The organism is Trueperella pyogenes (assembly GCF_001070855.1).
Classification (GTDB): domain Bacteria; phylum Actinomycetota; class Actinomycetes; order Actinomycetales; family Actinomycetaceae; genus Pauljensenia; species Pauljensenia pyogenes_A.
This window is the reverse complement of record NZ_JVLH01000014.1, coordinates 1-115343: the sequence shown is the minus strand read 5'-3', so window position 1 is coordinate 115343 and position 115343 is coordinate 1. Positions and strand designations below refer to the sequence as shown.

Sequence of the window (115343 nt, the reverse complement as noted above, 5' to 3'; positions counted from 1 at the left end):
GCTGGGAGAACTGCCCCAAGATATTGCAGACCTGATTGCACGCGCAGCCGATGAGGTCATTGAGGGCAAGCTCGACGACCACTTCCCGCTGGTTGTCTTCCAAACCGGTTCGGGTACTCAGTCCAATATGAATGCCAACGAAGTGATCTCGAACCGCGCCATCGAGCTTGCGGGTGGCGTCATGGGATCCAAGACTCCCGTTCACCCGAACGATCACGTTAACCGCGGCCAGTCCTCAAATGACACCTTCCCCACCGCAATGCACATTGCCGTGGTCCAGGAGCTCCAGGCCATGTACCCGCGCGTCGAGCAGCTGCGCAACACCCTGGACAAGAAGTCGAAGGAATACGCCGACGTCGTCATGGTTGGCCGCACCCACCTGCAGGATGCAACGCCTATCACCTTGGGCCAGGTTATTTCCGGCTGGGTTGCACAGATCGATTTCGCACTTGATGGCATTCACTACGCGGATTCTCGTGCACGCGAACTAGCAATTGGCGGAACCGCGGTGGGAACCGGCCTCAATGCTCACCCCGCATTCGGCCAGCTGGCTGCCAAGAAGATTTCTGAGGAAACCGGCATTGAGTTCAAGCAGGCCTCGAACCTGTTTGCAGCTCTTGGTGCACACGACGCACTGGTACTGGTGTCTGGCGCACTGCGTGTTCTGGCAGATGCACTCATGAAGATCGCCAACGATGTTCGCTGGTACGCTTCCGGTCCGCGCGACGGCATCGGTGAGCTCATCATCCCCGAAAACGAGCCCGGATCGTCGATCATGCCCGGTAAGGTCAACCCGACCCAGTGCGAGGCCATGACCATGGTTGCGACCCAGGTCTTTGGCAACGACGCAACCGTTGGCTTCGCTGGTTCTCAGGGCAACTTCCAGCTCAATGTTTTCAAGCCCGTCATGGCATGGAATGTTCTGGAATCAATCCGCCTGCTGGGTGATGCCTGCGTTTCCTTCGATATCCACTGTGCATACGGCATCGAGCCGAACCACGAAAAGATTCAGCACCACTTGGATATCAACCTGATGCTGGTCACCGCACTGAACCGCCACATCGGTTATGACAAGGCCTCAAAGATCGCGAAGAACGCCCACCACAAGGGCATCTCGCTTCGCGAGTCTGCTCTGGAGCTTGGTTTCGTCACGCCCGAAGAATTCGATGCATGGGTTGTTCCCGCAGATATGACCCACCCCAGCGCCGCTGACAAGTAAGCCTGCTGGGTATTACTCGCAACTATGCCCCGGTTTGGTTTCCTTCCAAACCGGGGCATTTTTCTGCACGGTAGAATAGAAACATAAATCTTGAAGGAAAGAGGATTCTCGTGGCACTTTTCGAGCGTCAAACCGACGGTGGCTTCATTGTTGCACTTCCATTTGAGAATGCGTTTCCTTTACTGGTTCAAGAGATACAAAAACTGGGGTGGGGAGTTCATATGGTTGCCCCCACGACCGGCCACATTAAGGCAACAACCGATATGTCCATGTTGACCTACGGTGAAACGATTTGGATCTCAGCCTTCTCCATCCCGCAGGGCACATCGGTAGCAATGCGCGTTGAAGCCACGGGTTTTGCTCCCGCATTCCAGGGGAAGCAGAATCGCAAGAACATCAAAAAGCTTCGCGATAGCATTTCAGTCTTCGCCCAGACCTTTGATGCCCAATAACTATTGCTCCCACACCAGACCTGTGACGCTCAATCACTTTTACTTCCACGTGAGCTACGGGAAGATTAGTACACTTTCGATTGACTGAAATCACAGACTTTCTCTACCCGGGCTACGTATCGCCGTTCTAGTAGCCGGTTTACTTGCGGCTATTTTCCTGCCCTTCACAGCAATCTGGAACCGTTCAGCAGCGGACGGGGCATCTTACTCGCGCAATCTGGGCTACGCCCTTGTCATGGCATTGATTCTTCTCAGCCCATCTGTCACGGTTCTGCTGATCGATTCGGCAGCTTAATAGGCAGAACCTTTTTTATTTCGTGGGACGACACTTCGTGGCGTCCCACTTTTATGCCCTGATCTGCATAAAAGACTCTTGACAAGAGCTCAAGAGCGCGAGAATAATAATTCATGGATGCACCAAAGAATCGCTGCATGCCACCTGTGATTTCGTCGCGGATTTCCCGTCACCGCCAACTTGGCACCCGATTTTTACCCTTGCCTTCAAGGACACATTATGAAAATCATCGACGAGAAGAGATCATCACTCGATAGCTTGATCTACGTCTTATTCTTCCTTGGCACCCTTGGAATCGTCTTTTCATTGAAGGGAATGTACAGCGATCAGCCGATGTCGTGGCTCTCCAAGCCACTCGCATGGGGCATCATCATTGGGTTTGCATTAACTCTTGCGGGATTGATCCTCAGGCTGGCGAATCTGGTCCAACTTTCACGGTCAATCCGCTGGATTGCGATCGCCTACAACTTCGCAATTCCATTCGTAACTCTGGGAGTTCTGATTGGAACCTTCCAGATGAACGCAATGCCCAGTTTTGGCGCATTCCTCAATGAATACAGCGATGTCATCACAGCGCCAGCTCTACTGCCATGGCTGTTCGCGGGCACTCTTCTCTCCACCCTTTTCCTTCCATACAGGATGGGAGAACTCAAGTCCCACACGCCAACTTTCGGCTCGGAAAGCGAAAAGACAGCATAGGTGAACACCTGTAATTCTGGGTGGTGAACTAACCTGTTCACCACCCAGATACTTTAGCGCCAGTAGGGGCTGACGACGACTTCCGCCTTCTGCAAGTCCTTTACTTCCGAATAACCAGTCGAGGCCATGGTCCGCTTAAGCGCACCAATGAAGTTGAGGGTTCCATCCGCTCGCGTTGACGGCCCATAGAGGATTTCACTAAAGGTACCCGAGGTCCCCACGCGAACACGGTGACCTCGTGGAAGCTCCGGATGCGTGGCCTCGGATCCCCAATGCCATCCGTGTCCTGGAGCCTCTTCAGCGCGAGCCAGGGCCGCACCCATCATCACCGCATCCGCTCCACAAGCAATCGCACGTGTCATATCGCCAGAGCGTCCAATCCCGCCGTCCGCAATCACATGGACATAACGGCCACCCGATTCATCCATGTAATCACGACGCGCTGCAGCAACGTCAGCGATGGCCGTTGCCATGGGCGCATGGACCCCAAGAGACTGGCGCGTTGCATGCGCCGCTCCCCCGCCAAAGCCAACCAAAATACCTGCGGCACCGGTTCGCATGAGGTGCAGGGCAGCAGTATCTGTTGAGACACCGCCAACGATCACCGGAACATCGAGTTCATAAATGAAACGTTTAAGATTCAGAGGCTCTGCGCGTGACGAAACATGCTCAGCCGAAACGGTAGTCCCACGGATAACGAAGAGGTCCACTCCGGCCTCGACAACCGCACGCCAGTAGCGCTGGGTACGCTGAGGTGAAAGCTTTCCGGCGACAACGACACCAGCCTTGCGAATATATTCCAAACGCTCGGTGATGAGGTCTTCTTGAATGGGAGCCGAATAGATCTGCTGCAAACGCGCAATCGACCCGTCTGCAGGAAGCTGTGCTATTTCATCCAAAATCGGCTGAGGATTTTCGTAACGAGTCCACAATCCATCCAGATCTAAGACCCCAATTCCGCCCAGTTTGCCAAAGAGGATCGCAGTATCGGGACTCATCACCGAGTCCATGGGCGCGGCCATAATGGGGACGTCGACGTGATACGCATCGATTTGCCAGCCAACATTCACATCCGCAGGATCCCTGGTCCGGCGTGCCGAAACTAGTGCAATGTCATCCAAGGTATAAGCCCGACGACCACGTTTTCCCCGACCAATTTCGACCTCGTTAGCCATGACGTCATTCTAGTCGCACAATCTCATTGGATGCGCCAGCAAGGGCCAGGGGACACGAATCCTTCCCACCCCATTAATGTAAGGTATTTCACATATTGTCTACATCGCGATACGGTTTTACATTCGATCAAAAACACCTGTGGACACATGACAAAAGGCCCAAAAATTTTACTTTAATTTTATTCTCTTTATGAGGAAGCCTTGGCTAAACTTCACCAGTTCCTCACCTTTACCCAATCGCGGTTTTTCCTTGAGACGAAAGCGAAAAAGCCGCTTCACGAAACACTTGAAACAGCCTGAGCGGACAGGCACACTGTGTATGTCGTCACAGAGATACACCTACTACCGGTGTTCGTCATTTGATCCGCAGGAGGTCACCATGTTGACAGCAGCAGCTGCCATTACCAAGGATTTCCGACGCAGTTCACGCACGGAAAACCGTAATCGTCAGGGTGTATCGCGCCGTACAAGCGAACGTGCATCCCGGAAGCTTGAGTCACGAGATCGTGCTCAGATGCCCTGCGCATACACGCGTTTCTCTTTCCCCTTGCCTTTACATCCCTGATCACTGGCCAGTTCCGTTCTGTCCCGCTTCTTCGTCGAAGCGGGACACTTTTATGTGCGGTGAAGTGAAAAACTGGACACAAATGACAGCGCGCTGATGCACACTTAAGTCATGGCAGACACACACCCTCATTCTTGGGCTCACCTCCCCTGGCTGGGCTTCGATACTGAAACGACAGGCGTCAATCCCCATCGCGACCGTCTTGTCAGCGCGGCTCTGGTTCTGCGCAGCAAAGGCGCATCTGGATCCCCTGATTCCGACACTATTACTACGTGGTTAGCTGATCCGGGCGTGGATATCCCGGACATTGCTGCACAAATCCACGGCATTACCACCCAGCATGCACGCAGCCATGGGCGTCCCATCAAAGAAGTTCTCAATGAAGTCGCATCTGCATTGGCAGCGCATATGGCGCAGGGCTACCCAGTTGTTGCCTTCAATGGAAGCTACGACCTCACCCTGCTCGAAGAAGAGCTTCGCCGTCACTCGCTTCCAACACTCAGCGACAGACTTGGAGCCCCAGAACCGGCACCGATCATCGATCCTTTGGTCTTGGACCGCCATCTTGAGCGCTTCCGCAAAGGAAAGAAGCAGCTGTCATTGATGGCGGCGGCCTACGGCGTTCCGGTTTCAGAAAACGCACACACTGCTGAATATGACGTAACCATGACCCTTGATGTCTTGGCTGCTATTGCCCGGAAGTATCCGGACTGCGCATCTAAAGACTGCCGGGAAATCCACGCGTTCCAAAAGGAAGTCCATGCTGCTTGGGCAGAAAACTTCGAGAATTTCATGCATTCCAAGGGCAGGGACACGCACATCGATCGCCGCTGGCCCATGCAATAAGGACACACCGGTGGAGATTCCCCCCATCTCCACTGGTATCGCCGCTGACCCATGCAATAGGGACACACCCCAAATGCTTTAAGGGCACGGCTCAAAGCCGTGCCCTTAAAGACTTCTTACTGACGAATCACTTCGCCGAAGAATGATAGTTCGGAGCCTCAGTCGTCATCTGCACGTCATGCGGGTGCGATTCACGCAAGCCTGCAGAGGTAATGCGAACGAAACGACCATTACGCTTCACCGCGTCAATCGTCGAGGCACCCAGGTAGAACATCGTCTGATGCAGACCACCCACCAGCTGGTAGACAACCGCAGCAAGCGAACCGGTGTAGGGAACCTGTCCCTCAATGCCCTCGGGAACGATCTTGTCATCCGAAGAGACATCGGCTTGGAAGTAGCGGTCCTTCGAGTACGACTTACGTCCGCGCGAACTCATCGCACCCAAAGAGCCCATGCCACGGTAGCGCTTGTACTGCTTGCCATTCGTGAAGACAACCTCGCCGGGAGATTCCTCGCAGCCAGCAAGAAGCGAGCCCAACATGACGGTGTCCGCGCCGGCGACAATTGCCTTACCGATATCACCGGAATACTGCAGGCCGCCATCAGCGATCAGGGGCACACCTGCCGGCTTGCACGCCAGAGACGCCAAGTAGATCGCAGTCACCTGAGGCACACCCACACCTGCAACAACACGCGTTGTACAGATTGAACCCGGGCCAACGCCCACCTTCACAGCGTCAACGCCTGCATCGATCAGGGCCTGAGCACCTTCGGTTGTTGCAACGTTGCCGCCAATGATCTGAACGCCATCGAAAGAAGAGTCAGCCTTGATCTTTCGAATCATTTCCAAAGCCAAGGCAGCACCACCATTAGCAGTATCAACAACCAGGACGTCAACGCCTGCATCGCGAAGCGCACAAGCGCGCTCCCAGGTATCTCCCCAATAGCCAACTGCTGCGCCGACCATCAGACGACCGCGGTCATCCTTCGTCGCATTCGGGTACTGCTCGGTCTTAACGAAGTCCTTCACCGTAATCAGGCCTGTCAGACGCCCATCTTCGTCAATAATGGGGAGCTTCTCGACACGGTTTGTTGCAAGCAGCGCCTTCGCTTCCTCACGGCTGGTCCCAACCTTGCCAGTCACCAGACGTTCGCGAGGAGTCATGCAGTCACGAACCTTCAGGGTTGCCCACTGATCGGTGGGAACAAAACGCAGATCGCGGTTCGTAATAATGCCAATGAGCTGCTGCTGATCATCAACAACAGGAAGGCCCGAGACACGGTAGTGGCCGCACAAACGATCCAGTTCCTCGATGGTGGCATCGGGACCAATAGTCACCGGGTCCTCAACCATTCCCGATTCAGAACGCTTCACCTGACGAACTTGGGAAGCTTGCTCTTCAATCGAAAGGTTACGGTGCAAGATTCCGATACCGCCCTGGCGAGCCATTGCAATCGCCATGCGTGCCTCGGTCACCGTATCCATCGCCGCAGAAAGCAGAGGAATACGCAAGCGGATCTTCTTCGTCAATTGAGCAGATGTATCAACCTCAGAGGGAACAACATCGGTCAGTTCAGGAAGAAGCAGAACGTCATCGTAGGTCAGTCCGGTCAAAGCAAAAGGATCATTGTGAATGTCTGCCATGAACAGAGTTTAGGCCCGAAAGTGGGCCAGAGCATACTGGGTTTGACCTGAAACCCAGTATGCGTGGCTAAGCTCACCCCAGAAAAGTGAGAGCGGAAGCGGACTAGGCCTCTTCTTCTGCCTTCTCCTTCAAGGCCAGAGCAAAGCACGGGGTATTACCAACCTGGGGCAGAAGCAGCATCTGCGCGACGTGGTAGGCGTCCGCTTTCCCCTCCCAAGTCGTCCCAGACTCCGCGCCCGAGGCGTCAACTTCGTGGATCCAGCGACCGGTGGCCTCGCGAAGGTAACGGTCCGCCCAATCGACCCACTGCGCATACAGAGAGCTCAGCTCCGCAACACGCGCGTCGTCTCCGGCCTCTTCATGAACGCGGCCCAAGACACAGGCAGAGTTGACAGCCTCGCACAGCACCCAGTGCATGCGAGTATCCACAACCGCGCGTCCATCCCAGTCAGTGGTGTAAACGAAACCTTCCGCGCCATGTTTATCCCAGCCATCAGAGCAGGCACGGTTGAAAAGCTGCTCAGCAGCTTCAAGCATCCAATCTTCGCTCTCCCCCATAGCCAATAGGGCTGAACGGGTGTGGAGGATCAGTCGCGCCCATTCCATCCCATGTCCAGGGGTTGCGCCGTAGGGACGGAAAGGATCCGAAGGGCGATCGATATTGTGATCGGGAAGCATGTTCCACTCGGCATCGAAGTGTTCGGGAATACGCCAATGCAGCTTCTCAGCGACCTCGGCAACGAAACGACAGATTCCGCGTGCCCGATCCAACCAGATGCGATCACCCGTCGCGTCATAGGCTGCTAGGTAAGCCTCTACGGTGTGCATATTCGCATTGACGCCGCGGTAGCTCTCAGCGCGGGTGTAATCACGGTTCCAGGATTCACAGACGCGTCCGAACTGGGGCTCCCACCAATGGAGTTCTTGGTCAGCCAGCGCGCGATCAAGAAGCTCACGAGCACCTGGACGACCAAGCACTGTTGCAGCGCTCGAGCAAAGAATGACAAATGCGTGTGCGTATGCCTGCTTCAGGCCGTCATTCGCTGGTTCAATCGCCTTCCAATGCGGGCCATCCTCGCGTTCAACAATCTCTGTCACGAGCCCGGAGAACCAACCGCCATTTTCGGCATCGTACATGGGGCCTTCAGTCAGGCAACGAATACCATGATCAACCAAGGGGATTGCCCAGTCGTAACCCTTAAGCGCCGCGAGCGCGAAAACATAGGTCATCCGCCCGGTAATCCACAGTTCAACTGGCTTTGAAGGATCCACTACCCCATTGCGATCCATGTATCCGAAACCGCAATCTACAACCGAGCCCGCCGCAAAATGAACAAGTTCTTCAAATTCTTCATCGAAGGCTTCGATAAGCTGGCGATCTTCCCACGGGGTCATCTTTAATCCTCTGTGCATGCCGCACCTGCGCGACCGTATAGATACGCGTCTACGTTAACACGTTGCAAGAACATGCAGTAATTGAACGAGGAAACGCAGAAAGATTCAGCGAACTGAGGCTGCAGGAACCTTCGCACTCAGCAAGGCCAAAGTCTCTTCAACGCACGCTGAGACCGTACGAACGCGAAGAACATGGTCGTCCAGAACGCGCGGGGATTGAGTTCCCACCTCGATGACGTCAATTCCGTGGTTGTGAACTGCCGCAGAGACGAAGTTCTTGCAGTCCTCACCCTGTCCCATGGTGATCAGGGCAGCAACATGCGAATCGATGTTTTCAACAAAAGCATCAAGTTTTTCGCGGCCACCAATCCAGCCGCGGCTACATGCTCCCAGGACCACGACATTCGGACCGTACCACCGCAGGGCCACCCCAATGACATGCGCGGGAAGAAGATGCGCACGATCGCCCAAAATAATGATGCTGGGCGAAGACGGGAACTTAGGTTCGGGCCGTTGCTCTGACATGACGCGAAGAACGTCATACATCGCTTGGCTGAGCATTGACGAACCCGCAATACCCGGAATTTCACCGTGGTAATCAGTAGCCATCACTTCAAAAGCAGGTTCAACCAAAAGCATCCACGTATGAAGCAGGCCTTTTTCACTGACACTTGCCTCGATGAGATGAACAAGGCGGTCCCGATCACCTGCTCGCGCGGCAACAACCAGTTCATCTGCCGTGCGCGGGGGACGAACTTCTTCCAACTCTCCCTTGTCTTGAGCAAGAACGATCGCAGCGGCATCAGAGGGGGTGACCCCACTTTGAATCAGCTCGATCATATGCGTCAGCCTGGCGACATCTTCCGGAAGGTAGCGACGGTGGCTGCCAGCGGAGCGCTCTCCGGGGCCTAGACCGTAGCGCCTTTCCCACGTTCGCAGTGTCGAGGCCGAAACACCGAGTTTCGCAGAAACTGCAGTGACGGTCAGCGGCGCATCGTGAGCAGCGGGAAGCACGAGCTGTGCACGGGGCATGACCACTCCTGACGTGATGAAGGATACCTAAGTGAATGCTACCTAATTGATTGTCAGCTTTCCTTCTTGTCTTTTCCAGTCGAGTGGTCAGATTTTGTCCGCTGACAGCTAAGAACGACTATGTAACGGACAACAAAATTACGCTTTCAGCATTTCTGCAGCGTTTCGTTATCTCCCGTAATAATGCGGTTTTCAGCGTCACTTCGGCCATCTGAAGTTTCCTGTGAGACAACTATGATTCTGTGAAGGGGCCTTGAATAACTCTTGCACAATTCGGTACCCTTTTTGCAGTCCTTCTCGCCGAGAACGTCTCGCGCAGGGAAGTGCAATGAATGGAGGTACTCATGTCTGACGTCTCTCGACTGCCAGGCCCGTCGATTGACGCGTGGGAATGGCAGTACCAGGGCGCCTGTCGCGACCTCGATACGGAACTTTTCTTCCACCCCGAAGGTGAACGCGGTTCAACCCGTCGTCGCCGTGCCGCCAACGCAAAAGCCATTTGCGCAACTTGTCCTGTCATTGAGCAGTGCCGCGAGTATGCTCTGCGAGCTCAGGAACCCTATGGAATCTGGGGCGGCATGACTGAAGAAGAACGTCGCGAAGAAATTCAGCGCCGTCGTATTCGTCGAGTCTCCTGACACACTCACTACGTCATCTCGAACTCGCTCGGGTCGGTGTCTCGAGCGAGTTTCTTTTACCTAGCGTCAACCGTTCCTCCTATTCCCCACTCTCTATGGAATAGACTGAAACCCATCCCCGTCATCCCGTGCGAAATGCGAAAGGTGTCCCATGGAATCTCGAGGCCTCGGCAAGCAGAGAATCATTGCCGTTCTTCTTCTTGCATGTGCTGTCGTTCTTGTTGCTGGTGCAGTCTGGTGGGCCAGCCGTCCGTCAACTTCTCAACCCCAGATGATGGCATCGGCTAGCGCAGCTCCAATGCAGCAAGCACAGGAAAGCACCGCTGCCCCACAGCAAGCCCAAGCATCCTACGCGCCAACTGTTACCGATCAACAGGGACTCGACATCATCCACTCTCAGCAGCGTCGTGATGCCAATGACGCGCGAGCAAAGGGGGCAATCGATGCTCCCGTCGTGATGGTGCTCTACTCTGATTTCTCCTGCCCCTACTGCACGCGTTTCGCGCAACAAGTCGAACCACAACTGCAAGATCTGGTCAACAACGGCACCTTGCGAATCGAGTGGCGCGACCTGGCACAAATTTCACAGTCATCCCCCCTTGCCGCTCAGGCTGGCATTGCTGCAGCCAACCAGGGACGTTTCTGGGAGTTTGTAAGCGCAGCCTATGGCGAGGCCAACCCATCCGGCCACCCCGAATACACGATGGATTCCTTGACTTCTCTGGCCCAGAAGGCAGGAGTCCCCGATATCTCGCGCTTCCAAGCCGATACCAACGCTCCTGAAACGGCAGCAGAGGTCAAACAGGCACAAAACGACGCCTACAAGATCGGCATCCAGGGCACACCCTTCATGTTCATTGGCGATAGCTTCATCTCGGGCTTCCGCGATGCCGACTACGTGCGCGCAACCATCCAGAACCAGGCAGAACACCTTAAGAAGTGAATCCTCTAATCGCTTTCCTCGGTGGAGTATTGACGCTGCTCGCGCCATGCTCCGTTATGCTTCTGCCCGCTTTCTTTTCCTACGCATTTCAATCTCCACGCAAATTGTTCGCTCGCTGCGGGATATTTTGGCTGGGCCTACTCACTCCCTTGATCCCACTGGGCGCAGCCTTATCAAGCGTTGTCGCGCTGATTAGAGAGCACTCGGCCTTCATTACCCAGGTCATCGCCCTTTTGGTGATTATTGCCGGGCTGATCACACTCTTCTCCTTGGATGTTCCTGTTTTCCGCGTACGTTCCCTAGAAACGGCTTCTCAGTCACGTGATACCGCTTGGGCGGTCTACCTCTTGGGCATTACCTATGGAATTGCAGGCGTTGGTTGCGCGGGCCCCATCCTTGGAGCAGTGCTGGCAACTTCCTCTTTGGGCGGTTCAGTCATCGAAGGCATCATCGCAGTCATTTTCTATTCCGCAGGAATGGCATTTCCCCTCTTGGTGCTCGCACTGCTCTGGCAGCATTCCGCGGGGCGTATCCAAGCGATTGTGCGACCAAAACCCGTGACTCTATTGAAGCGTCAGACGACGTGGACAAATGTGGTCTCTGGACTGGTTCTCATCATTTTGGGTTTCACAATTTTCACAATCGACTTAAGTAACCCTCTTGGTGGGATCGTCTCCATTGACACTCTTGCTTCGTGGGAAGAATCCATCATGGGTCTTTTTGGGGCACTACCCGCATGGGTGATCACTCTTGCAGGAGCACTGATTATCGGCGCTATTGTTGCCTTACTCTGGAAACCACGCTCTGCTTCTCTTCCCTCTTCCACACCTTCAAAAGATCAGCAGGACACTCGCGACAAATAGCAGGACTAACAACGATTGCCAGTAGCGCAGTCGCGAAGAGCAGCAGCGCGAAGAGCAGAAGCACTAACATAGTCAGCCGCAGCGCTCACAGCAAGCAGCGCTGCACTCAGAACAAAAAAGTAGTGAGCCCGGAGGATTACTCCGGGCTCACTACTGTATGCATCACGCGGATGCATCAACGTCTATTCAGCGCTCGACAATTGCCAGAACGTCGCGTGCAGACAGGATCTGCAGTTCTTCGCCGCCGTACTTGACTTCGGTGCCACCGTAACGGCTAAAGATCACGTGGTCGCCGACCTTGACGTCCACGGGGACGCGGTTGCCGTTGTCGTCAACACGTCCGGGACCCACTGCCAGAACTTCGCCTTCCTGCGGCTTTTCCTTGGCGGCATCGGGAATGTACAGACCGGAAGCGGTCTTCTCTTCGCTGTCAACCTGACGGATGACAATACGATCTTCGAGGGGCTTGATGGTGATAGCCATTTCAGCACTCCCTTTCTTTTTATAACGATTAATGTCATCCCGTCCCTGCCGTCGCGGGGGTCAGGTTTGGGATCGCATGTGTGCTTACCCACTCAGTCTAGGGCTCGATTGGCACTCTAGCAAGCTGAGTGCCAATGCTGTCTTCCGCCTCCACTCAGCCTCCCACACGCCCCATATCTTTTCTCTAATTCCCTGAAATTCCGCAACAATAGAGACCATGTCCTCCATTGATCCACTCTGCTGCTCCCCCGGACGTGAGCTTCTTGCCCAATGGGAAGAAAACGAGGAATACCGTCACTTCTCACCCATGGAGCTCAGTTTGGCAATCCGCGCGCAAACGGATGACCCAGCCACGGCCTCGGCAATTGCCTCTCAACTGCAGTTACGCACCCAGGCGGAAGGAAAATTCGGCTCCCTTGCGCGCACAATGCTGTGGACGCGCGACGGCTACGAGCAGGCAACGCGATGGGTTCTTGCCCGCGAGCACGCGGCGCGCTTCACGAAAGCCGGCGCAACGCATATCGGAGACCTCGGATGCGGGATCGGCGCAGATTCACTTGCTTTCGCGCGCGCAGGCATGCGGGTTACCTCCTACGACATCAATGACGAGGCCCTTTCCGCCGCTCGCGAAAACCTTTCCTCTTTCCCCGCTGCTCGCGTTGAGAAACGTGATGTGAACACGCTTGGTCCCGAAGATTTCAAGGCGGAAGGTTTCGACGCGCTTTTCGCTGACCCCGCGCGCCGAACAGGCAAGCAGGGTGGTTCCAAGCGCATTTCGTCGCCCTCGGATTGGTCCCCTTCTTTGGACCGCGTTCTGTCCTGGGCACAGCATGTCCCGCGTTTAGGGGTGAAAGTTGCGCCGGGCATTCCCTACGAGCTCATTCCTTCCCAGTTCCACGCCCGCTGGACAAGCGTTGATGGTGATCTTCTCGAGGCCGCGCTGTGGTCCCCCTCCCTAGCCAGCGAGGGAGCAGGGCGTTCGGCATGCGTCATCACCCACGATGAAGTCCATACCCTTGAGGACCCCCAAACGCCTTTCGCCGATTCACCTGCCCGGAAGGCAATAGTTGGGCAGTTGGGGAGCTACCTCTACGAGCCGGATTCCGCGGTTATTCGTGCTGGAATGGTCGCCAGGCTCAGTGAAGATCTGAACGCGCATCTCATCAGCGAATCGATCGCCTACCTCAGTGCATCGCAGTTGATCCCAACTCCTTTCGCTGCAGCATTCGAAGTCATCGACCAGGTGAACCTGCGCGCAAAGAATATTCAGCAGGCGCTTCGAGCACACGATATTGGACGTATCGAAGTCAAAAAACGCGGTGCCGACATTCAACCCGATGCGCTGCGCAAATCCCTCAAACTCACGGGGAGCCAAGCAGGAGTCGTTATCGCCACCCGAATTGATCAGTCACATCGGGCAATTATTGCCCGACGAATCAGTGCCGAGGAAGCATAGAGGTTTGCGTCAAGGGCATACCGGAATCGGGAGAGAAATCCCAATCTGAAGGTTCAACCCCTGCACGCACAAGCTCTGAGCCCATGGCGGCAATCTGCGCCCCATTGTCTGTGCAAAAACGCAGCGGAGGCATGCGGACTTCCAAACCGGCAGCCTTGCCTCGCTCAGTCAGCAACGCACGAAGCCGGGAATTTGCCGAGAAGCCACCGCCCACAACGATCGTCGAGCACCCGTGATCAAGTGCAGCGCGAACTGCCTTCGCCGTTAGGGAATCATTGACGGCCTCGGAAAAGCCCGCACAAATATCCTCAGCGGGGATCTCCTCGCCACGTTCCTTAAGGCCTTCGACATACCGGGCAACCGCGGTCTTGAGCCCGGAGAAAGAGAAGTTGTACTTGTGGCGTTCCTGGTCCTTGCCTGCGGCCAGACCTCGCGGGAAACGGATCGCAGTGGGGTCGCCCTTTTGTGAAAGGCGGTCAACGTGCGGACCACCCGGGTAGGGAAGGTCAAGAAGACGACCAACCTTATCGAAGGCCTCGCCAGCAGCATCATCAAGGGTCCCGCCGAGCTCACGAACATCCGTTGCGATGTCATTAATAAGAAGAAGATTCGAGTGGCCACCGGAGACGACCAGGCCGATGAAACGCTCGGGCAGAGGACCTTCTGCGAGCTTATCGACCGCAAGGTGACCGATCACGTGATTAACCCCGTACAGCGGTTTTCCAATTGACGAGGCCAGCGCCTTAGCCGCGCAGATACCAACCGTCAGGGAGCCCACCAGGCCAGGACCAGCAGCGACGGCCACGGCATCGACATCGTTAAGAGTCACGCCGGCCTCATCAAGGGCGCTTTCAAGTGTGGGAAGGAAAGATTCAAGGTGAGCGCGTGAAGCAATTTCGGGGATAATTCCGCCGTAACGGGCGTATTGATCCATTGATGTAGCCGTGCGATCGACCAGAAGGTCGCAGCCGCGCACCAGCGCAACACCTGTTTCATCGCAGGTTGATTCGATACCCAGTACTAAAGGATCTTTTTCACTCACCCGGCCCAGTTTAGTCCGCTGCTGTGCTTGGTGCATTCGCCCCTCACCTTCCTACAAAAAGGTGTGGGGACGACCCTAATGGATCATCCCCACACCGGTGTTGCAAAGATTGCTTTAAAGGATCACACGCCCTTGAGCGCTGCCTTACCCAGCTGACGGTTCAGCGTGGAAATGACATCCAGCGGAATCTGCTTGGGGCAGACGGCCGCGCACTCACCGATGTTCGTGCAGGAACCGAATCCTTCTTCGTCCATCTGGTTGAGCATGCTGACGACGCGACGGTAGTTCTCGGGCTTGCCCTGAGGAAGCAGGTGCAGGTGAGTAACCTTCGCCGAGGTGAAGAGCATTGCCGAGGCGTTCGGGCAGGCAGCCACGCAGGCGCCACAACCGATGCAAGCAGCGGCTTCGAACGCGCGGTCCGCATCCTGCTTGGGAACGGGGGTGCCGTTAGCATCCGGAGCTGCACCGGTGTTCACCGAGATGTATCCACCGGCCTGGACGATACGGTCCAGGGCGCTGCGGTTAACAACCAAGTCCTTGATGATCGGGAATGCTTCTGCGCGCCAGGGTTCGATGGTGATGACATCACCATCATTGAAGGAGCGCATGTGCAGCTGGCAGGTCGTGGTGACCTCAGGGCCGTGGGCAATGCCGTTGATGACAATGCCACACTGACCACAGATGCCCTCACGGCAGTCAGAGTCAAATGCGATCGGTTCTTCGCCGCGAGCAAAGAGCTCTTCGTTCAACACGTCGAGCATTTCCAGGAACGAGGATTCCTCAGAGATGCCGCGGACTTGGTATTCGTGCATGGCACCCGGATCCTCGGGTCCGTTTTGGCGCCAAATCTTCAGTGTCAGGTTCACTTGTAACTCCGCTGCTTGAGCTCGATGTTGTTGTAGATCAAGGCTTCCTTGTGGAGGATCGGAGGCTGGTCCTCGCCACCCCACTGCCAAGCTGCAACATAGAGGTACTTGTCATCGTGGCGAAGGGCTTCACCTTCGGGGGTCTGCGACTCCGCACGGAAGTGACCGCCACAGGATTCTTCACGGTGCAGGGCATCGATGCACATAAGCTCACCCAGCTCCATGAAGTCTGCAACACGGCCAGCCTTTTCAAGGGACTGATTGAGTTCACCAATCGACTTGCCCGGAACGCGAACGTCACGCCAGTAGTCGGCGCGAAGCTTGCGGATCATCTCGATGGCCTTCTTCAGTCCCGCTTCGCGACGCTCCATACCGCAGTATTCCCACATGATCTGGCCCAGTTCCTTGTGGAAGGAATCCACCGAACGGGAACCGTTGATCGACATGAGCTTGTCAATGCGTCCCTGAGCGGAGTTCAGTGCCTCAACAACATCCTCGGAGGACTCATCCAGCTTGGGGAGGTTGAAGCAGTGTGCCAGGTAGTCGTTGATGGTGTTCGGAAGAACGAAGTAGCCATCGGACAGGCCCTGCATCAGTGCGGATGCACCCAGGCGGTTTGCGCCGTGATCAGAGAAGTTTGCTTCACCGGCAACGTAGAGGCCGGGGAGGTTTGATTCCAGATCGTAGTCAACCCACAGGCCACCCATCGTGTAGTGGACAGCCGGGTAGATACGCATGGGCACTTCGTAGGGGTTGTCGCCCGTGATGCGCTCGTACATATCGAAGAGGTTGCCGTACTTGGCGGAGACTGCAGCCTTGCCCAAGCGACCAATGGCCTCGGAGAAGTCCAGGTAGACGCCGCGACGCATAACGCGTTCATTGCCTTCGGCATCGGTCTCGCGAATTGCGGGGCCTACGCCACGACCTTCATCACACATGTTCTTGGCCTGACGCGATGCGATATCACGAGGCACTAGGTTGCCGAATGCGGGGTAAATACGCTCAAGGTAGTAATCGCGATCCTCTTCGGGAATATCGCGAGGATCCTTGTCGCAGTCCTCTGCCTTCTTGGGAACCCAAATACGACCATCGTTACGCAGGGATTCGGACATCAGGGTCAGCTTGGACTGCTGATCTCCGTGCTGTGGAATACAGGTCGGGTGAATCTGGGTGAAACAGGGGTTCGCGAAGTATGCGCCCTTGCGGTATGCACGCCAAATTGCGGTGGCGTTGCAGCCCATGGCGTTCGTCGACAGGAAGAAGACGTTTCCGTAGCCACCGGTTGCCAGAACAACCGCATCAGCGATGTGGGTTTCAAGCTTGCCGGTCGCCATATCGCGCGCGACGATACCGCGAGCGCGGCCGTCAGAAACGATGAGTTCGACCATTTCGTGGCGGGAGTGCTCGGTAACGGTACCGGCAGCAACCTGACGCTCGAGCGCCTGGTAGGCGCCAATCAGCAGCTGCTGACCTGTCTGGCCACGTGCGTAGAAAGTACGCGACACCTGGACGCCACCGAAGGAGCGGTTGTCGAGCAGGCCGCCGTATTCACGTGCGAAGGGCACGCCCTGCGCGACGCACTGGTCGATGATATTTGCGCTAACCTCAGCCAGACGGTAGACGTTGGTCTCACGTGCGCGGTAGTCGCCACCCTTAACGGTGTCGTAGAAGAGGCGGTAGACGGAGTCGTTGTCGTTACGGTAGTTCTTCGCAGCGTTGATACCACCCTGCGCTGCAATGGAGTGCGCGCGACGAGCGGAATCCTGGTAGAAGAACACGTCGATGTTGTAGCCCATCTCGCCCAGCGAGGCGGCAGCTGCGCCACCGGCAAGGCCGGTTCCCACGATGATGACGTGGAGCTTACGGCGGTTTGCGGGGTTGACCAGAGCTGCAGTGAACTTACGCTTTTCCCAAGCGCCTGCAAGGGGAACATCCAGCGGGGCCTTGGTGTCGGCGATATCCTCGCCTTCGCGGTACAGCCCGTGAATCAAAGTATCAGTCATGTCTCAATATCCTTGTCAGGAGATGTAACCGGCAACGATCGCCAGCGGGGGAAGCGCGAACATCAGGAAGATCAGTGCACCGACCAAGCCGGAGAGAACTTCCATGAACTTGCGGGTTCCACCGCGGACCCAACCCAGAGATTGGAATGCCGACCAGAAACCGTGAGAAACGTGGAGTGCTGCCAGACCAATGAAGATCAGGTAGACAACAACCATCAAGGGATTCTGGAAGGTCGCGACCATGCGCTCATAAGGAGTGGAGTCTGCGACGAATCCGGTACGGATGGTTCCCGTGGTGAAGTGCAGGATGTGGAAGACGATGAGGAAGAAGAGCAGAACACCGGTCATACGCATAGTGCGAGCTGCATAAGCATCAGCTGCACTGCGCTTGACGACGTACGCACTGCGACGTGCGCGGCGTGAGCGCTTCCAAGTCACTGCTGCTGCCCAAATGTGGATCACCAGCATGAGAACCATGGCTGCGCGGAATACCCAGATAAACCCACCGTGAGGGAAGATCGGCACAAAGGCTTCTTCTTTCAGCCAGTGTGCGTAGTGATCGTAGGCTTCTTGCCCCAAGAACATCTTGAGGTTGCCGTAGGAGTGGAAAAGAAGGAAGAGCACGAACACGATGCCGGAGATCGCCATAAGCTGCTTGACGAAAACGGTCGTAGTCCATGCGCGACGCTTGCGAGTTGCGACAGTTTTTGTGGCCATGACTCAAGCCTAAGCTGAAGGAGTGTCATTTCCGTAGGACTGCTGGCCCGCGCGCACCCGATCTGCTCACAGCGTCAGATAAGTCTTCCACAAAACCCTGATTTTTCAGGGAAATAACAGCGCAGAGAAGCCCGGTAAAAATGCGTCACAAAGTCGACAAAATCTGTCAGAAAACACCGTATTAGGGCAACATAATTTTTCGTATTTTCATGCGCCGAAAACAAGACGCATGTTTACCGCGTCTTCACGCGGGTTTCGGAAATATGCCTTGGTCACACCGATACGTTCAAAACCTGATTGCTCGTACAGTGTGATCGCTGGGGTATTGGACGCGCGCACTTCCAGGAAAACTCGTTCGCTCCCCCGCTGACGGGCAAGCTCAAGCAAAGCGTCCATCAGCGCGCGACCCAAGCCACGGCCTCGGAAATCGGGAAGAACCCCCATAGTCATTACGTCGCTATCGAGGCCAACCTTGACACCCGCATAGCCGCACAACACAGGAAGTTCACCATGGGGAGCATCGGCGCACACGCCAAAGTAGACGCTCAACCCCGAGGAGAGTTCCTCGGCAACCATCCCAGGTGTCCACGGATCCTCGGGGAAAATCGCCTGTTCCAGTGCAATAACCGCATGCCAGTCCTGCGGACCCAGCACGACAAGCTTTCCTCCCGAGGTCTGGGCGAGCCTGTGCGCGCAAGCGCTTAGCGTTTCCTTAGCGCCTTGGGCGAGGGCACTGGGATCTGCTGTGCTCACATGCGCTCCGGCGCTTGCCCATGAATATCGGGGCGACGCAGATACAAGGGTTCGGTACCCAAGCGGTCCTCTCCTCCGCGAGCCAAGCGCGCGCGGACAATGCGAACCATCACTGAAGGATCTAGGGGAAGAACCGGTCCCATCTCTGCGCCGGCAAGTTCATCGACGCTGTGCGCCGGGATCGGCGCATCAGAAACCAGCAGCCCTTCTTGTTCACGCAAGGCACTGCTCAAGGTACGCGCGTAGCCAACCTCAAGACGTCCAAGCAAACGAACATCATCGGGGCCTTCTGCAAGGTAATGTCCCCAATACAGTTCCTTACGGCGAGCATCGGTCAATGCATACACATGAGTGTCGGGAGACAAGCGATCCAAAGCAGCACGGGCGATAACGTCCAAAGAGCAGATGCCGTAGACCGGAATCCCCGCCGCCTTGCCGAAGACACGTGCTGAAACAAGTCCGGCGCGCAGACCGGTGAAGGGGGCCGGACCGGTGCCTACGCACACAGCGTCAAGACCGGCCTTTGCAACGTCGGTCGGCAAACCGGCCTCTTCAAGGGCTTCAAGGACGCAGGGGGTAATCGATTCCGCGTGATGACGACCCGACTCATTCCTCGAGCTCCCCAGTATCTTTCCGTCATCGACGACGGTTACTGCAGTTGCTCCGGAGGTATCAATGCACAATTCGGTCATAAGTCGATCCTATTCCACACTCGCACGTAACTGTGGTGCAAGGTCATCAAAGACACCGTCCCAGCGATGCGAGTAGGGCGTAAATGCGATGATACGTTGACCGTCATCCATGCTCTCGAGGTCTACAACATCACCGTCACGTGTAGCTTCTCCCCCGCTCGCGCGCCGCACCTCGATTTCAAGGCGCGCATCACTCATGGCTTCGGTCTTACCCTCACCCCATTCAACAACTGTCACGGCCTGATCAATAGTTGAATCCAGATCGAGAGTCTCCAGATCATCGAGGTCGCGAATTCGATAGGCATCAGCATGGATAAGATCGGGGCCTCCGACCAGCGAGGGGTGAACACGCGCGACAATAAAGGTCGGTGAGGCAACTGTCCCTCGAACCTGAAGGCCGCGACCAATTCCCTGAGTGAAGGTAGTCTTACCGGCGCCCAAACCGCCTCGGAGCATGATAAGGTCGCCCGCGCGTAAGTGATGCGCAAGCTGTTCACCTAACTCGCGAGTCTGCTCCGCATCGCTCACACGATAGCTGTACTTCTGTATCTGCGTCATTATTCCTCTTCGTTCACGTACTGCCTGGGGATGCGCTCTCCCAAACGAGTAATGACCTCATAGTTGATTGTGCCCGCATGCGCGGCCCACTCATCTGCGATCGGGTATCCCCTGGCCGGGTCACCGAAAAGAATGGCTTGATCTCCTACCTTTGCGGGCGCACTACCACTGTTTTGCGTAGCTGTGCCTTCCTGCCCTTCAGCGGGCCCCAGGTCAATGATGAATTGGTCCATGCAGATTCGGCCAACGACCTGCGCCTTCACCAGACCTGAATCAGTTTCAACAGCAACCGGCGCGCCATTGGAAGCCGCTCGCAGGATCCCATCTCCGTATCCCAGTGGGACCAAACCCACCCAACGACGGCTTGGGGCCTGCCAGGTTCCTCCGTACGAGGCCGGGGTCCCTTCTTCGATGACCTTCACTGACGTAAGTGGAGCGCTCAGCGTCATCACGGGTGTCAGTCCCAGTTCCTGAGCACTTGCGACTGAAGGATCTGGGGAAAGCCCATACATTCCGATCCCCGCGCGAACCATGTCGTAGTGGGTTTCCGGGTGCCACAAAATTCCCGAGGTTGCAGCAAGGTGGCGAATCTGCGGACGCACTCCTGCTTCGGCGAGGATGCTCAGCCCCTCTTCAAAAATCTGACGGTGCCGGCGTGTAGATTCTTCGCCGGCCACGCTGGGATCATCTGCTCGTGAAAGGTGACTCCAAGCGCCAATAACCTGGACAAGTCCAGCATCTTCTGCGGTTCGTACAGCTTGGGCGAGCTCCGGCAGATCGGCCAAGGTTGAACCCGCACGTGACATCCCCGTGTCGACCTTGACGTGAATTCTGGCGGGGTGCCCACAGCGACGTGCCGCTGCACAGACCTCATCTAGAACCCACGTCCAGGACACAGACAGGTCAATATCTGCGCGGATTGCGGATTCGAAATCACTTCCAGCGGTGGAAATCCATGCCAGGATCGGTGCGCTATCACGCGCAATCCCCGCGTTATCGAGGCCAACACGCAGCTCGAAGGCCTCGGCTAATTGAGCGACCCCCAGCCAATCGGCTCCAGCACCCAGGGCAGCTTGGGCAAGGGGAAGCAAACCATGTCCGTAGGCATCAGCCTTAATGATCGCCATCTGCAGAGAAGACGGGGCGCAGGTTCGCAAATGGGCAAGATTATGCGCGAATGCTGCAAGATCAACGGATGCTACCGAAGGGTATCCGCATCCACGTTTGGAAGTTTCCACTCCCCAAGTATCGCACCCTCGGCGACTAGGAACACAGTTCGCCGATGATTTCTGGAAGAGCACGGGCAATATCAATGGCTTGAATGGGATGTACATGACCTTGCGAACCCACGCCTGCCCGGAAGGCCGCTTGGGCATGCACCCACGCTCCAAGGCTCGCAAGGGTTGCGCATTCGGCCTCGGAAATCGACGGGTTCCCCTGCCGGCGCTCAGCTCGCGCCTGGAACCCCGCAGCGATCCCCGCGACCGCCCCGGCAAGCACATCACCACTACCTGCGACCCCAGCCCAGGGGTTTTCTTGAAGAATCGAGACGATTTCTTGAGTCCGGCTCCCCTGGTCATGATGGAGATATGAGCAGACAGTAGTCGAGCTTTTCAGAAGGATAACGGCGCCCGTGAGCAAGGCGAGCTCATTGGCCGAAGCAGCAGGATCAGCATCAATATCTGCGCGAGAACGCGGACTACCCAACTGGGTGAGAAGGCGCGCAGCCTCGCCGTGATGAGGGGTGAGAATAGCGCGCGAAAGGGAACGTGACTGCGCATCCGCATAGTCACGAAGGCCTTTAACTAAGTCAAGCGCGCCCGCATCAATCACCAGAGGAAGCTTGGAGTCGATACAGAATTGCGCGAGTTCACGGCAATCCTCGTAGCGCTCATTCGTACATCCCGGACCAATCACTCCACTTTGGATTCGACCGCCCACGGTCACAACACCGGGAGCGTAGTGGAGAACCAGATCTTCTACCCGGCGGGTCGAATTCAGACGAACCATGCCCACGCCGGTGTTCGAGGCAGCAAAGGTTGTCAGCAGCCCAGCCCCCGGATAGGTATCAGATCCCGCTACAACGCCCACAACGCCTCGGCGATACTTATCCTCATCAGCGGAAGGCGCGAAAAGAAACTCACGCGCACTTTGGGGATCAAAGAAAGGGATCTGCTCAGCCATACCCCCATTGTTTCACGTGATCAATGGGGACATCTGGCGCAAGCGCGGTCTAGCTGAATGAGCGAGCAACGCCCACCATGATGACACCGATGACCATGATGACAACGCCAATGATCGTCCATCGCATCTCGCGACGCGTGCGCGTCTCGTGGAGGATCAAGATCCCACCAAAAGTCTGAATAATGACGCCCATCTGCGACAGGGGGAAGGCAACTGCGACGCCCAAACGTGCCGAGGAAATCTGCGTCAGCAGGATTGCCGCACCCCACATCATGCCGGGGATCAGTTGGCGAAGAGTAAGTAGACTCCAGCGATTGTCTTCCTTGCCAAGTTGAGGCGAAAGCGCAGGAATCGTTGCGATGAGAGCGACAAGGAAGTAACCGACCGATTGAGGAAGGATCACGGAGCGGCCATCCAAACCAAAGCCTTGAACAATCAGCAGGTAGGCGACAAGGCAGGTGGTTGACACCACCAGAAGAATTGTCCCGCGCTTCCAATCAACGTTTTCTTCGGCAGCTTCCGCTGTTTTTTCGGTCTTGGAGATGAAGACAACGCCCAAGGTGAGAAGCGCAATAGAGCTCAGCGCAAAGACAAGTGCAAGACCATGGTTCATCTCACCGAAGAGAATGATCCCACCCAGGCACATGAAGATAATCTGGCCCGCAGTCGTCAGCGGCATGGTGCGTGAAACACCGAGAATCTTCAGGCAGAGAATTTGGAGATATTGGCCGAATCCAAGGATCAAGCCTGAGAGGAAGGAAATGAGTAGGGTCTTGGTTGTCCAATGAACATCGATGAAGGGGGTTGCCAGAGCTGAGAAGAGGAAGGCGCCTCCCAAAGTTCCCAAGGTCTTTTGTCGATCATCGCCGCCCTGAGCAACAAGGACGATGGACATGAAGCCAAGGAAAAGGGCCGGAAGTAGCGCGATGAAGTAGTCGATCATGACACCTCCCAATTTTCGTATATGTCAATACAGACAACCGTTCATGCAACTGTTTCAGGCTAGTAGATGATTGAGATTGCACAAGATGAAAGTTGCTTTCTTCACCTGCGCGATAGGTAACACTTTTTCAGATTGAGGACCATTGATTGGCTTAAGCTCCCGCGGGCTTGCCACAATATTGACTGTGAGCGACAGCACCACTTCCGAAGATTCCCCCTTCGACTTCTATTCGCGCGCCCAGTGGGACAAACTGGCAGACCGCACTCCCCTCCCCCTGACGCATTCTGATTTGGCACGCTTAGCAACCCTTGGCGATCCCATTGATATTGCCGAGGTCGATGCGATCTATCGACCTTTGACTGCGCTTCTCCAGCTTTACGTTGAGGGACATCGCCGGATTGAGCAGGAACGAGCAAATTTCCTCATGCGTCCGTGCCGCACTCACGTGCCTTTCATCATCGGTATCGGCGGATCAGTTGCAGTGGGCAAGTCAACCGTTTCACGCCTCCTTCGTTTCTTGCTCTCACGCTGGGAGAAAACCCCACGAGTCGACCTGATCACCACTGATGGTTTTCTTTTCCCCAACGCAGTGCTCCGCTCCAAAGGCTTGCTTGGTCGAAAAGGTTTTCCCGAATCCTATGACCGCCCCGCGCTCATCTCTTTTCTTTCGGCGGTGAAATCGGGGGTGCGTAATGTCCAAGCACCCGTCTATTCACATGTCGTTTATGACATCGTCGAAGGCGAAAGCATCGTCGTCGATTGCCCCGACATTCTGATTGTTGAAGGACTCAATGTCCTCCAACCCCCCAAGTGGGGTCCCGGAGTGATGCCGGTGGCTGTCTCCGACTTCTTCGATTTCAGCATTTACGTTGATGCTTCACCAGAGAACATCGAGCAGTGGTACGTGGACCGTTTCCTCACGCTACGCCAAACCGCATTTACTCGTGAAGATTCCTTCTTCCGCACCTACGCTTCGCTTACCGACGCTCAGGCCGAGGCCACGGCTCGCTCGATTTGGGAAGAAATTAACCTCCCGAACCTCTTGGAGAACATTGCCCCAACCCGCGAGCGCGCAACGATGGTCTTTACAAAGGGTTCAGATCACCGCGTCGAATCGCTCAGACTCAGAAGGTGAGTTCGAGTCCGATTGCGTAGTGCAAATCGGTCTGTGGAATCACGAGGCGTGATGAGCCTTCACGATTCTCAACGATGACGGGTTCGACGCTCCCAAGGATTCGCGCCTGGGAAACTTCCCCGGGAACCTCAAGCCACGTTGACGCAAGGCCAGCAGGGGCAAAAGTCGCTTCTTCGAGGGAAAGTTCTGTGGCCTCGTCAGCGAGGGGAGCCGGGGGCATCCCAAAGAAGAAGACTCGCTGGTCATCGTCCTTGGGCCGCGTCGTGTACCACGACCACCCGTCATCCCCCGTCACCTGGTCGATCTCCAGCCACGGACGAGTTGAGTAAATCCCCTCACCGTTGACGCCTAGGAAGTTACCAAGCTCCTCGAGGCCTCGCCCAATCCAGCTCGACATGCGTCCTTGAGCATCTGGGCCGATCCCGATCAGGTAGTTCCCGCCTCGCGACACAATCGCCAAGAGATTGGAGATAATGTGGCGCATGGGCTTGATCGGCTCTTCGGGGCGCATCGAGCACCAGCCACGAGTCATTGTGATGCACGATTCCCAAGGGTAGAGACGAATATTCTCGGGGACTTCCTGCTCGGGAGTTCGATAGTTTTCATTCACCCCGTGAACCTCACGGTCCACGACCAAAATATCGGGTTGGAGCTCGCGAGCATGCTCGGCTATCTGATCAATATCGATCGGCTCATCGGGTTCGCGGACCCATCCTGCGTCAAGCCACAGCACGTTGACCTTGCCATAGTTGCGCAGCAGCTCATCGATCTGATTGTGGGTGTATCGAACGAAGGAATCCCACTTTGCGCGGTGCGTCTCAATATCGAAGTTGTGATAGCGGTCAGTGATCGTACGTGCACGATCCCAATATCCTGGATGGTTCCAATCGGCCTTCGAGAAATAAACACCTGTCTCCATGTTGTGTGCACGGAAAGCGTCGAACATCTCGCGGACAATGTCCCGCCCCAGCCCCGCATCTTCACTGGTCGACTTGAAGTTCGAGAAATCGGTGTCGTACATGGCATAGCCATCGTGGTGCTTTGTCGTAAAGACCAGATAGCGCATTCCTGCCTTTGCACACGCTGATGCCCATTCCTCGGCGTTAAAGTCCTCTCCGGTGAAGGAACGAGCCTGATCGCAATACCAGGAGTGGTATTCCTCATCGCTCCCCGTCCAGTCTTCAGGCGGATCTGTGAAGCCGCCCAAACGCTGGCGGTGCAGTGACCATGAACCATCTTGCCCAATGTGAGAGAAGATTCCCCAGTGGATGATGACACCGACCTTATGGTCTCTCCACTTTTCAAGGGCAGCGAGGGTGCGCGGGTCTGAGGGCCAAACATATCCGGGATCCGGATATTGACGCAGAGCGCCTGCGGCCTCTAGTGCATCGGGGGCAAAATCTTCGCTCAGTTCGTCACTCATGAGTTATGCCTTATGGGTCTAGAACTTCAAACCGCCGTCTTCAATCCCGCGGAAGAAGTACTTCTGCGAGAAGGCGAAGACGAGGACAACCGGAACCAATGCCACAACAGCACCAGCCAACACCAACTGGTACGTCGTTCCCTGAGCGGAATTTTGAATTGCCGTCAGTTCCAGCATCAAGGTGTGCTTATCGTTGTCAACAAGCATGAGCAACGGGAAAAGGAAGTCGGACCAAGCACCGATGAAGGATGTCAGGCCAACAACCGTGAGAGTTCCACGTACCTGAGGGAGGAAAATCCTCCAGAAACGCGACCATTCACCCGCCCCATCAATCAGTGCTGCGTCTTCAATTTCTTCGGGGATTCCAAGGAAAGCCGCGCGCATTATGAGGATCTGGAAGGGGCCGATCATGGCGACCATCCACACACTGGTAAGCGTCTTGTACGTGCCGATTGAGACCATCATCGAGTACAGGGACAGCATGATGGATTCGAAGGGGAAGATCATCGCCGAGAGGACAACGAAGTACATGATGTTGCGGCCAGTCCACCCACGCCTCGAAAGCATGTAACCGCCCAAACAGGACAAGATGATGTTTGAAACGACCGTCAGCGCGGCAACGATGACCGAGTTGCCGATTGCTCGCAGGATTCCAGTTTGTTTGAACAGCGTCGCGAAAGCTGCCAATGACCAATGCTGCGGGAAGATCGTTGCGCCCTGGCCGAAGACAGACTCTCCCGGCGCTTTGAATGCTGCAAGGAGAGGAAGCAGAAGCGGGCCGACCATGAGGATTGCAACGACGACTAGGGTGATGTAGCGCAGTACAAGGCGAGAACCCTTGATCTGGCGCGATGCCACATTTCGTGACTGATTTTCAAGTTTGCGAGCCTTGCGCCATTGTGCAAACTTCGACGAGGACGTGGCTGCACTAGTTGCAGATGCGGTACTCATTGATCTTCAGCCTTCCTCTGGAGCTTCTGGGAGGCAATAATGAATCCGAAGGTGATCAGGAAGAGACACACTGAAGCGGCATCGCCCTTGCCTAGAGAGCCATACGTCGGATCGGTCCAGTCTCGAATGTACATGGTCAAAGTCTTCGTTGGTGAAGCGGTTCCACCAAGCAGGTAGACCTCGGTGAAGATCTTGAGACAGCCAATCGTTGTCAGTGTCGCAACCAAGAACATCATGACCTTGACACCGGGAACAGTGACGGTTAAGAAACGACGGACACTTCCTGCTCCGTCAAGCTCGGCGGCCTCGTAAAGAGACTTATCGACGTTCGCCAAGGCGGACAAGTACAGAATCATGTAGTAGGGCAAGCCCTGCCACAGGGTAATGAGCATGGCACAGAAAAGGATCAGCCACTGATTCGAGAGGAAAGGAACCGTATCCATCCCCCAAGAAGTCAGGAGGTTATTGACGGGGCCTCTCTCATTGAGCAAGTAGCGCCATGCCAATGAGATGACGACCAGCGAGGAAACCGCCGGCAGGTAGTAGAGCGCTCGGAAAAATCCGATGCCCGGAACATAGGTCTTGACTAGGAGCGCAAGAAGAAGAGGGAGAAGCACCATCAAAGGAACAACGCAGACCGCGTAGATGAGTGAGTTGCGCAGAGATCCCCAGAATTCAGGGTCGTTCAGAACGTAGGTGTAGTTTTCGATCCCGATGAAGGGACCAATTTTCCTCAGCGGTTTGGTCTTCGTGAAAGACACGAAAACCGTTGTGATGAAGGGATAAATGTAGAAAGTAATAATTGCCAAGACCGGGAGTGTAATCCAGATCCACGGCATCCATCCCGGGCGGAAACGCGCTGCCCCATTAAGAGATCGGCTTGGGGCACGTCCTGTACGTGACGACATTGTCAGGTCCTTCGGTGCTGTTCAGAGGTTTTGCCGGGGCGAAACGCACTGCGGTTTCGCCCCGGCAAGGGTTAGATCATTCGCCAAGAGCCTTGAGCTTCTTGTTCATCTGATCTTGTGCAGTCTTCAGAGCGGTCTTAGCGTCGACCTCTCCACGGATTGCCTTGTTGACATTCTCAACCAAGCTGTCCTGAACGCCACCGGTGGTGTAGAAGACGTCGGTGTAGGCCTCGGCGTCCTTTGCAGCCTTAGCGGCTTCCTCGTAAGCAGCCTTGAAGACGGGATCGTTTGCGATCTCCGGCGGGTTAGCAACGAGCTTGTCAAGAGCGCTAGTTGCTGCCGGGAAGATGATCGCGCCGCCATCGTGAGTCCATGCGTATTCGTTCTCAGCGTTGGTGATCCACTCGGCGAACTTCATGGACAGAGGAGCGTTCTTGGTCGAGACCGACACGCCAATGTACTGGCCTTCGAAGACCGGCTTGATTCCGGGGTTGGTCGGGAAGGGGCCAACGCCAGTGTTGTTGTAGACGGTCGCGTTGTTGGCCTTCACGGACTTCAGGAAGGAGGCATTCGGGGTACCGAATGCGAGGTTTCCGTCAGCGTATGCCTTGCCGGGATCGGGTTCACCGGTCAGGGAGTCCTTCGGAATTGCACCGCTCTTGTAGAGTTCAGCCAAGCGAGTCACGTACTTGATGGCCTGCTCATTGTCTGCAAAAGCAAACTCGGTCTTATCAGCATTCATGAGGTTAACCCCCATGCCGTGCAGCTGAGCGGTCATGTACCACTGCGGGGAGCCGTAGATTCCGTAATCGCCCTTGCCGTCTGCACCGACCTTAGCGGCGTAGTCGAACATCTCTTCCATGGTCTTGGGAGAGGTGTTTTCATCCAAGCCTGCGCGCTTGAAAACTTCCTTGTTGTAGGTGGTGATGTAGGGTCCGAAGTACCAAGGAAGCGCTGTGTGGTGCTTGTTTGCACCCAGCTTGGTCGAATCCCAAATGGTCTGAACGAACTTGTCGCCAATGCCGGGAGCCTTCACATCAAAGTCCATGAGGAGGTTGGACTTTGACAGAGCCAGGATGGTCGAGGAAGGAACGTTCACAACGTCTGCCATCTGGCAGTTGGTTGCCTGAGCAGTGATGGTCTGGTCAAACTCTGCACCACCGGCCTGGTCAGTCCACTTAATCTTGACGCCGGGGTTCGCATCTTCGAATTCCTTGATCTTCTTGGTGAAGAAGTCGCCGAAGTCGGTCTTGAGGCCCTGAGTCTGGAAGGTGATTTCACCTTCGACCTTCGAGGTGTCGATCTTCGAATCGTCGAGATTCGTTGCGGGAATATCGCAGGAAACATCAGGCTTGGGGATAGAACCCGATGCCGATCCGCTGCTTGCGGAATTCGAGGAAGAGTCACTGCCGTTCGAGCAGGCGCTCAACCCAAGAGTGCTCATCATGGCCAAGGCGACAACACCGGCGGCCATCCTTTTCTTCAACATGCGAAACCTCCATTGGTTCGTGTCGTAGATCGATATGAATACCGAATCACTAACTATCTCGTGTTAGTTGATAAGCCTAGGCTACCTTCGCCAGCCAGACTTCACGTTGCGTAGCAGACAATTGTTATAGATCCGTTACACAAACAACGAATTCCATGGTGCACGCTTTCATACGAGCACCGAATTCAGGGCGAGCATCAGGGCCACACGAGCGAGTCCCAATGCCATCTTGAATAGCATCAAGCCAGACAAAGGTTTGATTTGATACCGGCAGGTCTTCCCAGTGTCCCGCTTGGGCAAGCTCACGCTCACTCCAACGCGAGGCGCTCCAACCCATCTCGCTTTGGGGAATGATAATGAGCGCACGCTCTTCCCCACGTAGCTCAAGAACCTTCAATCCCGGTCGATGTCCGCCTTCTTCAGGCTTGATGCCCACATCCCATAGATCTTCAAGCTCAGCGCACCCAAACCCATCTGGATTAGCGCCGGGCATATCCGCATAAGCAATATCCGTCTCCCCCACCCACGAGGCCGTCCACCCCGTTCCCGGGATACGCAGACGAACCCCTGTGCGAGGGATGCGCTCTGGCCAGTGCCCATAGGGAGTCATTTCGACCTTGACGACGAGGCAACTTCCCGGCAGCGCAGCACCCGCAGATGCACCTGCGGCTTTTCCGTCTACGGGAGTAAAACTCCAACGAGCCTCAAGCCCAAACTGCGCGGCTGGCGGCGCCCAGCGTTCAATTAGCACCCGCGTTCCGCTCTCACGGGCGCTTCCATGCCAGGTTCTGCGCAGGAGATGCAAACGCGCCATTTCCCATCGCTGAGCGTGGGAGACTCCCCATTGCCCGGTCCCTGTTCCCAGTGGACCCAGAGCATCAGAGGAAATCCCCCAATAGTCGACGGGACCGCGACCGCGATCATTGTCCGTTGGCGCACGGTAAACGCTGATCTCTGCCATGATCGGAAGCCCGCCCATGGACTCCATGCGCCCACGAGCATCAAACACGGCGCCGCACTCGGCCTCGTCAGAGGAAAGCAGGGAAGAGGCCGACGAAGCCAAAGCACGCAAGCGCTCCTCGGCCTCGCCACCCGATTTTTGCGCTCGATCGTGAAGGATCGGCGCATCAGGTGCGAGCGCGCGAATCCATGCCCAAGTCCCCGCATAGGGACGCGAAAGCGCATCAACCAAGCCATCGCAGACGAAATTCCCATCATGGACGTCCTCGCCAAAATCGCCGCCATAAGCAAGAGAACGACGCCCATCAGGAAGAGTGCGCCACAGCGCATGGTCACGCCACTCCCACACGAAGCCTCCAGCGTGACGAGGATGGCTCATTTGCTCGGCGTAAGCAGCGGCTCCACCAGGGCCGGTTCCCATCGCATGGAGGTACTCACACATGATGTAGGGAGCACTGCGAATACGTTCTTTCGCAGCGTCATCTACAGCCGCACTTGCATGGCTTGGGACAGCAACAGGGGCATGCAGATCCGTGTCATCAAGCACTGCGGCGACTTCTTCAAGCGTCGGATACATCCGCGAGTAGATATCGACATACTCCATGGCATGGTCGCCCTCGTAGTGGACAATCCCGCGTCCGTGGGTGCGTTCGTGGAGCCAACGTGCGGCCGCTGCCAAGTTACGTCCCGTTCCGGATTCGTTCCCTAGGCTCCAGCAGAAAATGCTGGCATGATTCTTGTCGCGCTCAAAGGCACGTTCGGTGCGGTCGAGGTAGGAGCCTTCCCACCGTGGATCATCAGAGGGGTTATCAATCCACGTGCGATTACCCTCAAAACCGTGAGTTTCAATATCTCCCTCGAGCATGACCCACAGGCCAATTTCATCGGCCAGATCAAGAAGGCGTGGATGAGGCGGGTAATGGGATGTTCTGATCGCGTTAATACCCATCGACTTCATGAGTTCAAGATCGGTGCGCGCAAATTCTTCGCTGAATACTCGCCCTTCGTCGGCGCGAATTTCATGGCGATTGACACCGTTAAGCGTCAGGGGCTGCCCATTGGCATGCAGAACACCATCAACGATTTTGACCCTTCGGAAGCCGAGGCGCAGGTGGCGCTCTTCCGTCAGGCGGCCTCCCTCCCCCACCGCTTGCACGCGCGCGGCGTAAAGTTTCGGGGATTGCGGGCTCCACGGCTGGACAGTTCCGAGGCCGATGTTTTCGCTCCGGTAGCGACCATCCTCCCCTCGCGCGAGCGTCAGCGTTGATGCCCCGAGGCCTTCGATGTCCAGATTCGCTTCAAGAGTTTCACTTTGCGCTCCCCGCACTCTTAGCTCAAGGGTTGCAAATCCTTGCCCAGCCTCGTAATCGGTGTTGATCCACAGATCTTCGATTGAAAAAGCGGGGAGATAGCGGAGCGAAACTGAACGAAACACGCCTGGAAGCCACCACTGATCCTGGTCCTCAAGGTAGGAGCCAGCACTGAACTGATGGACGCGAAGAGTAACTGTATTTTCACCGGGGACAAGTGCCTGGGTGATGTCGAATTCATGGGCGAGGCGTGAACCGCGGGCCATTCCGATCCATTGGCCATTCACCCAGACGACGACTTGGGATTCAACGCCCTCGAAGCGCAGGCGAATCTGACCTCCCGATGAAAGCCAAGACTCCGGACACGTGAAATACCGCGAATAGTCGCCGACTGGATTATCTTCCGGAGGAAAGGGTGGATCCACGGGGAATGGAAAATCGACATTGGTATAGGCGGGAGCACCCCAACGACCTTCTCCCCTCAACACCCAATGGCTGGGCACGTCAATAGTCTCTGTCTCAGGGACAAGAGGTTGTTCAAAGGCCACTTCGGGATTGATATTGGGGTTTGGATCGCTGCGGTGATAGTCGAAAAACCACGTTCCATCCAGACTCAACTCACCCGGGTCATCAGCGAAATATGCACGCGGTAACACGAGTTTTCCTCTTCCCGGTGCATATGAGGGCGTAGTCTTCATCATGAGCCTTTCAGGTAAGTCAACATCGACGCCTTGTAGCACACCTAGACTAACACGTTATAGTTGTTATATTCACGCAGATTCGATGGGCCCAGCACCAAGGGAGATGAAATGGATCGAGCCACTCGGGCAGACGTCGCTCGTGCAGCGGGCGTCGCTCCCTCAACCGTATCGCTCGTGCTCAATGGTCGCGGGCCAGAAGTCAAGATTGCACCAGCGACGATCCAGCGTGTTCAAGATGCTGCACGCGAACTCAACTACATCCCCAACGCAGCCGCCCGGTCGCTGCGCCGCGGCAAGTCCCACCTCATCGCCCTCCTTATGGCCGAGCTGCCGGACGATCCCTTCGTGCCCGTCGTCCACACGGTCCTCACGACCGCAATGATCGACATTCAGCGCCACGGCTACCTACTCCTCCCCCTGTTCCAGTCGGGCGACGGAGCCTCGGACGCCGAGGTCATCCACGGGGTCCTGGGCGACACACAACTGGCCGGCATCATCCGCGAGACCACGTCGGCCGAGGCCTTCACCTCGCGCCTGCTCGCCAACCTCGGCATCCCCGTCGTCGCCATGTCGATGATCGAGGCCAACCCGACCGGATCAGAGTCCTCCCTCATTCGCATCGACGAGGGTGCCGGCGTGCGCGACGTTCTCTCTGACTGCGCGCTCGTAGATCCGGCAACCGGCACGGGTCAGGGGCATGCCGTCTTCCTGGCTGGCCCGAACACGAATCACGCGCGCCAGAACCCGATCGCGAGCGCGTTCGGCACGAAGTTCACCCTCTACTCACTGCCCGACTGGGAACCCACCACGGCCTACCAGGCCGCGCTGCGCCTCCTCGACGAGGACCCCTCAATCTCGCTCATCGCCCTGGCCGACGACTCGCAGGCCCCCGGCGTCTTCCAGGCTGCCGCAGACCTGGAACTGTCAGTACCCGGGGACCTGTCGATCCTCGGCTTCGGCAACCAGGACCACCGCAGCGCCTCCGCACTCGGCCTCACGACGGTCGAGTGGCCCCTCAAAGACATGACCGAGGCTGCCGTCTCCTCGATCATCAACGTGATCGAGGGTCGCTCCCCCATGACCGACATTCACCCCAGCGCATCCATCGACGAGGAGGCCCCGGACGGCACCCCGATCGCGACGATCCCGACGCGCCCGGTCTGGCGCTCATCGGTGGCCAGGCGCGCATAGGAGACGCACTCCCCCGCCGCGTCGGCAGTCGCGAGCTTATTCCCCCACCCGCTCAGACGCACACACCCATTGCTGACACGGTCTCACCGGAAACACCACAAATAGTGACAGGGAAACTATGATGGGTGCATTCCGACCTTTGCAGGAGAGTGTCATGAGCGACAACGAGCTAACGCCCACCCCACACGACGTCCAGTTCACCGTTGCGACGCCCGACGGTCAGCCGGGCCAAGGGCTCATTGCCGTCACCGGGCGCACGCGTGATGCCCTCATCGCAAGCCTGACGAGTAGCCTCGCCACGACAGGCAAGTACACCCCCGACGCCCGGGCTGTCTCCCCTCAGGTCCTCGGCTTGACAGCCTCGACGGCGACCGCTGTCGCCTCCACTGCCGCATCCGCGGCAATCGCCCCGACTCTCTTCATGGCCACGGCCAATCCCGCGACGCTCATGCAGCTCGGCTCCGGTGTTGGTTCCGCCGTCATGGGAGCCGGTGGAATCGTCGCCCAGGCACCCTTCATTCCCGTCGCCGCCTCGCTCCCTGTCGTTGCCCCACTCGCGCTCATGGGGGTTGTTAACACAGCCGTGACCATGCGCCAGTTCCAGGCAGTCAACGCCAAGCTGGATACTATCGCAACCACTCTCACCAACCTCCTCGTGCGCACAGACATCACGCAGATCGCCGGACTCATCGCCGCCTCGAAAACCCTGGGCGACATCACCGAGGAATACGGCGAGCTCGGGCACTTTACGCCGTCCATGACGGCCCGTTTCGCAGTGGCCGAACAAGCCCTCGAAGCCGTCGCCCGACGCCAGGAGCTGCTCCTCCTATCCGCGGAACGCCGCGCATTGGATCCCAAGACAGACATCGAGGACGTCATCCGCGATGTCAACGCCGCTGGACTGGCGTACATTACCGAGGTCCAGGTGCACGCCCTACACCTGGCCCTCGCCCTACAGGAAAGCCCGGCACTGGTCACCAAACGTAGACAACAGCTGACGGAGTGCATCGATAAAACCAATGAGCGGTGGAGCACGCTGAAAAATCTGTCGGAGGGGGTGAAGGCTAAGATCACCGAGTACGAAGAGGAAGATCAAAAGAAGTCAAAGTTCTCCCGCCAGACACACGATCTCTCGGCGTTGAAAGAACGCCGAGAGAAGATCCTCGAAAATGAAAAGGCTCTCATCGATGAACACGGTTCGAAGCTGGAGGCCTTCAAGGAGCTCTCACAGAGCCTGCGAGAGCAGCAGGAATCGCGCGCGACGCTCGTCTACTGGCGCGACGATGCGGGCGAGCATTCGTTCCTCACCGAGCAGCTGAGCATCGATCCCTCGCGCTGAGCATCCATCGACAGTTCACCTTTACACATGCCCGCGCGGCACCGAGCGCAGATGCCGCATGCCCGCATCCCCTCTAGAGTTGTCTTATGGATCCCGAATACGTATTCAATAAGGCCCTGCCCTATCTGACAGGCAGGCTCGAAGATGCCGGCCTCACGGTTCAGGTTGGCTTCAATAAAGCCGAGGGCACGATATTCCTCCTCCTCAACGATTCCGTGAAGTGCAGCATTCACGCACTCGTGACCAACCTGATATCTACGGAACCGGACGCACACCGCGATCTGATGGATCCGTGGGTCCCGTACCTCATCGAGCGGACACGCATCGGCGAAACCATCCTGAACAAACCCGACGAGCTACGTCGACTCATACGCACCCTGTTCTGCAATGGGAACGCTGCCACTCACCCTCACCTTTCTTACGCCCGCAAATTCCCCGACGGACTCGCGCTGACACTCAGTCTCGACTACGAGACCCCCCAGTTCAGGCTGATCGATGAGCAGCTGGCTCAGTGCTCGATGAGCGTCGACGAGCTCTTCGACTACGCGCAAACGAACACCGACGACATCCCCATCGAACACATCCGGCAGTACGGTCCGTTCACCTGCATGTCGGCGCAATCCCCGTTCGTCACGGCGAAGGTCGCGAACTTGCCCGAGCTTATGTCGCGTTTCCTCATTGATGCGCCGCACGGCCTGTTCTTTATGGTCCCGGCGAACCACATGATCTGCTACGCCCCCGCAGACCCCGCGAACATCTCGGAACAGCTCACGACCCTCGCGGACTTTAGCCGCCTCCCCGTCATCGCCACGATCATGCAGGACCCGGACGCCGTTCTGAGCCGCAACATCTTCTACTATTCGCCGGAAGGAACGTACGAGACGATCACACAGGACGACAATCCGGCCCTCGAGGAGTTCTTCACGAATCCACACATCGATGCCGAGACCGTCCGCACCTGCGTCGATCAGTACCTTTCGCTCTCCCCCGCTTTCCGAGCGCGATTCGCGTTACCCTAGTCGCCCGGCCGACACGAGGGACACATCGGACAATCCTCGACGCAAGCAGGAGGACGGCAGGCGGCCTCGCACGCCGAGGATGTATAAACGTGCGGGGCGGGCACCGGTAGGTGCCGCCCTACACGCGTACGTCTCTCAGAGGCTCACAGCGCCAGGTTTTCCTTCACGACATCAGCCAAACGCGAAGCCACGCCATCAGCTTGCGCCTGCGTCGCAGCCTCGACCATGACGCGAACCAAAGGCTCGGTACCGGAGGGGCGCAGCAGCACGCGTCCGGTATTACCCAGCACGGCCTCGGCAGCGGCAACGGCCTCGGCCACGACCGGGTCGGTATTCGCGCGAGAACGATCCACTCCTCCAACGTTGATCAGGGTCTGCGGGAGGCGCTTGATGAAGCTGGTGAGGTCGGCTAGGTCTCGACCGGATTCCTTCACCATGCGTGCCAACAGCAGCGAGGAGAGAATACCGTCGCCGGTGGTCGCATACTTCTTCGCAATGATGTGCCCGGACTGCTCGCCGCCCAAGGAGTAGCCGCCCTCGAGCATCGCTTCGAGCACGTAGCGGTCACCAACTCCGGTCTGAACCGTCTGAATACCAGCCTCCTGCATGGCAAGAATCAAGCCGAGATTCGACATCACCGTAACAACCAGAGTGTCCTTGGCAAGCTGGCCCTCATCGCGCATATGCACAGCCAGGGCGCCCATGATCTTGTCACCATCAACGAGATTTCCATGGCGGTCAACCGCAAGACAACGGTCAGCATCGCCATCGTAGGCAACGCCGAAATCGGCCTCGGAGGCAACGGTCAGCGCCTGAAGCTGCTCGGGGTGCGTTGAGCCGGCCTTGTCATTGATATTGCGGCCATCGGGGGCAGCATTAATCACGACCGCGTCAGCACCAGCCTGACGGAAAGCTTCGGGGGCGAGGAAAGACGCACCACCGTTTGCACAGTCAACCGCAATACGTAAGCCGTGTAGGTCTGTTCCCAGCGAGGTCATGAGGTGCTCAATGTAGGACTTTTCCGCCCAGTCATCGTCATATTCGACCTCACCAACGGCGGCGCCAGTGGGACGATCCCAAGGAGTATTGAGGAGCTCTTGAATTTGGTCCTCGACTTGGTCAGGGAGCTTGTAGCCGCCGTGCGCGAAGAACTTGATGCCGTTGTCGGGCATAGGGTTGTGCGAAGCGGAGATCATGACGCCCAGATCGACTGAGGACGAGGCCGTCAGGTGGGCAACAGTCGGAGTGGTGACGACACCAACGCGGACAACGTCCATTCCCGCGCTCGCCAAACCCGCCGCCAGGGCATGGTCGAGGAACTCGCCGGAGATACGCGTATCGCGGCCAATGATCGCTTTTGGCTTATGTCCCGAGGCCGGGCGTCCCTGAATCGTCAGGCGTGCTGCCGCTTCACCCAGTTCCAAGGCAAGTGGCGCAGTCAAGTCGACATTTGCAAGTCCACGCACGCCATCTGTTCCGAACAACCTGGCCATCGGGGTACCTCCCGCTCGAAAATTAATCCACCGCTATTCTAGCTGCTCACTGTTCACTCAATCGATTGACCAGCAACCAACATTGCAGGAAAGCAAGCAGAGAACTAGGCATTTCAACTACAAAAATGTGGCCCCAACCTTCCGATTGGGGCCACACCTTGAAGTAAAGGCGAAGATCAGCGCTTCGAGAACTGCGAAGCCTTGCGTGCCTTCTTGAGGCCTGCCTTCTTACGCTCAACAGCGCGGGCGTCGCGGGTCAGGAAGCCAGCCTTCTTCAGTGCGGGGCGGTTCGCGTCACGATCGATCTCGTTCAGTGCGCGAGAGATGCCCAGGCGCAGCGCGCCGGCCTGGCCGGAGATGCCGCCACCATTGATACGAGCGATCACATCGAAGCGACCGTCGATATCAAGCAGGGTGAAGGGGGACTTCACGAGCTGCTGGTGCAGCTTGTTCGGGAAGTAATCTTCAAGAGTGCGTCCGTTAATGGTCCACTGGCCGTTGCCGGGAACTAGGCGAACACGGGCAACGGCTTCCTTACGGCGGCCAAGGCCCGCGCCGGGCGCGGTGATGGACTGACCAGCACCAGCAGGTGCTGACTCAGTCTCTGTGGTGTAGGAGCTGGGGACAACTTCCTCATCCAGCTCAAGAATCTCGGTGGTCTCAGCCACAGTTCTCCTCAGTGCAGTTCGTTGGGCTCAGAAGCGCGACGCGCTCACTGGGCGACCTGGGTGATTTCGTAGGGAATCGGCTGCTGGCCGATGTGCGGGTGCTCAGCTCCGGCGTAAACGTGCAGCTTCTTGAACTGCGCGCGGCCGAGGCTGGTGTGAGGAAGCATGCCGCGGACTGCCTTCTCGACTGCGCGTTCAGGACGCTCAGCCATGAGATCGCGATAGCGTGTTGCGCTCAGACCACCGGGGCGACCGGAGTGGCGGTAGGCCATCTTCTGGTCAAGCTTCTTACCGGTGAGGGCAACCTTGTCCGCATTAATGATGATGACGTAATCGCCCATATCGAGGTGAGGGGCAAACGTCGGCTTGTGCTTCCCACGAAGGATAGCGGCAACTTGAGCCGCCAGGCGACCGAGGACGACGTCAGTGGCGTCGATGACGTACCACTGCTTGTCGGCATCCGCCGGCTTAGGTGAATAGGTGCGCACGGGCGTAACCTTCAATTCTTTCTGTCATGGGGCCTAGCATCGAGTATTCGACGCACCGGCCCGCTATGAAACGGTTCCGCGAGGCATCAGCCGAATTTCTTCTCCGGCGAGTGGGAAGGCACCAGAGGTCCAGCTGACACACAGCACCTGTTAGTTTATGCGCCAAAAGGCAGCGGGGTCAAAGCACAGACCAGAGTGTGGCTTATTCCTCATATCGTTTCTGAATCAACCAGCGCAGCAATTGCCGCCCATGGCCCATTCTTCAAGGCTTCCGTTAAAGGCAAAACCACGCATACGACGTGCCCGGTGGACCTGATCGCTCCACTCGGTCTCGTCGGGATAACTCACGGATTCCAGGGTCAGCCCATGCGCTGGGGCAATCGGTGCCGCCTCCTGGCGCGAGGCCTTCTCAAGCAGCTGCGCGGGCCAGCTTTCCTCGCGCGCTCCCCTACCGACCTCAATTAGAGCGCCAACAAGGGAACGAACCATGGAATGGCAGAAGGCATCAGCGCGCACGTGGCACTCGAGCACCCCGGTCCCCCCGGCCTCGGGAACAATGCGCAACTCACGCAGTTCGCGGATTGTCGTTGCCCCCTCACGCGGGCGGCAGAAGGCAAGGAATTCGTGCTCGCCCAGAAGAGGCTGCGCTGCTCGGTTCATCGCCTCGATGTCAAGGGGCTGACTGACCTCGTATACATCCCAGCGCCGCGCCAAAGGAAGTTGCCCCTCAGGGACGAGGCGATAGGTATAGGAGCGCTCAAGCGCTGCGAAACGCGCGTCGAAGTCCGCGGGCACCACCTTTACTTCCGACAGGCGGGCATCAGCAGTCCCTCGAGGCACTTTGACACCTGTTGTCGCCATATATTCGATGTATTCGCGGCCAAGAAGCGAGTTCACCCGGCGTAACAGGGCGCGATAGCAGGCCTGGTTGAGTTCTTCTTCGTCTTCGGGGCGATCGGATTCTCGCACCAAAGACTGGAATGCGTCCAAAGCGCAATCAAAATGGGCAACTTGATGACGCGCATGAACTCCGGCATCAGTTCGTCCAGCGACAGTCAGGATCACAGGACGGCGCAAAATCGTCGAAAGTGCTTGGGTCAGAACGCCCTGAACAGTGCGAAGGCCATCTTGCGCAGCCCATCCGTGGAAGAAAGTGCCATCGTAGGCAAGATCCAGACGGATCCGCAGCTGGGAAGTACTTAGAGCTCCCATGAGCGCACGCCTCCGATAATGCCAGCATCATTGGGGACGATGATGACATCCTCACCAAGACGGTCACGGTAGGTTGGGACAATTCGTTTTGAATTGCCTCCACCCAAATACAGACGATCCCACATGTACATGGGGCGCAGACCATCCACGACTCGGCGAACGCGGCGAGACCAATGAACGTCTCCCAGGCGAAGTCGCTCATGCTCGCCGATGTAATCGTCGTAGGTGAGACCCCATCGAATCGGCCCCTGTGAGACCTCAACGTGTGGCGAAAGCTGCCCACCATCGAAGACCGCGTTTCCAAGCCCCGTACCCAGCGTGATGATCATTTCTAGACCACGTCCGGTGATCACACCGGCTCCGGCAACTTCAGCGTCATTGAGAACCTTGGTCGGAATGCCAAGAGCACTCTCAACCGCCTGCCCCATATCAAAGTGATCCCACTTCTCAACGAGCTCGGGAAGAACACGTGAGCGCGGCCCGTCCTTCGTAATGTAGTGCGGGGTTGCAATAACAACCCCATGACGAATCATTCCCGGCATCCCAACGGTCACGCGATGAGCTTCTGGAAGCTGAGCGGCAAGATCGATAATCGTCTGAACCAACAATTCAGGAGGAAGCGGGTAGGGAGTAGGCGTCCGTTTTGGCGGGGCAACCATTGTTCCCTGCCCATCAAGGACGGAAGCTTTAATTCCGCCACCGCCGCAATCCACTGCCAGTGTCATCTCGCGAGTCATAGTTACAGGCTACAGCCACCGGTGGCTTTCATCCTGAAAAGACAAGAAATATGAAGGCTAGGATCGGCACGACGAAGGGGCCGGTACCACGGGTGGTACCGGCCCCTATAAAGTCGCTTACGCGAAAGAGATCACTTCTCTTCTTCGACCTGCTCAGCGGCGTCAGCCTCTTCGCCGGCCTCGGCTGCAATTTCTTCAGCCTCGTTAGCCATGGCAAGATCGCCCTCTTCGCGAGCCTCTTCGGCGCGCTCGGAAGCGGCCTCTGCAGCTTCCTCAGCCTCTGCTGCAACCTCGGCTGCAGCGGCCTTTTCGGCGGTCTTCTCAGCAGACTTCACGACTGCCTTCTTCTCGACGGCCTCCATGCAGAACTCAATCTGCATCAGAGGAGCATTGTCGCCCTTGCGGTTACCCACGCGGGTGAGGCGGGTGTAGCCGCCCTGACGCTCGGGATCAAGCGCGGGAGCAATAACGTCGAACAGGGTGTACAGGGCGTTCTTGTCGGTGATGACGCGAGCCACGGTACGGCGAGCGTGCATGTCGCCACGCTTTGCCTTGGTCACAAGCTTCTCAACGAAGGGGCGCAGGGCCTTAGCCTTGGCCTCGGTCGTGGTGAGCGAGCGGTGTTCAATGAGCTGAGTCGCAAGGTTCTTGAGGATCAGCTTCTGGTGTGCCGGGCTTCCGCCCAGACGAGCACCCTTCTTGGGGGTGGGCATTTTGTCTCCTAGGAATTTATGCGTCCATCGGACGCAGCATGTCAGATGGACTGATCGTCGCTGAAGTGGATGGAACCGGATTCGCTGGCCTCACCGGAGGGCAGGACAGAATCCTTCAGGGTCATCCCAAGGGTTGCAAGAGCTTCCTTGATTTCTTCAATCGACTTCGTACCGAAGTTGCGAATGTCAAGCAGATCCGCCTCGGAGTGAGCCACGAGCTCGCCAACAGTGAGAATTCCGCGACGACGCAGTGCGTTGTAGGAACGCGACTGAAGGCCGAGGTTCTCAATGGGCAGCGCGAGGTCGGCAGCGAGGGTGGCATCCGTGGTCGAGGGACCGACTTCAATGCCTTCGGCTTCCTCGTTCAGTTCACGCATCAAACCAAAGAGCTCAACCAAGGTCTTGCCAGCGGAGGCAACGGCGTCACGCGGGGTGATTGCCGGCTTGGTCTCAACGTCGATGATCAGGCGATCGAAGTCGGTGCGCTGCTCAACACGAGTTGCCTCAACCTTGTAGGTCACCTTGACAACGGGAGAGTAGATCGAATCGATCGGGATGCGGGAAATTTCAGCCTGGGGATCCTTGTTCTGAGCAGCCGACACGTAGCCGCGGCCACGCTCGACGGTCAGCTCGATCTCAAGCTTGCCCTTGTCATTGAGGGTCGCCAGATGCAGATCGGGGTTGTGAATCTCGACGCCGGCCGGAGGGGTGATATCCCCTGCGACGACCTCTCCCGGGCCTGCCTTACGCAGGTACATGACAACAGGCTCGTCGTTCTCGGAGGAGAGAACGATCTGCTTGATGTTCAGGATGATCTCGGCAACGTCTTCCTTCACACCCTCGATCGTCCGGAACTCGTGAGGCACACCATCAATGCGGATGGAGGTCACGGCAGCGCCGGGGATCGACGAGAGCAGGGTTCGGCGCAGGGAGTTACCCAGCGTGTAGCCGAAACCGGGCTCGAGGGGCTCCAGGATGAAACGGGAGCGCAGTTCGCTGACCTTCTCTTCGGTCAGGATGGGTCGCTCTGCAATGAGCACGTCTTAGTCCTTTCTTCCCGGCGCCCGCCATATGACGCCGGATCGGGGTCCCGCATTGCGGGGAAAAGGTAAGGACGAGGCCACGTATTCTTGTGTGATCCCGCCCAGACGTGGGGGGTGGATTTCCGTGGGATCTCCACCCTCCGGGGCTCAGACGCGACGACGCTTCGGGGGACGAGCGCCGTTGAATGCCTGGGGCGTCACGTCCTGGATCGAGCCGACCTCCAGGCCAGCAGCCTGAAGCGAACGGATCGCGGTCTCACGGCCGGAGCCGGGACCCTTCACGAAGACGTCGACCTTCTTCATGCCGTGTTCCTGTGCGCGACGCGCGGCGGCCTCGGCAGCAAGCTGAGCAGCGAAGGGGGTCGACTTACGCGAACCCTTGAAGCCCACCTGGCCGGAGGAGGCCCAGGAGATCACCGCACCGGTAGGGTCGGTAATGGAAACGATAGTGTTGTTGAACGTCGACTTGATGTACGCGTGTCCGTGAGTGACGTTCTTTGAAATCCTGCGGCGCGGCTTGCGTCCCGCGCCGGAACGAGTGGTCTTTGCAGCCATGTGTTTCAGTTCCTTCGAAGTCGTGTGTTAAAAGTCCACGCTGGACTTAGCGGCCTTACTTGGCCTTCTTCTTACCTGCAACGGTGCGCTTGGGGCCCTTACGGGTACGCGCATTGGTCTTGGTGCGCTGACCGTGGACCGGCAGGCCACGACGGTGACGAAGTCCCTGGTAGGATCCGATCTCAATCTTGCGACGGATGTCTGCCTGGACCTCACGACGCAAATCGCCTTCCACCTTAAAGGTGTTCTCGATGTATTCGCGAAGCTTGACGAGGTCTTCCTCGGTGGCATCCTTCACGCGAAGATCGGGGCTCACGCCGGTGGCCTCGAGGGTCTCCTTGGCGCGGGTGCGTCCAACTCCATAAATGTACGTGAGCGCGATCTCCATACGCTTTTCGCGAGGGAGGTCGACGCCGGCAATACGTGCCATGTTTATGCTCCAAATTGTTTATCGGAGGTCGTCACCACTCCTCCCGGGTGAGCCACCCGGCCCCGGCCTCCGAACCGAGGGTCGCGCAAGCGCGTGTGGAATGATGCTGCCGGATTACTCCGGCGTTATCACAGCGAGGGTTCAGCCCTGGCGCTGCTTGTGCCTGGGGTTGTCACAGATGACCATGACGTTGCCGTGGCGACGAATCACCTTGCACTTGTCACAGATCTTCTTGACACTCGGCTTGACCTTCATGGTGTGTACCTCCGCTACCCGCAGGTAGCTTGTGTCGGTGTGTTCACTTGTAGCGGTAGACGATGCGGCCTCGGGAGAGGTCGTAAGGGCTCAGCTCGACGACCACTCGGTCCTCGGGCAGAATGCGGATGTAGTGCTGACGCATCTTGCCGGCAATGTGGCCAAGCACGATGTGTCCATTGCTCAATTCCACGCGGAACATCGCATTCGGCAAGGCTTCGATAACCGTGCCTTCGATTTCGATGACGCCGTCCTTCTTCGCCATATCCTCCGTCTATCCTCTACTACTTTTTCGGATTCGAACGGCCTGAGACCGTTCGGGATCGCCCTTGGAAACAGGCATACTGCCCCCAAAGACACGTCCAAGGGTCGAGCCTACGCTATTTTGGCCCTTCTTGGAAAGCTGGATGCGGTGTCTATCGCCTCACGCTTAATTCCAGCGAGCTGACAACATAGACACGCGCGGGAAGCTAGTCCAGCAAAACAGGAGTGACACCAAAGGGCGCGAGCCCTGCTACTCCCCCGTCAACTGCACTCAAGATCGCGACGCCGTCATCCAAAATCGCGATGGTGTGCTCCCATTGAGCGGCATCTGAGCCATCAACTGTACGAACTGTCCAGTCGTCATTCTCGGTGACATTTTCAATATCGCCGCTGGTCAGCATCGGTTCAACGGCCAGAACCATTCCAGGACGCAACTTCGGCATCAGGCCACGCACGCGGTAGTTCAGAACTTCCGGATCCTGGTGCATCGCGGTGCCAATCCCATGTCCGGTGAAGTCCTCGATAATTCCCGCTTCCCAACCGAGGTCCTCCGCACGCTCGGCAACGACGCGCTCGACAGCCTCGCCAACTGCGCTCACACGCTTTCCACGAGCAACCGAGGCAAGCGCCGCCCACAGGGCCTCACGAGTAACGAGGTCGAGCTCGCGCCTGCGCGCAACACTCCCCTGGCGCGAAACTTCCCCTGCCGAGTCCGCGCTGGTTTCCCCCGCCTCACTCTGAGGAGCTGAAGGGATTGCACTCCCCCAGCGTTTTCCTGCGCCCGGACCTTGGTGACGACGAACCCATAAACGCGCAAACTCTTCATCAGAAGTGAATTCATCTCCGACGATCATTGAGAATGCCGCATCTCCGTGCCACTGTTTACCGCTGCGCTCAAGCCATGCCCCGCAGTCGAAGGTCACAATGTCACCAATAGCAAGCTTGCGCTTCCCGGGGATGCCGTGAACGATCACGTCATTGGGGGAAATACACACCGTTGCGGGATAGCCGTAGTAATTGAGGAAGTTCGAGCGCGCACCGCAACGACGGATCGCATCTGCGCTGACCTCGTCCAGTTCTCCGGTAGTTACGCCGGGACGAGCCGCCTCTCGCAGGCTTCGGTGAATTTCTGCAACAACCAGCCCGGCTTCTCGCATCCACTTGATCTGATCAAGGGTCTTGTATTCAATGTGGGACATTGTGCTTCCTTTGGATGAAACTCCGGGGCGCGATGGCTTTCACCACCGCGCCCCGGTTCCGTATCAGCGCTGAGCAGCGCCAGGGTACGTGTTGCTTACTTGTTGAGACCGTCGAGAAGCGCGAAGATACGCTCGCTCACTTCGTCGATAGAACCGCGTCCGTCAACGACCTGAAGTAGGTCTTGATCGGCGTAGTAGGTGGCCATGGGCTCAGTCAGCTCGTGGTAGATCTCAAGGCGGTGACGAATCACGGGCTCAGTATCATCCGAGCGGTTCTGCTCGGTTGCACGCTTGAGCATGCGAGCCACGACTTCATCTTCGTCAACCTGAATCTCCATGACGACATCCAAGCTCACACCAAGTTCAGCAAGCATGTCACGCAGAACATGTGCCTGTTCCAGAGTGCGGGGGTAGCCGTCAAGGAGGAAGCCGTTGGCAGTATCTGGCGCCGAAAGACGCACCTTCACCATGGGGTTCGTTACCGAATCAGGAACGAACTCTCCGCGTTCCATGTATTCCTTGGCCCGTTTGCCCAATTCCGTGCCCTCAGACATATTGGCGCGGAAGATCTCTCCGGTGGAGATGGCGGGAATGTTCAGGCGCTCGGCGATACGCGCGGCCTGGGTTCCCTTACCAGCTCCGGGAGGGCCGAGGAGAACGATAGCGGTCATCGCAAGAATCCTTCGTAGTGATGCTGTTGAAGCTGAGTGTTGATTTCCTTCACCGTCTGCAGGCCGACACCGATGATAATCAGAAGGGTCGTGCCGCCGAAGGGCATCTGTCCTTGGGAAATGTGCAACGGAATAATCGCCAACGAAGGAATGAGCGCGACGATGACCAGGTAGAGCGCACCGGCGGTCGTGATGCGGTTCATCACGTAACGCAGGAACTCAGCCGTCGGACGGCCTGCGCGGTATCCGGGAATGAAACCGCCGTAACGCTTCATGTTATCCGCTACCTCATCGGGATCGAAGGTGATCGCGGTGTAGAAGAAGGTGAAGAAGAGTGTGAGTAGGGCGTAGGTGGTCAAGTAGGGCCATGCGTCCTGGTGGAAGTTCGCGCTAATCCACTGGACCCACTTGGAGTCCTGACTGCCGAACTGTGCAAGCATCGGGGGGAATGCCAGAAGTGAAGAAGCGAAGATGACGGGGATAACGCCCGACATATTGATCTTCAGAGGAATGTAAGTCGTTGTACCACCGTACTGACGGCGACCGATCATGCGCTTTGCGTACTGAACGGGAATTCGGCGTTGTGCCTGCTCGAGATAAACCACGACGATCGAGACGAGAAGCATCAGACCGATGATTGCGAAGACCGCTCCCCACTTACCGCTCTGTCCGATGGTCAGAAGCTGGGAGGGCATACGCGCGGTAATGGAAGTAAAGATCAACAGCGACATACCGTTACCGATACCGCGTTCGGTGATCAATTCGCCGAGCCACATGATGACACCGGTACCGGCGGTCATGACGATCATCATCAGAAGGAAGGTCCACACTGAATTCGAGGGGATGATCTTCTCAGAACATCCGGCAAAAAGATTTCCTGAACGGGCCAGCGAAATAATGGTTGTGGACTGAAGAATGCCCAAGAAAATTGTCAGATAACGCGTGTACTGAGTGAGCTTCGTTTGGCCGGTCTGACCTTCTTTGTGCAGATCGTCAAAACGAGGAATCACGACGCGCAGAAGCTGGATGATAATCGACGCGGTGATGTAAGGCATGATACCCAGCGCGAAGATCGACAATTGGAGGAGCGCACCACCAGAGAAGAGGTTCACCAAGTCCAGCAGCGAAGCGTCGCTCTGTTGAGCAAGACACTTGGTCACTGCCTGCGAATCAACGCCAGGAGTTGGGATGAAAGAGCCCAGACGGAACATCGCCATGATGAATAGCGTGAACAGAAGTTTCCGTCGGAGATCTGGGGTACGGAATGCCTGCGCGAACGCACTGAGCAAGGCTTCCTCCTACGTAACGAAATAATTGCGACCATTTAGATCGCACGACTCTCAAAAGACTACCTGAAATGACAGGGATACTGTGAATCAAAAGTAGAGAACTTGAGAAACTGTGATATGGGTAAAGGCCCTCTCCCACTTGGATAGCCAGTGAAAGCGGGGGCTTCAGTGGCTGGGGAAACGGCCTCGACGTGCAAGAAAGCGAAACGGGGGCAGCCCGGAAACCGAGCCACCCCCGTGGCAATCACCACTCAGCGGGTCTTGATAGAACCGCCGGCAGCAGTAATCTTCGCTTCTGCCGAAGCCGACCAAGAGTCGACCTCGATATCGAGCTTAACGGTGAGCTCACCGGTGCCGAGCACCTTCACTGCCCAACCGTCGCGCACTGCGGAACGTGCAACGAGATCCTCAACAGTCACCTTTCCACCTTCGGGGAAGAGCTCCTGCAGACGACCGACGTTGACGACCTGGTACTCAACGCGGAAGGGGTTCTTGAAGCCGCGCAGCTTGGGAAGGCGCATGTGGATGGGCATCTGGCCACCCTCGAAGCCTGCGGGAACCTGGTAACGAGCCTTCGTGCCCTTGGTACCACGTCCAGCGGTCTTACCCTTTGAACCTTCACCGCGACCGACGCGGGTCTTCGCGGTCTTTGCACCAGCGGCGGGACGCAGGTGGTGCAGTCGAACGACGCGACCCTGCTCCTCACCGGTGTTCTTCGTGGAGTCCGCCATGGTCAGTCGACCTCCTCAACTGTAACCAGGTGACGAACGGTGTGGATGGCACCGCGAACGGTTTCTGCATCCTCACGAACGACGCTCTGGCCGATCTTGCGCAGCCCGAGGGTGCGCAGTGTGTCCTTCATGTTCTGCTTGGCGCCAATGCTGGACTTGACCTGCGTGATCTTCAGCTTTGCCATCACTCAGTCACCCCCGCAGCAGCCTTATCAGCTTCGCTTGCCTCAGCGGCAGCGCGCTTTTCAGCTTCGCCTTCTGCGCGTGCACGGAGCATGGAAGCGGGAGCAACGCGCTCGAGCGGAAGACCGCGGCGAGCTGCGACTGCTTCAGGCTGTTCCAGAAGCTTCAGTGCAGCAACAGTTGCGTGAACAATGTTGATTGCGTTGTCAGAACCGAGCGACTTCGTCAGCACGTCGTGGACGCCTGCAGCCTCGAGGACTGCACGGACGGGGCCGCCGGCGATAACGCCGGTACCGGGGGCGGCGGGGCGAAGCAGAACTTCACCTGCCGCGTCGCGGCCCTGAACAACGTGAGTGATGGTGCGGCGGATCATCGGGACGCGGAAGAAGTTCTTCTTCGCTTCCTCAACACCCTTGGAAATAGCCTGGGGAACTTCCTTGGCCTTTCCGTAGCCGACACCGACGGTGCCTTCACCGTCACCGACGACAACCAGAGCGGTGAAGGAGAAACGACGTCCACCCTTCACAACCTTGGAAACGCGGTTGATGGTAACAACACGCTCGATGTACTGATCTTTACTTTCGCCCCGACGGGTGTCGCGGTTCTCGCGACCGGAGCGGCGGTCACGGCGTTCGCCGTCGCCAGAGCGCTCGGCGCCTTCCTGACCGTTCCTGCCTCGCTGCGATGCAGCCATCAGTTGATCTCTCTTTCCTCGAGGCTCAGTCACAGCTCAAGTCCGCCCTCACGGGCGGCTTCTGCGACTGCCGCAACGCGGCCGTGGTACTTATTGCCACCGCGGTCGAAGACCACAGCGGTGATGCCTGCGGCCTTTGCGCGCTCTGCAATGAGAGTGCCGACCTGGTAGGCCTTGTCCTTCTTCGTCCCTTCAGCGGCAACAAGTGCTGCTTCCAAGGTCGAAGCGGAGACCAGGGTGTGACCGATGGTATCGTCCACAACCTGTGCGACCATGTGGCGGTTCGAACGGGTGACAACCAAACGCGGACGCGAAGGGGTGCCCTGAACCTTCTTGCGCAGGCGCAGGTGACGACGCTTGCGAGCGACGAACTTGCCCTTGCCCTTGACTGTGTACGCCATCACTTACCAGCCTTTCCGACCTTGCGACGGATGGTCTCGCCCACGTAGTGGATACCCTTGCCCTTGTAGGGTTCAGGCTTCTTGAGCTTACGGATGCGAGCGGCGGTCTCTCCAACGAGCTGCTTGTCGATGCCCGACACGGTGAACTTCGTCTGAGATTCGACGGAGAACTCGATGCCTTCGGGCGCCGGAACGAAAACGGTGTGCGAGAAGCCAAGGGAGAACTCGAGGTCCTTGCCCTTTGCGACAACGCGGTAACCGGTACCGGCAATTTCAAGCTGCTTCGAGAAGCCCTTCGTCACACCTTCGATCATGTTGGCGATCAGGGTGCGGGTCAGGCCGTGGAGCGAACGAGCAACACGATCATCGGAAGGACGGGTCACAACGACCTTGCCTTCATCGATGGCGGCGCTGATGGGTTCAGGCACAACGTGGCTCAGTGTTCCCTTGGGGCCCTTAACGGTAACGTCTGCACCGTTGATGGTGACGTCGACGCCCGCGGGAATTTCGATCGGATTCTTACCAATACGCGACATTCTTCAGCCTCCTCATCACCAGATGTAGGCGAGGACTTCCCCACCCACACCCTTCTCGGCTGCCTGACGGTCGGTGAGCAGGCCGGAAGACGTGGACAGAATTGCCACGCCGAGGCCGCCGCGGACCTTGGGCAGGTTGGTGGACTTGGCGTAGACGCGCAGACCGGGCTTGGAGACGCGCTGCAGACCCTCGATAGCGGCCTCGCGGTGCGAGCCGTACTTGAGAGTAAGAACCAGCGTCTGGCCGACCTTGGCATCCTCGACGTCGATGGAAGCGATGTAGCCTTCCTCGACGAGAATCTTCGCGATCGCGGCCTTGAGCTTCGAGTACGGCATGGAAACCGACTCGTGGCGCGCGTGGTTCGCGTTACGCAGACGCGTCAGCATATCTGCGATCGGATCAGTCATTGTCATTTGGGGATTCTCCCCTTCCTCGTCGCGGTTTCTCCGGAAAACCGGGACCTACGACGTCAGTTTTACCAGCTGCTCTTGGTGACACCCGGGAGATCGCCACGAAGGGCGAGCTCACGCAGGCACACACGGCACAGTCCGAACTTGCGGTACACCGAGCGGGGACGACCGCAACGGTTGCACCGGGTGTAGCCACGCACGCCGAACTTGGGCTTACGCGCAGCCTTGATCTTCAGTGACGTCTTAGCCATGGTCAGTCCTCCTTAAACGGGAAGCCGAGGTGACGCAGAAGAGCACGGCCTTCTTCGTCGGTGGAGGCCGAGGTAACGACCGTGATGTCCATACCGCGAACGCGGTCGATGGAATCCTGATCGATCTCGTGGAACATGGACTGCTCCGTCAGGCCAAAGGTGTAGTTGCCGTGTCCATCGAACTGCTTCGAGGACAGACCGCGGAAGTCACGAATACGCGGGAGCGCAGTCGAGAGGAGGCGGTCCAGGAACTCCCACATGCGGTCGCCACGGAGGGTGACGTATGCGCCAATAACCTGGCCTTCGCGCAGCTTGAACTGTGCGATGGACTTCTTCGCCTTGCTCGTCTGAGGCTTCTGACCGGTGATGGCGGTAAGGTCGCGGATCGCGCCCTCAAGTGCCTTCGAGTCACGAGCAGCCTCGCCGACGCCCATGTTGACGACGATCTTGGTCAGACCGCCCACCTCCATGGGGTTTGCGTGCTTGAATTCAGCGCGCAGAGCATCGCGAATTTCGGAGTTGTACTTTTCCTTCAAACGCGGGGCCATAATCAGATCTCCTTGCCCTGCTCGATGCCGCGACGGGCTCCGCCACGGGTGACGCGAACGCGAACAGTGCGCGTACGGCCGTCACGCTCAACGGTGTCCTCACGGAAGCCAACGCGAACGCGCTGCTTCGTCTCAGGATCAACCAGAGCAACCTTCGACAGCGAGATCGGAGCCTCGACGGTGATGATGCCACCAGCCTGGCCCTGGGTCTGTCCCTGACGCACGTGGCGGGTCTTCAGGTTGATGCCCTCAACGAGGACCTTCTCCTGAGCGGGGAAAACGCGAATAACGCGACCCTGCTTGCCCTTGTCGCCGGGCTTGAGGGGCTCGAGGCCCTGCTCGGCACGGCGTGCGTTGCGCTTTGCGAGTTCCTTTTCGTCCGAGGTACGTCCGCGAACGACCTCGACCAAGTCACCTTTACGAATCTTCGCTGCCATCAGATCACCTCCGGTGCGAGAGAAACGATTCGCATGAACTTCTTTTCGCGCAGCTCGCGGCCCACGGGACCGAAGATACGCGTACCGCGGGGTTCACCGTCATTCTTGAGAATGACTGCCGCGTTTTCATCGAAACGGATGTAGGAACCGTCGGGGCGACGGGTCTCCTTGCGCGTACGCACGACGACCGCCTTAACGACGTCCCCCTTCTTAACATTTCCGCCGGGGATTGCATCCTTGACGGTGGCGACGATCACGTCGCCGATTCCGGCATAACGCCGACCAGATCCGCCGAGAACACGGATGGTGAGGATTTCCTTGGCACCTGTGTTGTCGGCGACCTTCAGTCGCGACTCCTGCTGGATCATTTTCTACTGACTCCTGTCGTCGAGCCGGTTCTCTGCCCCGGAGTTACCTCCGGGGCCGAGCCTTGCCGAACGGATTTCGGTCTGTTAGGCGAAGGTCACTTCGCCTTTTCGAGAATCTCGACCACGCGCCACCGCTTGGTGGCGGAGAGCGGACGAGTCTCCATAATCAGGACGAGGTCGCCAACGGAGCACTCATTGTGCTCGTCGTGAACCTTGACCTTCTTGCTCTTGCGCATAACCTTGCCGTAGAGGGCGTGCTTGACACGGTCCTCAATCTCGACGACAACGGTCTTGTCCATCTTGTCACTGGTGACGTATCCACGACGGACCTTGCGCTCGTTGCGCACAGTGGTTTCTGCCATGTTAGTCACTCCTCAGTGCCTGGTGCGGTGCGGTAGCCAAGCTCCCGTTCACGCGCGATGGTGTAAATGCGGGCAATATTGCGACGAACAGTCTTCATACGACCGTTGTCTTCAAGGGAGCCAACTGCCTGCGCGAAGCGGAGGTTGAAGAGCTCAGCCTTTGCCTTCTCAAGCTCCTTGGACAGCTGTGCATCGTCCATGGCGTCGAGATCGGCGGTGGTCAGACCCTTATCTGCCATCAGTTGTCACCACCCTCGCGGACCACGAAACGGGTCTTCATCGGAAGCTTGTGCTGGGCGCGGCGCATTGCCTCGCGAGCAAGGCTCTCGGGCACACCGGCCAGCTCGAACATAATGCGTCCCGGCTTTACGGGAGCAACCCACCACTCGACGGCACCCTTACCGGAACCCATACGAGTTTCGGCGGGCTTCTTGGTCAGCGGGCGGTCCGGGAAGATGTTGATCCACACCTTGCCACCACGCTTGACGTGACGGGTCATTGCGATACGAGCAGCTTCGATCTGACGGTTGGTGACGTAGGCACCCTCGAGTGCCTGAATCCCGTAATCGCCAAATGCGAGCTCCGTGCCGCCGGTAGCAAAACCGGTGCGGTGCGGGCGGTGCTGCTTGCGCCACTTAGTACGACGGGGAATGAGCATTGGGCTCAGGCCTCCGTTCCGGTCTCGGTAGCGGCAGGTGCTTCAGCCGGAGCTGCCTGCTGCTGAGTGTTCTCGTGCTGCTGCTGGCCACGCTGTCCGCGACGGGGGTTGCGACGATCGCCGCGTCCACGTCCACCGCGGTTGGCCTGCTCAGCCTGCTGGCGGGCAAACTCACGCTCGGTGATATCGCCCTTGTAGATCCACACCTTGACGCCAATGCGGCCAAAGGTCGTACGGGCCTCGTGGAATCCAAAGTCGATGTTTGCACGCAGGGTCTGCAGCGGGACACGGCCTTCGCGGTAGAACTCGCTACGGCTCATTTCAGCGCCACCCAGACGGCCGGAGACCTGGACACGGATGCCCTTGGCTCCCGCACGCTGTGCGGACTGAATGCCCTTACGCATTGCACGACGGAAAGAGACACGAGCAGCGAGCTGCTCAGCAATTCCCTGTGCGACCAGCTGTGCATCCAGATCGGGGTTCTTAACCTCGAGGATGTTCAGCTGAACCTGCTTGCCGGTGAGCTTCTCCAGGTTCTGACGAAGACGATCTGCTTCTGCTCCGCGGCGACCAATAACGATACCGGGGCGAGCGGTGTGCAGATCAACGCGAACGCGGTCACGCGTACGCTCGATATCGACCTTTGCAATACCTGCGCGCTCAAGGTTCTCAGTCAGGTTCTTACGAATTGCGACGTCTTCTGCAACGTAGTCAGCGTAGCGCTGACCTGCAGTCGTCGAATCGGAGAACCAGCGAGACCGGTGATCAGTTGTGATTCCCAGGCGGAACCCGGTGGGGTTAACCTTCTGGCCCATTTACCGGTCTCCCTTCTTCTGATCTTCCTTAGTGCCAACCACAACGGTGATGTGGCTGGTGCGCTTAAGAATGCGTCCTGCACGGCCCTGGGCGCGGGGGCGGAAGCGCTTCATCGTGGGACCTTCATCAACGTAGGCTTCGAGGATCAAAAGATCCGCCTCATTGAAGGTCTCCTTAGCGGCTTCAGCCTTAACCTTCGCGTTAGCGACTGCGCTCAAGAGCACCTTGCGGACATCGGTGGCGACGGCCTGCGGGGCGAACCGCAGAATGTCGGCTGCCTCCAAAGCAGCCTTGCCGCGAACCTCGTTCACGACACGGCGTGCCTTCTGGGGCGTGACGCGGACAAAACGCGCCTGCGCCTTGGCTTCCATGAAATCCTGCCTTTTCTTCGTTACGCAAGGCCGGCTCAGCGCCGACGTCCCTTGCGATCGTCCTTGTCGTGGCTACGGAAAGTACGCGTGGGAGCGAACTCTCCGAGCTTGTGGCCCACCATCGACTCAGTGACGAAAACGGGCACGTGCTTACGACCGTCGTGCACGGCAATGGTCAGACCCAGGAAATCCGGGGTGATGACCGAACGGCGCGACCAAGTCTTGATAACGTTCTTAGAGCCGGATTCGACCGCGGCGTCAACCTTCTTCATGAGGTGATCGTCGACGAAGGGGCCCTTCTTCAAACTACGAGGCATTCCCAGCTCCTACTCAGCGATTCTTGCCGGTCTTGCGACGACGCACGATCATGCGGTCGCTGGCCTTGTTCGGACGACGGGTGCGTCCCTCGGGCTTGCCCCAAGGCGACACGGGGTGACGACCACCAGAGGTACGGCCTTCACCACCACCGTGCGGGTGGTCAACCGGGTTCATAACAACACCACGGACGTGCGGGCGCTTGCCCTTCCAGCGCATACGGCCGGCCTTGCCCCAGTTGATGTTGGACTGCTCGGCGTTGCCGACCTCACCAATGGTGGCGCGGCAGGTGATTTCGACGTTGCGAATTTCACCGGAGGGCATACGCAGCTGAGCGAAGCGGCCTTCCTTTGCGACGAGCTGAACCGAGGTTCCAGCAGAGCGTGCAATCTTTGCGCCGCCACCGGGGTAGAGCTCCACAGCGTGGACAACGGTACCCAAGGGGATGTTGCGCAGGGGCAGGTTGTTGCCGGGCTTGATATCGGCCGCGGGGCCGGACTCGACAAGATCGCCCTGATTGAGCTTGGCAGGTGCCAGGATGTAACGCTTCTCGCCGTCTGCGTAGTGCAGAAGGGCGATACGAGCGGTGCGGTTGGGGTCGTACTCGATGTGAGCGACCCGTGCGGGCACGCCATCCTTGTCGTGACGACGGAAGTCGATCACGCGGTAGGCGCGCTTGTGGCCGCCGCCACGGTGGCGAGCAGTCACACGGCCGTTGTTGTTACGGCCGCCAGTCTTGTGCAGCGGACGCACCAGCGACTTTTCGGGCTCGGAACGAGTGATCTCGACGAAGTCGGAGACGCTCGAACCACGACGACCCGGGGTCGTGGGCTTGTACTTGCGAATTCCCATGATTTTCCTCTAGTTCTCCGACGCTCAGGCCTGCTCGCCGAAGATGTCGATGGTGCCTTCACGCAGGGTCACGATGGCGCGCTTGACATCCTTGCGCGTACCGATTCCGTTGCGAGTGCGGTAAACCTTGCCCTTGCGGTTCTGCGTAGCCACGGAGGCAACCTTCACGCCGAAGATCGCTTCGACGGCCATCTTGATCTCGGTCTTGTTCGAACGAGGATCAACTTCGAAGGTGTACTTGCCCTGATCCATCAGGATCGAGGACTTCTCGGTGACGACCGGACGCAGAATGATATCGCGGGGGTTCTTAGCGGCTTCGATCGAGCTCACTTCGTTTCCTCCTTGGTGCCAAGGAATGCCTCGAGGGCGCCCTGGGTGAAGATGACATCTTCGTTGTCGAGGACGTCATAGGTGTTGAGCTGATCTGCCCACAGCACGTGAACCTCGCGAGCGTTGCGGAGCGACAGAGCCGAAAGCTCATCGCCGCGCTCGAGCACGACAAGTGCCGGACGGTCAGCAACGAGTGCGCGAACCGCGGCCAGTGCCTGCTTGGTCGAGGGCTTCTCGCCTTCGAACAGAGCGGTCACGACGTGAATGCGACCATTACGTGCGCGGTCAGAAAGAGCCGAACGCAGAGCGCCGACCTTCATCTTCTTGGGGGTGCGCTGCGAGTAATCGCGAGGCTGAGGACCGTGGACAATGCCGCCGCCAGTGAAGTGAGGCGCACGGATGGAGCCCTGACGAGCGTTACCGGTGCCCTTCTGACGGAACGGCTTCTTACCGCCACCGGAAACCATGCCGCGCGTCTTGGTTGCGTGCGTGCCCTGACGGCCTGCAGCAAGCTGAGCGACGACGACCTGGTGCATCAGCGGGATGTTGGTCTCAACGTCAAAGACCTCTGCGGGGAGGTCGACGGTGCCGGCCTTCTTACCCTTCAGGTCAAGAACATCGATGGTACGGATTTCAGACATGATCACGCACCCTTCACAGCGGAGCGAACCAGCACGATGCCGTTCTTAGGTCCGGGAATCGCACCCGAAATCAGGAGCAGACCCTTTTCCACGTCAACGGCCTGAACGCGAAGGTTCTGGACGGTACGACGGACACCACCCATACGGCCAGCCATACGCTGACCCTTGAAGATGCGACCGGGGGTTGCGCAAGCACCGATCGAGCCGGGCTTACGGTGGTTACGGTGAGAACCGTGAGATGCGGACACGCCAGCGAAACCGTGACGCTTCATAACACCGGCAAATCCCTTGCCCTTGGTGTTACCCGAAACATCGACGCTCTGTCCAGCTTCAAAGATCGAGGCATCTAGTTCCTGGCCGAGCTCAAAGCTATCGGCCTCGGAGGTGCGAACCTCGGCGAGATGGCGGCGGGGAGCAACCCCGGCCTTTGCGAAGTGAGCAGCCAGGGGCTTGGTCACCTTGCGTGCATCGATATCGCCGAAGCCAAGCTGAATAGCGGTGTATCCATCGGTTTCCTCAGTACGGAGCTGAGTAACAACGTTGGTGCCAACCTGCACGACAGTCAGGGGCACGAGGCGGCCGTCGGCGTCCCACACCTGGGTCATACCGAGCTTGCGGCCGAGCAGCGCCTTAACAGGCGCAGCAGCGTGCTGCTTATTCTTTGTCATTGCAGATGTCCTCAGAGCTTGATCTCGATGTTGACGTCCGCGGGCAGATCGAGACGCATGAGCGAATCGACGGCCTTAGGAGTCGGGTCGATGATGTCGATGAGCCGCTTATGCGTACGCATTTCGAACTGTTCGCGGCTGTCCTTGTACTTATGGGGCGACCGAATCACGACAAACACGTTCTTTTCGGTCGGCAGCGGCACCGGGCCCACGACAGTGGCACCTGCTCGCTGCACGGTGTCCACGATCTTGCGCGCGGAGCTGTCGATGACCTCGTGGTCATACGACTTGAGCCGGATGCGGATCTTTTGTCCCGCCATGCCGTCTTACCTCTTCTCGTACAGATTCGGCGCCGGTACCCGCATCCGGGCGTGTCGCTCTTAGCGAGAGCGCCCAGTGCGGACCGGCGTCTTGTCCAAAGATCTTGGGCATTTTGCCCAGTTAAGCAGTGATTGCACTGCCTAACCGCCCCGCCTCTAACGGGGCAACCCTTCTATTTTGGCAGAAATACGTAGGCTTCCTCAAGCTCGAGGCCAAGGAAACCCATGTGAATCCACTGACATAGAAGACGTGCGCATGCATTGCTCCAATGGAGGTACGTTGCGCACCGAGTATCTACACTACACCGCACTCGGGCGTGTCGCAAAGTCAGATCGGTCACCTTCACATGCGTCACTCCCCCACAGGCAGATGAACAATTTTCTACATGCAGATAACAAAAGAGCAGGCCCGCTCAAAGGAGCGGACCTGCTCTGCTGAAGATTCAGCTATCGCTAGGCGATCAACAAAGTCACTTCAGGATGTTGGTCACACGACCGGAACCAACGGTGCGGCCACCTTCGCGGATTGCGAAGCCGAGGCCGGGCTCCATGGCGATGGGCTGGATCAGCTGAACGGTGATCTCAGTGGTGTCGCCAGGCATGACCATGTCGGTGCCCTCGGGGAGGGTGATGACGCCGGTCACGTCGGTGGTACGGAAGTAGAACTGAGGACGGTAGTTGGAGAAGAACGGGTTGTGACGTCCGCCTTCTTCCTTCTTCAGGATGTAGACCTGGCCCTCGAACTCGGTGTGAGGCGTGATGGAGCCGGGAACGGCCACAACCTGGCCACGCTCGACCTCGTCGCGCTTGGTGCCACGGAGAAGCAGACCACAGTTCTCGCCTGCCCATGCTTCGTCCATCGACTTGTGGAACATTTCGATGCCGGTGACGGTGGTCTTCTGAGGATCGCGGATGCCGAGGATCTCAACTTCGGAGTTGATCGGCAGCTTGCCACGCTCGACACGACCGGTAACGACGGTGCCACGACCGGTGATCGTGAAGACGTCTTCGATCGGCATGAGGAAGGGCTTGTCCATGTCGCGCTCGGGGGTGGGGACGTAGTCGTCCACAGCATCCATGAGCTCTTCGACCTTGGCGGTCCACTCGGGGTCACCCTCGAGGGCCTTCAGTGCGGAAACCTGGATGACGGGAGCGTTCTCGCCGTCGAAGCCCTGCGAGGACAGGAGGTCACGGACCTCTTCCTCAACGAGCTCCAGCATTTCTTCGTCATCAACCATGTCGGCCTTGTTCAGGGCGACGAGGATGGTGGGCACGCCGACCTGACGGGCGAGCAGAACGTGCTCGCGGGTCTGGGCCATGGGGCCGTCGGTGGCGGCGACAACGAGGATGGCGCCATCCATCTGTGCCGCACCGGTGATCATGTTCTTCACGTAGTCAGCGTGGCCGGGGGCGTCAACGTGTGCGTAGTGACGCTTCTCGGTCTGGTACTCAACGTGAGAGACGTTAATGGTAATACCGCGATCGCGCTCTTCAGGAGCGTTGTCGACCTGATCGAAGGGGGTGAACTCGTTCAGATCCGGGTACTTGTCGTGTAGAACCTTGGTGATTGCTGCAGTCAGCGTGGTCTTGCCGTGGTCAACGTGACCGATGGTACCGATGTTGACGTGCGGCTTGGTGCGCTCGAACTTGGCCTTCGCCACTTGTGTCCTCCTGGACTCGGGTAGAAATTCTCAGCCTATGGCTAGGTGTCAGCATAACACCCAATGGGGCATGAGACCTACAGGTTTATTGATTCTTGTCAGGTCGGTCACAGCTCAGGAACAATTTTGGCTGTTCCTGAGCCGCATCCAACCCTGTGGGACTCACTCGCCCCGAGACTTTCCGATGATCTCATCCGCGACGTTACGCGGGACCTCGGCGTAGCTATCGAACTGCATGGAGTACACCGCGCGACCCTGCGTCTTGGAACGCAGGTCGCCAATGTAACCAAACATTTCTGACAGCGGAACCTGTGCGCGGACCACGCGCACACCGTGCTGCTCATCCATCGACTGGACTGCACCACGACGAGAGTTCAGGTCGCCGATGACGTCGCCCATGTATTCTTCGGGCGTACGGACCTCGACGGCCATGATCGGCTCGAGCAGAACCGGGGAAGCCTTCTTTGCGGCCTCGCGGAATGCCATCGAACCTGCGATCTTGAAGGCCATTTCCGAAGAGTCAACTTCGTGGTATGCACCATCAAGCAGGGTTGCCTTGACATCAACCATCGGGTAACCGGCAAGAACACCATTCTGCATGGCGTCCTGAATACCAGCGTCAACCGAGGGGATGTATTCGCGAGGAACGCGTCCACCGGTGACCTTGTCCTCGAAGATGTACTCTTCTTCGGAGCCGGCCGGGATGGGCTCAAGCGCGATGATGACACGCGCGAACTGACCGGAACCACCGGTCTGCTTCTTGTGCGTGTACTCGAACTTTTCGACGTTCTTACGAATGGTTTCGCGGTAAGCAACCATGGGCTTACCAACGTTTGCCTCGACCTTGAATTCGCGACGCATACGGTCAACGATGATGTCGAGGTGAAGCTCGCCCATACCGCCGATGACGGTCTGGCCGGTTTCGGCATCGAGCTCGACCGTGAAGGTCGGGTCTTCTTCAGCCAGCTTCTGGATGGCGACGCCCATCTTCTCCTGGTCAGCCTTCGACTTGGGCTCAACGGCCACGAAGATCACGGGCTTGGGGAAGGTCATGGATTCAAGAACAACCGGCTTGTCGATCGCGCTGAGCGTATCGCCAGTGGTGGTGTCCTTGAGGCCGATGACGGCGTAGATGTGGCCTGCATGTGCCTCTTCGACCGGGTTTTCCTTGTTGGAGTGCATCTGGAAGATCTTGCCGATACGCTCCTTCTTGCCCTTGGTCGAGTTGAGGACCTGCGAGCCAGCTTCCAGCTTGCCGGAGTAGACACGGATGAAGGTCAGCTTGCCGTAGAAGGGGTGAGCTGCGATCTTGAAGGCGAGCGCTGCGAAGGGTTCCTTCTCGGAGGCCTCGCGGACCTCGTTGCGCTCTTCTTCGTCGTGTCCGGGCTTGAAGCCGCGAACCGCGGGGATATCCAGCGGCGAGGGCAGGTAGTCGATCACCGCATCGAGCACGGGCTGAATACCCATGTTGCGAAGTGCGGTACCGCAGAAGACGGGGAATGCACGACCGGAGATGGTCAGCGCACGAACGCCCTGCTTGATCTGCTCAACGGTCAGTTCGCCGTTCTCAAGGTAGGCCTCGGTCAGCTCGTCAGAGCCTTCCGCTGCAGCTTCCATGAGGGCCTCGCGGTACTCTTCTGCCTTTTCCTGAAGCTCTGCGGGGATCTCGCCACGAACGACGAGGGAGCCCAGGGTGGGCTGACCGTTCTCGTCCTCGGCGGGGTAACGCACGGACTCCATGGTGAGCAGGTCAACGGTTCCCTCGAAGTCATTCTCTGCGCCGATGGGCAGGTGCATGACGATCGGGGTTGCGTGAAGACGATCGCGAATGGTCTGAACCGAGAAGTAGAAGTCCGCACCCATCTTGTCCATCTTGTTGATGAAGCAGATACGGGGGACGTCGTACTTGTCAGCCTGACGCCACACGGTCTCAGACTGGGGCTCGACACCTTCCTTACCGTCGAACACGGCAACTGCACCGTCGAGGACGCGCAGCGAGCGCTCAACCTCAACCGTGAAGTCAACGTGACCGGGGGTGTCGATGATGTTGATTTGGTTACCGTTCCAGAAGGAGGTCACGGCTGCGGAGGTGATGGTAATACCACGCTCCTTTTCCTGCTCCATCCAGTCGGTGGTCGAGGCGCCATCGTGCGTCTCGCCAATCTTGTAGTTGATGCCCGTGTAGAACAGAATACGTTCGGTCACGGTGGTCTTGCCGGCATCGATGTGAGCCATGATGCCGATGTTGCGAACCTTATTGAGGTCAGTAAGCACCTCGTGTGCCACTACATCAGTCCTTCGTTTGAAGTGAGGGTGTTAAAACATCCTGCCCGCTCCGGATGAGGTCATCGCGAAGCGGGAGGGGTGATCACCAGCGGTAGTGAGCGAACGCGCGGTTCGACTCAGCCATCTTGTGCATGTCTTCACGACGCTTGACAGCGGCGCCAAGACCGTTGGAGGCATCGAGAATCTCGTTGGCGAGACGCTCGGTCATGGTCTTCTCACGACGCTGACGCGAGAAATCCACGAGCCAACGCAGCGCGAGGGTGGTCGCACGTGCGGGGCGAACCTCAACCGGGACCTGGTAGGTCGCGCCACCAACACGGCGGGAGCGAACTTCAAGGGCCGGGCGAATGTTGTCCAGTGCGCGCTTGAGCACGGAAACGGGTTCCTGCTCGGTGCGCTCACGAACCATTTCAAGTGCGCCGTAAACAATGCGCTCTGCAACGGTCTTCTTACCGTCGAGGAGCACGCGGTTCACGAGCTGGGTCACGATCTTTGAGCCGTATACCGGGTCGTCGACCAGGGGGCGCTTGGGAGCGGGGCCTTTACGAGGCATTACTTCTTCTCCTTCTTTGCGCCGTAACGGGAACGGGCCTGCTGGCGACCACGGACACCCTGGGTGTCGAGAGCGCCACGGACGATGCGGTAACGCACGCCGGGGAGGTCCTTCACACGGCCGCCACGAACGAGGACGATCGAGTGTTCCTGCAGGTTGTGGCCTTCACCGGGAATGTACGCGGTGACCTCGATGCCAGACGAAAGGCGCACACGAGCGACCTTACGTAGAGCCGAGTTCGGCTTCTTAGGGGTTGTGGTGTACACACGGGTGCACACGCCGCGACGCTGGGGCGAGCCCTTAAGCGCGGGGGTCTTCACCTTCGCACGCTTGGAGCTGCGGCCCTTGCGGACGAGCTGCTGAATGGTAGGCACTGGTTCTCCAGTTCAATTCCGTCTACGGTTTAAGGATTTCCTTAAACCCATGTCTCAGTCTTCCGCGACTGTTTGAATCCCCCAGCGCGCACAGCGATCCGCCAGGGGCCGGTGTGCCATGATAACGAGGCCTAGCCGCGTCAGAGAATGACACCCGGAGCTCCGACGGAGGGAGCCCGCGCGTTCCACATTTGGCTCATAGTCGCCGCGATAAAATCACGGAGAAGAACCGCTCGGGAACCGTCCACACATAATGTGGACATAGGAAACCCGTACAGTCACGGGTACCGCGTTCAAGGATAGTCAGCTATTCCCACTCCCGTCAAAGCCAGATTGTTCACATTATTTGTGGGACTGACCACTTCTGTCTTAGCTCCCCCATTCCTGATTTCGCTCCCCTATTCCTGTTTTCGCTCACTCACCTGCGGCATCAGAACAGCAATAGGCCCGGAATCAGTGAGCTAAACCAGGAGATGGCGGAGTACGGAGTGAGAAGTGCGAAGGGCAGAGTGCGAAGGACGACGCGCCGCGGACGACAGAAGACAGACGGAGGACACCGACCGGTCCTGATATAACGACACACATCGGGATAACAGCAGAGGATAGACGAAGGTCTTAGCCGCCACGCAGAAACGGTAAAGGCCCGGTCTGCACAAGCAGACCGGGCCTTCCGACCGTCAATCACGAAGCCATTCGATTACAACCGAAACAGCTTCGACAGGATTACTCCTTGAAGGTCATACCGAAATCGATTGCACCAAGGGCATCCAGGAAGTCCGCGATACTTGTCCTACGTGGGTTCAGGCAGCGACCAATCGGCCTTGAACATGCCGACCTCGGGGCGCTCAGCGCGGTAGGAGGTGTATAGGTTCGTCAGCTCATCGTTCGTGGTGAAGCCAGCGTTGTGGAGGCCGTCCAGGAAGGACGTCGTCGGATTGTTCTTCGACAGCGAGGGAGACGATGCTGGCGAGCGCCAGCGCCACGCCGATGACGATCAGGGGGACCTTGATCGACTCAACCATCTTCCACACATCAGACCAGTTGATGGAAAGCATTGTTGATGTCCTCTTTCAGTTCCGAAACCCTGCATCCCAGAGCCAGATCAGCTCCCTTACCTTCCCTGTGTATGTCTCCATCGACGCAGGTCGCCGCAGACCAGAGGGCAGTTGGGAACCGCCACCACCTATTCAACCGCACGGTCGCCCCTGCGTCGTGGGGCCTCGTCCGTTCTGTCGGATTGCGTGCACAATCTGTCAGAGTGGGCAAGCTGGCGCCCGCATGCTTCGCGACCTACGTGGAAAGTCTCTCTCCCCGACAGCCTCGCTCCCTGGCCGAGGTCGGGCCCGCGGAGCTTATGCCGGGGCGCCACGGCGGTATCAGCCCCGTCACCGACGATGGCAATCACAGGGATGCACGAGGGCCCGGCCCCCTCGCGGGGACCGGGCCCTGTGACGTTGTCGACCGGATCTCCGATCAGTGTGCGCGGCGCCTCGCCGCTACGAGGCCGACGCCGGCGACGCCTAGCAGGCCGACGAGCGCGATGGCAACTCCGGTGTTTGCGCCAGTGCTGGCAAGCTTGTTGCCTTCAGTGCTCTTGCCGCCCGTGGGCTGCACCTGCTCAGGAGTCGGCTGGGACTGCTCGGCAGTAGGCTGCGAATGCTCAGGAGTCGGCTGGGACTGCTCGGCAGTGGGCTGCGGCTGCTCAGGAGTCGGCTGGGACTGCTCGGGAGTCGGAAGCTCGGGGAAATCGCACGTCGAAGACTGCGAGGTATCGGACTCGACGATGGCTGCACCACTCGTCGTCGTCCCCGAGATCTTCACGAGCGGAGTAACCTCAGCGCTGCCTGCAATAAGGAACGAGAACTTCACCGACCCGTTGGCGGGAAGCTCCAGATTCTTGAAGGTCAGAACCTTACCCGCGACCGTCGGCTCGGGGGCGCCGCTGACCGACTGGGGAACGTAGGTGGCGTCGTCCGACAGGGTCGCAATGACCGTCTGAACCGACTTGACATCACGGTTCGGGTTCGTGATCGTCACGCCGATGGTGCGCGTCGCGGTGGAGTCGGCGCCCGGCTGGGCGACGGCGCACGTCGCGGAGGACAGCGCGACCTGGCCCTTCGGCGAGAAGGAGGTGACGAGAGAGTAGTCGGCCGTCGCATTCGGCTCGAGGGTACGAGTCCAGCTCAGAGCCATGCCGTTGTCCCGGTTGGAATCTGCTCGCTCGAGCTTGTTGGGCAGCGGCGCGCGATCCTTGAGCTTATCCCAGACCTCGTTATAGGAACTGTAGTAGTAGTTCGAACCGGCGGTCGTCGGGATGAACTGCTCAACTCGACCACGATCCGTATGCTGGCCGGTTTCCGGATCCTTCGCTCGGCAGATGACCGTCCCTGTGCTCTCGTCGTACTCACCGAAGCCGTAATCGTTGTCCTGGAGGAAGCAATCCGCCGCGTGGTAGAGAGTAAAATCCTGAGCTGCATCCGAGATGTTCTTCACCGACGAGGTCGTCGCGTAGAAGTCATTGCCCGTTGAGTAGGTGTCCGTCTGCGTGATCTCGAATCCACCGCCGCGAACGACAGTCGTGAGGACCCACGGATCGGCTTGAGTACCCGTTCCTGACTTCGTTTGCGAGACCGGCGTCCAGGCGATCGTCCCCATCTTCCTCGCAGCTGGCGAATGCAGCTCCTTCGGACCGAAGAGCTCGGATCCCACAGCGAGGAAGGTTCCACAGTCGGCTGGAGACTGATGAGGGGATCGACCGTTGTAGAACTCGTTGTACCTATCGCCCTGATAGTTGATCGAGCAGTTGAGCTTGTCGGAGATGGCGATCCGGACAAGCGGCCCTTCCGTATCCTCAATCGTGGGACCGGCGGCGAAAGCTGCCACCGAGTTGAGAACGAGGGTCGCGGAGCCGAGCGCTGCAATGACCAGTTTCTTGGACAGGCGCATGAGGAGACATCCTTAAGCGTTGATGGATAGTATGCGGCCAATCTAGCATCCGCGCGTCAGCTTTCCAAATGGTTGAACTCTTCAAGTTCGATCGTCGCCGCTAGTGCTTGATCTGCGCCGCCGTGAGACATCCCCGGCGCGCTCAGGGCAAACAAGCAGACACGACAAGGAACCCCGGCCTCGTCGCGCTTATGCGGAAGAGGCCGGGGAACTTCAGGAAACCGCTGAGGCGGTTACTCCTTGAAGGTCATACCGAAGTCGATCGCTCCAAGGGCATCCAGGAAGTCCGCGGACACCTGGCCATCTTGGAAATCGAGCTCGGAGTAGTTCGAGTTCGCCATTGCCTCGGGCGTGGGCTCAACCGTAACGTTGTTGTAACGCGACAGGCCGGTACCTGCCGGGATGAGCTTACCGAGAATGACGTTCTCCTTGAGGCCAAGAAGCTGATCCGACTTGCCGTTCATAGCGGCCTCGGTCAGAACCTTCGTGGTCTCCTGGAAGGACGCTGCGGACAACCAGGAGTCGGTTGCCAGCGAGGCCTTCGTGATGCCCATGAGCATCTGACGACCGGATGCAGGCTGACCACCTTCAGCAGCAACCTTGCGGTTTTGCGCCAAGTAGGCCATACGGTCGACGAGTTCGCCGGGCATGAAGGAGGTGTCGCCGGGCTCCAGGATGGTGACCTTGCGGAGCATCTGGCGGACGATAACCTCGATGTGCTTGGAGTGGATACCAACGCCCTGATCGCGGTACACCTTCTGGACCTCGTCCACAAGCTGCTTCTGAGCCACGTTGCGGCCCATGATGCGCAGAACTTCCTTGGGATCCAGCTGGCCTTCGGTCAGTGCGGTACCGGCATCGATGTGCTGGCCCTCTTCAACCAGAAGCTTCTGGCGACGAGAAACCTCGACGACCGAATCTTCCTTACCGTCATCACGGATGATAACGATGCGGCGTACCGAGGGATCTTCATCGTCAATGTGAACGCGGCCAGCGGCCTCGTTCATCTTGGCTTCGACCTTCGGGCTACGCGCTTCGAAGAGCTCCTGAACACGAGGCAGACCCTGGGTAATGTCAGCTGCCGAGGCCGCGCCACCGGTGTGGAAGGTACGCATCGTCAGCTGGGTACCGGGCTCGCCAATCGACTGGGCGGCGATAATACCAACGGCCTCGCCGATATCCACCTGCTTGCCGGTGGCCAGTGAACGACCGTAGCAGGTCGCACAGGTACCAACCTGAGACTCACAGGTCAGGACGGAACGGCAGACAACTTCCTCGACTCCGGCTGCAACCAGCTCAGCAAGCCGTGCATCACCGAGGTCATCGCCAGCGTGGGCGACGACAGTGCCATCTTCCGCAACCGCATCGCGGGCCAGAGTACGTGCGTAGGCAGTGGTTTCAATGGTGTCCACTGCTTCCCATTCACCCGCAGAGTTCTTCTGCGCGATCTTGATGCGCACGCCCTGACGGGTGCCACAGTCGGCCTCGCGAACGATCACGTCCTGCGAGACGTCGACGAGACGACGGGTCAGGTAACCAGACTCAGCGGTACGAAGTGCGGTATCAGCAAGACCCTTACGAGCGCCGTGGGTAGCGATGAAGTACTCGAGAACCGTCAGGCCCTCGCGGTAGTTCGCCTTAATGGGCTGCTCGATCAGCTTCTGCTTCGGGTCAGACACCAGACCACGCATACCAGCCAGCTGCTGAACCTGCGACCAGTTACCACGAGCACCGGATGAAACCATTCGGTACACGGTGTTACGTGCGGAGAAGTGATCGCGCATATCTTCTGCGACCTCTTCGGTGCACTTCAGCCACAGGTCAACCAGCTCTTCGTAGCGGGTTTCCTCGAGGATGATACCGGTCTCGAACTGATCCTGGATCTCAGCGGCCTTGGCCTCGTAACGGGCAAGGATTGCACGCTTGTTCGGCGATGCCTGAATGTCCGAGAAGGCAATGGTGATGCCCGACCAAGTCGACCAGTGGAAACCAGCGGACTTGAGTGCATCAAGGCAGTCAGCAACCAGAACATTCGGGTAACGCTCGGTCAGGGTGTTGACGATCTGGCCCAGCTGCTTCTTGCCGACAACTTCGTTAACGAAGGGGTAGTCGACAGGGAGCTGCTCGTTGAAGATCGCGCGGCCCAGCGAGGTTTCCAGAATGATGTCGTCGCCTTCACTCCAGCCCTCGGGTGCTTCCCAATCCAGCGGCGGAACAATACCCGCGAAGCGGATACGTGCGCGCTGGTTCAGGTGAAGATCACCGTTGTCGAAGGCCATGCGTGCTTCAGCAACCGTTGAGTAGACGGGGATGATTTCCTCGCCGTTCTCATCACGAGCGACCGGAAGCGACGGATCGGGATCCGAAGTCAGGTGGAACAGGCCGATGATCATGTCCTGCGAAGGCATGGCAACGGGGCGTCCATCAGAGGGCTTCAGAATGTTGTTGGTCGACAGCATGAGGATACGGGCCTCGGCCTGTGCCTCTGCGCCAAGGGGCAGGTGAACTGCCATCTGGTCACCGTCGAAGTCTGCGTTGAAGGCGCCACAAGCCAGCGGGTGCAGCTGGATTGCCTTACCTTCAATGAGCTGGGGCTCGAAGGCCTGAATACCCAGGCGGTGCAGCGTAGGTGCACGGTTCAGCAGCACGGGGTGCTCGCGGATGACGTCGTCGAGGACGTCCCACACCTCGGGGCGCTGGCGTTCAACCTTGCGCTTTGCAGCCTTCACATTCTGGGCGAAGTTCTTCTCAACCAGGCGCTTCATGACGAAGGGCTTGAAGAGTTCCAGAGCCATCTGCTTGGGCAGACCACACTGGTGGAGCTTCAGCTGCGGGCCGACGACGATAACGGAACGACCCGAGTAGTCGACGCGCTTACCCAGAAGGTTCTGACGGAAACGACCCTGCTTACCCTTGAGCATGTCAGAGATCGACTTCAACGGACGGTTACCGGGGCCTGCAACGGGGCGGCCACGACGTCCGTTATCGAAGAGCGCGTCAACAGATTCCTGAAGCATGCGCTTCTCGTTGTTGACGATGATCTCAGGCGCGCCCAGCTCGAGCAGGCGCTTGAGTCGGGTGTTGCGGTTGATCACGCGACGGTACAGATCGTTGAGGTCAGAGGTCGCGAAACGGCCACCATCAAGCTGAACCATGGGGCGCAGATCCGGCGGAATAACCGGAATCTTCGTCAGAACCATGGACTCGGGCTTGTTGCCGGTAGCTACGAATGCGTTGATAACCTTCAGACGCTTGATGGCGCGTGTCTTACGCGGGCCGTTTTCGTTCTGGATGATTGTACGAAGCTGTTCAACTTCGCTTTCCAGATCGAAGGTCTGCAGACGCTTCTGGATGGCGGATGCGCCCATGTCACCCTTGAAGTAGGTGCCATAGCGGGCAACCATCGCACGGTAGAGGCGCTCGTCACCTTCGAGGTCACCGACCTTGAGGGACTTAAAGCGCTCCCACACCGTCTCCAAGCCTTCGATATCGCCCTCGTAACGACGACGGATCTTGGCCATATCGCGTTCGCCTGCCTTGCGGCGGCGCTCGATCTCGGTTGCGGATGCATCGCCTGCTTCGAGTTCAGCGATCTCTGCTTCCAGGCGCTCTGCGAATTCGTTGATCGCAGCATCGCGCTGGTTCTCGAGGTGGGTCTTTTCGACCTCGAGCTCAGAACGCAGATCCATCAGATCTTCGTCACGGCCCTTTTCGTCAACCTCGGTGATCATGTAGGCAGCGAAGTAGATGACCTTTTCCAGGTCCTTCGGAGCCAGATCCAGCACGTAGCCCAGTCGCGAGGGAACACCCTTGAAGTACCAGATGTGGGTGACGGGGGCGGCCAGGTCAATGTGACCCATACGCTCACGACGCACCTTGGAGCGCGTCACCTCAACACCACACTTTTCGCAGATGATGCCCTTGTAGCGCACGCGCTTGTACTTACCACACGCGCATTCCCAGTCGCGGGTGGGGCCGAAGATCTGCTCACCGAACAGGCCGTCACGCTCGGGCTTGAGCGTACGGTAGTTGATGGTCTCCGGCTTCTTTACTTCACCGTGGCTCCACGAGGCGATATCCTCGCCCGTGGCCAGGGTGATCTTCAAACTGTCGAACGTCTTGGCGTCCAGCAAAGTCATTGCTCCTTATCAGATCGCATCGATGGTCGCCGCGGCGTTCGGACGCGCATCAAGAGTGATGCCCAGTTCCTCACGCGCATTGAAGTCGTCATCTTCTTCACGCAGGTCAATCACGTTGCCGGCTGCGTCGAGAGCTTCGACGTTCAGGCACAGCGAACGCATTTCCTGGATCAGAACACGGAAGGATTCGGGGATGCCAGGTTCGGGGATGTCCTCGCCCTTAACAATTGCCTCGTAAACCTTGACACGTCCGGTGGTGTCATCGGACTTGATGGTGAGCAGTTCCTGCAGTGCGTAGGCAGCGCCGTACGCCTCCAGGGCCCACACTTCCATTTCACCGAAGCGCTGGCCACCGAATTGAGCCTTACCACCCAGGGGCTGCTGCGTAATCATCGAGTACGGACCGGTCGAGCGAGCGTGAATCTTGTCGTCAACCAGGTGGTGCAGCTTGAGCATGTAGGCGTAGCCCACTGCGATCGGGTACGGGAAGGGTTCACCGGAACGACCGTCGAAGAGACGCGCCTTGCCCTCGGCGTTGGTGAGAACGTCACCATCGCGGTTGGGGTTGACGTTGCGCAGCAGACCTGCGAGCTCTTCGGCCTCGAGGCCGTCGAAGACCGGGGTCGCGACGGGGGTCTCGGGGGCAACGGTAATGCCGTCCTTGGGCAGGTGCTTGGTCCACTCTTCGCCGGCCTTGACAGCTGCCGAAACGTCCCAACCCTGGTGGGCAAGCCAACCGAGGTGGAACTCGAGGACCTGACCGACGTTCATACGGCCGGGGACACCCAGCGGGTTGAGGATGATATCAACCGGGGTTCCGTCCTCGAGGAAGGGCATGTCTTCGACCGGGAGGATCTTGGAAACGACACCCTTGTTACCGTGACGGCCTGCCATCTTGTCACCAATGGTGATCTTGCGGCGCTGTGCGACATAGACGCGAACGGTCTGACGCACGCCGGGGTTGAGATCGTCTTCGTCGTCGTTGAATTCACGAACGCCAATAACGATGCCCTCTTCACCGTGGGGAACGCGCAGCGAGGTATCACGAACCTCGCGGGCCTTCTCACCGAAGATTGCGCGCAGCAGGCGCTCTTCGGAGGTCAGCTCGGTTTCACCCTTCGGGGTGACCTTACCGACGAGGATGTCGCCAGCGGTGACCTCGGCGCCAATACGAATGATGCCGCGCTCGTCAAGATCAGACAGCGATTCTTCCGAAACGTTCGGAATATCGCGAGTGATCTCTTCTTCACCAAGCTTGGTCTCGCGGGCGTCGACTTCATATTCTTCGATGTGAATCGAGGTCAGAACATCGTCTTCGACAACGCGACGGCTCAGGATGATGGCATCCTCGTAGTTGAGGCCTTCCCACGACATGTAAGCAACCAGCAGGTTCTTACCCAGTGCAACTTCACCGTTGTCGGTAGCGGGGCCGTCAGCGAGGACATCGCCGACCTCCACGCGCTGGCCTTCATCAACGATGACGCGCTGGTTGGTGCAGTTACCGGGGTTCGAGCGCTCGAACTTTTCGAGGCGGTAGGTATCGCGTCCACCTTCGTCCGTGGTCACGACGACCAGGTCGGCGGAAACTTCGGTGACAACACCGGAGTGCTGAGCGATGACCATTTCACCGGAGTCATGTGCGGCACGCTGTTCCATACCGGTACCCACCAGCGGCGCTTCCGTGGTGAGCAAGGGAACAGCCTGACGCTGCATGTTCGCACCCATCAGGGCTCGGTTTGCGTCATCGTGCTCAAGGAAGGGAATGAACGCGGTTGCCACAGACACCATCTGGCGTGCGGAAACGTCCATGTAATCCACGCGATCACGGGCGATCAGCGTCGGGTCCTCGCCTGCAACACGGCACAGAACCTGCTCATCAATGAAGTGGCCCTCGTCATCGACAGGCGAAGAAGCCTGAGCGATGAAGTGTCCCTTTTCATCGTCAGCGGTCAGGTACTTGACCTCGTCGGTCACCTGTCCGTTGCGAACAATACGGTAGGGGGTCTCGATGAAACCGAAGGGGTTGATGCGAGCAAAGGTTGCCAGCGAACCGATCAGACCAATGTTCGGGCCTTCAGGGGTTTCAATCGGGCACATACGACCGTAGTGCGAGGGGTGGACGTCACGAACCTCCATGGAGGCGCGATCGCGAGACAGACCACCGGGGCCCAGTGCCGACAGACGGCGCTTGTGCGTCAGACCGGCCAGCGGGTTGTTCTGGTCCATGAACTGCGACAGCTGAGAGGTTCCGAAGAACTCCTTGATTGCAGCAACGACGGGACGAATGTTGATCAGGGATTGCGGAGTAATAGAGTCCGTTTCCTGAGTGGTCATACGTTCGCGGACGGTGCGCTCCATACGAGCAAGACCGGTGCGAACCTGAGCCTGAATCAGCTCACCCACGGCGCGAATACGACGGTTACCGAAGTGGTCGATGTCGTCGGACTCGACGCGAACCTCGACGGGCTCGCCGTGGCGGACGCCTGCGAAGGTCTTCTCACCTGCATGCAGAGCAAGCAGGTACTTCACCGTTGCAACGATGTCGTTGATCGAGAGCACCAGTTCAGAGGTGCCTTCGGGGGAATCAACCGCGAGCTTCTTGTTGATCTTGTAGCGACCGACCTTTGCCAGGTCGTAGCGCTTGGGATCGAAGTAGAAGTTGTGCAGGAGCGCTTCAGCGGCCTCGACGTTTGCGGGCTCACCCGGGCGCAACTTGCGGTAGATATCGGTCAGTGCCTCTTCGCGGGTACGCGCGGTGTCCTTCTCAAGAGTCTCAAGAAGAATCGGGTATGCGGCGAACTGCTCGCGAATCTCACCTTCCGTCAGGCCAATTGCCTTAAGGAAGTGGGTTACCGACTGCTTACGCTTACGGTCGATACGCACGCCGACAGCGTCGCGCTTATCGATCTCGAACTCCAGCCATGCACCGCGGCTGGGGATGATCTTCGCGTTGAAGATTTCCTTGTCGGAACCGCGATCCGAGGTACGTTCGAAGTAGACACCGGGAGAACGGACCAGCTGAGAGACAACGACACGCTCGGTGCCATTGATAATGAAGGTGCCACGGGGGGTCATGAGCGGGAAATCGCCCATGAACACGGTCTGGGACTTAATTTCACCCGTGTTGTAGTTCATGAACTCGGCGGTCACATACATGGGTGCCGAGTAGGTGTAATCCTTAGCTTTTGCTTCTTCGACCGAGTACTTCGGTCGCTCCAAACGGTGATCACGGAACGACAAAGACATGGTGCGTGCCACGTCTTCAATCGGCGAGATCTCCTGGAAAATTTCTTCAAGGCCGGAAACATCCGGAACATCCACGCGTCCAGCAGCCTTTGCGGCATCCACGCGTGCTTTCCATGCATCGTCTCCCAGTAACCAGTCAAAGCTTTCGGTCTGCAGGCCGAGCAGGTTCGGTGCCTGCAGGGGCTCGCGGAGCTTAGCGAAAGAAATGCGGTTCTTGGGCTGGTTGGCAGTGTTGGTACTTGCAGCCAACGGGGGTCCTTCCCTGCGTTTTCATTGCGCGCACACGCCTTTTAGCCCATTAACTGACACCGTCCACATCCGCCCAGCGCCTATTACAGCGAATGGGTACGGGTCACCTCGGGCACAATAAAGCGCAAATACTCATAATAGGCACACGAATATAGGGGTGCAATGTACGGACGAGAATATGTCCAACCTCACGTTCAGCTGACACTCAGTCCAACTTCAGCCGTTGAAACTCTTCGCAGAACGCGGTCCGTGCCCCAAGTCGGGCTTGAACCGACGACCCACGGATTATGAGTCCGCTGCTCTGACCGACTGAGCTATTGGGGCTCTGAAAGTGTAACGCGAACTCTCACCTTCAGCGCAACACGAGCCTTGCTCAGCGGCTAATAAACGCTACTTCAGAACGACAACGACGTCCGGGTCGCCGGTCTGCGTCTGCTGCACGCGGCTAATTCCAAGGACCTTCGCGACCTCTTCAGCAGTGGCCTTGAGGTTTGGATCCTCGTAGTAAACGGTCGTTACTTCGGTATCCCAACCGCGTGCGTTCGCTGCAGTGGCGCCATCAAAGCCTGCGGAGGAAAGCGCGGAAACCTTCTGCGCTGCCAGTCCCTGTGTTCCGGTTCCGTTCAGCACGGAAATCTTCGCGGAGTGACGCACGGGAATCGACGGCGAAGGAGAGGGAGTCTCGCTGGTCGTTGGGGCCGCGGAAGGAGTCTGGGTGGCCTCGGTAGTCGCAGAGGCGGCGGGGGCCTGGCTCGTTGCTGCGGTCGTCGAGACGCTTGTGGTCGTCTTCTGCTGAGCACCGCCCGAGGTCAGGATGTGGCTGATCCCCCACGCGGCAGCGGGAACAATCACCAGCACCGCAAGGAAAGGCCATACGCTCTTCCATCGCGAGGGCTGCTGAAGGTGCATGCCCTGGGGCATGTCTTCGCCGGCGCGGTCAAATTCGTCCTTTGGATACTGTGAAGTCACGGCTTCAGAGTAGCGAAATACCCCCGCTCCCGCATAGTCCCTGCCCGCGTGCCTTAGATTTCCCTGAACGCCTCCCATTGTCGAGGCCGTGCCTGAGCACGCCTGCGGTTACAGTAGGTGCGTGGAATCTTTGGATACGGTTATCGATCCCTCTTGGGCGCGGGCACTGGCACCGGTTGAGGGAAAAATCCATGAATTGGGAGCTCAGTTGCGTCGGGAGATCGAGGCCGGGCATGGCTATCTTCCCGCCGGTAGCGATGTCTTGAGAGCCTTTACCTATCCTCTTGACCAGGTGAAGGTGCTCATTGTCGGGCAGGACCCCTACCCCACTCCCGGACACGCAATTGGCTTGAGTTTCTCGGTCGCACCGGGGATTCCTTTCCCGGCCTCGCTGCGCAATATCTTCAAGGAGCTCACCACTGACGTCGGCATTCCCATGCCCACGAGCGGCGATCTGCGGCCATGGTCTCGTCAGGGAGTATGCCTGCTTAACAGGGTACTGACGGTCAGGCCCGGACAGGCCGGTTCTCATCGAAAGATGGGCTGGGAGGAAGTCACCTCCTGCGCAATTGATGCTTTGGTTAACCGCAGGGATACATCCGGGAACCCACTGCCTCTGGTCGCAATTTTGTGGGGGCGCGATGCGCAATCTCTGCGCGAGCAATTGGGATCCACGCCAGTCATCGAGTCTGCGCACCCCTCTCCCCTGTCAGCGCGCCGCGGCTTCTTTGGCTCGCGTCCCTTCTCTCGCGCAAATACTCTGCTCGAGAAGCAGGGAGCAGTGCCGGTGGACTGGAGATTGCCGTAGGTTTCGCCGTCCCGGACACGCACAACAAACAGGGGTGCGCTCGCGCATAGTGACGCGAACGCACCCCGATGTTTTGGCCGAGCGGCTGGCTACTTCAAGAAATCAAAGCGCTGGGCCAAACTTCCATTGTCCTGATAGAGGTCAACCGTTGTTTCGTTCTGACTACGCCCACCTTCAAGATCAAGGACCAACATGGGTGAGAGGGCCGAAACAAGCACTTTATGGCCGCCTCGCTCTTGGATGACCCACTTTTGAGCCGCGGAGGAGTTCGAGGGCTGCTGATTCACCCGAGCCGGCCAATTCTTCCACGCCGCGAAGACATCCAAGACTTTCCCGGAAGCCACGTTGGTCAAAGTCACGTAGCCCTTGTCATCGTGACTGACACGCCACTTCTGTGCTGCACTTCCGTTGGACTGGTACGACCACACACGAGCTCCCGCGTCCCGAGATGCCCATTGGACCTCGACACGATTATTCGGGGCAACAACTGGACGGATCTGATACTCACCATCAGGAACTAAGTTGCGGTTCTCCTTCGCCCACTGGTCCAGGATCTCTTGAGGTCCTTGGACCGGGTTCAGACGCCACTGCTGAGAGGTTGTTCCATTGGCCAGGTAACCGTCAATGCCCATACCATTACGCGCTTGTCCCCAGCGGAGATTGACAACCAGACCGGTCCCAACGTTGCGGAGCATATACGCACCTCCCGTCACCGAGAAGATTGCCCACTTCTGGTTCATATTCGACGTGTCCGTATCCCACAGTTGGAGCTCAGTACCAGGAATCGGAGTGCCATCAGTGGAATCCAAGGACTTATTCGACCAGGTATTCACCAATCGGTAGAAGCCGTCAGATTCACGGCTAATTTTCCAGATCTGATTATCGGTCTTGCTTGAGCCCCACAACTGAAGTCGGGCCCCGTTGTTCATCGCGAAGTCTTTCAGATCAATCCCCTTCGTGGGATCAACGACGCTTGCCAGCTCGTAGTAACCGGGGGTGATATCTGCCTGACCCGCGGAGGAAACCTTGGGCTGCGTCGGAATGAATGAAAATTCCTGGGCATCAGAACCATTTGCATTCCACAAGCCAACATTCGCGCCCGCTGAAGCATTGGCCGCCGCAACATCCAAAACGATTGCGGGATCCAAAGCGGAGACGATCTTCATTCGGCCCTGATTGCCCGAAGTAATGCGCCACTTCTGCGCACGCGTGCCATTCGAACTCCACTGATCAACATTTGTCCCAGGACGCGAGGAAGCCCATTGGGCATCAAGCACCTTGCCCGAGGCAACATTGGTGATGGTCGCAAGTCCCTGCGAATCATAAGAAACGCGCCACTTCTGGGCATCGCTTCGATTAGCGTCCCACAGCTGGACATTCGCACCATCATCGCGGCTAGCACCGGGGACATCCAGAACCAAGTGATCCGCGAGCGCTGACTTAATGAAGTACTCCCCCGGCTCTACCGAGGACTTTTCACCGATCGCATCTTGACTGCGGACCTTCTCGAAACGATCCCCCTGCTTCTTGTAGTAGACGATGACAGAATCAGTGGCATCCCACAGCGCGTGCGTATAACCTTCGCTCGCGGCGATCGCGTCAGAAAACTCCACCTGATAGCAGCTGTGTCCACCTGGACACAAGCGCTTCAGCTGGTCCCACGCCCGATCGATCGGGACAATCCAGAAGTCGAGGTCACGGTAGGGTGAATCGGCCTTCGCCATGGCTTCACCCTTGGTGTAGTTAAACACCCCCTTCGAACGCCCAGGCTGGGTCGACTCAAAAGTTGAGGACTGATAACCGGCAATATCAATTCCCGGGTTAAAGAACAGAATCAATTCCGCCGCAATGGAGGCATCGACATCATCCATTCCCAGGCGCTTGAGTTGTTCTTGCTTGGGAACTGACATTTCCGTGGGCGTCGCTGGGTGCCCCTTGTAGTAGTAGGCGTAGCGATCCCCGTAGTAGCTCTTCGTAAAGCGGGCATAGTCTTCGAAGCCCTGTTCATTGGGATGAATCGTTCCAAGAAGCAGAAGGACATCCTTCCCCTCACGTTCCGCGGCACTGAAGTACCCATCGTTGAAGTTATAGAGGGCCTTAAACTGCTCGGTCGCTTCCTTCGAGGGCTTGATATTCGCACTCAGCAGCTGTGAGATATTAACGCCTCGAACCTTTGGGGACTTTTGAACCTGGGTTGCAAAAGCGTTCCCATCTCCAGAAGTACTCAAGAGCTTCGGGCGAGCCAGCCACCAGTGTGCATTCGGCTCAGAATCAACCAGTGCCCACAGATAGTCAGCGGTGCTCCCCTGGTCGGATGCCTTCGCATCAGCACTCCCATTGGCGTAGGCGTGTTCCTTCATTTCTTTCCACTCGCGAAGCAAGCGCTCGTGCGTTCCTCGCGGGTTTGATCCTTGATAGAGATCGGCAAACTTAACGTAGGAATACGCCCCATCGGTCATGAGGTTGATCGTGTACTGGTCTTGAGGGATCCGGTTCGCATAGATGACCTTCTGGACCATATTGGGGAACATATCCACCGAGTAAAGGTGGAAAGCAGAAGAAGGATCCAGTTCTCGTAGGTCACGCACGTAATCGGCAAAGACATCGATGCGATCACGGAACTGCTGCGCGGCCTCGTCGAAACCGCCAGGCTGGAAGGCGTTCTCACGTTCACTCAGGTAAGGAAGCGCATAAACTCCATTCTCTGGAGCTCTTGGGCCAGGCAGCGCATTCCAGTCATAGGCATTGGGCCGCTCGAACATGGCGATGACAGGGCCGATTCGCCGAAGCGAATCCTTACCCCAAAGGTTCAGCGAAAACATCGCGACGGGAAGTGTCGCACTGACTGGAGCAAGCACGTAGCTATCGGCGGTCACACCAACTGTGCGCTTTGGGAATTTACGGACTACCGCTCCATTTTTCTCGGTCGAAAGTTCGACAGTGAACTTCCCGAAGTTCTTGAAGTCGAGAATGTAGTAGTCGTCAGTGAAGTCCTTCAATGAGATCCGCTGATCAATTTCGCGCGTCACTTTCCCGCGGTAGCTCATTGTTGCGCGCAGGTGCACAGTATCCGCACTTTCGCGGAGTTCTTTGCCAGCTTCGCCCTCGGGGAGCTCAATGACGACATCCGTCGTATTGCGTTCATTGGTCAGGGACATATCCGACGAGGCAGTCGCTCCGCGAGCCGCCCGATCCTGACCGCTGCGGGCGGAGGGTAGAGGAGAGGCCTCGCTGGTCGCCGGGGGCGCTTCTGTTCCGGTGGTCGCCGAGGCCTCGGGAGAGGGAGTGGGAGAGGCTGGCTCCGCTAGAGCGGGAGCTAAACCTGCTCCGCATACAAGCGCGCCGGTGAGCAAAGCGGTAAGAGACAGCTTTCGAATCGAGGCAGAACGCACTCGAGCGTGTTGATGATGCATGATCAAACCCATCCTTCGGGGGCACGGACGCCGGGAATACGTCCAAATAGAAGGGAAGAATTGGGTTGATTCTACCGATGAAAGAGAAGGTAAGTTGATCAATCAATCAATGTGTCGGAGAACACGACATGCACGGTCCGCGGCGATGCGAGAAGAGCCGAGGGCTAGCTGCAGAGGCTACCGAAGAAACCGCGTTTCTTCTTCGCGGCGGCATACTCCTCTTCGGTATGGTCCTTATCGCACCACTGATCCGGGGACACTTGTTCCCTCACCGAGTCAATGTGCTTGCCGCAGCCCTTCCAGGTGGTCTTTCCGCATACCTCACAGGTGGTGGGTCGACACATGATTGTCTCCTTCGTTGATCGGGCCTCGAATCCGTCAGCGGATCCGCTGCATGGTGTTATGAGGTTTTTCTAGGCAGGCTGATTGCTTTGTCGCATCAGCCTAGCCGGAGGAACAATTGCTCAAGTTCTTCGATCGAGATGCTCCCAGTTTTGACTAGAGATTCTTCCGCTTCGGCTGTCGGCACATCATCGTTGTCGAGGCTGGAATCCTCGAGCACACACTGCGACATGATCGTCGCAACCGCGAGGTAGCTAGCGCGTTTTATCGCGGAGTTAACGGCCGCGAACTGGGTCAGCACATCCCGACAGTTCGCATCTCCACTCTCGATATGGTCGATGAGGCTGTCGAGCTGCCCGCGAGCACGCTTGAGGCGATTGATGACCTGCTTGCGCGCCGTCATGAGCGTCCTTCCCCCGTGACGAGGACGGCCTCGGCCCGATCGCCGAGCCACGCTCGCAGCGTCTGGATGCCGCCCGACAGCATGGTCACATTGAAGCCCGCGTGGCGCACGATGCGGTAGCCAATCCAAGAGCGCACGCCCGCCGCGCACATGACAACGAAAGGCTGGTCGCTGGCCTTCTCATCGACCCAAGAGCGGACTTCATCGAGGCGGTCGCGCAGCTGGGTGTGCGGAATGTTGAGTGAGTTGGGCATGTGCCCAGCCGCATACTCCCCCGCCGCGCGTACGTCGAGGACTGGCATATCCTCGGTTAGAGCGTCCGGACCGGTGAGGACAAGCTCGCCGGCCAGTACGTTTTGCGCGACCATTCCGGTCTGGTTGACGGGGTCCTTGGCCTGGCCGTAGGGCGGGGCGTAGGCGAGGTCCAGGTCGATGAGATCCGTCGCCTTCAGGCCGGCCCGCATGGCGGTCGCAATGACGTCGATGCGGCGGTCCACACCGTCGGTGCCCACGGCCTGCGCGCCGAGAATCCGGCCGTCGGAGCACACGTGCATGAGGATGTGCACGGGCTTGGCGCCGGGGAAATAGCCCGCGTGTTGGTTGGCGTGTGTGTGCACCGTGAAATACTCCGCGCCCGAGGCATCGAGGGCCTGGCGGTTAGCGCCGGTCATGGCGGCGGTAAGTCCGCCGATCCGAATGATCGCGGTGCCCTGAGGCTTCGGGATGGGGCGCGCGGTGGCCTCGCCTTGTTCGGCGTCGGCAATAGCGTCAGCGACGAGGCGTCCCCCGCGGTTCGCAGGTCCGGCCAGGGCGAGGGGGCGGTCATGGTCGCGACCCATCGTGCCGTCGCCGACCGCGTAGATGCCATCCGCGCTGGTGCGCCCATGCTCGTCGACGAGGATGTAGCCGCGGCTGGTCTCGATGCCCGCGGCCTCGGCGAAGGCGGTGTCGGGGCGGACTCCAGTTGACAGGACGATGACGTCGGCACTCAGCTCGGTTCCGTCGGAGAGTGTCACCCAGTCTTGATCGTCGCCGTGGGTGACGGACTGGGCGGCAACGCCTGCATGGAGGCGCACGCCGAGGCCGCGCAGCTCCTGCGTGACCAGCGTGGCCATCTCGACCTCGAGGGGCGGCAGGACGTGTTCGGCGTACTCGACGAGGTGGGTCTCGAAGCCTCGCTGCGCGAGGGCCTCGGTGGCCTCGATGCCGATGAAGCCGGCACCCAGGACAACGGCTCGCGTTCCCGAGGCCTCGCGCAGGGCGAGCGCGTCGTCGACCGTGCGCAGCGTGTGCACCCGCGGAGAGTCGAGGCCGCCGATAGGGGGCAGACTGGCGAGGCCGCCCGGGGAGAGGATCAGGTGATCGTAGGTAAGCGCGTAGGCCTCTCCGGTCTCCGAGTTCGCGACCTGGACACTGTGCGCGCCGGGGTTGATCGCCGTGACCTCGGAGTTGATGCGCACGTCGAGGTTGAGCGCAGCCTTGAGGGTTTGCGGGGTGTGGAGGAGGAGCTTGGCGGGGTCTTCGATCTCGCCGCCAACGTAGTAAGGGAGCCCGCAGTTCGCGAATGACACGTATTTGCTGCGCTCCAACACGATGATCTCGGCACCCTCGTCGCGCCTGCGCAGGCGCGCCGCCGCGCTCATACCACCCGCGACTCCTCCGACGACTACAACTCGCATGTTCGGCTTACTTTCTGGCTCGGTGGAATGTCTTCTTTGCCTCCCCCAAGAATACCCCGGGGGGTATTGGGAAACAAAGTTTCACCACATACAGCAGACTCCACAGCCTTCGAGAAAACTCTCTCCTCCTGACTCAATATTTTTGGGGCACAACGATGGCCGAATTCATTTTTCCCTTAATTCTTTCGGAGACCTCACTGGTTCTACTCCGACTTTTGCGATGGATCGGAGTCACGGCTCGCCATGTATATCCATATAATTCCGACGAGACTTTGCGCGCTAAACACACCTACCGGAATGAGCGGAGAAATGATCTCGTGATAGATTCCTTGAATAATGAAGAGTAAACCTGAATCTACATAAGCAACTGCTAAGCAAATGACTGGGACTGAACCTGCTCGTTGAACCCGATACCAGGACGACTCCGACTCTGATGCCGCCTTCGTCCTGATTCCCGCCCACATATTCGGAGGCAACTTGTCATTTCGCATCGCTCGCGCTAGACCAGCCAAGCAGAATGCTGCAACAAACGTTAAGAGTCCTAGACCAAATGAGATGAGTCCGTCCATCTCTCTCCTGTCAACTAGGCGCGCCTTTGCGTGATCTGGATCGACAATTGCAAATTTACCGCGCCAACGGAGCAATTGCTGCTTCGACAACCTAAATTTATGAGATTCAAAAACATTTCGAAAGCTTGAAAACACAGGGAAAAAGAGGAGTCGGTCTCCCGGATAAAAAAATGGAGCCACCTGTCGGACTCGAACCGACGACCGTCCGCTTACAAGGCGGGTGCTCTACCAACTGAGCTAAGGTGGCAACCCACATAGTGTGCCATGACTGAGGCCGCAAAGACGAATTAAAAATCGCAATGTGGCTCACACGCCACCCTGAGGCGCTCAAAACAAGCTGCGCATCAATACAAAAACGCTACGCGCCAGCAGTCCTCCCCACAGCTACAAAGAAAGGGCGCGCACGCGACTAGGTCACGCACGCGCCCTAACATTCGAGATCCAAAGCGCGATCACCCTAGGGGATCACCTTGCCCTCACTTCGAAGCGGACGCCGGTCCCGCGGCAGCAAGCTGCTGCTGAATTACCGGGTAGATACCATCAACCGTGGTCACGCCAAGCTTCGAGAAGTCCAGAGCAGTCTTGTCATTGATGACGAACTCGGGAGTACCCAAGGAATTGGGACTGCGCCCCTCGTAGGTGGCATTTCCCCACGCCTGAGTGGTCTTGGTCAGGTATTCATCAACGCCATTCTCGGGGAAGGAATTCACAACATCCTCGGGAATTCCAACCTGCGATGCAATGGTCTTGACCTGCTTGGCTGACTTCGACAGGTCCTGAACAACGGAGCCGTTACCCGAGTTGTAGGCCTCATTGAAGTAGGCAAGAAGCGCATTGTGGAACCTGCCCCAGGTCTGAGCATCGACCTTCTGCGCGGCGATCAAAGAAGCGGTGGTTGCGGCGTACTGATAGGGCGCCTTCACCGTATTCACCGGCTGGTACTTGATATTGAATTTGCCATCGAGAGCATCTTGAGTGGCTTGTTCACCGAAGGCAACGTCATAGGCTGCGCAGACGTGGCAGGAGTAATCAAAGTATTCCGTCAGCGTCGGAAGGGACTCGTCGACCTTGCCAATGCCCAAGTGAGAAAGCACAATCGGTCCGCCGTCCCCGTAGGAACCGATGGTCGCGGTCGCAGCTTGGCTATCCTGAGCCTTCTTGTGGTTCGACTGAATGATCACCGCAGCGATCGCGCCAATGATCACAACAAGAATCAGTACGACCAGTCCGATGATGATGTTTCGGGTTCGGCGATCCGCACGTGCCTGTTGCTCACGCAGTTGCTGAGCTTTCTCACGCACTTCCTGCGAGCGAGACGGCTTTGCCATTGTCTGGGCCTTTCTGTTGATGTGCATCCAAGCCTAGCGAGCATTACTCACCGACGCACAATGCCAACGCTGATGCTACGCGTTTAATTCCAGAAGGTCATTGACATAACCGTCCCCCCGCGGACGATCTATAACCGCTCAGTTAGAAATTTCCCGCGAGAATAAGAGCAATTGCGAGCACACCAATCAGCCCAAGAATGACCTGCATCCACACTCGCGGCGCACAGACCCGCACCGCCACGCTCAGGCCAGTACGCAGCGGACGCCCCGTTGGCATCACCCACATCCCCCACAGGGAAATCGTTGTCAGCACCCACGTCAGCAGAACCCAGGATGGATTCATTGCTAGCCAGGAATCAGAGTGAATGGGTGTTTGCCCAGTTACGACCAGAGGGAACCACGAAATGCCGGGATTTCCCAACCTAGTTGCAAAAAAGCCCGAGTAAATTGACCAGCCGATCTCTGCGTAGAAATCTCGTGAGAAGAGAACCCACTGCCCCCAAGCCAATGCCGTCCCTGGGAAAAGGCCAATTGCCGTCGACAGTATTGCTCCGAGTCCCGTGAAGGGAAGCATTCCCAGAGCTGCCCAGTTGTCACTCGAACGAACCTCTTGATTGCGGATCCGGCGGTTTTCACGCCATCTGTATGCACCGCCCAACACCGCGAAAATAGCAGTGATCACGCCGACAAGGATGAGCCCGCTCATCCCCATATATATAGGTGCAGGAGCAAGCACAGCCAGCGCGATGAGTCCAATGAAATTCGCTGTTTTCAGGTGCTGCCACTCGTAATGACGTTGTTCGGTCACGAACTCGACATTCGGAGGGATTGCCGCCTGACGGTAGCCATCCTCTGCGGGAAGATAGCTTGTTCCCATCGACGAGGCCGTTGGCGCAACGGGAGGCAAATAAGCAGTTTCCCCTCCCCCGCTTTGGCCTTCCCAGCCCCGCGAGTCGGCAACGGTCTGGGGATACACCTGCGTGGCCTCGGGATCGACATAGGAGGGATCCTCTGCGTAACCGCTCTCCATTACGCGAGTCGCATCCGCCTCTGAAGGATCAAGGACCGAAGTGCGATCTTGGTCAGAGACAAAGCGCTCTTCGCCTTCATTTTGCTCACTCAGGCCGGCCACCACAGTAGGTGCCTGCGAGGAGGTTACAGGCGCAAGAAGACGGGCCCAATTGAGGCCTTCCCACGCCATCGAGCCGCCATAGACCGCCATGTCACCGAGGCGGAACCTACCCCACTGTGCCAGATCTCGAACAACCTGATCGGGGCTTGGGCGCACATGAGGGTCGGGATGCAGAGCCATGCGCATGAGCGAGGCAACTCGCGGATCAAGTCCTCGCGTATCGGGTTCGCCCCTAAGGACTCGGTCCAAAATCCCTTCTGTCGCGCCTTCCCCATAGGGGGGACGCCCGGTGAGCGCAGTCAGCAGAGTTGCCGTCCAGCCCCACCAGTCTGTAGCCGCCGAGGCCCGCCCTCCCCTGAGCAATTCGGGTGCGGTATAGCCCGCGGTACCGGAAACGAGGCCGGTTTGGGTCAGCCGAGCCTCGTCCTGTCCCATCGCGATACCGAAGTCAATGAGCACGGGGCCACGAGGCGAACAGATGACATTGGAGGCTTTGACGTCGCGATGAATGATTCGGCGCGCATGAACATCTTCAAGCGTTTGAGCAAGGGCACCACCGATTGCGGCAACACCACCGATATTCAGTGCTCCTCTGGAAAGAAGTTCAGACAGTGTCGGACCGGGAATGTATTCACTGACGACGAAGGGCTGGGTGGCATCGATCTCAATATCTAAGATGTGCGCAACCCCTCCACCGCGAATCGAGTTAACCGTCCGAGCCTCACGTAGGAGACGCTCGCGATAGTCCTCATCGGCAGCCAAGGCGGGGTGAAGGATTTTTAACGCAACGCGTTCTCCGGCCTCGTCACAGGCAAGCCACACGGTGGCAGCGCCTCCCGCGCCCAGGCGCTTGAGAAGGCGGTACCCACCAATCATGTCTTGCTCACGCATCACCCCAAGCCTAGCGAATGGTTGACGAATTTCAGGCCTCACGTGCGCTGTCGACAACAAATGGGGCTGGAATTTGTACGACAAGCGGTGCTATGGTGAGCGAGTGCGAACTTCACATCTGATGTGGGGCAAGCGCGGCGGCAGTGAAGACGCTGTCGTCTGGTCTCTACAAAGGATCGTCCGGCACGTACCGCCGGTGGAGGTTCAATATGGCAACTGTAACTTTCGACAAGGCGACCCGAATCTATCCCGGGTCTGACAAGCCAGCAGTCGATCAGCTCGATCTTGAGATCCAGGATGGCGAATTCCTGGTTCTCGTCGGTCCTTCCGGTTGTGGCAAGTCCACGTCCCTGCGAATGCTCGCAGGTCTTGAAGACGTGAACTCCGGCCGTATCTTCATTGGCGATAAGGACGTCACCGACGTACAGCCGAAGAACCGCGACATCGCAATGGTGTTCCAGAACTACGCTCTGTACCCGCACATGACCGTTCGCGAGAACATGGGCTTCGCACTGAAGATCGCAGGCACCCCCAAGGCTGAGATTGCTCAGCGCGTTGAGGAAGCAGCACGCATTCTCGACTTGGAGCCCTACTTGGATCGTAAGCCGAAGGCACTTTCCGGTGGTCAGCGTCAGCGTGTGGCAATGGGCCGTGCAATTGTCCGTAAGCCTCAGGTCTTCCTCATGGATGAGCCTCTGTCCAACTTGGATGCCAAGCTGCGTGTCCAGACCCGTACCCAGATTGCTTCGCTGCAGCGTGAGCTGGGCGTCACCACCGTGTACGTGACCCACGACCAGACCGAAGCTCTGACCATGGGTGACCGCATCGCGGTTCTGAACAACGGTCTGCTCCAGCAGGTCGGAACTCCTCAGGAAATGTACGAGCACCCGGCCAACGAATTCGTTGCAGGCTTCATCGGCTCCCCCGCCATGAACCTGGGCAAGTTCAAGGTCGAGGGCAACGTTGCAAAGCTTGGCACCGCAGAGGTTCCGCTGTCGCAGGCAACCCTGGATGCCATGGTTCCCGAGGACGAAGGCAAGATCACGATCGGCTTCCGTCCCGAGGGCCTCGAGGTTGTTTCTGAGGACACCGAGAACACCATTCCGATCGAAGTTGAATTCGTTGAGGAACTGGGCTCAGATGCCTACATCTACGGCCACCTCGCAGGCGCAGACTCCGGCCACGGTCTGGGTTCGGGCAACGAAGGAAAGGGCGAGCAGCTGATCGTCCGCGTTCCTCCGCGTACCGCTCCGAAGCCCGGCGGCGTGATCCACACTCGCATCAAGGCTGGACAGCAGCACAACTTCTCTGCATCCACCGGCGATCGTCTGCCCGAGTGATCAAGAGTTTCTGATCATTCAAACGGCTCACACGGGGCCCGCAACCACACGGTTGCGGGCCCCGTGCCCTATCGTGCAATGAATGAGACAATAGAGCCATGCCCATTCCCTCAACGCTTGAGATCACGGCAGCAACGGTTGATCCGGCACTGCTGGATTTGCCTTGGGATCTTCCCCTTGAAGACTGGCCTAAGGAAATCCTTGCCGCACTTCCCCGCGGCATTTCACGCCACGTTGTTCGCTTCGTCAATCTTTCCGACAGGGTGATCGCAGTAAAAGAGATCGGGGAAAGCGTCGCGTACAAAGAGTACGAACTCCTTCGCGACCTCTCACGAATGGGAGCTCCCTCGGTTATCCCCACGGCTGTTGTCAGCGGCCGGCGAGATGCTTTTGGCGAGGAACTCGCAGCTGTATTGGTGACCGAACACCTTCAGTTCTCTCTTCCCTACCGCGCAGTCTTCTCGCAGCACATGACCCCAGACACCGCGGGACGCTTAATTGACGCTTTGGCCGTCCTTCTTGTTCGCCTCCATCTTCTGGGCTTCTATTGGGGCGATGTTTCACTGTCAAACACTTTGTTCAGGCGCGATGCCGGATCATTTTCTGCCTACCTCGTCGACGCAGAAACCGGTGAAATTCACCCTTCACTAACCGAAGGGCAGCGCCTGTACGACGTCGATCTTGCGCGAACCAACATCATCGGCGAACTCATGGATCTGCAGGCCGGTTCTTTCTTCCCCAGCGAAGAAGACCCCATCGAAGTCGGCGACCGTATTCGTTCACGCTACCTTGAGCTCTGGAATGAACTCACGGGCCCTGAAGTCATCGAAACCAACCAAAAATGGCGTGTTGCTCAACGTATCCGCCGTCTCAATGACCTGGGCTTCGAGGTCGGAGAACTTCAAATGTCCTCGGATCTTGATGGTACCCACATAATCATCACCCCGAAGGTCGTCGACGCCGGCCACCATCACCGAAAGCTCATGCGCTTGACCGGTATGGATGTTGGCGAAAATCAGGCGCAGCGAATGCTCAATGACATCGAGACCTACCGTGCAATGACCGGGAAGAACAAGACCCCACTGGAAATCGTTGCGCACGAGTGGATGAACGAAGTTTTCGAACCCGTCATCAGCGCTGTTCCCGCCGAACTTGCTGCGAAGCTTGAACCCGCACAGATCTTCCACGAATTCCTTGAACACCGCTGGTATTTGGCCGAAGAAGCCGGGCGCGATATCCCCCAAGATGAGGCGATTGAGTCCTACGTCAAGAGCATTCTTCCGACGAAGCGTGACGAAGCGATGCTGCTGGATCCTGCGCTGATGGCCCAACCTGACGAAGGCGCGGCGGCCTCGGAGATGGAAACGCTCACTGAAGAAGAGGGTTTCAGCCGCGAAGAAGAGCGCGCGGGAATTGACGGAATGCACGGGAAAGCTGATGAGACCGAAGAGAATCCGGGTCGCCCAAAGATGCAATTCGTCCCTGGGATTGGATTAATTCCCGTCGACGATTATTTCTAGACCCGATCTAGACGGCTACCGGCACGTGTTGTGAAGAAATGAAGGATAGACAATGAGCGAATTTCCAAAGATTATTGCCCATCGCGGCGCATCGACCCTTGCACCCGAGAATACGATCGCAGCCTTCGCGAAGGCCTCGGAAATTGGGGCCCGCTGGTGTGAGTGCGATGTAGGCGTCATGGCCGATGGGACGCTGCTGGTGATCCACGATGATACTGTCGACCGCACAACGAATTCTTCAGGTTCTTGGGATTCCTGGGGCTACGGGGAACTGCGCCGACTTGATGCGGGTGCGTGGTTTTCTCCGACCTATCGTTTTGAACGCATTCCTGAGCTGGCCGATGTGGTGTCTTTTGCGAATGCGACGCAGACATCCTTCAATATTGAGCTGAAGCCTCGAGCCGCGGGGAAGCGCCGCGATACATTGGTTGAAAACCTTGAGGTCGCACTGCAGTCCTTCAAAAATAAGAGTGGGCTGCTGATTTCTTCCTTCGACCACGAGCTGCTCGGTGCAGTCCGTCAGGCGATGCCTGAGCTTCCACTAGCGTGGCTGTGCCGTCGCGACGAGGTCACCGCTGGCTCCTGGCGTCAGGCTGCCGATCTTGGGTGCAGCGCCATCCATCCCGCTTGGGAAGGGCTAACCGAGGCCGAGGTCAGCGAGATGCTGAGCGCAGGCTTCGAAGTGAATGCCTGGACCGTCAACTCCCTTGAGGATGCGCGCACGGCCGCAAAATGGGGCGTCAGCGGGATCTTTACCGACCGCGTTCAAGATTTTCCTGCCGAGGCCCTGGCTCGCGCTTAAGAGTGCTGAATCACCCACGCCCACATGGCGATTGCCGCGGCGTGGCCCACGTTCATTGAGCGAGTCGAACCGCGCTGCGTGATGTGGAGGATCTCGCCGCACTGAGCGCGCATTTCTTCGCTCAAACCACTGGATTCTTCCCCAAATATCAGGCATGCCCGAGCGGGGAGCTGGTGACCTTCCAACGGAATTGAACCCGGCACGTTATCAATGCCAACCAGCGACAATCCCCTTTCGCGCACCGAATCAGCGAATTCCGTGACATCGCTGTGGTGAACAACGTCTAGGTATCGGTCGGTGACCATTGCGCCGCGCCGATTCCACCGCCGTCTTCCAACGATATGTACGCGGCTGACTCCCAGAGCATTCGCGCTACGAACAATTGAGCCGATATTGAAGTCGTGTCCCAGATTTTCGATGGCAATCTCAAAGGGAAGTGCGTGGGCAGCGATATCGGCGATGATCGCCTCCATTTTCCAATAGCGGTAGCGGTCCTCAACATTGCGTCGATCGCCATCGGCAAGGAGCTGGGGATCGTAGACATCATCGCTCGGCCAGTTCTCGGGGCCGCCAGGCCAGGGGCCAACGCCCACTTCTGGCTGAGAGTTTGTGTCCATCATCGCCTTCTTCCTACCGAATGAACCCGCAAACAGATACATTAGATGCATGACGAATTCACTTTCCACCGCACTGTCGGATATGCCCCCAATTAGCGCATGGCTGTCGGATATGGACGGCGTTCTTGTAAAAGAGAATCGCGCTCTTCCCGGTGCTCAGGACTTCATCTCTGCGTTGGAAGAAAATGGGATCCCGTTCCTGGTTCTCACGAACAATTCGATCTTCACCAACCGTGACCTTTCTGCTCGGCTTGCGAACTCGGGCCTGAAGGTCCCCGAGGAACACATTTGGACCTCTGCCAATGCGACTGCCGCCTTCCTCTCCCAGCAGTCCCCCAACTCCACGGCTTATGTCATTGGCGAGGCGGGGCTGACGACGGCCCTGCACACCGCGGGCTACGTCATGACCGACCAGGACCCCGAATACGTCGTTCTTGGAGAGACTCGTTTCTATGACTTTTACGCGCTCACCACGGCAATCCGTCTGATCGAGCGCGGTGCGAAGTTCATTGCAACCAACCCGGATGTCTCGGGCCCTTCCGATGAAGGAACCCTACCCGCAGCAGGATCCATCGCAGCGATGATCCAAGCAGCGACCGGCAAGGCTCCCTACTTTGTTGGTAAGCCAAACCCCGTCATGATTCGCGCCGGCCTCAACAAGATCGGCGCCCACTCCGAACAAGCTGCAATGGTTGGCGACCGCATGGATACGGATGTCCGCGCAGGTGTCGAGGCCGGCATGAGGACCTTCTTGGTGCTCTCGGGTTCAACGCACTCTGATGACGTGGCAAACTTCCCCTACCGTCCCTTCCGTATCTACAACGGAATTGGTGACCTGATCCGTTACGTCCAGCCCGCATCCAACTGAATGGGAACAATGATCACTCACGATCCTCAGCTCCTTGCCCTACGCAGCCTCACCGCACCACTACTGGATACCGAAGAACCACTTACACACCTCAATGAGATTTCCTTGAGCGCTCAAGGTGCGGCTGTTTGCGGTCACGTCCTCATTGATCTTCTTGAGGAAAATGACCTCGCAATCGGTGACTATGAAGTGGTGATCGCACCCGAAGGTGACGGCGCACTTGCTGCCGCGATGATTCACGCAGCGGGAGGGCGAGGACTGGATCTGGATGCCGCGCTTCTTCGTCCGACTCAGGCGACGGCCTCGGACGCATCTTTCACCGGCGCGCCCATCTACGGGCGTCCGGCAGTCCTTCTGGCGAACTCTTCTTTGGTCGACACCGGTGCGCTTCATGAAGCTGTAGAAGCTGCGGGCGCCACGGTGGTCGGAATTGTTTCCCTTCTCCCCGACCCTTTGACGCGGGATTTTGCAAGCAAAGCTAGACTCGCCTACTGCGCACCATCGCTTGCTGATTGATCACCAAAATGGTCATCACCACGTGATGTATGACATATAATTATGCGTACTCATTCCGTGAAGACAACGAGGTCTGCCCATGGTACGCCGCAACCGCAGTACTGCATCTGTATCTATTAACCCGCGCTCGGCGCAGAACATGTCGACCCGACCAGCCGACTTTACTGCGACCAAGCAACGCCTGAGCCCCTTCAAGGTGTTTGGAGCTGTGGGCGCACTGATATCGATCATCACCTGTCTGCTCATCCAGCTTCCCGGCCTCGATGCCTCGGGAACCCGAATGTTTGGGATCTTCTTAGCGGCAATTCTCCTGTGGGTCACCGAGGCTGTCCCCCTTGCGGGCACCGCAGTCCTGGTGATTTTCCTCGAGGTCCTCTTCATCTCTGACCACTCCCTTTTGAGCATCCCCGAGAAAGCCCCCGCCTACACAAAGTTCTTCGGAGCTCTGGCAAATCCCGTCATCATTCTCTTCTTGGGCGGATTCATGGTTGCCGATGGAGCCGCGAAGTACAAGGTCGACCGTGCGCTCTCCGCAGTGCTGCTGAAACCATTCATTGGCAAGCCACGCCTGACCGTCATGGGCGTCATGCTCATCACCGCAATCATGAGCATGTTCATGTCAAACACCGCAACGACGGCGACCATGTTCGCAGTCATGATGCCGGTCATCATGGCGCTCCCCGAAGGTAAAGCGCGAACAGGCATCGCCTTATCGATCCCGGTTGCTGCGAATGTTGGAGGCATGGGAACACCTGTTGGCACTCCCCCGAACGCCATCGCCCTGGGCGCCCTGGAAAACGCGGGCATCAAGGTCACCTTCTTCCAATGGATGCTGGCAGCTGTCCCGCTCATGCTGGTTCTTCTGGCACTGTCATGGGCATTCATCGCGTGGCGCTACATCCCTTCAAATGCAAAGTTCGACATTGACACCTCTGCACGATTCGAGAAGTCAAAGAGCGCCATCATCTTCTATGCGGTCGCAGGCCTGACGATCCTTCTATGGATGACCGAATCCCTGCACCACATCTCCTCCAATATCGTTGGCTTCCTTCCCGTCGTCATTCTGCTCATGACAAAGGTGATGAGCGGCGATGACCTTCGCGCACTGGATTGGCCTGTTCTGTGGCTCGTTGCCGGAGGCATCGCTCTCGGTTCCGGCGTCAGCGCGACTGGCCTGGACAAATGGATGCTCGGTTCAATCCATTGGGCCTCAATCCCCGGCGCACTGCTGATTCTGGTTCTGGCGCTGGTCGGCTGGGTCACCTCAAACGTCATCTCGCACTCGGCCTCGGCGAACCTGCTGGTCCCCATGGGAATGGGCCTTGCAGCCACGGTATCGACGGGTGCCGCAGAGATCGCCATGGTCATTGCCCTCGGATGCTCGCTGGGCATGTGCCTGCCAATTTCGACCCCACCGAACGCGATCGCCTACTCCACAGGAACCACTCCAACAAAGGAAATGGCCATTGTTGGTGTCATCGTCGGCGTGATTGGCATCGTCCTTCTGTCCTTCGTCGCACCTTTGACCTGGGGTGCGATCGGGGTGATGTAGGTGTCCTTTCCCCCAGCCGAGGCCTCTTCCGCGAGCGCACCTGGGCTTGCTCACGGATGGACACAAGGCCCTGCGCAAGGAGATGCTCAGGTTCTTGAACGAACCGATGTCCGCACTGGTGGGCACCGGGCGGGCTATCACATTCATGTCCTAGTAGTTGGAGATAATTCCCGCCAAATTGCCGCTCCTCTCACGCGCGATCTCACGCAGTCTTTCCCAAACCTCTGCTTTGATCGCATCCAGGATCTCAATGATCTAGGCATCTTCCTCGAGGACCTCGGAGACGATGACCATGTGGTCTTGGGAGTCGCAACCAGCGAAGTCCCCAACGTCGATGCCCTGATCGAATCTGCACGTGCGTCCTCTCTCATGGCGTCGACACAGTGGATGCTGGTGACCGACCAGGAAATTCATACTGACCTTGCGGTATGTACGGAATCGGGGCATTTAGCCTCGGTCGTGCGCTCTCCGTGGACAGTCCCCTTGTTGTCCGGCCAAGCGTATTCAAGCATGCGCCGTTACCTAGAGGAATGCGGCTACTGCGGAGGGGAGATCCTCTCTCTTATCCAAGGCGCCCCTTCTTTCGCGGTTCAGGGACCAATTCTTGAAGGCCTCGATCTCAATGAAGCTCAGGTTGTCCGCGAACTACTTGAAGGGGTCGAGAGGGTTCTGGGTCCTCGGCCTCGGATCATTCTTCCGCGGGGAACTCACCTGCTGACGCAGGGCCACAGAGTCGAAGCAGTTCACTTGGTCCTTGAGGGGACGGTTTCCCTCCACCGCGACTCACGCCACGGCGAGGTCCTTGCCCACCTTGCGACCTCGGGCCCGCTCATTGGTCTTATTTCGCTTGCACGAGGCGAGAGCGCATTTTTTACCGCCCTGACGACAAGCGAAGCAACCGTGGTGCGTCTAACCACCGAACAGCTTCAGATCGCGCTGACGGAAGATCCATCAATTTCAACGGTTTTAACTGCGTTGGCAATTCGTTCGCTGACGCGACGCCTCATGCGAGCCGAGGACCTTCACGTCGAAAATGCGATGCTGGCTGAAGACTTGGAGCGCCAGAAAGAAGAACTGGCGGCTACCTTGGAAGACCTGCGCGCAACGCGCGCAAAGCTTGTTGAAGGTGCTCGTTTTGCCATGCTCGGCGAACTCAGCGCTGGGATCGCCCACGAGCTCAATAATCCGGTCACTGCCCTTTTGCGGGCGGCCGGGCATCTTCGCGAAGATACCGAGGACGTTGTCAGTTCACCCGAACCTGAGGCATGTCTTAACGCGCTCAACTCTGCGATGGACTTGCCGCCCCTTTCGACCGCTCGCGAAAGGGAACTGCAAAAGGAATTCTTGCCGATCCTTCACGATCGCAGTGTTATTCGACAGCTGATTCGCGCGGGTCTGAGCGACCGCGAACAGGCACAGAAGCTCGCAGATGATCCCAAGCAGCTGCTTGCCTTCCAGGCAGGAGCTCGACTGGGAAGTTCCCTACGATCAGTCCTAGCATCCGGTGAGCGCATCATCGCACTCACGCAGTCCTTAAAGGGCTACGCGCGCCCTGATGCCGACGAACGCAAAGAGGTCGATGTTCGGCGTGGAATCGACGATGTGCTGCGATTAACCTCGCACCGGGTTCACGGGATCGATGTCGTCTGCGAATACGAGGACGTGGAGCCGGTCCTGGCTCACCCCAGCAAATTGCAGCAGGTCTGGACCAATCTCATTGTGAACGCGGCTGAAGCAATCGAGGACGAGGCCGCGGACCTCAAGGCGCGCGCAGAAGCCAGCCCGGCCTCGGGAATTTACCTTCCCGCGCGCGGTCACGACGAAGCGCGAATTACCATCCGGGTAGCGATGGATGGAGATCAGGTCGAGGTCCAAATCTGCGATAACGGCCCCGGTATCGCACCCGAGGTTTTGGACCGTATTATGGAACCACATTTCACAACGAAGGCTGGCCGCGTGCGCTTCGGCTTGGGAATGGGCATGTCCATCGTCCACTCGATCATCGCTGATTTGGATGGGCGACTACTCATTGACTCTCACCCGGGATCCACTACGATGCGGATCCTTATTCCAGCACACCATGTTCACGAGGAGGAATCATGACGCTGACCATTTTGTCCCTCGAAGACGAGGCCGAGGTTCGTCAGGCGCTAGAACGTGACCTTGAGGAATTTGACGGTCGCGTCCGTTTGGAATTGGCAGAAGACGCCTCCGATGCGTGGAGCGTTGTCGAGGAAATTGAGTCGGATGGGGATGAGCTCGCTCTGGTGCTCTCCGATCATCGTCTACCGGGAAAGTCGGGTGTCGATTTCCTTGTTGAGCTGACTGCAGATCCAAGGTTTAGTTCGACTCGCACGGTGTTGGTCACAGGACAGGCCGATCAAAGCGACACCATCAAGGCGCTGAACCAGGCGGGTTTGGATTACTACATTGCCAAGCCTTGGGATCCACAAACGCTTCGAAACGTTGTCCGCGAGCAGCTGACGGACTATGTGCTTGAGACCGGAATCGACCCTCTTCCCTACATGCCCGTCCTCGACGGAGTTCGAATCATGGAGTCAATTCGGTAAGTAAAGGTCATGTGGGGTTCTTGAGGCTCAAGAACCCCACAGTTCCAGAGATTCCCAATTCATCGGCGCTCCCATCGATGAAATATCAATGTGCTGCATGCTTGGGAATTCAGCGAGAACTGAGGGCAATACTGTCTTATCTCCAATCTGGAATCGATCAAGAAAATATTGAGTGAGAGTCAGAAGATAAAACGCACGATTGTTAGGACCTGCGTTTCCAATGAACTCACTCGTTTCGGCAGCCTGTGGAAACGCGGGCTTAGACGGAAACACACGGTTAAAAAGTCTGTTGTGGTGTGCAGAGATATTCCTCATCACCCGAAGCGCATTGAGCCACGAATTCATTTCAGATGCCGAGATACCGACACCTGCCACAATCGCATCCTGAACACCGCGTGGGAGCATGGAGAATAATGTCTGCAACGCGCCCCAATCAAGCAGTTGAACAGCCACCCAAATCGGCAGCTCACCCCCACAACTCTGTCGGTAGTGCTTCGCAAAGTCTTCGTTCGAAGTAGATAGTTTCTTGTCGTACCGCGCCTTCCAGGAGTCATAGCGTGTCTGCTTGCTTCGCTTCTCTACATGTAGAGCTGTGGGCCCTAATTTTGTTACATCTAGGTGCATAGCTGGGTCAATCTTCCCAACTTCATTTCCAATCCAGCTTCGAAGCGCTATCTCAATACAAGCAAGCTGGGCAAATACCGCTGAACGTAGCTTCACATCAAAGGCATACAGTGACAATACGTCGGCGAATCGAGTGCCCTCAACAAAAGCTTGATCTCTGCCTATTACATCCGCCAGGCGCTTCCGGAACGGATACGAATATCCCGATAACCGGTAGTAGCCAATAGTTTCTAATGCGTGGGCAGCAAGCACTGAGTCCTCTATGAGCATTCCACGCGACTCCAGTAAAGCCAGTTGTTGGCTAATCGTTTTGAACGGTTTCATATTCATTGCACCTTTGCAGTGAAAAAGAAGACCGGCCCTGGACCCTTTCGGGCGGAACCGGTTCTGGTAACGTCAGTCTATTCCTGAGGTTTTCCTGAGTCAAGCAGGAAAACCTCAGGAATAGACGAGTATCACCCTCTTCTTCTGACGGCTAAAGCGGCGCCAGCACCCAGCACAATCGCCAGTGCTGCTGCAGGAATCCACCACCAGCGTGGGATTCTCGAGGCGGTCGATTCGCCGGCCTCATCATTGCTCAGCTGGGCTGCTTGAGCTGGAGAATCTAAATCGGCAGCGGAACTCTCACTGGCCGTCGGAGTGCTGCTTGGCTCTGCTGAAGCGGCCAATGGGGCAGCCCCGCCGCCACCGCTTACTCCCCCAAGAACGCGCCGGGAACCAGAAGAGTTGGAGCGCGAACCAAGCAAGCGTTCACCCGCACTGACTTGCCCCAGAGTATTGCTCGGTGGGGGCGTAGTCGTTTGAGTGGCTGGCTGAGCCGATGGGTTTTCCGAGGCCTTTGGATCTGCAGCCGAAGGACTCGCCGCGGGAGTGGGTGCAGATTCTGTAGAGGCGGGTGTCGGAGCACTTGTTTGATCAGGCGTTGGCACCGGCGCTACTGAGGGAGTATCCGCCGAGGGACTGGGCGAAGGAATCGGCTGCTCAGAGGGTTGTTCACTTGAAGGGGTGGGCGCAGGAACCGCGGCCTCGTGAACGGAAACGTTCCAGCTCATCGGTGCAGCGATCTCTTTGTCTCCATCGAGTGCACGGATCTGCAGTCGATAGTGACCAGGCTTCGAGAACACCCAGTTTGCGTGCATATGAGTCGGAGAATCGGTGTGAATGCGCGACTTTGCAGGGTTTGCCGAGTCGACCATGATATTCGCCGGACCTCCGAAAGTTCCTCCCTGGAAGAAGGCAACTCTCGAATCCTTCGGAGATTCCACAACCTTCAGCTCATAATCGATTCCCTTGGGGAATTGAGAATAGTCGATACCTTCCGTGCTGACCCCAGGCCAGACAATGTCGGGATTTTGAGTTTCAGGAAGCACGTAGCTGGATTCGCCAATTGCGCCCAGAACGTCATAACTGGGATCGGATAGGCTCTGCGGACGGGTGAAGCGTGCGTTGACACCCACCTTCCACGTCACTGAATCGATTGCACGCATCACTGAGGTCTTTTCTCCCGTTAAGGAATCATCCTTCAGCGCCAGCGAGTAGTGTGTGGGCGCGGCAGAATCTGCGCGAAGACGCAGGTCCATGTGTCCACGGGTAAGTTCGACAGGATTCGTCTTCAGAGCATCAGCTGCGTGATCGTTACTGGTATCAGGAATATTCGGCGCAGGAGAAGGAGTCGGCGACGGAGAAGGAAGCAAGGGCTCGGCCGTTGGTGCCGGAGCGGGTTCAACAGGGTTTCCACCCGGCCACATCTTCAACTTCAGATCCATTCCGAATGAAGAGGACAGTTCCACATCTTCTTGCCCCTTCGTGGTCATGGATGCCAAAGACTTGGGGTGCGGGCGAACACTAAATTTCATGTACATGGGCTGACCCATGCAGGCACCCAAATCTTGCTGCTGAATATCAATTCCGCCCTTTCCAAGGGTGCCTTCGATGGCACACCACGGGGAGAAGTCATATTCGCTTTCGAAGAGCTCAACTTTATAGGCCGCGCGCAATTCAGGGTCGTCAGCCTGGACCTGAACTGTGTACTGGTCTTCGCTTCCCTCCTTACGGGTATAAGAGACATGAACGCCTGGGCGCGAAACCGAAATCTGGGCAGGATCCCAAACGGGGCTCGGATCCGGATTAGAGGGCTCGATGATGACCGAGCTTGCCCGGGTGACACGTACTTCCGCGCGGTCTCGCTGAGAGAAGGCCTGAGGCGTTGATGCCCAGCGCGCACTACCACTTCCGGCCTCGGGAATGAAGACCGCTTGAATCAGCGCATCATCGTCACCCAGAAGTTCACGAACCTGCGCTTTTCCGTCGACCACGGGTTCTTCAGTGAGGAAGTATCCGTTGACGGTCAACCAGAGGCGACCTTGATCCGTTGCGTGACCGCTATTGAAGGTGATCTCCGTCAGGTGCTGGTCTCCGGGGTGTTCACGCTGCGGGTTGGGAGCAAGCGTCAACGAGGGCTGCGCCTGAACGCCATCACTGCGCTGTGCCTGTGCAGCGGCAAAAGCTTGGTGAATATCTGTGATACTTCCGGAAGACGGGTTAGATCCACCGACCTGCCAGGTCAGCGACTGGATGGGCGAGGTGTAGATCGTTTTCCCGTCAATCGAACGCGCATTCACGCGGAAGCGTGCTTGGTAGCGCCCCGGTTGCGTGAAGGTCGTGAAGAGGTGCGTGTGACGCGGGTTGTAGACCGATCGATAGGCGATATCGTGGCTCGATAGGAAACGCGACACCGAGTCTCCGTGATCGATGAACATCTCCATCCGTCCCGGACCATCAACGTTAATCAGGTCTAGGGTGTAGGTGCTTCCATCGAATTCATCAGGCGCTGCCCATTCGACAGAAGAGTCAGCGCCGAGGCCCGCCCAAATTGGCGTGTTGTTGGGACCGGGGTTTTGTGGGGCTGCGTTGAGGACCGAGTGCTCAGGGCCAAGGAAGGCAAGGTCAGGACGCTTTTCGGGAATCTCTAATTGATACTTCGCGTCTTGCGCTCCACTGCCTGCCCAGGCTTTGGGAAGCCACAGGACGGTCTTTTCCACTGGCATATTGATGGTGTTCATCGTGAAACTATGCGTATCTGCATGCCAGATAGGAATGGGGGCATCAACGTGTTGACCGGTAACGACCCATTCAGCATCGCGGTCAGGCCCAGCCCATGCGAGCTGGGGCATAAGGGCAATGGTCAGGGCTAAGGCTCCGGTAGAAATGATCCTCTTAACTCTCATAATGAGAATCATTATCACAGTAGAAGGGTGCTAGCGTCAATTCCGCCACCGACCACACAAAACGCTACATATGCGGAATCGAACGCATGACGCGGCGCGTGACCCAACGCGGAGCAACCCGCATTGCAGCCATTGCCACCTTGTAGACCGGCGTTGGAGTTACCAACACCTGCCCCCGTCGCATCGTAGCCAAAGCTTCGCTCACAACCTGTTCTGGAGTTGCCCACAACCACTGAGGAGCTGCGGACATGTCAACGCCAGCGGCCTCGAAAAAGTTCGTGTGCACCGGTCCGGGACATACCGCTGTCACGGTGACGCCACTACCCCGAAGCTCCTCTGACAGCCCCTCACTGAATGCCCGAATCCACGCCTTGTGCGCGCTATACGTCCCCGCGCCGGTCTCTGATGCAACCGAGGAAACATTGATGATGGCTCCCCGTCCACGCGCACGCATGGCATTCAGCGCCGCATAGGAAAGAACCATAGGCGCACGAACCATAACATCCAGAGCGTTTTCTTCGGCCTCGATGGTGTTATCAATAAATGAGCACCCCAGCGCAAAACCGGCGTTATTCACCAGCAAACCGACAGGCGATTGCTCATCCGACAGGCGCTGAGCGACACGATCCACATCGCCAGCTACGCCAAGATCAGCAACGATTACTTCCACCTTCACTCCGGCGATCTGACGCAAATCCTCGGCGAGCTTACGAAGCTTCTCTTCACGCCGCGCCACGAGGACGAGATCATGATGAGCCGCTGCCAGCTGCCAGCAAAATTCTTCACCAATACCCGAGGTTGCTCCGGTCACAAGTGCGATACCCATGGCCATCATCTTAACGGCCTCCGCGTATGCTGGGTCCCATGAGGCTTGCAACTTGGAACGTCAATTCAATCCGCACCCGCGTCGACCGCGTCATCGCTTTCCTTCAGCGCTCCGACGTCGACGTCCTTGCAATGCAAGAAATTAAATGCAAGCCTGAGCAATTCCCAGTTGAAGCCTTCGAGGCGGCCGGTTACCAGGTGATCATGCACGGCCTGAACCAGTGGAATGGCGTCGCCGTTGCCTCACGTCTCCCGATCACTTCGCATGAGATTAATTTCCCGGGCCAGCCCGCCTTTGGAGATCCCGCAGTCGTCGAGGCCCGTGCTCTGGGCGTGACAGTACGCGATGGAGACCAGGAAGTGACGACGTGGAGCCTCTACGTTCCTAATGGACGCGAGCTCGACCACCCACACTATTCCTACAAACTCGAATGGCTCAAAACCCTGCTGTCAGTAGGCGATTCCTGGCTTGAAGAAAAACGCCAAATTGCACTGGTTGGCGACTGGAATATCGCACCCTACGATCATGATGTTTGGGATATCACCGCCTTTGAAGGCCAGACACACGTCTCCCCCGCTGAACGACAGGCCTTCTTCGCTTTCGCTCAGCACGGCTGGGAAGAGGTCACCCGCGAGCGCGTCGATCAGTACACCTACTGGGACTACCAGAAACTTCGCTTCCCCAAGAATGAGGGAATGCGCATCGACTTCATCTACGCCTCGCCCCAGCTTGCGCAACGCGTCACGGCAGCAGAAATTGATCGCGATGAACGCAAGGGGAAGGGCGCTTCTGATCACGTTCCCGTGATCATTGACCTCGCATAGCCTGCACAATCTCGCTATTTAGCGAGTCCCAATGATCGTGATGCCATTGGCCGAAGGGACGTTCACCTACGAAGACCGCTCGCTCTGCGGAAAGCGGATCGACCCACAGGAATGAACCAGCCTGCCCAAAGTGGCCAAAAGTTACCGCAGAGGACTGGGGCGCAGTCCAATGAGGATTCTTTTCTCCCTTAATTTCGCAGCCCAATCCCCATGGACAGGGACGATAGTTCCCGTACCCGGGGACAATCCCAGTCAGTTGAGGAAAGTGAATACTCTGCGCACTGGATGCGAGCTGCGTTGAAATCAAGGTCGGGTGGGCGAGTTCGCGAGCAAAAAGCATCAGGTCAGCCGCATTCGCGCGACCCGAATAGGCCGGCGAACCTTCAATTTCTAGGCTGGCCAGCCCCAAAGGCTCGCTCACGCTTTCCTCAATCCACCGAGAAATCGGGCTTCCCGTCGCTTCTTCAAGCATCTGTCCGGCAACTTCAATACCCGCATTTGAGTAGATTCGTCGCTCTTCTGGCGCGCGTTGCAGGCGCGCTTCGTCCATCGCCATTCCCGAGGCATGCGAGAGCAGGTGCTCAAGCGTCACTCCCGGGAAGGGAGCGGGCGCGTCTAGGGTGATGAGGCCTCGAGAAATCGCAACTAGCGCGGACCAGGCGGTGAAGAGTTTAGTGACCGAGGCCAGGGGGAAAACTTCCTGGGGATCCCCCCAGCTCAGCGAGCTACCGTCGTCATTTTCCGCACAGATCGCCGCCTTGAAAGGAATCGAGGAGAAATCAGGAGACATCAACTGCTGGTTAGTTCTGAGCGCTGGAGTACTCCACCAGGAGTTGTTGGAAGGGCGCTGCGGCCTTACGAGGAATCATCGATCCAAGCGCAAGAAGCTGTTCAGCGCTATAGCGCAGTTCCCGAACCGCAAAGGCCAGGTACTTAATGATGAGTTCACGGCTATCAAAACGCTCGCCGTCCCAACCACCGAGGATCACCATTCCATACCAGCGCTCGACAAGCCTACGAGTATCCACCGGATTCTCGGGATCATAATCGGGCATCTCTTTGGCCAGCTTCTCAAGGAGCTGGAGCATCGCATCAACTCGATATGAGAAATGGTCATGGGCGGGATGGCTGTCATTGACAGACTCAACGGTAAAAACGCGGTCGAGATCAGTCATCACCTGGTTGTCGGGGGCTGCAGCAAGACGCAGGTGCGCAGCGATCCACTCATTCATGGTCGTAACTTTTGCACCGCGTTCTTCAAGGATCGGATCGCCGGGAGTACCATCTTCGGTTTCAGCGGTCACAACCTCAACGTCGAAAATACCGAACGCCTCTTCGAAGGCCTCGATAACATTCAGGACCAGGGCATCCTTCGTCGGGAAGTGATACATGACGGTCGGATGGGAAACACCGATTTCTTCGGCAAGATCTCGCAAAGAAAAACCGTAGTAGCCGCGCATTGACAACAACTGCGTTGCCCCGCGAATAATCGTTGTCCGGGTGGAACGTCCAACGGAGTAGCTACCTCGCTTCTTACGGGCGGGACCCGTCTGCGAATTTTCGTCTTCGCTCACGGCTACCTCCTTCATTCTTCAGTTCTGCTCTGTTGGGTGGGGATAACTCTTAAAGTCTAAGCGAAAATGCGGGTGGTGCGAAATTATTCGCACCACCCGCAAGTCGCTACCGATCAGTGATTGGATACCTCAACGCGGAGTCCTTCAAGATCGTCGGTGACATCGACGGTGACGGTGTCGCCGTCTTCAACCTCGCCGCTCAGAAGCAGTTTGGCCAGTCGATCGCCAATCTCGCGCTGGATTAGCCTGCGCAGAGGACGAGCACCGTAGGCCGGGTCATATCCTCGCCTGGTCAGCCAGCCTCGTGCACCTTCGGTGACATTCAGGCTGATACGGCGATCCTTCAGGCGATCCGCCATAGATTCGACCAAGAGATCAACGATTCCAGACAGGTCCTCGGGGCTGAGCGGATCAAAGATCACGGTCTCATCCAGACGGTTGATGAACTCAGGCTTGAAGGACGCACGCACAGCGTTCATCACGCCTTCGCGCTTTTCTTCTTCACTGAGCTCAGGATCGGTCAGGAACATCGATCCCAAGTTCGAGGTCAGGATCAGGATTGTGTTCCTGAAGTCCACGGTACGTCCCTGACCGTCGGTCAAGCGTCCGTCATCCAAGACCTGCAAGAGGATGTTGAAGATCTCGGGGTCTGCCTTTTCAACCTCGTCCAAGAGGACAACGCTGTAGGGGCGACGACGCACGGCCTCGGTCAGCTGACCGCCCTGTTCGTAACCGACGTATCCCGGAGGGGCACCGACCAAACGGGCCACGGAGTGCTTCTCCGAATACTCCGACATATCGATTCGAACCATGGCGCGTTCATCATCGAAGAGGAACTCCGCCAAGGACTTCGCAAGTTCGGTCTTTCCAACGCCCGTGGGGCCAAGGAAGAGGAAGGAACCTGTGGGTCGGTTCGGATCGGACAGGCCTGCACGCGAGCGGCGAACCGCATCGGAAACCGCGCGGACAGCATCCTTTTGACCGATCAGTCGATGGGCAATGAAGTCCTCCATATGGACGAGCTTCTCGCTCTCAGTCTGGAGCAGCTTGCCCACGGGGATTCCAGTCCACGATTCGACAACCTCAGCGATCTCGGTCGGACCGACCTTCTCGGCGATCATCGGCTCATTGGCCTCGTTCGCCTTTTCCTGGGCCTCAACCTTTTCTTCCTCTTCGCGAATCTGACGTTCGATCTGAGGAATATCGCCATTTTGCAGACGTCCCGCTTCTTCGAAGCGACCCGCACGAATCGCCAGCTCCAACTGGGTACGCAACTCATCCAACTGGACGCGAAGCTCACCCACGCGGTTGTGGCCAGCCTTTTCGGCTTCCCAACGGCTGGTCAGAGCAGCGAGCTCTTCGTTCTTGTTTGCGAGGTCCTCACGAAGTTTCTCGAGGCGCTCCGCCGTGGCCTCGTCCAGACCGTCGGGGTCAGACTCGGTCAGGTAGGACTCTTCCATACGGAGACGGTCCACCTGGCGGCGCAGAACGTCGATCTCCTCGGGCGAGGAGTCGAGCTCCATGCGCAGTCGGGAGGCGGCCTCGTCGATCAGGTCAATGGCCTTATCGGGAAGCTGACGCCCGGTGATGTAGCGATCGGACAGTTGAGCCGCTGCAACCAAAGCACCGTCAGAAATGGTGATCTTGTGGTGTGCTTCGTACTTCGGCGCGATACCGCGCAAGATTGCGACGGTGTCCTCAACCGAAGGCTCACCAACGAACACCTGCTGGAAACGACGCTCAAGAGCGGGGTCCTTTTCGATGTTCTCGCGGTACTCATCCAGGGTTGTTGCGCCAACCATGCGGAGCTCACCACGGGCAAGCATGGGCTTGAGCATATTGCCCGCGTCCATTGCGCCTTCGGAGCCACCACCGGCACCGACGACCGTGTGAAGTTCGTCGATGAAGGTGATGATTTCGCCGTCGGAACGTTCGATTTCGTTAAGAACAGCCTTGAGGCGTTCCTCGAATTCACCACGGTACTTCGCGCCCGCAACCATTCCGGTCAGATCAAGAGCGATCAGCTTCTTGTTCTTCAAAGATTCGGGGACGTCGCCAGCGACGATTCGCTGCGCGAGGCCTTCGACGACGGCGGTCTTACCGACGCCGGGCTCACCGATCAGAACAGGGTTGTTCTTGGTTCGACGAGACAGCACCTGGATCACGCGGCGAATTTCGCTATCGCGACCAATCACGGGATCCAGCTTGCCTTGGCGTGCAACCTCGGTCAGGTCGCGTCCGTACTTCTTGAGGGCCTCGAAAGAACCTTCGGGGTCAGCGCTGGTAATGGGATCGGGGCGAAGCTCATCCAGAGCCTTCTGCAGGCGTTCTTCGGTTGCACCGTTTTCACGCAGGATTTCGCCTGCGCTATCGTCATTTGCGGCCAACGCAATGAGCAGGTGCTCAGTAGAAACGTAGGCGTCTCCCTTTGCTTCTGCACGCTTGCGGGCATCGTTAATCACCTGGATCAGACCACGTGAAGTCTGCGGTTGGGCAACGCTCGAGCCGCTGGTTGAGGGCAGAGCCACCAACGCATTACGCGTACGAGCGCCGATCTGCTGCGGGTTTGCCCCAATTGCTTGAAGCAGAGAGTAGGCAATGCCCTCACCCTGTTCAAGAAGTGCTTCCAAGAGATGCAGGGAATCCACCTGCGGGTTCCCAGCGGCCTGTGCCGACTGGACCGCGCTGCTCACTGCCTCTTGGGCTTTGCTTGTAAATTGTTCAGTCATCATTCCTCCTGCCGCTTATTACGGGCGGCTTTTTTCGTTCTGACTTACACAACGTCAACAAACTTGAGTCTATTCCACTCAACTTTATTTTTCTGCACAAATCGGCATCCGAAAACACATTTCACAGAAAAGAAAAAGAACGCCGAGCTGAACGCATAGCGCGCCAGCTCGGCGCTCCCCACATCAGTGCAGTTTTAGCGCGAACGGCGCAGGTAAATCCCCAGACCGATCACACTCAAGCCCAGCATTCCGATGACACTCGACCAGGTCATCGCATCGGGAGCCTTCGACAGGGCAACAGACTCACTAAAGCCCGTCATTCCAACCATTTTCAGACCATCAGGAGAGCAGACAAGCGTGTAATCACCAGCCTGCAGTCCCGAAACAGTCCACTGGTTCAAGGTGGACTGCATAGGGTGCTCTCCCCCATCACTTCCGCGAAGGAGGCACGAAGTTGCCTGTCCAGACGTCACCTGAACGACATAGCCGCCACTGGAATCCACACTCACGCTCTGGCCGCTGGAAACCTCACGAGCGCTCGCCTGCATCGCAGAAAAATCCGCACCAGACATTGCAATTCCAAAGAAAGTCGCGGGAGCAATGAGTACGGACATGACAATGCCCAGCACAATCACACCAATTCCACGCCGGCGCTTCTTTGCCGACTGACGAGCCTGCGCGGGAACGCCGATCTCGTCACCGCGCATCGGCTGGGCGGGTGGCGCATAGCCAAGTTTTCCGCCGGAAGTGCGCAGTTTGATACGCCCTTGTTCTCCCTCGCGAGGCAGCCTCCTGCCCGCCGGCGCCGACTCCCCTTCCCTCTCAGGTACAGCCTCGATCGGCGAGGTCTGCGGAGCCTCGGGTGCCCGCGCGGAGGTGGCCTGCGGCTCAGCCTCGGAATAACGTTCAAAACGCGGGCCGCGCGGGGGCAGGATCAGCTCACCATACTGATCCCAAGGCACACCCCGCCCTGATCGAGATTCCTCAGCGCTCATGTCGTTCCAAACGCTCGCGGAGCTCTGGGCGCAAAATCGTTGCAGCTAGGCGTTCACGACGAAGTTCCGCAACCCCCGGAACCTCGAGAGGTTCGAGCTTGTGTCCCAAAGCGCGCTCAAGCAAGAGGTCCGCAAGCTGAGGGTTGCGCGCAAGAACCGGCCCATGCAGGTAGGTCGCAATGATTGACCCCTGAACAGCACCATCGATACGCGGCGCTTTGAGGACAGACTCATCCGCAGAAGCGCTGGGCTCATCAAAGCCTTCGGGAGGAAGAATCGAGTTCCCCTTTCCGAAAAGCACCTTCCCCAAAGGACGCGCATCGGGACCCAGCTGGCTTCCGCCACCGTGGTTTTCAAACCCTGTCAGCGGCTCAGATAGTCCCTCGATTTCGGGCTGAACAACAAGTTCGCCGATTGAACGCTTTCCCTGGGGGCGAGTCGTCAGATCCAAGAGACCTAGGCCTTCTACCTTGCGATTGCGCGCATCCGTGTACCAGTGGCCCAAGATTTGAAGTGAAGCGCAGATCGCCAGAAGAGGCCTACCCGCCGCAACAGCATTCTTCAAACCGGGATCGGCAGTGAAAGTCTCGACCGCCAGTTCCTGGGCTGCGTCTTCACCACCACCGAGCGTGTAGATGTCGAGATCATCGGGAATCGCATCGCCAACACCGACATACTGAATCTGGGCATCAAAGCCACGCCGACGCGCGCGTTCCGCGAGCACCAGGGCGTTGCCACCGTCCGCGTAGGTCCCCAAGACTTCAGGGAGAAGAACGCCAATTCGCAGTGCACTCATTCTGCTTCCTCCGCTTGACGATGAGAATCCAATACCCGCTTAAAATCACGCAAAGCCGTGTAGTTGAGAAGAATTTCAACCCTGCCCGGAATGCACGATTGCAGCGCATCCATTGGCAGCGGGAAAAGTTCACAGTGGACACCCGCATATTCCAATCGGACTGCGAGGTCTGCACCGCGCTCGCCACAGGCATAAACCTTGCGGTGTGGAGCGCCAAGAACCGAGAAGTCCACATCCCACAGCCAGGACAGGTCTTGCCCGTCAGCAACCTGGCCATTGATCGCGACAATCACCTGATCAACACCGGGGTCAATCATGTACATGGCTTCCTGCCATCCGGCGGGATTCTTTGCCAGCATGAGTCGCGCCAGTCGGCCATGGATTTCGTAGGTCGAATAGCGACCTGCGACCTCAACGACCTCGGACATTGCACGGCACGCGGCCTGCGGGTCCACACCCATCGCGACGGCCGCAGCCAACGCCTCGAGCGCGTTGGACAAATTGGCACGACCGGGAAGTGAGAGCCGCAAAGGAATTCGCAGACCATCCCTACGACACGCAGTGGCACTGGGGTGGGAAGGATCGGAAAGGTCCTCATCTTCCAGCCACCACAGGGGATCGGGGCGACGATACTGATCCAAACCCTCATCCGAAGAAGAGGCCGTCAAAGGAACAACTCGCCAGGAGTCATCGGCATGGATGACGCGTCCGCCGCGTGGGAAGGCAGTCGAATCCCCCATCCATGCGTGTCCGGCAGCAACCCACTGAACATTGGGGCTATCCCAGGCAGCCGAGGCAACCAAGGGATCATCACAGTTCGCAATCACCACAGCATTGGGATGTTCATTGACCGCCTTACGCAGGCGACGTTCAACAGCTCCGATCTCACCCACTCGGTCCAGCTGATCTCGTGAAAGGTTCAGCAAAACCATGGCCTGCGGATCGACAAAACGCGACACCGTGGGCATGTGCATCTCGTCAACTTCGAGCGCTGCAAGCGGGGCATCTGAACGCATCAGTGCGGTGGTGATTCCCGGGGTCATATTGTCTCCATTTGTATTGGAGGCAACGTGACCAATCGAAAAGAGCGCAGCTCGAAGCAGGCGGGTTGTTGTTGACTTTCCGTTCGTGCCAGAAACGACAACGCTTCGGCGATTCTTTGCCAATTCTGCGAGCAAATTCGGGTCAAGCTTCAGTGCAACTTTGCCACCGATCATCCCGCCCGAACCGCGTCCGAGGCGGCGAGAGGCCCAACTGGCACCCTTCCCCGCTGCTACTGCTACGCGCGAACGTAAAGTCAATGAAGTCATGGAACCTACACTACATTGATTGCTTCATAGCTTCTCCACAGCTTGGACATAATTCGTACAGATCAGCTGTGGGCAAAGTTAGTGTCATGAACACGAACGCAGCACTCAAGACGCAGGGTCAGACCGCCATGACATTCGCTTCCGCCCTCAGCGCGAAGCTTGTCGACACGATCCGCACCAATGCGCGAGTTCTGCGCTACCTGGCCTCGTCGTTGTCCTCAACCGCGCTGGACTACACGATGCTGCTCATCCTGAACGCAACCATCGGCGGAGTCTTCCTGCCGGTCGCACTGGCCAGGGTCTCCTCGTGTTCTCTGAACTTCGCTCTGAACCGGAAGGTCTTCAACGCTCGCGGTGGAATTGTTGCTACAGCTTTCCGCTATGCGATCATGGCCGCAAGCGTGATGACCATGTCCTACCTGATGATCCAAGCTCTAGTGTCAGCCGGCATGGCTCTGTGGATGGCCTCTTTAACCGCGAACACTTCGCTCTTCATCGTCAACTACCTAGGCCAGAACTTCTTCGTCTTCGGCACCTTGGCCGACCTTCGCGCCTCAATTTCCGAGGCCGTGGCCGGGCTGCAGCAAACAGCAACGCGGGTCACTGGCATCCTTTCGTCGATGCTTGCGCGGGTCACCGGACGGGATCTGGTCTTAGCTGCCTGAAAATTGGGAGCAAAAAGGGGAGGCATTTTCATGCCTCCCCTCACTCACTCCACCTCGAGGACATCGCTCGAGGGGGTGTGTTATCGCGAAACCACAACGGTTCCTTCGATGACCCGAACTCCTTCGGGCGATGCTTCAATAAGCGCCCGAACGCGCTGCTTGCCAGCAGGTCGCCACGCTACGAGGCCTCGGTCCCTGACGGGTACCATGCCGCCGCGCCGAGATTCTTCAGCACGACGCGCATGCGCACGACGCATGGGGCGAATCTGGCCGTCTGGGCTTGCCACGAATACTCGGTCAAAGACGGGTTCGAATTCTTCGACCCGCTCAGCCAAGGCATCGCGCTGTTCTCGCAGGCGATCAACTTCGTCCTCCAGCTCCATGATTCGCTGGATACCGGCCAAGTTGATTCCCTCATCTTGGCTCAGGCGCTGAATCTCCTTCAAACGCTCGACATCGCGTCGGGTGTAACGCCGCCCGCGTCCCTTCGTACGAAGGGGCGTTACCAAGCCAATCCGATCGTATTGACGCAAGGTTTGCGGGTGCATTCCCGCGAGCTGTGCGGCAACGGAAATCACGAAGGTTACTTCATCCTGATGTCCCATCACGCACTCACCTTCTTTACGAGTTCTGCGCGCGGATCACTCTGATCAAGCGAATCCGCTAGCGACTTGATCGAATCAAGCTGCTCAGGGGTTAGATCCTTGGGGACTACCACACTGATGGTTGCCAAGAGATCGCCTGTCCCCTTCTTCGTGGCCACACCGCGCCCCTTCAGACGCAGGGTACGTCCGGAATCGGAGCCGGCGGGAACCTTGACGATGACGGTCGAACCATCGATCAAGGGAAGCTCGACATTGGCACCCAGCGTGGCCTCGGCAAAGGTCACGGGAAGGGTCATGCGAAGGTCATTTCCCTCGCGGCTGTAGACCGGATCCTCCTCGACGTGGATCGTGACGATCAGATCGCCAGCGCTCCCGCCGTTGATCGAGGCCTTCCCCTTGCCGCGCAGACGCACACTCTGTCCGTCCTTAATTCCCTTGGGAACCTTGACGGTCATGGGATTTCCGGAGACAGCCAACTTGATGTTGACTCCACTCAGGCTTTGCTTGAGCGTAATGCGCGTCGATGCATGCAAGTCTTCGCCCTTTTGGGGGGCTTGCTGGTAGGGCGAACCGTGTGCTCCGCCGAAGTCACCGAATTGAGATGCGCCGGCGAAGGGAGAGGACCCACGCGAAGAGCCGCCACCAAAACCACCGAAAGCACCCAGAATGTCGTCGAGGTTGATACCTGCGCCGCCACCGCTGGTGGAGAAACGAACATTTCCGCCGTTTCCCCCACCGAACGCGCCGAAGAGATCTTCAAAGTTCACGCCGGATGCTCCGCCGCCACCAGCACCGCCGCGGAAACCGCCGGCGCCCATCGAGCGAATCGCATCGTATTGCTGGCGCTGCTCAGGGTTGGACAGGACCGTGTAGGCCTCGCCAATTTCCTTGAAGCGTTCTTCAGCTTCGGGGTTCCCCTTGTTCTGGTCGGGGTGCCAGGTGCGCGCAAGTTTGCGGTAGGCCTTCTTGATTGTGGCCTCATCAGCATCCTTGCTTACGCCAAGGACCTTGTAGAAATCCTTTTGGAGCCAATCTTCTCCACTCACTGCGCGTCACCTCCTTTTTTGACTCTGCAGTTCGTTGAATGTTCCTTATTCAGGGTTGTACACCAGGACTTTCGCCGCGCGGATAATGGTCTCTCCGCGACGATATCCAGATTGCAAGACCTGTCCCAAGACCGGGTGATCCACGTCAGCGCTGGGCTGAGCCATGAGCGCTTCGTGAAGCATGGGGTCAAAATCGTCCCCCTCGTCTCCGAAACGTTCCAGCTCGAAGCGCGTGCGAAGCGTGTCTTCTAGCTTGTTCGCGATTGAGGCAAAGGGACCATCATTGAGATCCCCGTGCTTGCGCGCGGCCTCGATATCGTCCAAGACACCGATCATGGCTTCCAGCACCTGGTCGCGTCCGGACTGGACGTGGCCGGCAACGGATTCCTTGGAACGGCGAACGAAGTTCGAATATTCCTGGTTCAGGTTGTACAGGTCTGCGTGGGCGCGGGCGAGTTTTTCTTCCGCCTGCGCCACTTGGTCGAGAGCCTTGGACAGTTCGCTGTCTTCGAGCTGCTCTTCAAAGTCCGACATGTCGACTTCACCCATTTCCTCGCCCTGAGTGTTTGCCGAGGCCGCGGTTGCGTCTGCAGCTGCACCCTCTTGAGCGTGGGGCTGGGCGTCGCCCGGGGTGGCCGGCTGAGAGCCGACCACCGGATCCTGGGCGTCGTCGGAAGTGTTCGTGGGCTCAGTGCTCACTTGTCGTCCTCATCCACGACTTCGGCGTCGATGACGTCGTCATCGGAGGAAGCGGAGGACTCCTGTGAAGCACCTGCTTCAGCGGCGGCCTGAGCGGCCTGAGCGTTCTGATAGACCTCCTGGCCGATCTTCATCGCGGACTGGTTGAGCTTCTCAACGGTGCTCTTCACAGCCTCGATGTCGCTGCCCTTGAGGGCTTCCTTCACGGCGTCAAGGTCACCCTGGACTTCCTGGCGGGTCGCTTCGGAGACCTTGTCGGCGTCTTCCTTCAGGGTCTTCTCGATGGTGTAGACCAGCTGCTCTGCGGAGTTACGAATCTCAAGCTCCTCGCGGCGCTTCTTATCGTCTTCTTCGTGCTGAGCGGCCTCGTTGACCATGCGATCAATGTCTTCCTTGCTCAAGGCGCTGCCACCGGTGATGGTCACCGCGGTTTCCTTGCCGGTTCCAAGGTCCTTCGCGGAGACGTGAACAATACCGTTCGCATCGATATCGAAGGTGACCTCGATCTGAGGAACGCCACGCGGTGCGGGGGCAATACCAGAGAGCTCGAAGTTACCGAGCGACTTGTTGTCAGCGGTGAACTGACGCTCGCCTTGGAAGACCTGGACCAGAACCGAGGTCTGGCCGTCGGCAGCGGTCGAGTAGACGCGCGACGCCTTAGTCGGGATTGCGGTGTTGCGCTCGATGACCTTGTCCATGACGCCGCCCATGGTCTCAATACCCAGGGACAGAGGAGTCACATCGATCAGCAGAACGTCCTTACGATCACCCTGGATGACGCCAGCCTGCAGGGCTGCACCAACTGCGACGACCTCATCGGGGTTCACGCCCTTGTTGGGCTCGCGGCCACCGGTGAGCTTCTTCACGAGCTCTGCAACGGCGGGCATACGAGTGGAGCCGCCGACCAGGACGACGTGATCGATCTCGCTGACGGAGATACCGGCATCCTTGATGACCTTCTCGAAGGGAGCCTTGGTGCGCTCAAGCAGATCCGAGGTCATTTCCTCGAACTTTGCGCGGGTGAGGGTCTCGTCCAAGTGAACGGGGCCATCAGCAGTGACCGAGAGGTACTGCAGCGAAATGTTTGTGCTCATTGCGCTGGACAGTTCCTTCTTTGCCTGCTCGGCTGCTGCGCGCAGACGCTGAAGTGCGACCGGGTCCTTGGACAGATCTGCGCCGCTCTTAGCCTTCACCTGCTCGATCAGCCAGTCAACAATGCGCTGATCCCAGTCATCGCCACCCAGGCGGTTATCACCTGCGGTTGCGCGGACCTGAATGGTGGAGAAGCCGTCATCATCCTTGCCGATTTCCAGCAGGGAGACGTCGAAGGTACCGCCACCGAGGTCGAAGACCAGAATGAGCTCGTCTTCCTTACCCTTTTCGAGGCCGTAGGCCAGTGCCGCAGCCGTCGGCTCGTTAACAATACGCAGGACGTTCAGGCCTGCGATCTGGCCGGCATCCTTGGTTGCCTGACGCTCTGCGTCGTTGAAGTACGCAGGAACGGTGATGACCGCGTCGGTAACGGGCTCACCGAGGTATTCTTCTGCATCCCTCTTGAGCTTGGAGAGGATACGTGCGGAGATCTCCTGTGCGGTGTACTTCTTATCGTCAATGTTGACGCTCCAGTCAGTGCCCATGTGGCGCTTGACCGAAGAGATGGTGCGATCAACATTCGTGACCGCCTGACGCTTGGCGATCTCACCAACCAAGACCTCGCCGGTCTTGGAGAAAGCAACGACCGAGGGGGTCGTACGTGTGCCTTCTGCATTCGCAATGATTGTGGGTTCTCCGCCTTCAAGTACTGCGATTGCGGAGTTCGTGGTGCCGAGGTCAATACCTACTGCGCGTCCCATTAGTTTTTCCTTTCATCAAAGCGTGGTGGAAATTGTCGCCGAGGCGATGCCGCGCTTTGTACGTCTTCTGTTGTGGTGGTCGAGGTTTCGACCTTCAGACCACCTTGAGTCTGTTGCACTCAAGTTTACGGATTGCCTACCGGGCCCGCAAGCCCTACACCAAAACTTGAGTCTGACATACTCAACTTATTTCGGGGGCTTTTATTCCCCAGTTTCCAAAATTACTTATTTAGAATCGACAAATCTGCCGATTACCATTGAAAATCCGCGGAAAAAACGGAATTCATTCCACGGAATTTCTCCATATCTCGGCGCTCTTTCTTCGTCGGACGCCCACTACCGCGTTCTCGCTGGGCGAAGGCGACCCCCAGCCGAGGCCTCGGCTCGCTGAGATCTTCGTAGCACAGTTTCGCGAAAGGATAACCCAGTCGTTTCGCAAGGAGCTTGCGAACGATAAGAACACGGTCAAAGCCCTCCACGCGCAAACGAACTTCATCGCCCACACGCACTTTCTGCGCAGCCTTCACCGATTCACCGTTAATTTTGACGTGACCGGCACGAGCAGCTGAGGTTGCCTGCGAACGCGACTTCACATGGCGCGTTGCCCACAGCCATGTATCAATACGCATACTCTCACCCGCCGCGAGCGCTCCCGCGGGAACCTCCGTCGGTTCGTTGGACACGCGATCAGTCGCCTTCTCAGTCATGGCGAAATCTTAACGCCACCAACAGCAAACACATCCCCCCCTACTTACACTCAACAGATCTGCTCGTTGTGGCGAAGACAGTTCCAAGATGCCAAGATGAAACGATGGAGTGCGTACATCTAATAAACAGGGAATGCCATTCGTGCCCCCTCATGCCCACTCCCTATGACATCCAGCTTGCTCAGCGTCAAAAAGAAGCCTGCGAGCTACTGGCAACTCTGCCCCAGCCCTCGGGAATGAAATGGCTACCCGCCGCCGCATCAATGCCTGAGCACTACCGAAGCAAAGCAAAGTTTGCGGTCGGCGGAAGCGCCGAGCACCCCACGCTTGGTATCACGGGACCTGCGCCTACCTATGAAGGGGTCGACCTTCCGCACTGCATTGCGCACACCAAGGTCATCGCCTCGACGATCGAACCACTGAAAGCATTCATTCGCGAGCTTCACCTTGAGCCCTACGACATCGCGCACAGGCGTGGCGAACTCAAACACATCTTGGTCACACAGGGAAGCGATGACGCACTGATGATTCGCTTCGTCATGCGCTCAAAGCGCGACCTTGCACTTCTACGTTCAAAACTTTCACTGCTTTACTCGCTCATCCCTACGGCTCAGGTAGTGACCGTCAATATTCTCCCCGCGCACGCCGCACTGGTAGAAGGCGACGAAGAGATCGTCATTTCTGAGCAGCAGACACTGCCCATGCTTGTCGGCGATGTTGAGCTTCACCTGGGACCGCGCTCGTTTTCGCAAACCAACACGGGAGTGGCCTCGCAGCTCTATCGACAGGTCGCGAGCTGGGCACAACAAAGCGGGGCATCTTCCCTATGGGACCTCTACTGCGGAGTAGGCGGTTTTGCACTGCACGCAGCACGTGGCGGGGTTGAGCGCGTCAGCGGTGTTGAGATTTCTCCCGAGGCCATTGCCTCAGCACGGTGCACCGCGGAAGATTTGGGGGTGAGCGACCGCGTTCATTTGATAGCCGGGGATGCCGCACAGTGGGCTTTTGCGCAATATGCCGAGGCACGTCCGGATGCCATCGTCGTCAACCCACCGCGGCGCGGAATTGGAACAGAGCTTGCTCAGTGGATTAATCAGAGCAACATTCCCACGGTGATTTACTCGTCCTGTTATCCAAAGTCGCTGGTCAGCGACCTTCGACTCATGAATTCCTACCGACTCACACAAGCGCGCCTCTTCGATATGTTCCCCCATACGAATCATATGGAATGCGCGGTTTTACTCACGAAAATCGCATAGTTCTTCACTTCTTCATCGCCTTCACATACGCTGGATTCTTGTTCAAAGTTCACTGCGTAACTAGACTCAAAATAGATGCGTTTTTGAATCCATTGAGACCCCATCTCATACAAGAGCACTTCCTGAGATAACGACGAGGTAGAAGGATGATACGAACTCGAAATGCTGTGTTAGCCACGGCTGCTATTGCCGCTTTAATAACCGGTGGCACGGCGCTAGCGGGTCCACGCGACGCACAAGCCCAGGATCAAGCATTCTCGATCTCTCAAAACATCACGGCTGACGCAGTCACTGTCTGCAACACCAATCCTGTCATTGCGACCTACCACGGAACCGTAAACCTGACGATTCCTGTTGTCACCCTTCTGGCCAATTTCGAGGCCGAGATGCAGGCCGCAGCCACAGCAGGACAGAGCCCGCACGCAGCGGGTGCTCAGAACCCGGACATCACCTTCACGGTCTCTGTTCCTCAGGGAACACAGGTTGGCCCCGGAACCGTCACAAATTCCTCCTCCTTGATCTCAAACTGGTGGCTGTCCCCCAATTCAGAGAAAACCGAAATGACGGTCAATCTTCATTTGATGAATACTGATTGGCAGGGACTGTACACCACCTATACATCCGAGAAGAGCAATCCTCTTGGGCATACCATCACGGTCAAGATCCCCTATGCAGTCGGTGCAAATAATGCAGCAGATGCGGCACGGATTGCTCAAGAGCAGATCACCAGCAGGGCAACTGTGAAGTTCTTTACGGGTGGCGACACCCCCAACAAAGTCTTCACCTCTGCAGTCGCATCAAATCCAATTGCATCCACGCCCACGGACTGCTTTTCGAACGCGCCACAGCGGATGACACGTTGGGTGGATGCAGAGACCGGAGCTGACCTCAAAGCCCCTCAGACTGGTCCGAACTTCTTCCAAGCTGCCGGGATCCCCGACTACGAGTTTGTTTCCTCAGAGCTGTCAACAGATCGCATGACTGGTTACTACAAGTACAAGAAGGTTTTCGGTGACCTTCCGGTCAACGGCGATGATCCAACGGTCGATACCGACTTCAAGATCGGCGCTGATGACGCCGTCGCAGCACAGAAGGAAACAATCCAGGCTGAGAATAAGCAGTCTCTTCTGACCATCGAAAATGTCATCCACCTGAACAATCTTCAGGGTGGACGCATTGCAACCCTCCTGCAAAAGTACGAGGAATCTCCCGCGACTTTCGATGAGATGATGCTGAAGAATGCACACCTGGGCTTCACTACGCAGATCACTCTTCCTGAGCAGCTGAAATTTGCTGATCCCTCTGCCATCTCCATCACCGGGATCCCGGAAGGCTTCACGGCAAAGACCGTGGCGATTGATGGTCAGACGGCACGTGTGACAGTCGACGTCAATAATCCTGAGTCCATTACAACCGCCGAGGCTCTGAAGGACGCAATGTCAAAGCTTCAGGGTGAGGCTGTCATCACGATCAAGAAGATCGCATTTGCCGATTCGGCGCGCCCTGATACCGACTACACAATTGAGCATCAGACTCAGGGGTTGGTCTCAGTCGATATCGCAAAGCAGCTTGGGGTCATTGTTCGCCCAGGCACTCCCTCCCCCGCTTGCCCACCAACGATGGGCGGCTACGACCAGCTCAAGCCTGCCGAGCCACTTCCCGTCCAGGGAACAGTGTTTGACCCGCCCGCACCGGCATGCCCTCCAACCACTGCATATAGCGCCGCATGGACTTTGCCCATGACCGGCCCATCGGCTGGTTGGGCCGAGGCACCGCTTATGGAACATTCTTTGAAGTACACAAGCAGCGAGTCACACCTTTTCGTCACGCGCCTGTCCTTTAAGCCAGGCCCGACGCCAACACCGACGACGGTTACGCCCTCGGTTCCTCCCACGCCTGCAACGCAGCTCGCCAAGACCGGCGCTCTCACCGGTGGAGTGCTGCTGCTCGCTGCCGGAACAAGCGCTATTGGCGCCGCGACAATGCGGAAGAAGCGCTCGTAATTCGCATCTCATAGCTATAGGCGGGGG

Annotated in this window: 112 protein-coding genes and 2 tRNA genes (1 of these 114 running past the window's edge); 26 read left to right on the top strand and 88 right to left on the bottom strand. The window is 57.8% G+C overall.

Going from position 1 to position 115343, the window contains the following annotated elements; translation table 11 throughout:
- The 3 genes from fumC to ADG72_RS07525 form a co-directional block, all read left to right on the top strand.
- A protein-coding gene (gene fumC, locus ADG72_RS07535) for a class II fumarate hydratase (RefSeq protein WP_048714022.1) crosses the window boundary here: on the top strand, window positions 1–1219 show its 3' portion. The gene continues 191 nt to the left of window position 1, outside the view; the window shows 1219 of its 1410 coding nt (coding positions 192–1410); its start codon lies off the left edge, out of view; its stop codon occupies window positions 1217–1219.
- Window positions 1220–1329: 110 nt separating this feature from the next.
- A complete protein-coding gene (locus ADG72_RS07530; RefSeq protein WP_019126454.1) occupies window positions 1330–1671 on the top strand; it encodes a hypothetical protein in 342 nt (113 codons plus the stop codon).
- A 514-nt stretch (window positions 1672–2185) separates the two neighbouring features.
- A complete protein-coding gene (locus ADG72_RS07525; RefSeq protein ID WP_048714018.1) occupies window positions 2186–2665 on the top strand; it encodes a hypothetical protein in 480 nt (159 codons plus the stop codon).
- A gap of 53 nt (window positions 2666–2718) precedes the next feature.
- On the opposite strand, the gene ADG72_RS07520 is transcribed toward ADG72_RS07525, so the two are convergent.
- On the bottom strand, window positions 2719–3840 hold the full coding sequence (locus tag ADG72_RS07520) for a GuaB3 family IMP dehydrogenase-related protein (RefSeq protein ID WP_048714015.1): 1122 nt from the start codon (window positions 3838–3840) through the stop codon (window positions 2719–2721).
- A gap of 379 nt (window positions 3841–4219) precedes the next feature.
- Between ADG72_RS07520 and ADG72_RS07515 the strand changes: the two genes are divergently transcribed.
- Both ADG72_RS07515 and ADG72_RS07510 read left to right on the top strand, forming a co-directional pair.
- On the top strand, window positions 4220–4405 hold the full coding sequence (locus ADG72_RS07515) for a hypothetical protein (protein WP_048714013.1): 186 nt from the start codon (window positions 4220–4222) through the stop codon (window positions 4403–4405).
- A 111-nt stretch (window positions 4406–4516) separates the two neighbouring features.
- Window positions 4517–5251 carry an exonuclease domain-containing protein gene (locus tag ADG72_RS07510; RefSeq protein WP_048714009.1) on the top strand — a complete coding sequence of 245 codons (735 nt, stop codon included), beginning with the start codon at window positions 4517–4519 and terminating at the stop codon, window positions 5249–5251.
- Between the two features lie 127 nt (window positions 5252–5378).
- Here ADG72_RS07510 and guaB read toward each other — a convergent pair whose 3' ends face one another.
- The 3 genes from guaB to ADG72_RS07495 form a co-directional block, all read right to left on the bottom strand.
- Window positions 5379–6896, bottom strand: coding sequence for an IMP dehydrogenase (guaB, locus tag ADG72_RS07505; protein WP_009408854.1), 1518 nt, complete (start codon window positions 6894–6896; stop codon window positions 5379–5381).
- A 103-nt stretch (window positions 6897–6999) separates the two neighbouring features.
- The gene (locus ADG72_RS07500; RefSeq protein WP_239667698.1) at window positions 7000–8292 is read right to left on the bottom strand and encodes an AGE family epimerase/isomerase; all 1293 of its coding nucleotides are present in this window, start codon (window positions 8290–8292) and stop codon (window positions 7000–7002) included.
- A 105-nt stretch (window positions 8293–8397) separates the two neighbouring features.
- Window positions 8398–9324 (bottom strand): MerR family transcriptional regulator, encoded by a 927-nt coding sequence (locus ADG72_RS07495; RefSeq protein ID WP_019126461.1) that lies wholly within the window; start codon window positions 9322–9324, stop codon window positions 8398–8400.
- A 344-nt stretch (window positions 9325–9668) separates the two neighbouring features.
- Between ADG72_RS07495 and ADG72_RS07490 the strand changes: the two genes are divergently transcribed.
- From ADG72_RS07490 to ADG72_RS07480, 3 genes are all read left to right on the top strand, one after another.
- The gene (locus tag ADG72_RS07490) at window positions 9669–9962 is read left to right on the top strand and encodes a WhiB family transcriptional regulator (protein ID WP_009408838.1); all 294 of its coding nucleotides are present in this window, start codon (window positions 9669–9671) and stop codon (window positions 9960–9962) included.
- A 151-nt stretch (window positions 9963–10113) separates the two neighbouring features.
- Window positions 10114–10905 (top strand): DsbA family protein, encoded by a 792-nt coding sequence (locus ADG72_RS07485; RefSeq protein WP_048714003.1) that lies wholly within the window; start codon window positions 10114–10116, stop codon window positions 10903–10905.
- A complete protein-coding gene (locus ADG72_RS07480; protein ID WP_065427165.1) occupies window positions 10902–11768 on the top strand; it encodes a cytochrome c biogenesis CcdA family protein in 867 nt (288 codons plus the stop codon). Before ADG72_RS07485 ends, ADG72_RS07480 begins: the two co-directional genes overlap by 4 nt.
- A 186-nt stretch (window positions 11769–11954) precedes the next feature.
- On the opposite strand, the gene groES is transcribed toward ADG72_RS07480, so the two are convergent.
- Window positions 11955–12251, bottom strand: a complete 297-nt coding sequence (gene groES / locus ADG72_RS07475) for a co-chaperone GroES (protein WP_048713997.1) — start codon at window positions 12249–12251, stop codon at window positions 11955–11957.
- A 217-nt stretch (window positions 12252–12468) separates the two neighbouring features.
- Here groES and ADG72_RS07470 point away from each other — a divergent pair, with 217 nt between their 5' ends.
- Window positions 12469–13707, top strand: a complete 1239-nt coding sequence (locus ADG72_RS07470) for a THUMP-like domain-containing protein (RefSeq protein ID WP_065427164.1) — start codon at window positions 12469–12471, stop codon at window positions 13705–13707.
- Here the strand turns inward: ADG72_RS07470 and tsaD are convergent.
- The 10 genes from tsaD to ADG72_RS07420 form a co-directional block, all read right to left on the bottom strand.
- Window positions 13688–14785, bottom strand: coding sequence for a tRNA (adenosine(37)-N6)-threonylcarbamoyltransferase complex transferase subunit TsaD (tsaD, locus tag ADG72_RS07465; protein ID WP_048713994.1), 1098 nt, complete (start codon window positions 14783–14785; stop codon window positions 13688–13690). The genes ADG72_RS07470 and tsaD overlap by 20 nt on opposite strands.
- An 86-nt stretch (window positions 14786–14871) precedes the next feature.
- Window positions 14872–15615, bottom strand: a complete 744-nt coding sequence (locus tag ADG72_RS07460) for a succinate dehydrogenase/fumarate reductase iron-sulfur subunit (protein ID WP_009408831.1) — start codon at window positions 15613–15615, stop codon at window positions 14872–14874.
- Window positions 15612–17618, bottom strand: coding sequence for a fumarate reductase/succinate dehydrogenase flavoprotein subunit (locus ADG72_RS07455; RefSeq protein WP_048713992.1), 2007 nt, complete (start codon window positions 17616–17618; stop codon window positions 15612–15614). Before ADG72_RS07455 ends, ADG72_RS07460 begins: the two co-directional genes overlap by 4 nt.
- A 15-nt stretch (window positions 17619–17633) precedes the next feature.
- Window positions 17634–18335 (bottom strand): succinate dehydrogenase cytochrome b subunit, encoded by a 702-nt coding sequence (locus ADG72_RS07450; RefSeq protein ID WP_019126467.1) that lies wholly within the window; start codon window positions 18333–18335, stop codon window positions 17634–17636.
- 207 nt (window positions 18336–18542) lie between these two features.
- Window positions 18543–19088, bottom strand: coding sequence for a ribosomal protein S18-alanine N-acetyltransferase (rimI, locus tag ADG72_RS07445; RefSeq protein ID WP_048713986.1), 546 nt, complete (start codon window positions 19086–19088; stop codon window positions 18543–18545).
- On the bottom strand, window positions 19085–19780 hold the full coding sequence (gene tsaB / locus ADG72_RS07440; RefSeq protein ID WP_048713983.1) for a tRNA (adenosine(37)-N6)-threonylcarbamoyltransferase complex dimerization subunit type 1 TsaB: 696 nt from the start codon (window positions 19778–19780) through the stop codon (window positions 19085–19087). The genes rimI and tsaB overlap by 4 nt, the downstream gene beginning before the upstream one ends.
- 9 nt (window positions 19781–19789) lie before the next feature.
- Window positions 19790–20338, bottom strand: a complete 549-nt coding sequence (gene tsaE, locus ADG72_RS07435) for a tRNA (adenosine(37)-N6)-threonylcarbamoyltransferase complex ATPase subunit type 1 TsaE (protein ID WP_048713980.1) — start codon at window positions 20336–20338, stop codon at window positions 19790–19792.
- Entirely contained in the window at window positions 20338–21576 is a 1239-nt protein-coding gene (alr, locus tag ADG72_RS07430) for an alanine racemase (RefSeq protein ID WP_048713976.1), read from the bottom strand. The genes tsaE and alr overlap by 1 nt, the downstream gene beginning before the upstream one ends.
- 25 nt (window positions 21577–21601) lie before the next feature.
- Window positions 21602–22522, bottom strand: a complete 921-nt coding sequence (locus ADG72_RS07425; RefSeq protein WP_048713973.1) for an ADP-dependent NAD(P)H-hydrate dehydratase — start codon at window positions 22520–22522, stop codon at window positions 21602–21604.
- 49 nt (window positions 22523–22571) lie between these two features.
- Window positions 22572–23465 carry a GRP family sugar transporter gene (locus ADG72_RS07420; protein WP_048713970.1) on the bottom strand — a complete coding sequence of 298 codons (894 nt, stop codon included), beginning with the start codon at window positions 23463–23465 and terminating at the stop codon, window positions 22572–22574.
- Between the two features lie 184 nt (window positions 23466–23649).
- Between ADG72_RS07420 and coaA the strand changes: the two genes are divergently transcribed.
- Window positions 23650–24600 carry a type I pantothenate kinase gene (gene coaA / locus ADG72_RS07415; protein WP_048713967.1) on the top strand — a complete coding sequence of 317 codons (951 nt, stop codon included), beginning with the start codon at window positions 23650–23652 and terminating at the stop codon, window positions 24598–24600.
- Here coaA and ADG72_RS07410 read toward each other — a convergent pair.
- The 5 genes from ADG72_RS07410 to ADG72_RS07390 all read right to left on the bottom strand — a co-directional run bounded on the left by ADG72_RS07410 (window position 24590) and on the right by ADG72_RS07390 (window position 32342).
- Window positions 24590–26023 (bottom strand): alpha-L-fucosidase, encoded by a 1434-nt coding sequence (locus ADG72_RS07410; RefSeq protein ID WP_048713963.1) that lies wholly within the window; start codon window positions 26021–26023, stop codon window positions 24590–24592. The genes coaA and ADG72_RS07410 overlap by 11 nt on opposite strands.
- 18 nt (window positions 26024–26041) lie before the next feature.
- A complete protein-coding gene (locus tag ADG72_RS07405) occupies window positions 26042–26974 on the bottom strand; it encodes a carbohydrate ABC transporter permease (RefSeq protein ID WP_048713960.1) in 933 nt (310 codons plus the stop codon).
- The gene (locus tag ADG72_RS07400) at window positions 26971–27882 is read right to left on the bottom strand and encodes a carbohydrate ABC transporter permease (protein WP_048713957.1); all 912 of its coding nucleotides are present in this window, start codon (window positions 27880–27882) and stop codon (window positions 26971–26973) included. Before ADG72_RS07400 ends, ADG72_RS07405 begins: the two co-directional genes overlap by 4 nt.
- A 76-nt stretch (window positions 27883–27958) precedes the next feature.
- Window positions 27959–29371, bottom strand: a complete 1413-nt coding sequence (locus tag ADG72_RS07395) for an extracellular solute-binding protein (protein ID WP_048713953.1) — start codon at window positions 29369–29371, stop codon at window positions 27959–27961.
- Between the two features lie 124 nt (window positions 29372–29495).
- On the bottom strand, window positions 29496–32342 hold the full coding sequence (locus ADG72_RS07390) for a glycoside hydrolase family 2 TIM barrel-domain containing protein (RefSeq protein ID WP_048713950.1): 2847 nt from the start codon (window positions 32340–32342) through the stop codon (window positions 29496–29498).
- Window positions 32343–32450: 108 nt separating this feature from the next.
- Between ADG72_RS07390 and ADG72_RS07385 the strand changes: the two genes are divergently transcribed.
- The 3 genes from ADG72_RS07385 to ADG72_RS07375 all read left to right on the top strand — a co-directional run bounded on the left by ADG72_RS07385 (window position 32451) and on the right by ADG72_RS07375 (window position 35891).
- Window positions 32451–33533, top strand: a complete 1083-nt coding sequence (locus ADG72_RS07385) for a LacI family DNA-binding transcriptional regulator (RefSeq protein ID WP_048713948.1) — start codon at window positions 32451–32453, stop codon at window positions 33531–33533.
- Between the two features lie 154 nt (window positions 33534–33687).
- Complete coding sequence (locus tag ADG72_RS07380) at window positions 33688–34872, top strand: hypothetical protein (protein WP_048713945.1); 1185 nt, start codon at window positions 33688–33690, stop codon at window positions 34870–34872.
- An 86-nt stretch (window positions 34873–34958) separates the two neighbouring features.
- The gene (locus ADG72_RS07375; protein ID WP_048713942.1) at window positions 34959–35891 is read left to right on the top strand and encodes a hypothetical protein; all 933 of its coding nucleotides are present in this window, start codon (window positions 34959–34961) and stop codon (window positions 35889–35891) included.
- Between the two features lie 143 nt (window positions 35892–36034).
- Here ADG72_RS07375 and glmM read toward each other — a convergent pair whose 3' ends face one another.
- From glmM to ADG72_RS07155, 45 genes are all read right to left on the bottom strand, one after another.
- The gene (glmM, locus tag ADG72_RS07370) at window positions 36035–37384 is read right to left on the bottom strand and encodes a phosphoglucosamine mutase (protein WP_048713939.1); all 1350 of its coding nucleotides are present in this window, start codon (window positions 37382–37384) and stop codon (window positions 36035–36037) included.
- 176 nt (window positions 37385–37560) lie between these two features.
- The gene (gene rpsI / locus ADG72_RS07365; RefSeq protein WP_009408809.1) at window positions 37561–38052 is read right to left on the bottom strand and encodes a 30S ribosomal protein S9; all 492 of its coding nucleotides are present in this window, start codon (window positions 38050–38052) and stop codon (window positions 37561–37563) included.
- 44 nt (window positions 38053–38096) lie between these two features.
- On the bottom strand, window positions 38097–38540 hold the full coding sequence (gene rplM, locus ADG72_RS07360; protein ID WP_019126481.1) for a 50S ribosomal protein L13: 444 nt from the start codon (window positions 38538–38540) through the stop codon (window positions 38097–38099).
- A gap of 225 nt (window positions 38541–38765) precedes the next feature.
- Window positions 38766–39752, bottom strand: coding sequence for a tRNA pseudouridine(38-40) synthase TruA (truA, locus tag ADG72_RS07355; RefSeq protein WP_048713935.1), 987 nt, complete (start codon window positions 39750–39752; stop codon window positions 38766–38768).
- A complete protein-coding gene (locus ADG72_RS07350; protein ID WP_048713932.1) occupies window positions 39740–40489 on the bottom strand; it encodes an ROK family protein in 750 nt (249 codons plus the stop codon). Before ADG72_RS07350 ends, truA begins: the two co-directional genes overlap by 13 nt.
- Window positions 40490–40620: 131 nt before the next feature.
- Complete coding sequence (gene rplQ / locus ADG72_RS07345) at window positions 40621–41202, bottom strand: 50S ribosomal protein L17 (protein ID WP_019126484.1); 582 nt, start codon at window positions 41200–41202, stop codon at window positions 40621–40623.
- Window positions 41203–41243: 41 nt separating this feature from the next.
- Complete coding sequence (locus ADG72_RS07340) at window positions 41244–42242, bottom strand: DNA-directed RNA polymerase subunit alpha (protein WP_048713929.1); 999 nt, start codon at window positions 42240–42242, stop codon at window positions 41244–41246.
- Window positions 42243–42392: 150 nt separating this feature from the next.
- Window positions 42393–42800 carry a 30S ribosomal protein S11 gene (gene rpsK / locus ADG72_RS07335; protein ID WP_009408802.1) on the bottom strand — a complete coding sequence of 136 codons (408 nt, stop codon included), beginning with the start codon at window positions 42798–42800 and terminating at the stop codon, window positions 42393–42395.
- Between the two features lie 55 nt (window positions 42801–42855).
- Complete coding sequence (gene rpsM / locus ADG72_RS07330) at window positions 42856–43230, bottom strand: 30S ribosomal protein S13 (protein ID WP_009408801.1); 375 nt, start codon at window positions 43228–43230, stop codon at window positions 42856–42858.
- Between the two features lie 141 nt (window positions 43231–43371).
- A complete protein-coding gene (rpmJ, locus tag ADG72_RS07325) occupies window positions 43372–43485 on the bottom strand; it encodes a 50S ribosomal protein L36 (RefSeq protein ID WP_003790577.1) in 114 nt (37 codons plus the stop codon).
- Between the two features lie 43 nt (window positions 43486–43528).
- Window positions 43529–43750 carry a translation initiation factor IF-1 gene (infA, locus tag ADG72_RS07320; protein ID WP_009408800.1) on the bottom strand — a complete coding sequence of 74 codons (222 nt, stop codon included), beginning with the start codon at window positions 43748–43750 and terminating at the stop codon, window positions 43529–43531.
- A gap of 205 nt (window positions 43751–43955) precedes the next feature.
- Window positions 43956–44948 carry a type I methionyl aminopeptidase gene (locus ADG72_RS07315; RefSeq protein WP_048713925.1) on the bottom strand — a complete coding sequence of 331 codons (993 nt, stop codon included), beginning with the start codon at window positions 44946–44948 and terminating at the stop codon, window positions 43956–43958.
- 95 nt (window positions 44949–45043) lie between these two features.
- The gene (locus tag ADG72_RS07310; protein ID WP_048713922.1) at window positions 45044–45619 is read right to left on the bottom strand and encodes an adenylate kinase; all 576 of its coding nucleotides are present in this window, start codon (window positions 45617–45619) and stop codon (window positions 45044–45046) included.
- Window positions 45616–46908 (bottom strand): preprotein translocase subunit SecY, encoded by a 1293-nt coding sequence (gene secY / locus ADG72_RS07305; RefSeq protein ID WP_048713919.1) that lies wholly within the window; start codon window positions 46906–46908, stop codon window positions 45616–45618. The genes ADG72_RS07310 and secY overlap by 4 nt, the downstream gene beginning before the upstream one ends.
- Before the next feature lie 251 nt (window positions 46909–47159).
- Window positions 47160–47639 carry a 50S ribosomal protein L15 gene (gene rplO / locus ADG72_RS07300; RefSeq protein WP_009408796.1) on the bottom strand — a complete coding sequence of 160 codons (480 nt, stop codon included), beginning with the start codon at window positions 47637–47639 and terminating at the stop codon, window positions 47160–47162.
- A 2-nt stretch (window positions 47640–47641) separates the two neighbouring features.
- Window positions 47642–47824: a 50S ribosomal protein L30 gene (rpmD, locus tag ADG72_RS07295; protein WP_009408795.1), complete on the bottom strand. Its 183-nt coding sequence runs from the start codon at window positions 47822–47824 to the stop codon at window positions 47642–47644.
- Window positions 47824–48516, bottom strand: a complete 693-nt coding sequence (gene rpsE / locus ADG72_RS07290; RefSeq protein WP_009408793.1) for a 30S ribosomal protein S5 — start codon at window positions 48514–48516, stop codon at window positions 47824–47826. Before rpsE ends, rpmD begins: the two co-directional genes overlap by 1 nt.
- Window positions 48517–48545: 29 nt before the next feature.
- Complete coding sequence (rplR, locus tag ADG72_RS07285; RefSeq protein WP_048713915.1) at window positions 48546–48917, bottom strand: 50S ribosomal protein L18; 372 nt, start codon at window positions 48915–48917, stop codon at window positions 48546–48548.
- Window positions 48917–49453 (bottom strand): 50S ribosomal protein L6, encoded by a 537-nt coding sequence (gene rplF, locus ADG72_RS07280; protein ID WP_009408791.1) that lies wholly within the window; start codon window positions 49451–49453, stop codon window positions 48917–48919. Before rplF ends, rplR begins: the two co-directional genes overlap by 1 nt.
- Window positions 49454–49468: 15 nt before the next feature.
- Window positions 49469–49867 (bottom strand): 30S ribosomal protein S8, encoded by a 399-nt coding sequence (gene rpsH / locus ADG72_RS07275; RefSeq protein WP_009408790.1) that lies wholly within the window; start codon window positions 49865–49867, stop codon window positions 49469–49471.
- Between the two features lie 62 nt (window positions 49868–49929).
- Entirely contained in the window at window positions 49930–50115 is a 186-nt protein-coding gene (locus tag ADG72_RS07270) for a type Z 30S ribosomal protein S14 (RefSeq protein WP_009408789.1), read from the bottom strand.
- Window positions 50116–50117: 2 nt separating this feature from the next.
- Complete coding sequence (gene rplE / locus ADG72_RS07265) at window positions 50118–50663, bottom strand: 50S ribosomal protein L5 (RefSeq protein WP_009408788.1); 546 nt, start codon at window positions 50661–50663, stop codon at window positions 50118–50120.
- 2 nt (window positions 50664–50665) lie between these two features.
- The gene (rplX, locus tag ADG72_RS07260) at window positions 50666–51100 is read right to left on the bottom strand and encodes a 50S ribosomal protein L24 (protein WP_009408787.1); all 435 of its coding nucleotides are present in this window, start codon (window positions 51098–51100) and stop codon (window positions 50666–50668) included.
- Window positions 51100–51468, bottom strand: a complete 369-nt coding sequence (gene rplN, locus ADG72_RS07255) for a 50S ribosomal protein L14 (RefSeq protein ID WP_009408786.1) — start codon at window positions 51466–51468, stop codon at window positions 51100–51102. The genes rplX and rplN overlap by 1 nt, the downstream gene beginning before the upstream one ends.
- Window positions 51469–51563: 95 nt before the next feature.
- Window positions 51564–51830: a 30S ribosomal protein S17 gene (gene rpsQ / locus ADG72_RS07250; protein WP_009408785.1), complete on the bottom strand. Its 267-nt coding sequence runs from the start codon at window positions 51828–51830 to the stop codon at window positions 51564–51566.
- 5 nt (window positions 51831–51835) lie between these two features.
- Window positions 51836–52069 carry a 50S ribosomal protein L29 gene (gene rpmC, locus ADG72_RS07245; RefSeq protein ID WP_009408784.1) on the bottom strand — a complete coding sequence of 78 codons (234 nt, stop codon included), beginning with the start codon at window positions 52067–52069 and terminating at the stop codon, window positions 51836–51838.
- Entirely contained in the window at window positions 52069–52488 is a 420-nt protein-coding gene (gene rplP / locus ADG72_RS07240; RefSeq protein ID WP_009408783.1) for a 50S ribosomal protein L16, read from the bottom strand. The genes rpmC and rplP overlap by 1 nt, the downstream gene beginning before the upstream one ends.
- Before the next feature lie 5 nt (window positions 52489–52493).
- Window positions 52494–53303 carry a 30S ribosomal protein S3 gene (rpsC, locus tag ADG72_RS07235; RefSeq protein WP_009408782.1) on the bottom strand — a complete coding sequence of 270 codons (810 nt, stop codon included), beginning with the start codon at window positions 53301–53303 and terminating at the stop codon, window positions 52494–52496.
- Window positions 53304–53675, bottom strand: a complete 372-nt coding sequence (gene rplV / locus ADG72_RS07230) for a 50S ribosomal protein L22 (protein WP_009408781.1) — start codon at window positions 53673–53675, stop codon at window positions 53304–53306.
- Between the two features lie 35 nt (window positions 53676–53710).
- Entirely contained in the window at window positions 53711–53992 is a 282-nt protein-coding gene (gene rpsS, locus ADG72_RS07225) for a 30S ribosomal protein S19 (RefSeq protein WP_009408780.1), read from the bottom strand.
- Between the two features lie 13 nt (window positions 53993–54005).
- The gene (rplB, locus tag ADG72_RS07220) at window positions 54006–54842 is read right to left on the bottom strand and encodes a 50S ribosomal protein L2 (RefSeq protein WP_009408779.1); all 837 of its coding nucleotides are present in this window, start codon (window positions 54840–54842) and stop codon (window positions 54006–54008) included.
- Between the two features lie 24 nt (window positions 54843–54866).
- Window positions 54867–55172 carry a 50S ribosomal protein L23 gene (rplW, locus tag ADG72_RS07215; RefSeq protein ID WP_009408778.1) on the bottom strand — a complete coding sequence of 102 codons (306 nt, stop codon included), beginning with the start codon at window positions 55170–55172 and terminating at the stop codon, window positions 54867–54869.
- Entirely contained in the window at window positions 55169–55813 is a 645-nt protein-coding gene (gene rplD / locus ADG72_RS07210; protein WP_026066606.1) for a 50S ribosomal protein L4, read from the bottom strand. Before rplD ends, rplW begins: the two co-directional genes overlap by 4 nt.
- Before the next feature lie 2 nt (window positions 55814–55815).
- Complete coding sequence (gene rplC, locus ADG72_RS07205; protein WP_009408776.1) at window positions 55816–56481, bottom strand: 50S ribosomal protein L3; 666 nt, start codon at window positions 56479–56481, stop codon at window positions 55816–55818.
- A gap of 11 nt (window positions 56482–56492) precedes the next feature.
- Complete coding sequence (rpsJ, locus tag ADG72_RS07200) at window positions 56493–56801, bottom strand: 30S ribosomal protein S10 (RefSeq protein WP_009408775.1); 309 nt, start codon at window positions 56799–56801, stop codon at window positions 56493–56495.
- Window positions 56802–57271: 470 nt separating this feature from the next.
- Window positions 57272–58462: an elongation factor Tu gene (gene tuf, locus ADG72_RS07195; protein ID WP_048713906.1), complete on the bottom strand. Its 1191-nt coding sequence runs from the start codon at window positions 58460–58462 to the stop codon at window positions 57272–57274.
- A gap of 162 nt (window positions 58463–58624) precedes the next feature.
- Complete coding sequence (gene fusA, locus ADG72_RS07190) at window positions 58625–60748, bottom strand: elongation factor G (RefSeq protein ID WP_048713903.1); 2124 nt, start codon at window positions 60746–60748, stop codon at window positions 58625–58627.
- Window positions 60749–60830: 82 nt separating this feature from the next.
- Entirely contained in the window at window positions 60831–61301 is a 471-nt protein-coding gene (gene rpsG, locus ADG72_RS07185) for a 30S ribosomal protein S7 (RefSeq protein ID WP_009408772.1), read from the bottom strand.
- Complete coding sequence (gene rpsL, locus ADG72_RS07180) at window positions 61301–61675, bottom strand: 30S ribosomal protein S12 (protein WP_009408771.1); 375 nt, start codon at window positions 61673–61675, stop codon at window positions 61301–61303. The genes rpsG and rpsL overlap by 1 nt, the downstream gene beginning before the upstream one ends.
- Before the next feature lie 878 nt (window positions 61676–62553).
- Complete coding sequence (locus ADG72_RS08570) at window positions 62554–62730, bottom strand: hypothetical protein (protein ID WP_239667697.1); 177 nt, start codon at window positions 62728–62730, stop codon at window positions 62554–62556.
- Between the two features lie 418 nt (window positions 62731–63148).
- Entirely contained in the window at window positions 63149–64621 is a 1473-nt protein-coding gene (locus ADG72_RS07175; RefSeq protein WP_048713900.1) for an LPXTG cell wall anchor domain-containing protein, read from the bottom strand.
- A gap of 233 nt (window positions 64622–64854) precedes the next feature.
- Complete coding sequence (rpoC, locus tag ADG72_RS07170; protein WP_048714333.1) at window positions 64855–68754, bottom strand: DNA-directed RNA polymerase subunit beta'; 3900 nt, start codon at window positions 68752–68754, stop codon at window positions 64855–64857.
- Between the two features lie 15 nt (window positions 68755–68769).
- The gene (gene rpoB, locus ADG72_RS07165; protein ID WP_048713897.1) at window positions 68770–72255 is read right to left on the bottom strand and encodes a DNA-directed RNA polymerase subunit beta; all 3486 of its coding nucleotides are present in this window, start codon (window positions 72253–72255) and stop codon (window positions 68770–68772) included.
- A 250-nt stretch (window positions 72256–72505) separates the two neighbouring features.
- A tRNA-Ile gene (locus ADG72_RS07160) sits at window positions 72506–72579 on the bottom strand.
- 66 nt (window positions 72580–72645) lie between these two features.
- A complete protein-coding gene (locus ADG72_RS07155) occupies window positions 72646–73224 on the bottom strand; it encodes a LytR C-terminal domain-containing protein (protein ID WP_080978684.1) in 579 nt (192 codons plus the stop codon).
- Between the two features lie 121 nt (window positions 73225–73345).
- On the opposite strand from ADG72_RS07155, the gene ADG72_RS07150 reads away from it, so the two are divergent.
- Window positions 73346–74032: a uracil-DNA glycosylase gene (locus tag ADG72_RS07150; protein ID WP_048713895.1), complete on the top strand. Its 687-nt coding sequence runs from the start codon at window positions 73346–73348 to the stop codon at window positions 74030–74032.
- Window positions 74033–74121: 89 nt separating this feature from the next.
- Here the strand turns inward: ADG72_RS07150 and ADG72_RS07145 are convergent, their stop codons facing one another.
- The 8 genes from ADG72_RS07145 to ADG72_RS07110 all read right to left on the bottom strand — a co-directional run bounded on the left by ADG72_RS07145 (window position 74122) and on the right by ADG72_RS07110 (window position 83789).
- Window positions 74122–77445 (bottom strand): RICIN domain-containing protein, encoded by a 3324-nt coding sequence (locus ADG72_RS07145; protein ID WP_239667695.1) that lies wholly within the window; start codon window positions 77443–77445, stop codon window positions 74122–74124.
- Between the two features lie 164 nt (window positions 77446–77609).
- Window positions 77610–77789, bottom strand: coding sequence for a hypothetical protein (locus ADG72_RS08840; protein ID WP_048713890.1), 180 nt, complete (start codon window positions 77787–77789; stop codon window positions 77610–77612).
- Between the two features lie 95 nt (window positions 77790–77884).
- Window positions 77885–78190 (bottom strand): metal-sensitive transcriptional regulator, encoded by a 306-nt coding sequence (locus ADG72_RS07135; protein WP_048713887.1) that lies wholly within the window; start codon window positions 78188–78190, stop codon window positions 77885–77887.
- Complete coding sequence (locus ADG72_RS07130) at window positions 78187–79869, bottom strand: FAD-dependent oxidoreductase (RefSeq protein ID WP_048713884.1); 1683 nt, start codon at window positions 79867–79869, stop codon at window positions 78187–78189. The genes ADG72_RS07135 and ADG72_RS07130 overlap by 4 nt, the downstream gene beginning before the upstream one ends.
- A gap of 203 nt (window positions 79870–80072) precedes the next feature.
- A complete protein-coding gene (locus tag ADG72_RS07125; protein WP_275043136.1) occupies window positions 80073–80360 on the bottom strand; it encodes an SdpI family protein in 288 nt (95 codons plus the stop codon).
- Between the two features lie 249 nt (window positions 80361–80609).
- Window positions 80610–80685 (bottom strand) — tRNA-Thr (locus ADG72_RS07120).
- Between the two features lie 229 nt (window positions 80686–80914).
- Window positions 80915–81766, bottom strand: coding sequence for a DsbA family protein (locus ADG72_RS07115; RefSeq protein WP_239667694.1), 852 nt, complete (start codon window positions 81764–81766; stop codon window positions 80915–80917).
- Between the two features lie 142 nt (window positions 81767–81908).
- On the bottom strand, window positions 81909–83789 hold the full coding sequence (locus tag ADG72_RS07110; RefSeq protein WP_048713874.1) for a serine/threonine-protein kinase: 1881 nt from the start codon (window positions 83787–83789) through the stop codon (window positions 81909–81911).
- Between the two features lie 209 nt (window positions 83790–83998).
- On the opposite strand from ADG72_RS07110, the gene ADG72_RS07105 reads away from it, so the two are divergent.
- The 3 genes from ADG72_RS07105 (at window position 83999) to ADG72_RS07095 (ending at window position 87451) form a co-directional block, all read left to right on the top strand.
- A complete protein-coding gene (locus ADG72_RS07105; RefSeq protein ID WP_048713871.1) occupies window positions 83999–85129 on the top strand; it encodes an ABC transporter ATP-binding protein in 1131 nt (376 codons plus the stop codon).
- Between the two features lie 98 nt (window positions 85130–85227).
- On the top strand, window positions 85228–86649 hold the full coding sequence (locus ADG72_RS07100) for a DUF4032 domain-containing protein (protein WP_048713868.1): 1422 nt from the start codon (window positions 85228–85230) through the stop codon (window positions 86647–86649).
- Between the two features lie 52 nt (window positions 86650–86701).
- The gene (locus ADG72_RS07095) at window positions 86702–87451 is read left to right on the top strand and encodes a glycerophosphodiester phosphodiesterase family protein (protein WP_048713866.1); all 750 of its coding nucleotides are present in this window, start codon (window positions 86702–86704) and stop codon (window positions 87449–87451) included.
- On the opposite strand, the gene ADG72_RS07090 is transcribed toward ADG72_RS07095, so the two are convergent.
- A complete protein-coding gene (locus ADG72_RS07090; protein ID WP_048713863.1) occupies window positions 87448–88071 on the bottom strand; it encodes a TrmH family RNA methyltransferase in 624 nt (207 codons plus the stop codon). The genes ADG72_RS07095 and ADG72_RS07090 overlap by 4 nt on opposite strands.
- 46 nt (window positions 88072–88117) lie before the next feature.
- On the opposite strand from ADG72_RS07090, the gene ADG72_RS07085 reads away from it, so the two are divergent.
- The 5 genes from ADG72_RS07085 (at window position 88118) to ADG72_RS07065 (ending at window position 93574) form a co-directional block, all read left to right on the top strand.
- Window positions 88118–88936: an HAD-IIA family hydrolase gene (locus ADG72_RS07085; protein ID WP_048713861.1), complete on the top strand. Its 819-nt coding sequence runs from the start codon at window positions 88118–88120 to the stop codon at window positions 88934–88936.
- Window positions 88937–88945: 9 nt separating this feature from the next.
- Window positions 88946–89452, top strand: coding sequence for a hypothetical protein (locus tag ADG72_RS07080; RefSeq protein ID WP_239667693.1), 507 nt, complete (start codon window positions 88946–88948; stop codon window positions 89450–89452).
- Between the two features lie 139 nt (window positions 89453–89591).
- A complete protein-coding gene (locus ADG72_RS07075) occupies window positions 89592–91004 on the top strand; it encodes an SLC13 family permease (RefSeq protein ID WP_048713856.1) in 1413 nt (470 codons plus the stop codon).
- Window positions 91005–93107 carry a sensor histidine kinase gene (locus ADG72_RS07070; protein WP_048713853.1) on the top strand — a complete coding sequence of 701 codons (2103 nt, stop codon included), beginning with the start codon at window positions 91005–91007 and terminating at the stop codon, window positions 93105–93107.
- Window positions 93104–93574 carry a response regulator gene (locus ADG72_RS07065; protein WP_009408748.1) on the top strand — a complete coding sequence of 157 codons (471 nt, stop codon included), beginning with the start codon at window positions 93104–93106 and terminating at the stop codon, window positions 93572–93574. The genes ADG72_RS07070 and ADG72_RS07065 overlap by 4 nt, the downstream gene beginning before the upstream one ends.
- 27 nt (window positions 93575–93601) lie before the next feature.
- Here ADG72_RS07065 and ADG72_RS07060 read toward each other — a convergent pair whose 3' ends face one another.
- From ADG72_RS07060 to ADG72_RS07050, 3 genes are all read right to left on the bottom strand, one after another.
- Window positions 93602–94522 (bottom strand): Abi family protein, encoded by a 921-nt coding sequence (locus tag ADG72_RS07060; protein ID WP_051026387.1) that lies wholly within the window; start codon window positions 94520–94522, stop codon window positions 93602–93604.
- A 131-nt stretch (window positions 94523–94653) separates the two neighbouring features.
- Window positions 94654–97425 (bottom strand): choice-of-anchor M domain-containing protein, encoded by a 2772-nt coding sequence (locus tag ADG72_RS07055; RefSeq protein ID WP_048713851.1) that lies wholly within the window; start codon window positions 97423–97425, stop codon window positions 94654–94656.
- 64 nt (window positions 97426–97489) lie between these two features.
- The gene (locus tag ADG72_RS07050) at window positions 97490–98251 is read right to left on the bottom strand and encodes an SDR family NAD(P)-dependent oxidoreductase (RefSeq protein ID WP_048714329.1); all 762 of its coding nucleotides are present in this window, start codon (window positions 98249–98251) and stop codon (window positions 97490–97492) included.
- A gap of 38 nt (window positions 98252–98289) precedes the next feature.
- Between ADG72_RS07050 and ADG72_RS07045 the strand changes: the two genes are divergently transcribed.
- Window positions 98290–99075, top strand: coding sequence for an exodeoxyribonuclease III (locus tag ADG72_RS07045; protein WP_192831735.1), 786 nt, complete (start codon window positions 98290–98292; stop codon window positions 99073–99075).
- On the opposite strand, the gene ADG72_RS07040 is transcribed toward ADG72_RS07045, so the two are convergent.
- The 6 genes from ADG72_RS07040 to ADG72_RS07015 all read right to left on the bottom strand — a co-directional run bounded on the left by ADG72_RS07040 (window position 99059) and on the right by ADG72_RS07015 (window position 106479).
- A complete protein-coding gene (locus ADG72_RS07040) occupies window positions 99059–99865 on the bottom strand; it encodes a serine hydrolase domain-containing protein (RefSeq protein WP_048713846.1) in 807 nt (268 codons plus the stop codon). The two genes, ADG72_RS07045 and ADG72_RS07040, sit on opposite strands and share 17 nt — an antisense overlap.
- Before the next feature lie 10 nt (window positions 99866–99875).
- The gene (locus ADG72_RS07035) at window positions 99876–100649 is read right to left on the bottom strand and encodes a TetR/AcrR family transcriptional regulator (RefSeq protein WP_239667692.1); all 774 of its coding nucleotides are present in this window, start codon (window positions 100647–100649) and stop codon (window positions 99876–99878) included.
- A 113-nt stretch (window positions 100650–100762) separates the two neighbouring features.
- A complete protein-coding gene (gene clpB / locus ADG72_RS07030; protein WP_048713840.1) occupies window positions 100763–103378 on the bottom strand; it encodes an ATP-dependent chaperone ClpB in 2616 nt (871 codons plus the stop codon).
- A gap of 194 nt (window positions 103379–103572) precedes the next feature.
- Window positions 103573–104373 carry a hypothetical protein gene (locus ADG72_RS07025; RefSeq protein WP_048713837.1) on the bottom strand — a complete coding sequence of 267 codons (801 nt, stop codon included), beginning with the start codon at window positions 104371–104373 and terminating at the stop codon, window positions 103573–103575.
- Window positions 104363–105169: a type 1 glutamine amidotransferase gene (locus ADG72_RS07020; RefSeq protein WP_048713835.1), complete on the bottom strand. Its 807-nt coding sequence runs from the start codon at window positions 105167–105169 to the stop codon at window positions 104363–104365. The genes ADG72_RS07025 and ADG72_RS07020 overlap by 11 nt, the downstream gene beginning before the upstream one ends.
- Window positions 105166–106479 (bottom strand): MurT ligase domain-containing protein, encoded by a 1314-nt coding sequence (locus ADG72_RS07015; protein WP_192831734.1) that lies wholly within the window; start codon window positions 106477–106479, stop codon window positions 105166–105168. Before ADG72_RS07015 ends, ADG72_RS07020 begins: the two co-directional genes overlap by 4 nt.
- Window positions 106480–106565: 86 nt before the next feature.
- On the opposite strand from ADG72_RS07015, the gene ADG72_RS07010 reads away from it, so the two are divergent.
- Window positions 106566–107144, top strand: a complete 579-nt coding sequence (locus ADG72_RS07010; protein WP_048713832.1) for a GtrA family protein — start codon at window positions 106566–106568, stop codon at window positions 107142–107144.
- A gap of 80 nt (window positions 107145–107224) precedes the next feature.
- On the opposite strand, the gene ADG72_RS07005 is transcribed toward ADG72_RS07010, so the two are convergent.
- From ADG72_RS07005 to ADG72_RS06985, 5 genes are all read right to left on the bottom strand, one after another.
- Window positions 107225–107749 (bottom strand): heat shock protein transcriptional repressor HspR, encoded by a 525-nt coding sequence (locus ADG72_RS07005; protein WP_048713829.1) that lies wholly within the window; start codon window positions 107747–107749, stop codon window positions 107225–107227.
- Window positions 107749–108795: a DnaJ C-terminal domain-containing protein gene (locus ADG72_RS07000; protein ID WP_048713827.1), complete on the bottom strand. Its 1047-nt coding sequence runs from the start codon at window positions 108793–108795 to the stop codon at window positions 107749–107751. The genes ADG72_RS07005 and ADG72_RS07000 overlap by 1 nt, the downstream gene beginning before the upstream one ends.
- A 45-nt stretch (window positions 108796–108840) precedes the next feature.
- A complete protein-coding gene (locus ADG72_RS06995; protein WP_048713823.1) occupies window positions 108841–109494 on the bottom strand; it encodes a nucleotide exchange factor GrpE in 654 nt (217 codons plus the stop codon).
- A complete protein-coding gene (dnaK, locus tag ADG72_RS06990; RefSeq protein ID WP_048713821.1) occupies window positions 109491–111347 on the bottom strand; it encodes a molecular chaperone DnaK in 1857 nt (618 codons plus the stop codon). Before dnaK ends, ADG72_RS06995 begins: the two co-directional genes overlap by 4 nt.
- 251 nt (window positions 111348–111598) lie before the next feature.
- Window positions 111599–112054, bottom strand: a complete 456-nt coding sequence (locus tag ADG72_RS06985) for an RNA-binding S4 domain-containing protein (protein WP_048713815.1) — start codon at window positions 112052–112054, stop codon at window positions 111599–111601.
- A 152-nt stretch (window positions 112055–112206) separates the two neighbouring features.
- On the opposite strand from ADG72_RS06985, the gene ADG72_RS06980 reads away from it, so the two are divergent.
- Together ADG72_RS06980 and ADG72_RS06975 are read left to right on the top strand one after the other, a co-directional pair.
- Window positions 112207–113313 (top strand): methyltransferase domain-containing protein, encoded by a 1107-nt coding sequence (locus tag ADG72_RS06980; RefSeq protein WP_048713813.1) that lies wholly within the window; start codon window positions 112207–112209, stop codon window positions 113311–113313.
- 167 nt (window positions 113314–113480) lie between these two features.
- Complete coding sequence (locus tag ADG72_RS06975) at window positions 113481–115316, top strand: cell wall protein (RefSeq protein ID WP_107070853.1); 1836 nt, start codon at window positions 113481–113483, stop codon at window positions 115314–115316.
- Window positions 115317–115343 lie beyond the last annotated feature (27 nt).

Bases quoted from the DNA above. Each gene is read 5' to 3' on its own strand.
- ADG72_RS07525 (WP_048714018.1), top strand. From the start codon at position 2,186: ATGAAAATCATCGACGAGAAGAGATCATCACTCGATAGCTTGATCTAC.
- ADG72_RS07520 (WP_048714015.1), bottom strand. From the start codon at position 3,840: ATGGCTAACGAGGTCGAAATTGGTCGGGGAAAACGTGGTCGTCGGGCT.
- ADG72_RS07515 (WP_048714013.1), top strand. From the start codon at position 4,220: ATGTTGACAGCAGCAGCTGCCATTACCAAGGATTTCCGACGCAGTTCA.
- ADG72_RS07510 (WP_048714009.1), top strand. From the start codon at position 4,517: ATGGCAGACACACACCCTCATTCTTGGGCTCACCTCCCCTGGCTGGGC.
- guaB (WP_009408854.1), bottom strand. From the start codon at position 6,896: ATGGCAGACATTCACAATGATCCTTTTGCTTTGACCGGACTGACCTAC.
- ADG72_RS07500 (WP_239667698.1), bottom strand. From the start codon at position 8,292: ATGACCCCGTGGGAAGATCGCCAGCTTATCGAAGCCTTCGATGAAGAA.
- ADG72_RS07495 (WP_019126461.1), bottom strand. From the start codon at position 9,324: ATGCCCCGTGCACAGCTCGTGCTTCCCGCTGCTCACGATGCGCCGCTG.
- ADG72_RS07490 (WP_009408838.1), top strand. From the start codon at position 9,669: ATGTCTGACGTCTCTCGACTGCCAGGCCCGTCGATTGACGCGTGGGAA.
- ADG72_RS07485 (WP_048714003.1), top strand. From the start codon at position 10,114: ATGGAATCTCGAGGCCTCGGCAAGCAGAGAATCATTGCCGTTCTTCTT.
- groES (WP_048713997.1), bottom strand. From the start codon at position 12,251: ATGGCTATCACCATCAAGCCCCTCGAAGATCGTATTGTCATCCGTCAG.
- ADG72_RS07470 (WP_065427164.1), top strand. From the start codon at position 12,469: ATGTCCTCCATTGATCCACTCTGCTGCTCCCCCGGACGTGAGCTTCTT.
- tsaD (WP_048713994.1), bottom strand. From the start codon at position 14,785: ATGCACCAAGCACAGCAGCGGACTAAACTGGGCCGGGTGAGTGAAAAA.
- ADG72_RS07455 (WP_048713992.1), bottom strand. From the start codon at position 17,618: ATGACTGATACTTTGATTCACGGGCTGTACCGCGAAGGCGAGGATATC.
- ADG72_RS07450 (WP_019126467.1), bottom strand. From the start codon at position 18,335: ATGGCCACAAAAACTGTCGCAACTCGCAAGCGTCGCGCATGGACTACG.
- tsaB (WP_048713983.1), bottom strand. From the start codon at position 19,780: ATGACCGAATTGTGCATTGATACCTCCGGAGCAACTGCAGTAACCGTC.
- tsaE (WP_048713980.1), bottom strand. From the start codon at position 20,338: ATGACGCAGATACAGAAGTACAGCTATCGTGTGAGCGATGCGGAGCAG.
- ADG72_RS07425 (WP_048713973.1), bottom strand. From the start codon at position 22,522: ATGGCTGAGCAGATCCCTTTCTTTGATCCCCAAAGTGCGCGTGAGTTT.
- ADG72_RS07420 (WP_048713970.1), bottom strand. From the start codon at position 23,465: ATGATCGACTACTTCATCGCGCTACTTCCGGCCCTTTTCCTTGGCTTC.
- ADG72_RS07410 (WP_048713963.1), bottom strand. From the start codon at position 26,023: ATGAGTGACGAACTGAGCGAAGATTTTGCCCCCGATGCACTAGAGGCC.
- ADG72_RS07405 (WP_048713960.1), bottom strand. From the start codon at position 26,974: ATGAGTACCGCATCTGCAACTAGTGCAGCCACGTCCTCGTCGAAGTTT.
- ADG72_RS07400 (WP_048713957.1), bottom strand. From the start codon at position 27,882: ATGTCGTCACGTACAGGACGTGCCCCAAGCCGATCTCTTAATGGGGCA.
- ADG72_RS07395 (WP_048713953.1), bottom strand. From the start codon at position 29,371: ATGTTGAAGAAAAGGATGGCCGCCGGTGTTGTCGCCTTGGCCATGATG.
- ADG72_RS07390 (WP_048713950.1), bottom strand. From the start codon at position 32,342: ATGATGAAGACTACGCCCTCATATGCACCGGGAAGAGGAAAACTCGTG.
- ADG72_RS07385 (WP_048713948.1), top strand. From the start codon at position 32,451: ATGGATCGAGCCACTCGGGCAGACGTCGCTCGTGCAGCGGGCGTCGCT.
- ADG72_RS07380 (WP_048713945.1), top strand. From the start codon at position 33,688: ATGAGCGACAACGAGCTAACGCCCACCCCACACGACGTCCAGTTCACC.
- ADG72_RS07375 (WP_048713942.1), top strand. From the start codon at position 34,959: ATGGATCCCGAATACGTATTCAATAAGGCCCTGCCCTATCTGACAGGC.
- glmM (WP_048713939.1), bottom strand. From the start codon at position 37,384: ATGGCCAGGTTGTTCGGAACAGATGGCGTGCGTGGACTTGCAAATGTC.
- truA (WP_048713935.1), bottom strand. From the start codon at position 39,752: ATGGGAGCTCTAAGTACTTCCCAGCTGCGGATCCGTCTGGATCTTGCC.
- ADG72_RS07350 (WP_048713932.1), bottom strand. From the start codon at position 40,489: ATGACTCGCGAGATGACACTGGCAGTGGATTGCGGCGGTGGCGGAATT.
- rplQ (WP_019126484.1), bottom strand. From the start codon at position 41,202: ATGCCCACCCCCAAGAAGGGTGCTCGTCTGGGCGGAAGCCCGGCACAC.
- rpsK (WP_009408802.1), bottom strand. From the start codon at position 42,800: ATGGCTGCAAAGACCACTCGTTCCGGCGCGGGACGCAAGCCGCGCCGC.
- rpsM (WP_009408801.1), bottom strand. From the start codon at position 43,230: ATGGCACGTATTGCCGGCGTCGACCTCCCTCGCGAAAAGCGTATGGAG.
- rpmJ (WP_003790577.1), bottom strand. From the start codon at position 43,485: ATGAAGGTCAAGCCGAGTGTCAAGAAGATCTGTGACAAGTGCAAGGTG.
- infA (WP_009408800.1), bottom strand. From the start codon at position 43,750: ATGGCGAAGAAGGACGGCGTCATCGAAATCGAAGGCACGGTTATCGAA.
- ADG72_RS07315 (WP_048713925.1), bottom strand. From the start codon at position 44,948: ATGTCCCACATTGAATACAAGACCCTTGATCAGATCAAGTGGATGCGA.
- ADG72_RS07310 (WP_048713922.1), bottom strand. From the start codon at position 45,619: ATGACCGCTATCGTTCTCCTCGGCCCTCCCGGAGCTGGTAAGGGAACC.
- rplO (WP_009408796.1), bottom strand. From the start codon at position 47,639: ATGGCGGACTCCACGAAGAACACCGGTGAGGAGCAGGGTCGCGTCGTT.
- rpmD (WP_009408795.1), bottom strand. From the start codon at position 47,824: ATGGCAAAGCTGAAGATCACGCAGGTCAAGTCCAGCATTGGCGCCAAG.
- rpsE (WP_009408793.1), bottom strand. From the start codon at position 48,516: ATGGCTGCATCGCAGCGAGGCAGGAACGGTCAGGAAGGCGCCGAGCGC.
- rplR (WP_048713915.1), bottom strand. From the start codon at position 48,917: ATGGCGTACACAGTCAAGGGCAAGGGCAAGTTCGTCGCTCGCAAGCGT.
- rplF (WP_009408791.1), bottom strand. From the start codon at position 49,453: ATGTCGCGTATTGGTAAGAATCCGATCGAAATTCCCGCGGGCGTCGAC.
- rpsH (WP_009408790.1), bottom strand. From the start codon at position 49,867: ATGACAATGACTGATCCGATCGCAGATATGCTGACGCGTCTGCGTAAC.
- ADG72_RS07270 (WP_009408789.1), bottom strand. From the start codon at position 50,115: ATGGCTAAGACGTCACTGAAGATCAAGGCTGCGCGTAAGCCCAAGTTC.
- rplE (WP_009408788.1), bottom strand. From the start codon at position 50,663: ATGGCCCCGCGTTTGAAGGAAAAGTACAACTCCGAAATTCGCGATGCT.
- rplX (WP_009408787.1), bottom strand. From the start codon at position 51,100: ATGGCAGCGAAGATTCGTAAAGGTGACTTGGTCGAGGTCGTTCGCGGA.
- rplN (WP_009408786.1), bottom strand. From the start codon at position 51,468: ATGATCCAGCAGGAGTCGCGACTGAAGGTCGCCGACAACACAGGTGCC.
- rpsQ (WP_009408785.1), bottom strand. From the start codon at position 51,830: ATGGCAGAAACCACTGTGCGCAACGAGCGCAAGGTCCGTCGTGGATAC.
- rpmC (WP_009408784.1), bottom strand. From the start codon at position 52,069: ATGGCAGATAAGGGTCTGACCACCGCCGATCTCGACGCCATGGACGAT.
- rplP (WP_009408783.1), bottom strand. From the start codon at position 52,488: ATGCTCATTCCCCGTCGTACTAAGTGGCGCAAGCAGCACCGCCCGCAC.
- rpsC (WP_009408782.1), bottom strand. From the start codon at position 53,303: ATGGGCCAGAAGGTTAACCCCACCGGGTTCCGCCTGGGAATCACAACT.
- rplV (WP_009408781.1), bottom strand. From the start codon at position 53,675: ATGGAAGCCAAGGCGCAGGCGCGTTTTGTCCGCGTCACGCCCCAGAAG.
- rpsS (WP_009408780.1), bottom strand. From the start codon at position 53,992: ATGCCTCGTAGTTTGAAGAAGGGCCCCTTCGTCGACGATCACCTCATG.
- rplB (WP_009408779.1), bottom strand. From the start codon at position 54,842: ATGGGAATTCGCAAGTACAAGCCCACGACCCCGGGTCGTCGTGGTTCG.
- rplD (WP_026066606.1), bottom strand. From the start codon at position 55,813: ATGTCTGAAATCCGTACCATCGATGTTCTTGACCTGAAGGGTAAGAAG.
- rplC (WP_009408776.1), bottom strand. From the start codon at position 56,481: ATGACAAAGAATAAGCAGCACGCTGCTGCGCCTGTTAAGGCGCTGCTC.
- rpsJ (WP_009408775.1), bottom strand. From the start codon at position 56,801: ATGGCGGGACAAAAGATCCGCATCCGGCTCAAGTCGTATGACCACGAG.
- rpsG (WP_009408772.1), bottom strand. From the start codon at position 61,301: ATGCCTCGTAAAGGCCCCGCTCCCAAGCGCCCCCTGGTCGACGACCCG.
- ADG72_RS08570 (WP_239667697.1), bottom strand. From the start codon at position 62,730: ATGCTTTCCATCAACTGGTCTGATGTGTGGAAGATGGTTGAGTCGATC.
- ADG72_RS07175 (WP_048713900.1), bottom strand. From the start codon at position 64,621: ATGCGCCTGTCCAAGAAACTGGTCATTGCAGCGCTCGGCTCCGCGACC.
- ADG72_RS07145 (WP_239667695.1), bottom strand. From the start codon at position 77,445: ATGCATCATCAACACGCTCGAGTGCGTTCTGCCTCGATTCGAAAGCTG.
- ADG72_RS08840 (WP_048713890.1), bottom strand. From the start codon at position 77,789: ATGTGTCGACCCACCACCTGTGAGGTATGCGGAAAGACCACCTGGAAG.
- ADG72_RS07135 (WP_048713887.1), bottom strand. From the start codon at position 78,190: ATGACGGCGCGCAAGCAGGTCATCAATCGCCTCAAGCGTGCTCGCGGG.
- ADG72_RS07130 (WP_048713884.1), bottom strand. From the start codon at position 79,869: ATGCGAGTTGTAGTCGTCGGAGGAGTCGCGGGTGGTATGAGCGCGGCG.
- ADG72_RS07125 (WP_275043136.1), bottom strand. From the start codon at position 80,360: ATGCGAAATGACAAGTTGCCTCCGAATATGTGGGCGGGAATCAGGACG.
- ADG72_RS07115 (WP_239667694.1), bottom strand. From the start codon at position 81,766: ATGGCAAAGCCGTCTCGCTCGCAGGAAGTGCGTGAGAAAGCTCAGCAA.
- ADG72_RS07110 (WP_048713874.1), bottom strand. From the start codon at position 83,789: ATGCGTGAGCAAGACATGATTGGTGGGTACCGCCTTCTCAAGCGCCTG.
- ADG72_RS07105 (WP_048713871.1), top strand. From the start codon at position 83,999: ATGGCAACTGTAACTTTCGACAAGGCGACCCGAATCTATCCCGGGTCT.
- ADG72_RS07100 (WP_048713868.1), top strand. From the start codon at position 85,228: ATGCCCATTCCCTCAACGCTTGAGATCACGGCAGCAACGGTTGATCCG.
- ADG72_RS07095 (WP_048713866.1), top strand. From the start codon at position 86,702: ATGAGCGAATTTCCAAAGATTATTGCCCATCGCGGCGCATCGACCCTT.
- ADG72_RS07090 (WP_048713863.1), bottom strand. From the start codon at position 88,071: ATGATGGACACAAACTCTCAGCCAGAAGTGGGCGTTGGCCCCTGGCCT.
- ADG72_RS07085 (WP_048713861.1), top strand. From the start codon at position 88,118: ATGACGAATTCACTTTCCACCGCACTGTCGGATATGCCCCCAATTAGC.
- ADG72_RS07080 (WP_239667693.1), top strand. From the start codon at position 88,946: ATGATCACTCACGATCCTCAGCTCCTTGCCCTACGCAGCCTCACCGCA.
- ADG72_RS07075 (WP_048713856.1), top strand. From the start codon at position 89,592: ATGTCGACCCGACCAGCCGACTTTACTGCGACCAAGCAACGCCTGAGC.
- ADG72_RS07065 (WP_009408748.1), top strand. From the start codon at position 93,104: ATGACGCTGACCATTTTGTCCCTCGAAGACGAGGCCGAGGTTCGTCAG.
- ADG72_RS07060 (WP_051026387.1), bottom strand. From the start codon at position 94,522: ATGAAACCGTTCAAAACGATTAGCCAACAACTGGCTTTACTGGAGTCG.
- ADG72_RS07055 (WP_048713851.1), bottom strand. From the start codon at position 97,425: ATGAGAGTTAAGAGGATCATTTCTACCGGAGCCTTAGCCCTGACCATT.
- ADG72_RS07050 (WP_048714329.1), bottom strand. From the start codon at position 98,251: ATGGGTATCGCACTTGTGACCGGAGCAACCTCGGGTATTGGTGAAGAA.
- ADG72_RS07045 (WP_192831735.1), top strand. From the start codon at position 98,290: ATGAGGCTTGCAACTTGGAACGTCAATTCAATCCGCACCCGCGTCGAC.
- ADG72_RS07040 (WP_048713846.1), bottom strand. From the start codon at position 99,865: ATGTCTCCTGATTTCTCCTCGATTCCTTTCAAGGCGGCGATCTGTGCG.
- clpB (WP_048713840.1), bottom strand. From the start codon at position 103,378: ATGACTGAACAATTTACAAGCAAAGCCCAAGAGGCAGTGAGCAGCGCG.
- ADG72_RS07025 (WP_048713837.1), bottom strand. From the start codon at position 104,373: ATGAGCGCTGAGGAATCTCGATCAGGGCGGGGTGTGCCTTGGGATCAG.
- ADG72_RS07020 (WP_048713835.1), bottom strand. From the start codon at position 105,169: ATGAGTGCACTGCGAATTGGCGTTCTTCTCCCTGAAGTCTTGGGGACC.
- ADG72_RS07015 (WP_192831734.1), bottom strand. From the start codon at position 106,479: ATGACTTCATTGACTTTACGTTCGCGCGTAGCAGTAGCAGCGGGGAAG.
- ADG72_RS07010 (WP_048713832.1), top strand. From the start codon at position 106,566: ATGAACACGAACGCAGCACTCAAGACGCAGGGTCAGACCGCCATGACA.
- ADG72_RS07005 (WP_048713829.1), bottom strand. From the start codon at position 107,749: ATGGGACATCAGGATGAAGTAACCTTCGTGATTTCCGTTGCCGCACAG.
- dnaK (WP_048713821.1), bottom strand. From the start codon at position 111,347: ATGGGACGCGCAGTAGGTATTGACCTCGGCACCACGAACTCCGCAATC.
- ADG72_RS06985 (WP_048713815.1), bottom strand. From the start codon at position 112,054: ATGACTGAGAAGGCGACTGATCGCGTGTCCAACGAACCGACGGAGGTT.
- ADG72_RS06980 (WP_048713813.1), top strand. From the start codon at position 112,207: ATGCCCACTCCCTATGACATCCAGCTTGCTCAGCGTCAAAAAGAAGCC.